Here is a 115,343-nt window from a genome sequence, read left to right as displayed (position 1 = left end):
GTACTTTTAGAATCTACCATCAATTCAAAATGTATAATGATCCTAATCTAAACCCTGAATTGTACTGCCGGCAGTAGGATAGTGATTTAGAGAGGTATCGCTCAATGAATGAGGTAGTGTTTGGTCTTGTGGATGCTGTTTAGGCTTTCGAGGAGAAAAGAAGTTCCAAAAAATTGAATCGTGTCGCGACAGGGAATCAGAGGCTTTACTTTTACGCTCACGTGATTCCCCTGGAGGCTGGGTTTTTCTTTTATCCAACGACTCCTCACCGGGAGCAGTGCCTTCGGGGGTAGTAGGACCAATCTGTCCCTTAGGCGGACGCCCCAGTCCACGAGCCAAAGCGCGAAGTCCAAGAATTAATAAGAATAAAACTCCATTTGCTATCGCCAATGCACCCATGACCGGCGTATCATGATACCCCCCCTCGGAATCCACTTCCTGACAAGGGGTCATTGCAAAACAGGCGAAATTGTTTCCCTTGGATAAACCCGAGAAAAGGGAACGTATAACTTCCAACCACTCTTGAACAAAAGACTGGGGCGAAGGATCTGGTTTCAGCCCATCCTTCAATGACGCATTAAAATCCTCTGCAGTTAAACTCTTAGCATCCTCTTGCTTGTCTATATTTTTCTTCATCTCAAGGATGTGGTCGTAAGGATGCTCTTTTTTAAGCTCTGCTTCGCGTTTTTGCATATGCTGATAATGCGCATACAAGGTATAGGCCATCATTCCAATCATAAATGCCAGGCCAGAAGCAATAAATACAGCCAATAAAGCGGGAGGGAAGCTGGCGGCTGCGATTGAAAATACCGCGGTAACCGTAAATAAGATTTGGGTCAATACACCATAAGCGTATAAACCATATTTTATTCCTAACAAACCTGCGGTGAAATAACTGTGCGTTGTTTGCTCTTTGAATAATTGCCGTTCTTCTTCAAAATTCTTGATTAACTTGCATACATCTACTTTCAATCTTTGGATTTCGAGTAAATCTTCCGTTTTTTTCTCTTTCTTGTCTTGCAACTCAAGCAATTTAGCATAAGCCAATTCCAATTCTTTGGTTGTGAGTGCTAATTTACATCGAGTTTGAGTCGCTTCAAGGCGTAACTGAAAATCATATTCTTCATAAATTCGTGAAACAACACAGGAGAGTGTGTAAGTCGCACCAATGATTGACATAGCAATAAGAAGATGTGGTGAAAGAACAGAAAGACTTACCACCCCAACATAAAAATATAAACCATCCAGTAAACCACCTGCACCTAATGCTAAATAAGCGTAAACCCGGTCTTCATCAGTCTGGTATTCGATTTGTGATAAATAGTACTCTCTGTCTAATGGGGTCAAAGAGCTTAACTGTTGGATTTCAACTAAAAGCTCTTTATTTTCATCCATTTGCTTTTTACGCTTCTCAACCATGCTACGTATCCAAAAACGGTTAGCAGCAGCAAATACGCCTAATACCAATCCCACAGGGACAATCATATACTTGAGATCCATCCCACTAATCAGGCTTAAAATTTGTACAGTACTTCGCCAACCTTTATACGCATTTTTCAGACCCTTCATTACATCGCGAAAATAGGGCCAGGCGGTCGCTATGAATTTTTTTACGGAATCCTTTTCTTCTTTCTCAAAGACACTTGCCAGGAAGGAAAAAGACACTAAAAAAATTGCTTCCGCAGCAATGGCGGCGATTCCTTCGGGAGATGTGAGTATTTTGTGTACGTAGTCAACATCAGTCTTGCGAATAAATACTTCCATAAAGTATTTAAACATGCTGTAAGAGGAGCTTAGAGAATCTACAATAGCATAAGCATGGTAGATGTAACGATTTTTATCGAGTTTTTGAGCGAGGAGCCTACTTTGCGCGTCGATACGACCGGCGATTGCCAAGAGAAAAACAAGGTCTTCTGATTTTAGATCTTCTTCGCCGTTAAGAGACATTCTTACACACAAAAATGACCATCGGTTAAGGTTGGGGCGGATTATAGGGGGCATTAATCTTGATGTCAATAATCGTTTCATCATGAATTAAAATGGTACAGGTTTGTTCTAAGCCGACAATAATAAAGATCACTCGCAGTTCGAACAAAAAATATTTCATTAAACCCACTTACGGGTTGTGGCTTAGGAGGCAAACCTGCTACGATATTGCACTAATTATTAAAACAACTCAGGAAAGAGGATTCAATGAGATCAATACTTGCTCTCTTTATTTTGGCAGCACTAATGACTGGACCTGTTATGGCATCAAATGAAGCACAAATCTATGGTTATGTTGAGAAAGTTTCGTTTCCAGAGAAAGACTTGACCTTATCAGCAAAGTTAGATACTGGAGCTAAATCCGCATCATTAAACGCGACAAACATCACTGAAATTACTAAAAATGGTGTGCCTTATTTACGTTTTATTGTCCCAACTAAAAGTGGGGAGTATGTATTCGAAGCAGAATATAAAGGCCGAGTAAAAATTAAAGTCCGTGATGGAGAGCATGGTTCAGAGATAGTGGAGCATGCACCCATCAAACGCCCCGTTGTCCTGCTTAATTTACAGCTTGGAGATAAAGTTAGAACCGTTAAAGTGAATTTAACCAATCGCAAACGTTTCATCTATCCTTTGCTTTTAGGAAGAGATGCAATCATCGCGTTTAATGGTGCAGTAAATCCAGCACTCACATTTACGTTAAGAAATCAGAGTTTTAAGAAACAATGAAAAACAATACGCGTCATGTTTATGGACTTATTCTTACTTTATTGATCCTGGGGACAGGAATTTTTTTGTATAGACACTTTGTACTCGATGTGCCTTTAACTGATACAGAAACGATAAACAGTTGGATGGTTGAGTCCAACTTACGTTTTGTTGCGGATCCCAATACGCCGATTAAAGCAAGTTTTAATATTCCTTATCTACCGCCACATTTCGCTATTCTTGATGAATATTTCGTATCAAGAAATTATGGTGTAACAACGAACTTAAATGGGGATAACCGGGAAACAGTTTGGTCAATTAGGCGTGCCCATGGCCCACAATCTCTGTATTACAGAGCAATTTTCCGTCAAGCCGAAGGAAATGAATCACCCTTAGCAACTCCCCCTGCTGCTAAAACCCAGCCGCTTGAAGAAAGCCAAAAATCAGCTGTTGAAACCATTACCAGCCAGGTACGGCAATCCTCTGCAGATATTAAAACCTTTGCTCAGAGCGCGGTTAAAGAACTGAATAAAAAAGATGGGAATGCCAAGCTACTGACAAGTAATGATTTTAGTGATGAACACCTTATCAATGCAGCAATTTTAATTTTAAATCAATCTAGAATCCCTGCCATTCCAGTTAAAGGAATTTATTTGTCCCAAAAAAGCAAAGCCGAGTTAAGTTCATTTTTAGCCGTATTCAATGGTAAAAACTGGATTTATATTAATCCTAGAACCGGTGGGGCAGGTCTGCCTAAAGACTTTCTCATTTGGCAATATGGCAATGAGCCTGTATTTAACGTTGTTGGCGGCAAAAAAACTCAATTTAGTTTAACCGTATCTCCCACTCCCATAAATGCATTGAGTATTGCCAAATCACGAGGCTTGCAATCCGATTCACAGCTGTTACGTTTTTCATTATTGCAACTGCCAGTCAATGTGCAGGAAACTTATAAAGTTTTATTAACAGTACCTATAGGTGCTTTTATTATCTTAATTCTGCGAAACTTTATCGGGATTAAAACCTTTGGCACTTTTATGCCCGTTTTAATCGCTTTAGCATTTAGAGAAACCCATGTAATATGGGGAATTTGCCTCTTTGTCATTATTGTATCTTTTGGTCTATTGGCACGCTTTTATCTGGATCAATTGAGGTTGCTTTTAGTACCACGGCTCGCGGCAATTCTGACCGTCGTGATTTTGCTTATGATCTTTATTAGTGTATTCAGTCTCAATCTTGGATTGGATGCAGGACTATCGGTTGCTTTATTCCCCATGGTCATTTTGACTATGACTATCGAACGCATGTGTATTACTTGGGATGAGCGAGGTGCTTCAGAAGCCATAAAATCAGGTGTAGGCAGTCTAGTTGCCGCAGTTATTTCTTATTGGGCAATGAGTTATGAGCCCTTACAATATCTAATCTTTGCTTTCCCTGAATTGGTTTTAGTTCTCTTGGCTTTAATATTGTGGTTCGGCCAATATCGAGGATATCGATTGTTCGAGTTGAAGCGCTTTAAATCACTTGCCGGACACGCAGAATGATTACCTTGTTTCGCCGTTTAAAAAGCCATGGAATATTGAGTATTAACCAGCGCAATACGGATTTTGTATTACGCTACAATCCGCGGAAACTGTTTCCCCTGGTTGATGATAAGTTAAAAACAAAAAAACTGGCTCTAAAGTCTGGTATCGCAGTTCCACCTTTATACGATATCATTGAAACAGAGCAACAAATTAAAACTATAGAGGAGCGTTTACAGCCTTATTCTGACTTCGTGGTTAAACCCGCACGTGGTTCTGGTGGCGATGGTATTTTAGTTTTTAAAGATAAAGTCTATGGCCGTTATCGCCAAATTAACGGAAAACTTACCACAACCCAAGAGCTTAGTTACCATCTATCGTGCCTGCTTTCAGGGGCATATAGTCTTGGCGGCTCCTCAGATTATGCGATTATCGAGAAACGAGTAGTAGTTGACCCCGTATTTGCCGAAGTAAGCTACGAAGGCATTCCTGATATTCGAATTATTAGTTTATTGGGTTACCCTGCCATGGCCATGGTGAGGCTTCCGACTCGTCTGTCCGGAGGAAAAGCAAATTTGCATCAAGGAGCAATTGGTGTTGGAGTTGACCTTGCCACAGGGAAAACTCTTGGCGGAGTATTTCATAATGACATTATCGATTATCATCCCGACACATTGAACCCCATTGTCAATATAGAAGTACCCTATTGGAATAAAATACTTGAGATCGCCTCCAGTTGCTATGAGCTCACTGGCTTGGGTTATCTTGGTGTAGATATAGTTCTTGATAAAGAACAAGGGCCTTTAATGCTCGAACTGAATGCGCGTCCAGGATTAAATATTCAAATCGCGAACAGGGAAGGAGGCTTAAAGCGATATCGAGCGATCGAAGCACACCATCAGGAACACCCTAATGAGACAGTTGCGGAAAAAGTAGCCTTTAGCCGTGAGCATTTTGCTCGCTTGAAGTAAGCGTAAAATGATCGTGCCTTGACATTTTATCACCATATATTTATCAATAAGCACTAATCGAGGGTTTCCAAATATGGTGCTCTGCTCATTATTGTTTACAACCTCTTGCCGCGACGCATTCTCTAAAATTCAGCTCGATATCACTATGTTGCTATCTCACTTATCTTAACGCCAGTAACACCAATTTTTGGGGGACCCACTATTTATTTAATTTATAGTTGTCCTACTGAAATTTAGATAGAGTATGTCGTCGTATTGCCAGGGCCTTTTTCATTTTCATCTACCGTGACTTCAGTATATTTTCGTTTCTTTTTATTAGAATTTCCACTGAATTGAAACGCTGGACTCCAAGTTGATCTCATCCTTTCAAAGCCGCTTTCCTCTCTCTTTGAATGCTCCTCTTCTTCCAAACCCTGAGGATACTCCTCTTCTTCTTCCAAACTTTGAGGATACTCCTCCTCTTCTTCCAAACATTGAGGATACTCTTGTTCAGCAGCATCAAAATTAAAACCAGGGGTTAGGATTTTTTCATTTTCATCAAAATCAGAACAAAATGTTAAGGCCCATTCGTCCTCTTGCTCTTTCTCAGCAGATAGGATTAGCTCCACAAACTCATCTAAATTATAGCCTGGAGTTTTGGGTATCACATATTCTAGATTAATTCCAGCCTCACCCCATGTCGCGTGGTAATAATATTGGGATTCATTAAAATCAGCTACCACTTGCGACAAGGTCGTAGGTGAGGCGCTGTAATCATAAACCTCATAAAAGGCAAGAATTTCTTCACCTGATTGAATTTCACGTGTGGTTATATATGTATTGGTTTTAAAATCAAATCGTACATTCGCTTCGTGTATCTGCTTCGCTCCTTCGATGCAATAGGCTTCTGATGCTTTTTCTTTAGTATAAAGATATCCCCCCCTACTGGACTGTACTAAATAATTGGTATCAATACCTTCCCGCATCGCCCATAAGTTCATCTCACTGCTCCTTTTGGGGACATCATCCCTTTGCTCACCAATAAGCTCGCATAGTGGTTTTTTCGCTGGAATTTTCTGTGCACTAAACAAAGAATAACGATATTCTCCTTTCCCTCGCTCTGTAGGTGCAATAACTAAATGGTAAGGTGATTTTCTTTGCAGCTCCATTTTTTGATTTTTTTGAAAGCGCGCTACATCTTCTGATTGGTGCAAATCATAAATTTTAGGATCTAAATTTTTGTCTAAATACATTTGCTTTTTCGCTTCTTTTTTTCGCATACCTGCTCTTACAGTTAGCAAACTGAAAAATTCTTTTATTTCCTCTCGCGTACTCATGGTCCTTGTTGTCAATTCTTGATCTTGTGTTTTAGCCAAGTCATACAGGACTTGAACTAAAGTTTGTGGTTGGCGGAGGATTTGAGGACGCGCTTTTGTAAAATAATCATCTCCATAAGAAATAGTCAACTCATCAGCAAAAGCAATTCTTCGGGTTGCAACATAATAGGCATGGTAATCAAATTGAATATTTCCGAACTCATCTTGTTGTTGATGACAAATGACCTTTACTTCTAAATTGGGCTTTTTCGCATGGTTCACCCAGCGAGTACTTGTCCCAGCTTCCAACAAATCAATTACTACAGCATATTCATCTTGATCATCTAAATTCAATTTCCAAACAAAGGTAGAGTTTCCTTGATACTCTTTGACCATGCGATCTATCTCAATATTAGTTCCTATACCGAATAAATCAATACCTTTTATTTCCCCAACAATTTCTCCTTTCTTAAATGATTTGCCAGCATATACGGCCAGTTGTTTGGGGCCAAGATTAGGAGCTGCAGCTATAATTATGTCCTTATCATAATCTGTGGATAGATAAGTAAAGCCTGGTTGGCGACAATTATCCTGCAAATAATGACATAGCCTCAATCGAGACTCACTCTCCTCGGGAAAAAAAACCAATTGATCTGCACTCATTTCCGCAACAGCTTGCTCTCGAGCTGCACCATTTAAAAATTTAACGGGTAGTGTCATTTTTATTCTTCATAAAGTGTATTTGCAGTGGATTTTAATAAAAAAAAATAGTCTGTCCAGCTATTTGTTGGGCAAAAAGTTTCTTCACAATTCTATTCACAAGTTAAAATCGATGATTCACTTCAGATCATATTGATGGTAAATAATTGATTAAGACTTTTGCATTCGCACCAAATTCTGGAGCAATCATTTTAAATGAATTCAAGCGTACGACGACTCTAAAGCACAGGAGATATTCCAGCTGAGGGACAGTTTGTAAGCCAGTATCTTTGCCTTATCAAAGGCTTTCTCAACTTAATGAACAATTTTTATCAGAACTCTCAGATGCCTCCTTGTAACCCTGTTTAAGCAAGGCATATAAATCTTGTCGTGCTTTTAGCCAGTCAATAGTCTCTTCTCTAATTTGCAACACCTCTTTTGTTGCAATTTGATTCATTTCTTTTTGTTTTAGACTCCAGAACAATCCGTTAATGCTATATCCTTGAGCGAGCCTCTTTTGTGCTGGAGTAACACATGATTCTTTAATTCGATCTAAACAATCTTTTTGCTTTGCTTGGAGATCCTGTAAAATTTTTTTCTCGTCTTCTAAAATCTTACCTAATTGTATCAATCCCTTTTTGTTCAATTCTGCATGTAATTCGTGTTCAATAGTATCAATGGTTGTCTCAGGGGCCATACGTCCGAGAAAAACAGTAGAAATATTCTTGGAGGAAGAACCAAAAAATCTTCCAACAGGACAAACACCAGTTTGAGCAAAAATACGACTATACATAGAGGCTATCCTAAATAATACAATAATTGTCCATTATCTCATTATTATTTTTCACAAGGCAATTCATTATCCATCCTTAAATGAATGGTCATTTTGTTTTGAATTTAACTTGGATATGGTATAAATTTGGCGGAAATAAGCATGTTTAGGATTTGTATGTTTTTAAAAACGTTCTTTCGTCCAACTATCCCCACTAAGCCTATCTCCTCAAAGGAATGGCTTTATACGCAATTTAAAGCGAGTGGATTAGACAAACGTTTTCCTCAATCCCTTCGTGACAAAACGCAACAATCTGCAAAAATATTTTATAATCAACATTATTTTGCTCATAATGGTACCGGTGCGCCTTTCTCTCTATGTAGAGCATTAACCAAAATACCTGCAGTCACTGTTTCCGGGGATAGGGACGGTGTGTTTCAAAATGGAATCTCATTTCCGCAAACACCTGATTTTTTTGCACGCATTCCATTAACACATCCCGAACTTTTATCGCCTATTGAACGATTGTCTGCAGCTAAAAAAATTGTTTTTTCCAATAGCTCTGTCTTTGCTTCAGGAGGCTATCCTGCAATGAATGCAAGAAAGATAAAGAAAAACCCCTATGATGTAGGGATTTTTTCCCTTGCTGGCGCCACTTTTGAAAATCCTTATCTGCATTATTCATTGTTCATGCTGGATCCGATAAACTCTAAAATCGATAATCCAATGTTCGCCCATTTATTTAAAAATCTACCAACTGATTTTAACGAGGCGCAGACATCCCTTGGCCCCTATGATTCAAACGAATTCCTTACTCGTATTCGAACTGGATTTCCATTTCTTGCACGTTCAGCCCCTAACAAATTTCATTCATCCTTTAACAGAAAAAATGCGGTACTTTTTTTATCTGCTGCATATTTTCGACATCAGTTGGAAGATATTTCGATGCTGCTTACTGCAGTTAATGAAGCAGCTAAAGAGGCAGGAAAACCTGCTTTATTAAAAGCCACTGCGGTAGGGATGGGTTTTTTTGCGAAAGTGAATGCTCAATATGACATACAATATCTTCTCTATCCCTATTATCTTCGCGCATTTCAACAGTTGCTGCAGGAAAACTCCTATCCTTGGATTGCTAAAATTGAATTCCCCACATTTAGTGAGCAGTTTCAAGAACAGTTTGCCTCCATCATGGATAAACCAATTGAGCAGGTTGAAGTATATCAACAATATCGAGACGTCCTGGAATATACGGAAGAAGAAATTGCAAACTATTTTGTTTGCGCAATTAATCCTTCAGATGCGTTCGCCTATATAGGAAACGAGTGGGGATTTAGTAGTGTAGAAGCAATGATAGGTTTAAACTCATCATTGCGTATCGATCAAATACCGTTAGCAAATCCTTTGCTGCTTGACTCTGACCATCATATTCCGGTCAAAATCAGCAGCACGTATGATGCTGAACTAGTAGACTTAAAATCCAAGGGCTTACATTTGTAATGCGCTTGTACTTTCTAAGGCTCTGCGAACCTCGCTCAGAATTGTTTGATCCCGGAGGAAAAGCCGCCCTAACTTCTCTTCCGGCATATCAGCGTATACCGTTTTGCAAAGCTCGACAAATGTTTTCTCGGCATTGTTGATCATTAACCAGGTAAGAACATCTTTTTCAGTAAGTAGATCACTTATGCGCATTGTTTTTGGTAGATCAGCATTATAATCATGCATGAAATTAGGTACTAAACCACCACTCATGAATTTTTCCCTGTATTTAGGGCACGTAGAAGCAATGAACTGACTGAAGGGAATATGTTCTACAATAATTTCCTCATTTTCATTATCATGCCCTTCACTTTCAATTCCTGTTTTATATTTTAACATCATGAGTGACGTTGATTTACCATAAAATTTATGTATCCATGAGTACTGTGCTTGTGATTTATTTTTATCTATAAAAACCATTAAATCTTTTAAAGAGGCACAGGCTCCCCATCCAAAAGGATCTTTATTAAATCGTTGATACTCGCATACGGTAGAGTGGCGAACGTTTAGCAATTCGCTTCGTGGAATACGTGGAAGAATTCCACCTTGTTGATGAAAGATACTAGGAGCTCGTCCATCTAGACGTACCAGTATAGAAGTTTTTTGAAGTTTTATTATTTCATTTCCAACTGCTGGATTACCCATCTCCAAAAAACTTTTACTAATATTTACGCTCTTATCAAAAAATTTATAAGAAGAAAATTTTGCAAACATAATCCCCTCAAATTACTAAGCTAAAATTTACATTGACGGCGATTATATAACAGAAATATTAAATAAATATTAAGCAGTGTGATTAAATAAAGTGGTTTAAGATCAACGCATCTTGCCATGCTTTATGTATGGCATCTAGATGGTGACTGGCGATAGAGTTACTGCTGCACGCCTTGTGCATGTTGAATAAATAACCGCTTTATAGAGGTTAATCCATTGCATAAACTTAAACCCAAACCACGCAGAGCAACAAGTGGAGTAAATGAGTTACTGAACAAACGTTTAAATCCTTCCATCAACATGATAATTTGCCATACTTCATGTTTACGCTCACGCTGATAAGCACCTAATGCCTTTTTGGATAAAAGGGTATCTTGGGCTGCATCCAAATGCCGAATCCAAGAACTCACGTCAGCCAGACCAACATTTAAACCCAAACCTGCTAAAGGATGGATCGTATGTGCTGCATCGCCAAGAAGTAACCAACGATCGCCTGCATATTGTTTCACATGCCTCATCTGTAAAGGAAACTGATGACGCGTACTGATAACCGCTACCCTACCTAGCTTTTTAGCAAAAGCCTGTGTTAAGGACGCATTAAACTCTTCATCAGAGAGACTCATTAATTTTTTTGCATGTGTGGAAGTGGTGGACCATACAATGGAGCATTGATGCACATCGGCAAGCGGTAAAAATGCCAAAGGTCCATCAGTATGAAAGACTTGATAGGCAGTTTGTTGATGTGCCTTTTCGACAGATACAGTGGCAACCAATGCATGCTGATCATAGGACCAGCTGTTTAGGGGCACTTTAAGTTTTTGCCGTGCTGGTGAATTAGCCCCATCGGCAATCATTAACAATTGTCCTTCCCACTCCAGTTGGCTGCTGCATACTTTAACTCCTGCGTCCTCGTTAAATAGCCCCTCTACACGATTGTCAGGAAATAAACGAATGGAAGATTGTGCGGAAACTTGCTGCAATAACGCTTCTTTTAAAATGGACTCTTCAATGATGCTTCCTAGGTTCTGCGCGCCAACGTAACGGGAATCAAAATCAATATGCGCTCCACTTGCTGCGTCCCAAACAAACATACGGCTGTAGGGAGAACAGCGTTTCTTATCCAAATGCTGCCACGCATTTAATTGCTGCAACAGTGTTTGTGATGCATGATTAATCGCATAAACGCGAGTATCGGAGCGTTTGCTATCGACTGTTAATGAACCCGCATCAATAACTGCCACAGAGTAACCTCGCTGAGCCATAGCCAAGGCAGCGGTTAAACCTACAATGCCACCGCCAATGATTAATACATTAAATTGCAGACTCATTTCTTTTCCTTCATAACTGTTCTTTTAGCTTTGGCAAAGCAATTTCACAAACCAAATCAGGAATCACACCTCCAAACCCTCGCGCATATCGAGCTAAAAGGTTCTTCAAAGCAGGAATATTATCAAGAGCCATCAATCCTAAACCACGCGCTACGCCCAGTCCCGGTAAACGACTGGTAAATACGTGAATTAAACCATCTGTTAAACGAGTAATAGTTTTTTGATCATGCGCTCTTAATCGCACATAATGGTGCAACATCTGTGCATTAAGCCCTTGCTCAACAATACATTGTGCTAAAGTAGCCACATCTCTAAGCCCCAGATTAAACCCTTGCCCTGCTACTGGATGCAAAGTATGTGCAGCATTACCTACAAAAACGACTGGCCATTTGATTTGCATTGGCATTAAAACTTGGTGTAAAGGATAAGAAAAACGTGTGCCAACTTTAGCAAAACGACCTAAACGATAACCAAAAGTCTGTTGTAATTCCTGTAAGAATGCAGCTTCGGATAAAGACAACAAGTGCTCAGCCTCTTTGGCAGAAACAGCCCAAACCAAAGACATTCTGTTTTCTTGCATGGGTAAAAGTGCCAAAGGCCCACGTGAAGTAAAACGTTCGTAAGCACGGTGCTCGTGCGGTTTAAGTAAACCCACGTTAGCTACAATCGCGTATTGGCCATAAGACTTGGTTTTTGCCGGTAACGAACAAAAACGACGCACTGCAGATTGCGCCCCATCTGCAGCAACAATAAGACGTGCGGTAACGTTTATTTCTCCGGAATTCGTGAGGATTGTTGCTGTATGGTTTTCATAATCCAAAGAGTGCAAGCTCGCTGGAGCAAGCAGCTGGTCATGAGGTAATAACTGATGCAAAGCTTGGTTTATATGTTGCATTTCCGCAACGTAGCCTAAAGGAGCATTTAACTCTCCTTGCAGACGCGATATCCCGAAATGATGTTGATCGGAAACATGAATTGTGTTTATGGCCGTTGCATGATCCTTCAGGAGGTCCCAAACACCAAGCATATTTAAAATACGCCGGCTTGCGGGGGAGAGCGCTAAGGATCGGGCATCAAAATCAGATTTTATTTTATCACTAAACGGCTTGGCTTCTACCAACAAAGTACTATAACCTAATTCTTGTAAAGCAAGCATTAAGGTTGCACCGGTTAAACCACCGCCAATAACTAATATATCAATTTCTTTATTAATCACGCATTAATGCCTCAATCTCATCTACATCCACAGGCAATGCCGCAGTTAATACTTCATGACCTGTTTTTGTTACAACTACATCGTCCTCAATACGCACACCGATGCCCCACCAGCGTTTATCCACTCCTGGAGCATTCGAGCTAATGTATAACCCCGGTTCGACAGTTAAAACCATCCCGGGTTCTAAAGGCCGCCATTCGTCATTAATTTTATAAAGACCGCAATCATGAACATCGAGTCCCAACCAATGTCCTGAATTGTGCATGTAAAACGGTTTATAAGCCTCTTTAGCAATTAGCTCTTCCACGTCTCCTTGCAAAATGCCCAACCCCTTAAGTCCTTCGGTTAAAATGCGTACCATAATTTGTTGCACAGCATTCCAAGGAAGACCCGGTTTAATTGCCGCGATCCCTGCTTTTTGTGCTTTGAGGACCAATTCATAAATATTTTTTTGCTCTGGATTGAATTTACCATTGACTGGAAATGTTCTCGTAATATCTGCAGCATAGTTTTCATATTCGCCCCCTGCATCAATAAGTATCAAACTGCCTTGATGTAAGGGTTTACTATTCTCTGTGTAATGTAGAACACAGGCATTTTCTCCACAACCTACAATAGGATCATAGGCTACACTACGGCAACCATGGCGGCTGAACTCATAAACGAGCTCTGCTTCCAGCTGATACTCATGTTGCAAATGTTTACAACGACGCATTGCATGTTCATGTGCTTTAACAGAAATACTTGCTGCCCGGCGCATTACCTCAAGCTCAGCATCGCTTTTAAATAAACGCATTTCACCTAATATAGGCTCCAAATCGCACAACTGCTCGGGAACTTTAACTCCTCGCCGCACTTGCTCTTTAAGGGCCGCCAACGAATGCATGATTGTTTTTTCTAATTCTGGATTTCGCGCAAGAGTGTAATAAATCGCTGATTTTCCATTTAATAATTTGGGTAATTCTTCAGTAATACTGTCTATTGGAAAAGCAGCTTGCATGCCCAGTTCAGATAAAGCCCCATCTTGTCCTAGACGCTTTCCAGTCCATTGCTCTTCGGCGGGGTTACGTGAACGATTAAATAAAATACTCTGTGTATTTGTTCCCGTGATAAGAACCAACAATGCATCAGGCTCATTATATCCAGTTAAATAATAAAAATGGCTATCCTGCCGAAAACGATAATGAGCATCACCATTACGTAATACTTCATGAGCAGCAGGAATAATGGCGACAGTGTCCTTGGGCAGTGTCTGCGCCAATTTGTTTCTTCTTGCTTGATATTCTTGTTGGGAAATCATAATAACATCCTTTTTAATGAGTTATTCCAGTATGACCGCCACGCTCTTTCTCATTCATTACTAAATCACTGTGTAAGCGAAGCACTGCCATTCGAGCGTACTCGCTGACTTCCATTAACGCACGTTCATCTTCTTCATCTACATCCAATGTATCACAATCAAGTTCGGCAAATTCAATAAGATGCTGCAATGCATCTTGTGCTTCTTCATCATGAAATTGGTTAGCGTTAATACCAGCCAAAGTCAGCGCCTGGGTAAAACCTTCACACCATTCGCTAAACGCTTGCGCTCGCAGCAGCAAGGATTCTTCATCATCAGGCAGCATCATTTCAAATTCAAAATCCATAGTACTAATTTGTTGCTGGCTTATAGAAAAAACAGAAAACATAGCTAAAACGGCATTACGACTGACTTCATCTTTTTTATTATTTAATAAAGCACGTAAATAGGCCTCGCCTTGACTGTCAGCACCCGCACACAGATAGCCGCACATCATCCCATGCAATAAACTGACAGATATGTGCAACATCAAAACATCAACCGTTGCAGAAAATTCATCGTAATTAGGCAAACGCAAATGTTCTCTTTCTTCAGACATATTCAACTCATTAATAGAAAATACCCAATGATAACCGATTTAACGCAAGCGTTCACCCTACTAATTGCTGCTTGCGAGCAAAATTGTTACTATTCATACAAGCTCTCTATGGAATTGCAAAGGTCTTACTATCATGACGCAGATGAAATCGTGTACTGTTAAACTACTAAATAAAACTTATGAAATTAAGTGCCCAGAAGGCGAAGAACCTAATTTACTGCTTGCAGTGCAGAAATTAAATAACCAAATAATGATTAATAAAAAAAAATCAAAGCAGCTGGATAATTTCCAAACATTGTTACTTGCTGCACTTGATATCAGCCATGAATTAATACTATGCAAAAACAAACAAGCGCATCAGCAACATCAGGTGACGCAATTTATTAACTCACTAGAAAATAAAATCAACAAAATGGTAGGTGGCAGTGAGATGACAGAACATCTCCCAGATTTGGATTAATTTTGGATTAATACTGTAGATTGCAAAAATGCTTCTGCTTTCTATAAAGCAGAAGATACTCTCTAATTGATTAAAAGGACTTAAAATGAGACGCCAATGGTATATAGGGTTTGGGGTAGCTTTATTAATTATGCTAGCCTTATTTGCTATGTTTCATAGCATTAAGTGGTTTGTCGCTTTTCTTATTCCCATTATCGTAATCTGGATTTACGATCTGATTCAGAAAAAACATACCATCCTGCGTAATTTCCCAGTCTTAGGTCATGTACGCTATTTTCTAGAATTTCTTCGTCCTGAAATTCAACAATATTTTATTGCCACAGATGAAAGCGAACTTCCATTTAATCGTGAAACACGTTCGCTCATTTATGAGCGTGCAAAAAATACACGTGATACAGTTCCATTTGGTACAGAACGCGATATTTTAAGTGTTGGTTACACGTGGGCTCTCCACTCTTTAGCTCCAAAACATCATTCAGAAGTGGAATCAAGAATCATGGTGGGGGGACCAGATTGTCTACAACCGTACAATGCCTCGCGCTTTAATATTTCCAGTATGAGCTTCGGGGCACTGTCTGGAAAAGCAATTATGGCTATGAATAAGGGAGCGCTTATTGGTGGTTTTTACCAAGCTACTGGTGAAGGCGGATTAAGCTCTTATCATTTGCAAGGCGGTGATCTGGTATTTCAATTCGGAACAGCCTATTTTGGTTGTCGCGATGAGCAAGGAAATTTTGACGAGAAAGAATTCGCCGCTGAAGCCAATCGTAAAGAAGTAAAAATGATAGAAATTAAGTTATCCCAAGGAGCCAAACCTTCTCATGGAGGTATATTACCTGCCGCAAAATTAACCGAAGAAATAGCTAAAGTTAGAAAAGTAACTATGGGTCAGGATGTCATTTCTCCAATGGCTCATTCTGCTTTCGCTACCCCTATAGAGTTGCTGTTCTTCATAAAAAAATTAAGGGACTTATCACATGGTAAACCCATAGGGTTTAAATTATGTTTAGGCCGTAGAGATGAATTTCTTGCCATTTGTAAGGCGATGTTAAAAACCAACATATTACCTGATTTTATCACTGTTGATGGCGCAGAAGGGGGAACAGGCGCTGCGCCCGAGGAATACGTTAATTTTATCGGTACTCCTTTAGAAGCAGGTTTAGTCTTTGTGCATAATGCATTAGTAGGGATTAATGTGCGTGATAAAATACGTATTATTTGCAGTGGCAAGGTTGCAAATGGATTTGATTTACTTACCAATATCGCCATGGGAGCCGATATGTGCAATGCGGCTCGATCCATGATGATGGCTGCTGGCTGCCTGCAGACCAAACAATGTAATGCAAATACTTGTCCTACGGGGGTGGCAACACAAAATAAACGATTACAATATGGCCTGGTTGTCGATCAGAAAAAACATCAGGTAGCCAATTTCCATAAAAACACCATGAAAAGCTTTTTAGAAATGGTGGGCTCACTTGGTTTAGATAACCCCAGCGATTTGAGACCTAATCACATCATGAGACGAGTCAACGTGCAAGAAGTTAAGTCTTTTAATGAAATTTATGAATATCTTACACCCGGCCAACTATTAAGCGCTGATATTCCCAAGACTTATAAAGCCCACTGGGAAATGGCTGATCCTGAAAAATTTTAATTTTAAAAATCATAGCACAGCAGCGATTACTGATTACAATTCCAGATTTGGCTTCTGGTGCTTACATAAGTCTTTAGAAAATTCGTGTAATCAAAATCAATTGCAATGGCTCCCTGTATTATTTTTTAATAATATAATCATTATGAGAACATTCAAGAACCTATTTTAGCCTATACTTTTATACACGTGGTATATCGAGTTAGGTGAAAAGATGCGGTATAAAGCAGCAAGTCGTTTTAAAAAAAATAACCATTTTAGAGAGAATTTGGGTCAACTTAATGGATTATTCACTGAATTGGAAACATCAATTGATTTTTATCCACTTAGAGATGAAACGAGTATATTCGAGGCTTTGGATATTTTAGAAGAAAACCTGGATGATTTAAGTTATCTCACAGAAAATACACCACATGATGACCCGCTTAGCGAAGGTAGCTTCTTGGAAGCCAAACTTCCAGACGCTCTACGTATGCTTATTGCTGGATTTCGTCCCTTCAAAATCGATGATTTCAAGGGGCATTGTCAAAACTTGATAAATATCCATGGCTTTTCAAAATTTCAGGAAGCATTTGATGCATTATTCCTTCATGATGAGCATTTAAACAAGCGTGAAATGAGAGCCATAAAACATATAAACCGATATCTAATGAACAGAATTATGGATACTTTTGCGTCCATCACCACTGAGGGCTCAAAAAATTATGCTCAAAGTATTTTGGATGTGTTTAATAAACCCGATGAGTTTTTTCGAGAAAAAGCACTTGCGGCAGCTACAAAAGACAAGTTCCAAAAAGCGAAGAAACTGGCGATTAAAGCAATTGAGACTGAAACCACAAAAAAAATAGTGGACATAGAAAAACAAGAAATTCCTGAAGATGAAAAAAGAAAAGCGATTGAACGCGTCAAAGAAGAATCATTAAAAAAAATAACTGCTATGGAGCAGCGAGAAACCATGCCTAGGGAACTGGCCATTAAAGCAGTTGAAGCCGAAACTGCAGAAAAAATAGCAGAAATAGAAAAAAAAGGACTTCCTAAAGAGGAAACCGAAAAAGCAATTGAACACATCAAAAAAGAATCATCAGCACAAATTACTGCTATTGAACAAATGGAAACGATGCCTAAGGAACTGGCTATTAAAGCAATTCAGGATGAAACTTCTAAAAAAATAGCAGAAATAGAAAAAAAAGGACTCTCCGGAGAGGAAACAAGAAAAGAAATTGAACAAGTCCAAAAGGACTCATCAGAGCAAATAACTGCAATTGAGCAAATGAAACCTATGCCTCTTGACTACTATGTTGAGGCAGAACGCCGCAAGATGCTCGTCGAAGCACAGCGTGCCCGGGCGCTCTTCCAAAGTTATGATAAAGTGGCTGATTTTGTGCTCAACGACATTCTGGCAAAAAAAACAATGGATGAACGCACAATTACAGTGGAGCGTTATCTTTTAATTGCTGAAAAACTGGTCGCTCGAAAAAATTTTGATGCCGCTTGTCAAATTTATGCCGCAGTTCAAAAAACTCCTGTCTATCGTTTGGCAAAAACAAAAGAGGGGCTATCAGCTCATGCCCACGAAGTTCTAGAGGATCTTGATAAGTTATTTAATAAAGTATCTGATCTAAGGGTGCGTTGTGAAAAAGATAATGCATACCTCCCCCTGAATTTTACCGTGACTGATATTACATTCAGTACGGATGAAAAAAACTCATTTGTTTTGGATAGTGAAGGAAAAATAGTCAAGGGCTGTAGTGGATTGGCCGGTATGGATAAAACAATTGGAAATTGTCAGAAAGCAATTAGCGCAACATCTCATCAGCCAGATTATATGCTCTTAGAAGAAATAAACAGGAACCAAGAGGAACTGTCCTCAAAAACCCAAAAAGAAATTGACAACGAGCACGATAAGATTTCGCAGGAACTCGAACCTCGCGGTAATGCCCCCGAATCCAGCACGCTTCTTTCAAAGGTGAAGTATAAAAAATTAATTCGCTTGGGGATCGTTGATCCACCTAAAAGAAGTGAACAACACCATAAATTAGAAGAGCTGATTCACACTTTAAAACATGGAATCCAGGCTCAATTGACTCGTCTAAAAAACTTTTTTGCGGGCAGCGAAACCCCAAAAGCAAGCAGAACCTCGTCCATTCTTGAAGAAATGCAAGAGGGAGTGACTTCGCTTTTTGATAAAGTTTCTTCTTTCTTTCGCGAGAAGTTTAAATCATCAACACCTTCTTCGAAGTTTAATAGAGAAGCATTTTTCCAACTTAAAGACGCATGGAGTTTTGCAAATGAGGATGATGAAGAGAGCGAGGATGAGCATCCATCAATGTCATAGAATAAACCAGCACCATTCTCGACTTTAATCGAAACGGCTATGGTAAATCAGCACAGGAAGCATCCGGAATTGGCGTGATGCAAGCTCATATTGAGAGGGGAATAGTGTATTATCCATACAGCTGCTCCTTCCACTTAATATTGCACCCAATACTTGGTTTTTGTTCGGTGCTTACTGGGTTTCCAGCAAGAATATTATCCAGTGCGTTTTGCAAGTGGGAGCCAGTCACTGGTTTGTTATTCCCTGGTGTTGATTCATCCAAACAGCCGCGATAGACACAAAGCAAATTTTTATCAAAAATATAAAAATCAGGGGTGCATGCTGCTTGATATGCCAAGGCAACCTCTTGGGACTCGTCGTATAAATAAGGAAATGGATAGTGAAATAGTTCCGCTTCAATTCGCATTTTTTCTGGCCCATCTGCAGGATATTTTGCTGCATCATTGGAACTGATTGCTACAAATTGAATTCCTTTTTTCTGATAAATTTCAGCCAAGTCTACTATTTTTGTTTGGATATGTTTCACGTAGGGACAATGATTGCATAAAAACATAATTACCGTAGCAATGGGTGATTTAATCTGAGCAAGGGAAATCCATTGTTCGTTCCGCGTATCCATTAAAGTAAAATCAGGCGCCTTACTCCCCAATGGAAGCATATTTGATGCAGTTGCTGCCATCATAACCTCTTATGTTGGTTGTTTTTACAATACAAGGGAAGAACTTTGATTGACTCATAGTTACAACATGGTAAACGATAAATTCTTAGGAATCAAACGACCATTCTAGATTTTCATAGTGTTTGACTCACTCCAGTGTAAGGAGTATATGCGTTTCAGCTTAAGGTTAAACTATTTATCCCAAACTTCACCTGATGCATCAAAGTGAAGAAGATACAAGGAAAAGCGGCGTCATTCTTGACTTTAATCCAGATGGCCATGGTATAATCAGATTAACCCGATAGCAAGTGATTTTAGAACCAATGCTAACAGCATGGGAAGCCTCCTGAAATCGGCGTTGTGCAAGCCCGCCTTGAGTGGGAAGCCTGAACCGATTCATCCGCTACCCACTTGAACTCCAGGGTTCATAATCCATGTCTGTCGGGGCTATCTTATTACAAGCTTCTCAGCAAAAGCTTGCCCCACAAATCGTTTAACAAATGCACTCACATTAGACTAATCGCCCTTTAGCCAGGCTCTATCAAGTAACCCTATAATTCAAAAAACACGTAGTTTAATTCAGTTTTCTATAAGCTTGATATTGGATAATAAATGGATAATCAGTACTGTTAAATTGAATTAAATAAGGAAGACTATGTTTTCAAGAATGATAAATAGATCCCATACATCTAATCTGCGCCGCCACTCCATGTTCTCTCGAAATTTTGCTTCTCCAGTACCTAATTTCCAAGATAAAGAGTTGTACCATGAAACTTTAGCAATAAGAAAGCGACTATTAGACTCTATCACTCAAGAGCAATCACTGGGCTCCATGTTTAGCGCATGGTTCAATAAGCGACCGATAAAAAGCAGTTTATTTGATTTTCGAAAATTTTTAACGCCAGACCAGGTTAAATTTGTTAACTTATTGGATGAGAATTGTTATCAGCTCATCTTAGAGGAGCACTTACCAATACTTGAGAAGTTTTATAAGGCGAAACAACTAGAGCACACTGCTCTTGGCAATCTATATCGTACAATCACTTTTGAAGAAATGCTCTGTCGCTTAATCAAAGCCCGATATGAGGCGGCATACCAAGACGGTCGGCTGCTGTATTATAGAGACGGCCATCACAAGTTAAGTGAACCCCTGCACCATCTTTCTGATCGCGATAAGCTATTAGCGGTTGCTACTCCAGAGGATAAAAGTAAATTATACGAACACTATTTGACCATAGAGGAAAGTGCATTATCCCATTTGGTTTCCGCCAATGGCTATTTTTTGCCAATTGAAAATGGAGTACGCTACAGAAACAATGGGGCAGTTCCTCATTACCGTACAGGAAGTGTTATTCAGGAGTTGGAAAAAGCACATTTGGGGCCAGTATTTATTAATTACGCCGTGGGTCCTGAACTAAGAAATGGACAGAGTTTGCACTATGATGCATTAATGTGCCTGGAATATGCTGATGAAAAACCAGGCCACCCGCATTATGAACGGCGAGCCGAAGCATTAAGTCTGCAAGGTTTTGCGGCTGTTGCCCAAGATCTTTATGGGGATGAATACCCACAAGGACCCAAGTCTAAGGATGCATGCCGGTTCATAAAATTTAAATTGCCGCAGGGAGAGTTGGGCTCTAAAGAGGCTTATTTCTACATCAATGCTTATAAAACCAGGCTAAGGCATACTCTGAAACAGACGCTTATGGCAAGCGATCTCTTTATGCCGGAGCCAGGTGTCATCAGGTTAAAAGGTCTTGGTTTGGGAGCTTTTGGCATCAGTGCATTGGATAATTTATTGGAAACTTTATATCTTGAAGTCTTAGACGAATTGTTAAATACTTTGCCGCTCAAAAAAATTAATAAAGTTGAATTAATTAATTTTCCCTCCTTAATGAAGCGCTTTGATTTGCATCCAGACGATTTAGATTACTTTATGAATTATGGTAAGGATATGAGTTACCCTGCAGCGATAACGCATCCTCGAATTACAGTGGTTCAGAAATTGACCCCATGTTTAAGTGATGCAGAGGACGCATACCTGGGGACGCAAATATGCGGTGACAGTATCAGTCGTCCTGGAAATGAAGGCGCGGTGGGGTTGCCGCCCCAAAGCAGTGATGAAGCGTCCATGTATTATTCTTTAGCAGGAATAAATGCTATGCGTGAGCAAACACATGCACCGAATGAAGAGTTAATGAGTAAAATTATTGTTACTGATGGCGTACATTGCACAAAATTGGTCGATAAGTTAGACAGCGAGCTAAGCACATCTTCAAACCCCTCTATAAATCCTTCCTCTTTTTAACAGTAAGGAACAGCTGAAATTATTTTGTTATTGCCTCCTACATCCCGTCCCCACGACTTGTTCGCAGGGGCGGAACGAAGAAATAATGGATAATGAAAAAGTGATGCTCCCTCAGGTCAAAATAACCCAACCCGCCTGCCTGCGGATTGCAAGTAGCCCCTGTATTAATGCGACATAGCCAGTTCCTTTATTTAAACCACTAAATCGTCATCTTTACCCCCTAAAATGTAAAAAATGCGTAGATTAATTCAACTCCCTATAAGCTTGATATTGGATAATAAATATACAAATTCATTTCAATTCATCTTTGATAGGAGTACGTAGTATGCATTCTCGCTTATTTTTATCCGTTGCACAAAGGGCTCGGCGTAGAAATCCGAATGGATTTTTTAAAGTTGATCCTAATATAAGGGTTAGAGGCTTTGAGAAGGTTTGGTGTGATGAAGTACAAGCCATTTTACAATTACACAATATGGAGCAGGGATTTCATCGGCAAAGTATTTCATATTCTTCCACTTCTGAATCAGTTCCTTTTACACCTGAATCTGGACAGACTGCGTATCGTGGATATCCCCTTCTCAACCTTTTTTTATATAGAAAACCAACCGATGGAGGTTTATTCACCATTCCCACTTCACTCACAAATAAAGTGAAGCCTTATGAAGATATATTTGATATGTCTAAGTATGCAAAAGAAAGAGGGCAGGAAGTTCTTAAACATTTAACCGGCCATACTGAATATAGATCATACACTGAAACAGTACCAGTTGCGCTAGCCTTCGCATTGGCTAAAGGTCCTGAAAATGGGGCTATTGCTTTAGAACATTGGGCTAGAGAAGGAACGGCTTTAATAGCATCTGTGTACGGCCCTGCAGCGGCAATAGATTTTGCTCAAGTGTATGGTCTGTTATATCAGCAAGAGATTGCAGGCCCAATGCTTCCTTTTGCACGACAAAAATGTACCACAATGTTTTACAAAAAAAATGGTTCTCTAAATCCAGAAGAAGGTTTTAATATAATTTCACCATTTAATTTAAGTATAAATCAATTTTTGCTAGCCAATAATGATCCAAATGCGGTGGCAATGATCCATCAATATGACCGAAATGCGCTTAAAGCATCAATTGAGTTTAGTGAATCCTACAGAAAACTATTCGAGGGACAAATACAGAATTTGAGCAAGGATGAATTGCGGGTTCTCCACGAGCGAGCGGACAATACCTTTCAAAAAATGCTGAAATTGGAAGAAGAGTTTAGAACATATATTGCTTCCAGCATACAAATGCAGCGAGAGCAAGGCAATCTTTTAATGGCGCAATTAGATATCCCTTCTGATATATGCCTTAATACGGCGCTCCGTTGGTACATGAGTGCAATATGTTTTTCTAAAGGTAAATTTCTTACCTCTTCAAACAACGAGTGTTTATTAAACGTAAACAAAGGTGGTTTTGTTTTAGAGTTACCTCAACAATCCGGAACTCGAGTCACAAAAACGTTCAGTAAAGAAGAGGCGCTTGCTATTTTACCTCATATAATGCTCCCTACTTTTGATCTAATATCTTCAGAAGGTGACTTTGATATCAGGGAGGGTTTGCCTAAGCCTATAACGCAATTATTAACTACTTTATTTATTAACCAACTTATGGCTAAAAACGATCCACACGTAGGCCATCTCATGTTCCAAGCCCCTCATGCATGTGAAGTAAGTAGCTTATGTGAAGAAGAAATGAATAATTTAGAATTCAGCAGTAGAGAATATTACCTTTATGAATAACTCAATTTTAACACAGATACTTAATGAGAAAGCGAATCCAGGTACTATTTGTAGATTAAAAAGCTCCTTTGACTGCCCGGAGGAAGCACGACATTATATGGATGGTGCTAATGCCATATCAGGAGTAATTGGGCATTTGCAACAAGAGATAATAAAAGGTCAGCTGAAATATAATGTACATTTAATGTTGTACAATCAATTTGATAAACAACAATTTAAGGATTTTATAGAGGGGTTTGAGAGTATCGAGATAATACCAACAGCGGTTTCTATGGCAGTTTCTAATGAGAAGCAATAAGCGGATTGAGAATAATTTTCTCGTTGTTGGATAACGGAGAGCATTTCTCTAGAGAGGACTTCTAAAACTGCGCCAATGCATTACGCTCCTCTTAAGCGCAAATAATTTACTGAAATAACCCTATTTGTCTTAAGAGGAGCATCTCAAACTAAAGGAGCTTATAATCAGCACAATGAGTAGCTCCTGATAAACGGAATCGCGTCACTCGTGACAACATATAGCATTCCTTTTCTTGCAATATATCAGCAATAAATCAAATAAATTAACTGTAATGACATTCAGCGGCATCATCTTGTGGGTTATCTATTTATTAATTGCTCTTTCAATAAAAGATATTCATCTCGAACCTTGGCCGCTGCTTCAAACTCCATGTTTTTTGCATGCAAATACATTTGCTTTTCCAAAGTGTTAATGTGTTTCACTAATTCCTGCGTTGACCAATGTAGGTACTCCGGGCTTGGTTCGGCAACTGCAGCGTTACGCTTTCCTTGATAAGCCCCTTCCATGATATCGGTTATGGACTTACTGATCCCTTTAGGTGTGATTCCATACGCCTCGTTAAATGCTTTTTGCTTCTCACGTCTTCGGTCAGTCTCATCCAAAGCTCTTTGCATGGAACCAGTAATCTTATCCGCATAAAGAATGGCGCGTCCTTTCATGTTACGTGCTGCACGTCCTATAGTTTGGATCAAAGAACGATCGGAACGTAAAAAGCCCTCTTTGTCTGCATCTAAGATAGCAACCAAAGCGACTTCTGGCATATCCAAACCTTCGCGTAACAAATTGATTCCCACCAAAACATCAAATACTCCCAGACGCAGGTCACGAATAATTTCAACCCGTTCTACAGTATCTATATCTGAATGCAAATAACGGACTTTAATACCATGTTCATTCAAATAGTCGGTTAAATCTTCTGCCATTCGTTTTGTTAAAGTAGTCACTAAAACTCGTCCATTTTCTTGAATTACGTTACGAATTTCTGACATTAAATCATCAACCTGAGTGCGCACAGGACGAATTTCCACCTCCGGATCGACAAGTCCTGTAGGACGCACTACCTGTTCGGCTACATTATCAGAATGTTCTTTTTCATAAGTGCCTGGAGTTGCTGAAATGTAAATTGTTTGCGGCGAGCGGCCTTCAAACTCTTCAAACCGTAATGGTCGGTTATCCAGAGCCGAAGGAAGCCTAAAGCCATATTGAACCAAGGTTTCCTTACGGGAGCGATCTCCTCGGTACATCCCACCAATTTGGGGGACAGTAACATGGGATTCATCAATAATCAGCAATGCCTCATCGGGCAAATAGTCAAATAAAGTTGGTGGAGGTTCACCCGCCTCACGTGCTGATAAATAACGGGAATAGTTTTCAATACCGGAGCAATATCCCAACTCAAGCATCATTTCCATATCAAAAACAGTACGTTGCTCTAAACGCTGTGCTTCGACTAATTTATTCTGCTCCTTAAACTCAGCCAGACGCTCTTGCAACTCTTCTTTGACCCAATCCACGGTTTGCAAAATACGATCACGCGGCGTCACGTAATGCGTTTTAGGGAAAATAGTGATCCGCGGCACACGGCACAGAATTTTCCCGGTAAGCGGGTCAAATTGGGCGATGTTTTCCACCTCATCATCAAATAATTCGATGCGTATTGCATCCCGTTCTGAATCAGCAGGAAAAATATCAATTATATCGCCATGCACGCGAAACTGGCCACGCTCAAGGGATAAGTTACTTCGAGTGTACTGCATTTCAGCAAGTCGTCTTAAAATTTTACGCTGATCGGATTGTTCTCCACGGGACAGATGTAATACCATACGTAAATAGGAATCAGGATCACCCAAACCATAAATGGCAGAAACTGTTGCGACAATGATCGCATCTTTACGTTCAATTAAGGCTTTGGTTGCAGACAAACGCATCTGTTCTATGTGCTCATTGATGGATGAATCTTTTTCAATAAAGGTATCCGAAGCAGGAACATAAGCTTCTGGCTGATAATAATCATAGTAGGAAACGAAGTATTCCACCGCATTGTCGGGGAAGTATGCTTTAAATTCGCCATAAAGTTGAGCAGCAAGCGTTTTGTTGGGAGCCATGATCAAAGCAGGACGGCGCATGGCTTGAATAACATGTGCTATAGTAAAAGTCTTGCCCGAACCAGTCACCCCTAAAAGGGTTTGTTTGGATAAACCTGATTTCAAGCCGTCAATTAATGAGGCTATGGCGGCCGGCTGGTCGCCAGCGGGCTTATAATCGGCATATATTTTAAATAAATCTTTCATATCTTATTAGTATATCTCACAGGAGCAACAAATGGATATCGCATTAGCAAAACGCGTGCAAAAAGTTAAGCCTTCACCTACTTTAGCTGTAGCAGCAAAGGCTACCCAAATGCGTGCTCAAGGGCATGATGTCATTAATCTGGGTACTGGTGAACCCGATTTTGACACACCCAATTACATTAAAGAAGCTGCTATCGCTGCCATTAATCAAGGCCATACGAAATACACCGCTGTTGATGGCATACCTGAGCTTAAAGAAGCCGTTAAAAATAAATTCAAAAAAGATAATGGTCTTGATTATCAAGCCAATCAAATTTTAGTTTCTGTTGGCGGCAAACAAAGCTGTTACAATCTCTGCCAAGCTCTGCTTAATTCAGGTGATGAAGTGATTATACCTGCGCCATACTGGGTTTCTTACCCCGATATGGTCTTATTGGCTGATGCAATACCGGTGATTATTTCTACAACCCCAGCACAACGTTATAAAATCAATGCGCAACAGCTCGAGGAAGCAATCACCCCCCAAACGCGCATGATCTTTTTAAATAGCCCATCCAATCCATCAGGGGTAGCGTACACCTTAGATGAATTAAAGGCTTTAGGTGAAGTCTTAAAAAAACACCCACAGATTATTATTGCTACGGATGATATGTACGAACATATTCTCTGGAGCCAGCCTTTTGCTAACATTCTTAATGCATGTCCCGAATTATATGACCGAACCATTGTCTTAAATGGTGTATCTAAAGCTTACGCCATGACCGGTTGGCGCATCGGTTATGCAGCAGGCCCCGCTCCACTAATGAATGCGATGAAAACCATCCAGTCCCAATCGACCTCAAACCCGTGTTCTATCGCCCAGAAAGCAGCTGTAGCCGCACTAACAGGCGGCAATGAGAGCGTCATAGAAATGGTAAAAGCCTTCCGCCAAAGACATGACTTTGTAGCCTCCCGATTGCAAGAAATCTCTGGAGTAGAAGTAATTCCTGCTGATGGAACTTTTTATATTTTCCCCAGTGTCCAAGCAATCATAGAACAACGCGACTACGCCAATGATCTTGAGTTTTCTGAAAAACTGTTAGTCGAAGCAGGCGTTGCTCTAGTACCAGGATCTGCATTTGGTAATGAAGGCTGCATCCGTTTATCCTTTGCAACCAGTATGGAAACATTACAAGATGCCTTAAACCGCTTACAACGTTTTTGCAGTTAAAAGAGCACGGACACTTTCTCTCTTTTAGGGGATAAGGTGTCCGTTAAGACCGATGAAAGATAATATTCACCCTCAATAAACCAGATTTTAAAAAATTATTATTAAATCTACTTGACCCTCAATCAGAATCGTTTTAAGATTCCCACCCTATTCCCCGGTAGCTCAGTCGGTAGAGCGGATGACTGTTAATCATTAGGTCACAAGTTCGAGTCTTGTCCGGGGAGCCAATTCCAGTCTGGGTTTTGGCGCATTCCAAGTTTTCCCTTCCTGATGCTTGGTACCAGTTTTGGTACCGATTTAATAACAACTTATGCGAGTTAGATGAAGTGATTGATTTTCTTGAAGCGCATTATAAGCTTATTACAGGCATAGCCGTACCAATTATTGTTGCTATTATAGGGATATTCAAAGCAAGAAGCTGGATTAAAAAAAACAACTCAATCAAAGGCGCTAATAATATACAGCAGGTCTCGGAAGGTAACATAAATTCCAAAAATTCGTATAATACAGTGAATCAGAATGGAGCTGCTCTTCAAATTGTAGGCCATAATAACCAAATTACGGGTTTTGATTTAAATGCAATTCAGATACTGGCTAAATCTTTTCAGCAAACTATGTATCCATATGCAGAAAGAGCCTTTGAAAAATTTAATTTAAATTCACAAAGCTTCCTCGCAAATCTAAATAGTCAATTAGAACAATTACCTTCTTCTGCGTTAGATAAATTTTCTGAAGCAGATGTCCAAATGGCTCTTTATAAAGCCATGCAAGGTGCTGGCCGCACAAACTCTATTGAAGTTCATGAAGTATTAAGCCAATTAATTGCAGATAGAGTACAAAAGCCTAAATGCTCCATTACAGAATTGGCTATTAATGAGTCAATAGAAATAGCCGCTAAACTTGATGTTAATTTAATTAAGATGTTGGCTTTTAGTTTTATATTTTCTAGAACAAAATATACACTATTACTTGATGAACCTAGCCTTTTTCAAAGGCTAGGTATAGTTGCTAATGAATTTAAAGAGTTGGAAGCTACTACTTCAAGATTTGAATATTTGGAGGCAATTTCTTGTGGAAAAATTTTACAATTCACATCTAATGCTCTGCTACCTATCATATCTGAAAGCTATCCTCAACTCTTTATTAAAATGGTAACATCAGAACAATTAAAAGAAATTTCATTGCCAATCAACGTGCAAGATATTTGTTTTATCAAAAAAAATAATGATACCTATCTGCTAAATCCTCATATAGGTCTTTATTTATTTGAAAATGCTCCTGTTCAAGTTGGAAATGTTCCATTTGTCATTGAAGATAATGAAGTAAAAGATCATTTAAAAAATTTTCTCAATAATAATCGTTTATCAATTGAGGAAATCAAAAAGCAACTTGAAACAATTCCTTCATTTGAAAATATTCTTAATATTTGGGATAACTATCAATTCTCCCAATTTTCATTAACAGCTGTAGGCATAGCCATAGGAAGGGCATATTTAGAACAAAAAAATTTAGGAAATTATGATATCAACATTTGGATTAATTGATATGCTAATTTAAAAACCGACAAGTTATACTCAAGATTGATTGTTCAAGTAATATATTTTAACCCCAGTACTTGTTAATGATATATCTATCGGTAAGAAAATTTAACATTTTCCCGCCAACAATAGATCCTATCCAAACTAAAAAACTTAATAGCCAGAACAATGTTTTGAAAATAATGGGCTCATTATTATCTGTTGAGAATTGGTTGAATTGATCTTGAAGCTGCTTAATCTTCCACTCAACTAATTTAACTCTAATAATTGTATTTTGATCGATTGGTGGCAAATTCTTTATCTGTGGTAATATATTAAGTTGTGTTTGCAAAGCAGAGCCATTTTGAAAATTCAATAATGGTTTTTTCTCAAGCATTTGATAGCTTAATATTTCAGGATTATTTATAAGGCTTGAAATCTCTTCATCAATTGGGGTATATGATTTGTTTGTATTCAAATTTGTATGAGGCTTTGCCAAAATAATAATCTGATTAATGGCAAAAATTACCACTATAAAACAAATAATAAATATAACAAGTGGAATAATCCATTGCTTTTCATTAATATGGACAGCATCTTCATGTAATTTATCCATTCAATTATCTCATAAGCAATGATCGAAATGTTATTTGCCCTGTTCTGAGTTTAGTGTTGGTCGAGCGGCTCACTCAAAGTTGAAACCCAGCAATGCTGTAATGCTCGAAGAAAGGGGGCAAATCAACCGTTATAAGGCAAACGGCTCGCCTGTTTACAACTATTTTTTAAATTAAATATCTCCTGTATTTTTATGTAGATCAAACAATTATTAATAATTTCACCGTTATTTACCCTACTTAACGTCCAGCCACAGGTTAAGGGTTAAAGTAGCTTTGCATAAGACATCGTATGACGTTTCGCCCATATGGCTCATCAGTTATGCTTCATTTCAAAATAACAAATAGATTAGTTCTAAACAATCAGTTCAAGATAAAAATTTTGTCCTGGCGCCAGATGGGCGTCAGGACAAAATCTCTGGATACCTTGATTTTATTGAGCCTAATCAGGGTGATTTTCCTGCGTCACTGCACGAAACTTGCAGTGACGCATTTAATTCAGCGAACAAAATAGAGAACGTTACTATCGATTTATCATGTAAATAATGTCCAATCCCGAGTAGCGTGATCGGACAAAAGGGCTACTGGTCTTGATTTTACTGGCTAAGATTGAATTATTAATTCTGCGTCACTGCTGGAAAATTGCAGTGACGCAGAAAATAATAATAGATGATAAAGAAATTATTCTTCTCTCTCAAAGTGCAGAGCCTAACCAGTTATCGAGTATCCCACATCGCTGAAATTAAGTATGATCTAGATTGCAGTCCTCTTGAAGACCTATCTGTTCATTTTCCAAGCCATGTGCAACTGGTAATGAATGCTCAAACACGTACGGATCTGCTTGCCAACATTTTCTGGCCAACCAGTTTGCCGGATACTTCCATTTAGGTACCCATGCACCTATCATTACCAGAAGATTATAACTTTCAATTTGCTTATGTAGTCCCGTCATCATCTTTTCAAATAACTTATCATCAGGATTAAGCTCTCTAAATTGATAAAAAGCTGCTTCCCTATCAACGGGATGTGGATAACTTTTCCAAAATTTTTCAAATTTGCTACACACATATATATAATTATTATCTTCTGACTTCTGAGGTGGGTCGGCCTCAGAGTTATTGCCTATGTTGGGTTTGTGTCTTAATGTACATGATTCTCCTGATTCCACAGCATCTTCCTGTGTCGGGTTTGTGTCGGGATTACGGTTCGGCTTCGATACTGCCTTATTTGGAGCAGGGTTATCCAATTCAGCGTAAATACACTTCACGATTAAGTGCCTTTCAGTGGACTGAATCTCAATAAGTCCAGCACGCTCTAATGATTTAACGGCCCGCTTCATTTGCTGAAGGCTTGGACTGCCTGTTTTAACGCCTGCAATAGGTCCCACATAAAGGGTTTCACGCAATGATTGATAACTGATTCTGCGCTTGATACCTACGATGCAACTTTGTCTGTCCATATATGGACGAATACCCATCAGGTAAACTAATCTTTGTATATAAGGCAATTCAAGTAACGCTGCTAACTCATAAGCATTGGCAAATAAAAAATTCATGCCTCGTATCATCCATTTTAAGCGAATTAATAGTCTTTATGGGTTCATTGTAGGAAGGAAACTACATAGGTCAATAGCATTTCAAATGCTGATATTGATTGATATTAAATGATAATGATATTTTTTGTGTATGGTAAGGCGTACACAACTTATTTGGTCTCCAATTATTTGACATACAGGCTGTATAATCTGCTATAATACTATTAACTCATCTACCTTCAGTGTAGAAGGAGCATTCGAGGTCGCTTAGGCGGCCTCAGCTTTTTCTGGGATCTTTATTTGCACTGGACTCTTTCAGATTTGTCTTGCCTTTTCTTTCATCATGCACGTAAGCAGTAGTTAACAAATAGTAATCTTTACGATTTGAAAGAATAATCATGTATTGCTCTGGAGGAAGCCATAGTACAGTGTTTATATTCGAGCCTCTTTTGTTCTCCCAACATAAAATTTCTGAGTAACTGCTATGTTGGATTATGTGGGGGATCCAATTAATCCTTTCACAACGACGAAAATCTACGGTTCGGTCTTCATCTTCTACTGGACCTGAAGTGACCAAATGCCAAAAACTTCTATGCATTTCAGAAATTGGTTCAAAATAACGACATTTAATTGGTAATCCGAGAAATGATAGTTTACGATCAATTTTATCAAGGAATAGTTGATATAAAGCATTTTGGTAGTTGTTCCAATCACCACCAAAACTTTCAAACAATACGAGATCAGGTAAGGGATACAAACTCACAAACGCCCCTCCCAATTAAATAAGTTAAATTTACGTGCGCCGAGAGAGGTACTGCGAACAAGAGACAGACCAGTATGTGATTTGATTAGATCTACAATTCGTTGTTTTGCACAACTTTGCCCACCTAGAGGATATCGATTAGCATAAGATATAGCGCCGATCATTAAATCAGCTAGTTGGATTAATACATTTTCATGTGATCTCACTTCTTGGATTTTTGCTACTACTTTTTTATTAAAATCATGATGGGAATTACAAAGCACTTCATGAAGTTTTTCTATTTTTAAATATCCTTGTGTATCTTTAATATCGAGATAGATATGATAAGAATTTTTAGGATCAATAAACCATTCCAGCATTTGCCAATACATTTTGTAATAAAACTGATCATGGGTGTGATTGAATCGATCATGTTGCAGTTGATTTTTATCAATGATAATTGCTCTAAAAGAAAGCTGCTCGCAACTAAAAAAATAATTTGTTAAAGCTTCATATGCTGCGAGCTTATTTCTTGTAACCTTAGTCCATTTTATTTCTGAGAATTCTTTAAGCTTATTTTGACGTTTAATCTCTTTAATTTTTTTAAATATTGCATCTTTGTCTTTAATAGGACATGCAATCGCACCAAGTACCATATACCTATTATTAATGGTTATTGCCGAAGATTCTAAATGGCAACTTTCATCACAGTATATATTTATCAGTTCACTCATCATAATTCCATTCAGTAGAAACTATATTCATTTGTAGTTATGCCATCACTTCGTTTTCATATTTAAATACACAATATTATTAGCCATTAAATTATGTATATGCTGTGCCCATTGTTCCAAAGCCTCTTCTCTTTGAGGCAACATTTCATTTCGATTATAAGTTGCCATGATTCGTGGCATTTTATGCCCCAAACATTTCTCTATAACCACAGGGTCAATTTGTAAAGTCTCTCCAAGTTGAGTGGCGAATGTACGACGCAGATCATGCGCTGTCCACTCTGAAGTGCCTAAGCGCTCTTGAATCCGCTTAATAGCTCTAGGTAAAGCATTTTCTGTCAATGGTTTGCAATAGTCTATACCTGTTAAAACATATTCCGATTTACTAATTGTTTTGAGCTGCAACAATAATTCTTTGGTTAAATAACTAAGATGTACCTTGTGAACAATGTTAGCCTTGGAATGCAAAGCCGGAATAGTCCAAAGTGACTCCTCAAAATTGATTTCACTCCATTGCGCCAAGCGCAGTTCAGCAGTACGAACACCTGTCAGTAAAATAATCTTAATCGCAATGCGGGTTTGTGGTGCCATTTGGGAGTCATTACTGTCCAAAAATAGCCAGAGGGACTTGATTTCATCCAGACTTAAAACACGCTCTCTTGGTTTCTCATGACCGCCAATATCTCTTGCGCGAATATTAGAGGCGGGATTAGTGCTCATAGTGCCACGGCTTACTGCATAGCCAAACATTTGTTTGAGAGAGCTTAAAACGCGGTTTGCGTGCACGCTTGCACCTCGTTTGACAATCTTATCCAACGCTTGAGTAATATGCCTTGTTTCCAATTCATCCAAAACCCAATCACCAAGAAGCATATTAATATCACCCTCTATTTGTTTTTTAACCGTTAAAGGACGCTTTAAATGCTTTTCGACATAATGAGTATACCAACTTAAAGCAAGTTTCTTTACGGTGTTGTCCGATTTGGCTTGTTGTTGCTTAGCATGCTCTATAGGATTAATCCCTTGTTCTTTTAAATGTTCCGCATCCAACATTAGCTCACGTGCTTCCTTCAAGCCAATTCCCGGATACTTGCCCAAAGTCATCTTGTAACGCTTGCCATCAAAAGTGAACCTAAAGATCCATGATTTACCCCCCCCTGGCATGACTCGAATTCCAAGCCCACTAAACTCGATTTGTTCAAACCATTTTTGCTGGGGTTTTAAATTGCGGATATACGCGTCAGTAAATTTCATAACTGGTACCAAGATGATTTTTGGTACCGATTTTGGTACCACTAAATATGAATTGAGATAATATTAAATGATATTAAAATAAAGTCAAATTCCAATAAATATCTTTTATATACATATAATTATGATATTTTTTGATATTATTTGAAATCAATTAATATCGAATAATAAATGACTGTTAATCATTAGGTCACAAGTTCGAGTCTTGTCCGGGGAGCCAAATCCAGTCTGGGTTTTTGGCGAAAATCAATCAAACCTTAAATTTTACCTGTCGAATATGTGTCGAAGTTTGAGGTAAAGCATTTAACCTTAATTTGTAATTTTCAATATTCCTAAATCCATAAGAGAGATGTTGAATCAACTTTATTTTTGATATTCTCAACTTTATATAAGCTTTACCTATCTGGGGGGAATTTTCTTACGCCCAGGTGAGCTTTCAAAGCCCTCTGGAACTGGTTTAAATGGATCTTCATCTCTAGGCCAACTTTTAGCGCGAGACTGAAATGTCCTAAGAGCATTAATATCTAACTCGACTGAAACTAAGAAATCATTTTTTCCACCTCTTAGCCTTACTAAATCCCTTTTGAACTCTTGCTTACTAGGTACTCTTACCCTACTGTCCCCATATTTTCTATTATTAACCATGATAATATAAGCATGGAGATCTAAAGCTGCAGACTCTATTAATTTAGAAAAAGTTTCAATGTCCTTATTCCATGAAAGTATCATAAGAGCATCGATGGTGCCTTGGTAACTAATACGTAATTTTGAGTTTTGTAACTCCGAACAAACCATAACACCAAAGTAGAAATTGTTATGATTATAAATAGTTTCTTTCAGACTTTTTTTGTCCTTGTACCATGTCTTCCCAAAGATTGATAGGAGTTTGTATTCTTCACCAACAGCTGGATTGAGCTTGGGTTGCCATATTCTAATTGATGCGGGATACCCTAAACTATTATCTATCAAGCAGAGACAGGCCTCACTAAAAATTTTATTTTCTTTTTTTCCTCTATATTCAGTACCAGCTATTAAGCTTATACCGGATTTTAATAAACGATTTGAAATACTAGGTATCCAATCAATTGGTATTGATAGTTCAGGAAAAATTAAATAGTCAGGTTTGGGTGATAATTGTAGCGCTTGGTTGATAAGTTTTGATATTCGTTTATAGCGCTTAAGAGTCAAGGAAGGCTTACCGCAAGCAGAATACGCCCATTCCTCTTCTGACGTTTTTAAGCTTGTAATAGCAACTATAATCCTATCTTTGAGCAAACTACCTACTCTTATAATATTCTTCTCACTTAGGTTAACTTCTTCATCCAAAACAGAGGGATTAATCCATACTCCTTTAAGAGCCTGAACGTATTTTGACCAAATTGCTCTCGGTGATTCTCCCTTTGACTTTTGAGGCCAAATGCACTCAGGTGAAATACTGGCAATTTCTTCAGGTGTATATGGTCTAGTTGGAAAGAGAAATGGACAATAAAAATCAACTTGGAGTATTGTTTTTTTTCGTCTATTCAAAAACTCTTTTAGATTTTGAGTATTTAGTAATTCAGCTTTTTGAAACTCCTGCATGATTTCATTTTCAGTCTGTTTATCACTATTAAATTCATGTAATAAACTTTTTGCATAAGCTTTAGATAAAAATTCTTTATAAGGAATAGTGGCCAAATCAGATATCAACAATTTTTTTGATTTTTCAAAAATTATATTTGGCCCCGAGGATTTTAATTTTGACAATATTTGCTGAATTATATTTTTATCTTTTTCAGAAAAATTGAAGTGCTTATTTTTATTTATGTAATTACTTAAATCTAAATATCTAAAGAGTGCCTCCTTATAGACTTCAATTAAACTTTCTTCAAGCTTATTTAATACGTCATTTTTAATTTCTGAAGGAATTTCTTTCCCATTAATCTTTATTTTATTAACATCTTTTAGCTCTTCAACACATTTGAATGTGCAGTTTACAATGTCCAAAGCCTTGTTTAGCTCACCCTGATTTATTGCAAAACCCAAAATTCTGGGTAAATATTTATAAAATTCAAAGAACTTATCAGTCCTAATAATATGGTTTTTAATAAATTGATAAAATTCCTTTCTCTCCTCTTTCCATTCATTAGCTGGTAAATCTCGTGCTAATAATTCAAAATGTCTCAACTGCAATACCCAACTTAATCGCCGTATTGTCAACCCATCAGCTCTATGAAAAGTGTCAGCTTGCTCTCTAGTATTATCTGAAGCAGAAAGCACTCGTGCCGCAGTTGTTTGATCTAGTTGATCGGGCATAGGCATCAAACGATGTTCGCTAGATAATTCATTGATCTCTTTTTCTATACTATCGAGTAAATCACACCCTGCTTGACCTTCTAGAACAAATAATTTTTGCTTTTCAGAATGAAATTGGAATATTGACTTTCTCTGATAATCTTCTCCCAAATTTATTGACCATTTCTCATTATCATTGCTTAGATAACCGTTACCTAATCTGTTTTTCAAATAATCCATAAACTCTACAATATTGCTTATATTACCAGGATCTAAAATTACTAATAAAAGATCATCAACATAACGACCATAATGTATTGGTGTAATTTTTTCTTTTACCAATTTATCGAACTTATACAAAATGATATTTGAAATAACACGAGTCGCTGTTAATCCTATAACAAGACCACCTTTAAAGAGACTATTATCAAATAATGAACTGGCCTTATCTGACCAGCATTTCAAGAATAGACTCATTTGAACATTAAATTTAGTTTCATCTTCTGATAGACCTGTAAAACGCTTTCCAATAAGCTCTTTTACAAAAGCATCAGATGAAAGAAACGATGGGTCAATATTATGAAAAAAATTCTCTAAATCTAACGAAGCAGCAATAACATTTCTGTTGTTATGTAAATTATCTCGTATTGCTTTTAGACTATCCTCTCTCCATTTTTGGTATCTGTGGTAATAAGGTTCAAATGAATCAATTGCTGATAGATGAAATGATTCTAACTTTCTGCCATCATTGTTTATTCTTTTAAGTCTAGCACTGTATACATTATGACTAAGTACGGCATCAAATTTATAACCAATCATATTTATCCAAAGTGCTGAGATAATATGTGTATCAATAGGAAAATCACCAACAACTCTAAATTCTGCATGCAAATTTTCCTTTATGCTTATAAATTCTCTAGTTGGATCTGAGAAATGAATATTTTCGTTTTTCTTCTTGCACTCTGATGTCAATTTTTTTGGTATAAGTCTTGGGATGCCTAATAGATCATCACAATTTTCAAACCCATTATTTGATTGAAGCCTTTTAAGCAATTTTTTTAAATTATTTATTAGGTCTCTTTCATACTCAGCAAATTTACTCGATGAAGGAAATATATTTTCAAAAAAATTATCAGCTTTAGCCTTTCTATAAGCAACCAGCATGTCTGAAAGAGCTAACTTTTCCCATCCCTGGAACATAGCTGTATATCTCATAAATTCCCTTTTACTAATTTTGTTAAATGTTGTCTTTATCTTTTATAATTCTAGTATATTTTATAAATTTCTCTGTTCTGGTAGGTATCAGAAATTTCTTGAACAAGCATACAAGAATCAATCCAAGCTATTATAATCATCACAAAGTTATTAGAAATGACTGGGGCAAGAGGGGACATCTGGGACAAGCGCATAATGTGAGAAATTTTTCAAGAAAATGCAATGTCTATTGATGATTTTTTTGTTTCTCAATTAAATCCATACCAAGCTCCCAATGGAACCTGGAGATAGGGATGTATCAACCAAAGTTCCCAGGCTATGGACTATACTTAATATAACTACAAAATAAATGCTTAAGTCAAAAACTATCCTTATAACAGACTTGTGAGTATTAGTCGGACCAAGGAGATAGTTGTGGAATCTAAACAGTCAATCGATTTAAGCCAGATGGTTATTATTCCAAAACTTCAAGCATACCTCGAAGTACAGAAAGGCAAACACGGTAATGACTCTTTTGACTTTAATGTAGATAAAGGAGGATTATGTTTTGGCTTAAGTGTTTGTTACAGCGTTATGAATAAGATAGGGAAATCTGCATGGTGGAACTCTGCATTAACTGCAATAATAACATGGGACGGTAGTGAGGAATCTTTGAATTTGCCTCTCGCACTTCCTGATTCTGACTCTCTAGATGAAACACTTGAAACACTCCTTGAGAAAGTGGTGAATTATCTTTATTTCAATCATGGAAAATTAACTACTAAAAATATGATTACGAGCCCCAATTACAGGCAGGAAAGATTTCTGCAACCTGGGGGATATTTTGAATATCTTGATTCAGAGGGCCATATTCATAGCATAGTCCAGGATGAAGCGGTATCCGGTGATTTTGATGATAAAGAACTAAAACAATTATTGGATAGTCCCCAGACAAAAAATGCAATTAAAAATAATATCTGTCTCATTATATTTGTCAAGCATAGTATGGCGTTACAATTTCATGACGACCAATGGTGGTTTTTTGATCCCAACAATGAATCTGGAGAAATATCATTTAATGAAAATGATTATACTGGCTTAATAAATACAATTAATATTGCAAGACAAAAATTATCATCTGGAAGTATTCATAGTCCTTCCTTAACAATACTAATCGCAGCAGACAATCAATGTGATTTAACACAATTCAGAAGTGCATATAAAAAAATCACCGATGAAAGAATGAATATTTTAAATGATAATACTATCCATTTAATATCATTACATAACCCTGAGATAATAGAAGATTTTATAAATAATAAAAAATTAGACATTCATCAGACGTTTCGGCAAAAATCCTTGCTTTTGTGGGCGCGTGGTAATATCGGGATTGTGAACGCATTGGTACAACAGGGAATAAACTTGAATTCTGTTGATCCGAACACTGGCGAGACAGCTTTATATTTCTTTGCTTACCAGAGAGACGACCCAGAAATATTAGAAGTGTTATTAAATAACGGTGCAAATATGCACATCAAGAATAAAAATGGCATGACACCACTCGATATTGCTATTGTAAAAGGCCACATCGAATCTGTGCGAGTATTACTTAATCATAAAAGTGCGTTAGATTGTGACAGCTTGACTTCTAATAACGATTCCCCCGTACATTTAGCTATTAAAGAAAATAATATTGAAGTATTAAAATTACTTATAGATAGAGGTTTTAAATTTGATTCACCTGACGACCCCAAAAATTCTCCTTTATACCTTGCACTCAAATTGAAAAAATATGCAATAGCTCGATACCTGATATCAGAAGGGGCAAGTTTAGAAAATATCAAACTTAATAAATTTGAAGCTACAACATCATTTAAACTATTTGCCGATATAACAAATCGTGATGAATTCGTTAACATAATTTCCAAAACAGACCACAAAAATCGATTAGCTTTAATAAGCGCTATCCCGGCTACCAAGTTAAAATCTTGCTTGCTGCAACATGTTTCAATGCAGGATGCTATTTTGTCAATCAATCAGCAATATGTGGATCGGGACATTAAAAAAGCGCTTTTCCTGGGATTATTACAAATTTGTAAAAATGATCTCGAATCAGGAACAAGCACTTATCAACCTGATTTTTTTTTAACACAGAGCACCGATTTGGATGTTGGAAAGAGTAAGTTCATCTTGGCAGCAAATGCTTTAATGTCCGCAATTATAAACAATCAGTCGCTTGATGATATCTATAGTGAAAACACAAGCTGTCTTAACCATGGTCCTATAGCTGATATTTATTCTGAACTCAAACAACTGGAACAAACACTCACCTGCGAAAATTCTGCTAAACCATCTCCATTTTAGTGAGTCTAAAAACTCAGAATGGGGTCAGCCTGACCCCTAATTCGTTATAAGCTGCAACTCGACTTCAATAGAAACCTTTTATTAATTTAAGGTTTTGCAGAGTAGTGGGACTCTTCTTCTTGTTGTTGTACGTGCAATGACTTATGGCTTTCCATATATGTCTCGATAATTTGAGATTTTAATTTATCAAGCCCAATCTCTTCTTTCGCGGATGTTTCGATATAGACTGTATAGAAACTTTCCGCTAGTTCTTTTGCCTCTTGCTTGCTTACTCGTCGCTCTGAATCAACATCGCCTTTTAATCCTACGAATAAAAACCTGAATCGAGGATTATATTCGTTATATCGCAGTACATCATCGTACCAGAGGCTTAAATGATTAAAGGTCTCGCGAGAACTAATATCAAAGCACAGAAGATGAATTTTATCTCCCATATATTGCTTTCTATAATAAGGAGTCGCGTTATGAATTATTGGATAATCGCGTCCTTGAACTAAAGGGCTTTGATAACGCAATAACAATGGTCCATATTTTTTATCACTCTGAACATGACTTTTCTCAATTTGTGTTATATTCGAATCAATAAATTTGTTTTCGGCAAGCCGACAGATTAGGCTTTTAATGCCAATATCTGTATCGCCAATCAGATTAACAATGATTGGTGTTAAGCTTTTTTCAAAAGATACCTTCCAATTTGCTCTGGGAATCTCTGTTATTTTTCTAAAAAACCGGCCTGTTTCTGAGAGTCTGCATAGCTCGTTTGGCTTGAGAAAAGAAGTAACATATGCTGTAATTTCTCCAGGTAATTTACTAAAACTACCAGCCCTAATGGTACATAATTCGTTTTGCATTTCTTGAGGTAACTCTCGCTCAATGGCTTTTTGTTTTTGTTGAACTGCCAGAGTCAATTCGGCAATGTATTTTTTTAATCCCACTTTAAATTGCTTGATAGCGGGAGAGCCAGTAAGAGTTGAAGTAAATTGAGTCAATAAGGATTTTTCTTGAGACTGCAGTGAGCTAAAGGTTTTCGCCAGAAGCATACTGTATTGCTTCTTGAGAGCCGTTTGAGATGAAACAGGACAGCTTAGATCAATGATGTCAACCAGTTGTTTTTCTACTTGCATCCCTATCGCAGCACTCAGGGACTTAAAAGCCGATTGGTTATCTTTTTGTTGTTTTAGCTCCTGTAGCATTCCTTGTAAATTGTTCACACGCTCCGTATGTTCTTCCAATGCTTGTTTAATTTTTAATAATTGTCTCACTCCATGAGACTCATGAGGGCTTTGCGGATCAAATCCGCGCAAATAGTCATAGGATTGTTCTAATAGCAAACAGACGGCATGAATAAGATTAATTTGTTCTTGAAAGTATGTAATGCGTGAGTTCATTTTTTTTCTAAATACTTCATAAGTTAATTGTTAGTTAAAATATAACTCATTTTGAAAGAGTATCACATGCGTAATATTACCCATGCGCTTGTGTTTTTGTAGACATAACTCAAGTTGGGTCTTGAGCTATGTTGAAGTTGGAAGGACAATTCAAGCCATTAATTTTAAAGCAATTTGGCTTTTAGAAAAACAACCAAACTTCTCGCGTAAATTTTCAAAATGCCGCTCAATAGTTCGTCGGGATACATTCAGTAGTTTTGCCGTTTCATCAGAGGTTTTTCCTTTGAAATACCAAAATAATACTTCTTTTTCACGAGGAGTAATTGGAACTTTAGATTCTAATGAATAAAAAGCTGCGGGCGGAGTATGCTCTATAAAATTATTTTGTCTAAATGTTAAATCCCATAAATGAGTAAATTCAGAATGTTGATCTTCTTGAAGATGGTTGTGGTTTATTTTATTACGAATGGACGCAATTTGGTTTTCAAAATGGAGGTTAAATTTTTTAAATACGTGGAGATTATTTAAATAAACATGGTTCATATCCTGCTTTCCAAGCGGCGCATCAAAGGAATACAACTTAATAGTACAACTATCCGTAATTTCTAGTATGCGAAATGAATGGCCATAATCGAAATGATTAAGTAGTTGAAATACAGGTAAACTATATTGCTTGTATTCATCTTGATAAACGTCAATCAGATAAAACCCAGTTTTAGGATAAGTTTTTAAAATACTAGTAGGTGCGTTTTTAACCAATTGTTGGTTAATACACTTCTCCAAATAATTGCTGTCGCTTCCTAACCAAATCAAATTACCTTGATTATTTATTTCGACATAACTGAAATGATTAATACCTGTTAGCTTAAACAGATCGTTACAAATATGATTAACCAAATCGGTATAATTTATTAATTCGACAGTACTCATTCAGGGTGATTCAAAACATGGCTCATCATATGGAAAAGGACAATAATCTAATTCAGACTAAAATAAAACAATCATGCGCCATATTTCCAGCGTTGATTTATAGGTGCCTTTAAGAAGCGTAGCCTGTTTGCTTACTAACAGGCTTTTTCTCCATTCGAGGAATTAACCATAACCAACCCTGCTGTTGTGGCGCGCGGTGAATCATTTTAAATGTGAGTCAACGCTGGTACATCATTCGGACTTTCATTTTTAAGTTTCATGCCATTAAGGTGGTGATTAAATATTTCATAGTTATTGTGTGAACCGGTGTTCAGTATGGGAAACACAATGTGGTCGAAGAAATGAGCGCGCTTGTTAATTTCTTCACCATACAGCTCTGCAACGAGTACTGGATCATTATGAAATTCACCACAACCCCAAGCACCTAAAATTACATTGCGTTTTCCTTCAATAATTAAGGTGTCCAGTTGAGCTGCGATACGTCGCCGCAAATCTGTTCTGTAGTGTGCTAATTCTTCTTGCGTTAATCCATATGGCGTAGTGGAAAGCTCTGGAGCTGCTGATCTTAATTCATAAAATGGAAAAATATCCGATTTAGAAAGAAAAGAATAACTCAGTACGCTATCTACCTTACGACCGGTTGGTGTAAAGTCATCAAAACCACTGGTAATAAAAGATACTTCTGGACCTCGGAAACACACTCTGGGTTCGCTGTTAAATAATACTTTATATCGGGAGCCATTTTCATAGTTGTGATCTCCTATGATTGCGTGCTCCTCTTCGGTCATTTTTATTTTGGCTTCCACCAGGTTACTTGTTGTTTCATTATAGCGAAACGTCATTGATTCTTTATCTAAATGTACGCTTGTGTCTAATAAGGATTGGGCGCAGGTGCTTCGATGCCACATATTCTCTTCCTGGGCACTCCCACCCTCCAAAGCCGCACCACCGGGGAAAACTGGATTTGCCATATTAAGCACCGAATAAGGCACACCGTGTTTTTTGGTCGCTTCAAGTGTTGCAACTCCCCAATCTTTATTAACTACTTCAACTGATTCTGGTGGAGAAGATTTCTTTTGTTCCCAATGAATTATATTTTCTTGTGCCTGCTTTTGTAATTCCATGTATTTGGGTAAATCAGTAACCCATTCCAATGTTTTTCCCATGCTTTGATGGCGCCATCTCTCTCCTGAATATACCCCTGACAACCGACTTGGTGTATGTTCATTGTATACTTCTTTAATTACAGAAGGTTCTTTGGGTATAGGTCTAAATAGAGACTTTAAAAACATGTTCCTATCCTTAATTTGTGGTATTCATACTTTATCTTCGGTGCTTTATTGCTTAAAAACTTCAAGAGCAGTTTTAAGGTTTCACTCTAATTTAGAGAATACAGTAATGGTTAAATTTCGGAGGCACAAGAGCTTTACTAGTTACCGAATTGAATTTTCCTAAACATGCAACAAGGTTGATTGTACTCCTCATAGCACTATTCAAAGCAATTGTATCCTGTCTATTTATTTTTTGATTCAACAATGATTAAGTCGAATTCAAAAGGACAAATTTTAAACACAATGATCAAAAAAGTCAATTTCTTGTGTTCTCTATCATGAGATAAATTTATTTAACCTTATGTTTATTAATTTAAAAATTTTTTTATGCCTGAGGGAGATTGAATGACCCAACCTACCAGGCTGGGTAAAAGAGCAAATCAATTTTTTAACGTGTCATAAATGAATGTTGCATTTACATGAGGTTAAGAGACCTATCAATAACATTTGTGTTTCCAAGCCTCATGCCGTCTAGGTGTTGAGCAAAAATAGCATGGTTATCATGCCCCATATTCAATATGGGGAATACAATATGGTCAAAGAAATGAGCGCGTTTTTCAATTTCTTCACTATATATCTGTGCCACTATTTTTGGATCATTTTTAAACTCTCCACACCCCCAGGCACCTAAAATGACATTGTGTTGTCCTTCAAGGATTAAGGTATCCAGCTGGGCGGCAATACGTCGGCGCAAATCAGCTCTGTAAGGTCCCATAGTTTCAGGATCTAATGCGTGAGGCTCAGTAGAAAGTTCTGGAGCAGCTGATCTTAATTCATAGAATGGAAAAATATCAGATTGGGGAAGAAAAGTATAACTCAGTCCGCTGTCTGCAATACGACCGCTAGATGCAAAGTCATCAAAACCACTGGTGGTAACTTGTACTTCTGGTCCACGGAAACATACCCTCGGTTCTCGATCAAATAATACTTTATAGACTATGGAATCTGTTTCCCCGCGATGTTTTTTTAAGGCATCACGCTCTTCATCAGTCATTTTTATCCTGGCTTCTAACAATTTACGTGCCATTTCATTGTAACGAAATGTCTTAGAGACTTTATCTAAATAAATGCTTTTGTCCATTAACGATTGGGCACAATTACTTCGATGCCACATATTCTCTTCCTGGGCACTTCCTCCTTCCAAAGCAGCGCCCCCAGGGTAAACTGAATTTGCCATATTAAGTACGGCATAGGGCACACCATGTTTTTGCGTTGCTTCCAGTGTAGCAAGGCCCCAATCTTTTTTCAGTACTTCAACAGACTTAGGGAAAGAACTCCTTTTCTTTGTCCATTGATTTAAATTTTCTTGTGCCTGTTTGTGTAATTCCATAGTTTTATTAACATCTGTAATCCAATCTAATGTTCGTTCCATGCTTTTATGACGCCACCTGTTTCCAGAAATGGAGCCGGTAAAGAGATTGGGTTTATGTGCAGCATGAACTTCTTTAATTAATGAAGAGGAAATGGATTGAGGTCTAAATAATTTTAAAAACATCGTTCTATCCTTAATTGATACTTATACTCTATCTTCAGCGCGCCCTTCTTAAACTTAATAGAGGAGTTACCAAGTTTTCGCACTGATTTTAAGAATAAAGTAAGGGTAAATTCCATAGGCACAACAGCTTCGAGCGGTATCAGATTAAAATGTTCCTTGTATGCAAGATAGCACGCTTGATTTTTGTTTTTTTGTATAAGTTTGAACATGCAACAAGTCAGGTTTCACTTTCCAATAGCAATATTCTAAGCAATTGTATCCCTTCTTTTTACTTCTTGACTGAACATTGAATAAGTTGAGTCAAAATCAGTAAATCAAAGTGTTCAAAAAAAGTCAACTTTGGGCGCAGAAAAAAAATGAAGCCACATCGTGCTTTCATTTCTGTATATTATTAAACCGTTAAAATGTTAGTCCACTTCTTGTATACGATTCTCCTCTGCGTAAGGGGCGTTGCGATAATCAAACCCATGTGCTCATAAAGAGCAGCGTAATTTTAATTAACGCAAAAAATAATCTTGTTTCTGTTATTGAAAGCGAATATTTATATCAGCCTCATCGTTCAACAAGAGCGCAGCAAGTTTTATAGCCCAGCTTGGATCGGAGTTATCTTCAATTTGCCAGGCTGCCATCAAAACTAATCGCACAAACACCCAATCCTTAATTCGTTGGCCATCGAGATTTGATTTTTGTGCCAATAAGTCAATTCGTTCCGCAAATATTTTTTTTACATTAACCGTTGTTGCGAGTTCCGTAATGTACATAAAATCAAAGGCTGCAATTTCAAACTCTGCCTCACCAACTACGCCTTTGGGATCAACAGCCAACCATGCACTACCATGTTTTAGGATATTGTCATGATGCAAATCTCCATGCAGGAAAACGAGTGACTCCTGTGAAGAGAGCAATTTATTTCTCAAATCTATCGCTCTATTTAATATAGGTGCAGGGATTTGTTTCGATGCAGGCATATCAAGTGCTTTTAGCCAATCAGCAATATGGTAAACATTCTGTTTTTTAGGTACGTGTTTATTATGCAGCTTTTGCATGGTCTGCACGTAACAGTCCATCACATAATCCATTTGAGCAGGATATAAGGACTTAAGCGAAATACCAGGAATTGCTTGTTGTATTAATAGCGCATGATATTTACTGTTATAATCAATAAGTTTAATTGAGCCTTGAGAATCGAGATTCATCAATGCCTGTTTTTCATTTTCAATACTTTTTTTGTCATAGCTAATTTTTATAACGACAGGCTGATCATCATCTAAAACTGCTTTGGCAACATAGTTGAACGTCATATTGGCAACAGGGGTTACCTCACTTAATTTCCAATAATCTTTAAGTGTCGCAATAGTCGCAGGCAAATGAGCAAGCCAATGCTCACCCTTTGCCCCATAGATACTGGTTATGTTTTGCTTTAGTTTTTTCATTTAAATAATCCCCTGCACAAAACATAAATTAAATTTGGCTATTAAATCTAAAGATATTTTTCTTACTGTTGTTTAAATGCGCAATTTCACGAGTATATTCGGTAAAGTTATTGCCATTATAATGTCTTATCGTTGCCCGCCAGAATCTATAGGCCCCCTCATTGCCCGGTATAACCATTACTTCCCATATGCCCGGAAATTTCTTAAAACATTGTTCTGCAATGTATTGGCCAATACCTTTATTTTTGAATTTTCGCAGCACAAAAAATTGCGCCATATTAAAATCAATTCCAGGCTCACTTCCTTTTTTATCCACTATGAAAAAACCAACCAGTTCATTCTTATAACGCACTACAAATGGGAAAGAGTTTTCATCCTGCCAATATTTTTTAAAATCGATGCACTCATACAAACCATCCTCTGGTATTTCCCAGCCTTCTTGATTACCAAGATATTCACTCATGTCATATACGTAAAACCGGCCTAGGTTTTGGATCGCGGGATAATCCTCTAAAGTCGCCGGAACCAGTTTAATGGTGTTGTGATCAATACTGGACTTCTGAATTTCGTACATTGCTACTTCATTATTCCAATAATGCGTGCGCCCTACATAATTCATTTGGACTTTTTCCAATACTTTGCGAGAACGATCATTGTCCGGATGAATAACGGCAACAAGTTTTTTAACCGGTAAATGGTCAAATCCCCAATGAATAAGCGCTGTTGCAAGCTCCTTACCGTAACCCTTATTCCAGGATGTTTTAGTCAACGCATAACCTACTTCAATATCCGATTGACTGTCATCATAAGCAAGATAAATTAATCCTGCTCGACCAACAAATACCCCGCTTTCTTTTTCAAAGACACAGCCCAGACTAAAATTATGTTTTTCATAGTGTGTAATCGCTTTCTCTAAGCCCGTCATTACCTCTGCTTGGGTGCGTACTCCCTGGCCAATATATTTCATTACCTCAGCATCAGATTGTAAGGCATATAAATTATTAAAGTCTGCCAGTGCAGGCGCATTAATAATTAAGTTTTTTGTTTCTAAAAAAAGACTCATAGTACTCACTCAGCAAGTATAGGTAACTCGTAATCCAGCATTTTACCGAATACTTTTATCAATTAAAGAGAATAGGATTCACACGACTCAAATAAATTGAGAAGAATGTCATGATTTTTCACCACAAAATCTTGTCTTCTTTGGAACTTGGGTGTTGCCATGTATCAAAGAAATGTAAAAAATTATTAATTCCACGATCTTCTGCTCTTTTTTTAAGATAATAAGCATTGAAAGGAATGAGTACATTCATTGCATCACTGTTTAGGATTTTTAACTGTTTAGAAATTAATTTAGCAGGTAAAATACTCCAACCTAGACCGTACTCTACTAAGGTTTTAATCGCATCCATTGTGCTAATCTCTAGACCTAAATTTAAGTGCAACTGATTCTCTTGAAAAAGCGTTTCCACCTTCTCGCGAACTGCGCCCCCACGTTCAGTAAAAATGGCTGGAAAATTTGCAAGATCAGCAAGCGACAGTGACTTATTGATTTGCAATAATTCGTGATTGCGATCCACTACCAAATAGAATTTTTCTTGCCATAATGGAGTTTTAGTAAATAATTTTGCAGAAAGTTCGTGCTCAGGACCAATTACAAGGTCTACTGTCCCATAGTTTATTCGATCCTCAATCTCATTCTCCCCGATTGTTTTTACGTGGAGTTGGATAGGCAAATTTGCTGTTTTCAGATAATTTAAAAATTCCGGTAAGATATAATGGGAAACAAATACGGAAGCGCCGATCACTAAGTGATGTTGAAATGCTCGGGACTCGTTCTTAAAGGACATGACCATATTGTTGTAAGCCGCCAGCATTTGCCTTGCGTAAGGAATAAAATGGTTTGCAGCATCTGTTAATGTTATTTTTGAACCATCGACAATAAACAAACGCATACCAAGTTCATTTTCGATTTTTTGCATTCGCTTGCTTATTGCTGACTGGGTAATATGAACTCTCTTGGCAGCAAGTGTGAACGAGCGGTATTCAATAACTGCAAGAAAAGATTTTATTTCGGTGATATCCATATTTATAACCCTGTGGGATATAAGAATGTATATATTCGATTATAGTTCAATGACGATCTAAGCAAGCTCGTTTTCTCAAAACTTTGGGTTTATTAGAATCAAAAAAAGAACAGGACACCAATTTTATGATTTTAAAATAATTCGCTTCAGAAAAATTTTCACTCTGAAATCATATGGTAGTTTTATTATATCTGTCTCAATTCAAGCTACACTTGTTATATAAGCCTATTTAAGGAAACAGTAAGAATGAGTAGCAAGGCACCCGTTGTAATTGGTGATGTGAAAGTCAAACCAGGAGAACGTAAAACTGTTTTATTACCTATGCCCAAATTATATGATTGGACGCCAATTAGTTTGCCAATTCATGTGATTAACGGAATAGAAGAGGGGCCCACGTTATGTCTTACTGCAGCCATTCATGGCGATGAAATCAATGGTGTTGAGATCATCAGACGGTTTTTGAAAAAAAAGGGACTAAAAAATATCATAGGCAATGTCATTGCCATTCCTATTGTTAATGTATACGGTTTTTTGTATCAAGAACGATATTTAATGGATCGGAGAGACTTAAACCGATCATTTCCTGGTAGTTCAAATGGATCACTTGCATCCATTCTTGCGGAAATTATTAGCAAGCAAATTTTATCTCAATCCACCCATGCGATTGATCTGCACACCGGTTCAAACCATCGCTTCAATTTGCCTCAGATCAGAGTAAATCTTGATATGCCAGGCATCGAAGACCTAGCCCGTGCTTTTAATGTTCCAGTGATCCTGCATTCGACTTTTAGAGACGGATCAATGCGCGAATATGCCAATGAACAAGGCATTCCCATTCTAGTTTATGAAGGAGGTGAGTCTTTGCGTTTTGATGAACTATCAATCAGAACGGGGATCAATGGTATTTTGAGTGTGATGGGGGCATTAGGAATGATTAAACTGAGTGGATACGGAGTAAAGAAATGCACTCCTACTATTTCCAGAAACAGTTATTGGATAAGAGCCCCCATAAGCGGCATCTTAAGGCACATTAAGAAATCCGGGAACCGAGTCGCTAAGGGACAAGTAATTGCAGTTATAGCCAATCCAAGCAGTACAGAAGAATACAAATTAAAATCACCGCTTTCCGGAATTATTATTGGTGAAAATATGTTACCGCTTGTTCATTCAGGACAGGCTTTGTTTCATATTGCCAGTTTTGAAAAATTGACCATCGTTGAAGAACAGTTAGAAAACCTGCAAGAAGCATTCGACCTAAATGATTATGAAGATTAGGGTCTGCTTCCATGCCGTTGGCTTGAGTCAAAATGGCCTGATTTTCGAGCCCCGAAGCGCAGCATACACCCAAATCAGGACCATTTAGCCAGGTAGCAAGAATGCAACCATCAAAAATAATCAAGCCAAAATCGTAATAATGCAGTTACCGCTTGCGGTGATTCCATAGGTGACATATGGCCAGAATCCTCGATAATCGCTAACTTGGAATTGGGGATTTTGCCTGCCAACTCTTCATGAACCGCCAGAGAAAAAACTTTATCTTGGCGTGCATGAATAATTAAAGTAGGCATTGCAAGGGAGGGAAGAAAAGAAAGGCATTCGTGGCGTGCTAATAGAATTTTTTGCTGAGTGAGAAATGTCTGTTGGCCAACATTTAAAAGCATAGAATGCACTTCTTTCTTGAACCGGTCATCGTACACGTAGAGATCCGCAAGCATTTTGGCAACAGTTTGAAAATTTCCCTGCTCCACTTCCTGTATCATTTCTATTCTCTTTCGATGTTTTTCGTCAGAGTCTTGTTGGGCGGAAGTATTTACCAGACATAATTTCGCAATGCGCTCGGGAAGTTTCCTGGCAAGTTCTAATGCCAGCCATCCCCCCATTGAATGGCCTACCAGGAAAAAAGGTCCTTCAACCTTGTTTAAAACACTTTCAATTAACTCTTCAGTGGAGCCTCCATGTGTGAGTGGGATAGTCTGGCATTGTACGAGATCTTGTAAATGATTTGTTTGATAAGACCATACTCGATGATCCGATAAAACCCCGGTTAAAAAGACCAATGTTTTTTCCGCCACGACACCTCCCCCTACTAAGAACGCTTTGTAAACCACAAAATTAAGTCATCATCCAGACAAACCATAGAACCCGGTTCAACGATGTTATAAGCATAGGTGATTCCCAAACCATCGGGAATATAACCCCGCTGCACATAAAGTCTCTGGGCCTGACCATAATCTGCATACAGCCCTACACCAATTCCAAGTACTGCATGTTTTTTAAATGCTTCGGCTTCCGCACAGTCAAGAAGAGCTGTACCAATTCCTCTCTTCCGATAAGGGGGTAAGACATTCAAATCCATAATTTCAGGAATATTTTGCTGGTTAAATGATGGATAGGATGATTGCCATTTCAAGGTAATATATCCAGCAAAATTCGTTTCATAAAAAGCCACCCAAATCAGTCGCTCTTGATGTTCCTGTTCCTGCAGATAATTAGTAAAAGTGGCTCTGGGTTTTTGCCAATTATGTACTGCAAATTGCTGCACGATTAAGTCGATATCCTCTTGATTCATTAAGCGGATGTGCATGGGCATTGAATTCATTTATTGCATCTCGCTATAAAGGTATAAACATATTGGCATTGATCATTCATAACAGATAATATCAATAAAAAAAGAGAAAAACAGCGGATAAAATTATCCATTTTTTATTCTAAAGAGGTTGTGCTTATGCCCAATAAATCTCTGGATACTTATTTAAGTTTATGTACCCAAGTCTACGATCTGAGCAAACCACTTCCGCCAGCAGATGCCTGGAATTTTTATTTGAGTTATGCAAAAGAAGCAGAGGGTCCTATTTTGGAGCCCATGTGTGGTACCGGACGCTTTCTTCTTCCCTTGCTAACAGAAGGATTGGCCATTGAGGGATTTGATGCCAGTCAATCGATGTTGGATGCACTGCATGCCAAAGCAAAAGCACAACAGTTAAATCCGTTGGTCTGGCATGGATACCTTGAGACGCTCAGCCAGGCAAAGCAATATGGATTAATCTTTATTCCTAGTGGTTCGTTTGGTCTGCTCGTCGACTTGGCTGCGGTGAAACACGCATTAAAAATGATTTATCATCATTTAAAAGACGATGGTGTTTTTGTATTTGAAATCGAAACCTTAAATGCTGCTCCTAAAGAATTAGGTATTTGGCGCGGTTCACGTTGGTACCGTGCGGATGGGCAAATGATTTTGTTGAGCCAGTTGGCCATGCTTGAAGAGACCATATGTTATTCCATTGGTAAATATGAATTAATTGAAACCAATCAACTTATAAAAACTGAGGTCGAAGAATATAAAATTCGTCTTTATGACGATCCTGCTCTTTTACTCGATTTGCTTCATGAAACCGGTTTTAGCGAAATTCGCTTGGTTAAAGCATTTGATAGGTCAGCATCTCCAGATAAACAGGATGAAACCATTCTCTATGAATGCAGAAAATAATTCAGCGCTTCTATGGGCGCAAAACTATCTGAATCAACAGGGATATTCCATCCAGGAGCCATTTAGACTCATACAGAGTTCAGCATGGGCCAGGGTATATCAAATAACCACGGCAACAGGCTACTTGTATTTAAAACAAATACCCGAGCCATTTGCGGTTGAGCCTGATTTATTACGCTACCTAAGGAGTTTTTTTCCGTCGTTAGTACCTGAAATACTCGGCCACAACTCCAGCTTACGCTGTTTTCTAATGGGCGATAGAGGAACGCCGCTTAGAGAAACTTTAGCAATCAATTATCAAGTAGATTTGGCCAAAGAGACGCTTAAATCCTATGTACAGATCCAAACAGGGCTTATAAGCCAGCTCGACTCTCTGTTCGCCCTTAAAATTCCCGATTGGCGTTTGGCGAATCTGCCTGCCCTCTATTTAAAATTGTTACATGAATCTGAATTTTTAAACCATGATGGTTTAACCCCAAATGAATTACAGCACCTGATTTCTTTACATCCCAGGGTTACTAAGCTTTGTCAGCACCTTGCACAATACTCTATTCCTGAAACTATTGAGCACAGTGATTTTCATGAGAATAATATAGTGCATCAGGCACAACATCTAACGATTATCGATTGGGGTGAAAGCGTCATTGCCCATCCTTTTTTTTCTCTCATTTCTTTTTTGATGCACATGATGCGCACCCATCAAATAAAAGAGCAAAATGAAGTTTACACTACATTACGTGATACCTATTTGCGTTACTGGCAAGCTTTTGAGTCTCAAGAGCGACTGCTCGATGCTTTTGCATTAGCAAAACGCTTAAGCCCTATTAAATATTGCTTAAGTTTTTTTCGTTTAACTCAATGCCCGGGATGGTATGCTATCGAACGTCATCAAGGACGAATGACGCAGGTGCTGCGCTCATTCCTCGAATCGGAAACAAAAATTAATAAAAACTGAATCTTATATAACCCGTGAATTTTGTTTTCATGCAAGGCACAGGTATAAGAAGTTCTCTATTTTATGATGGAGATGCCTCATCTTTATGAATTCGACAATGCAATAATTTCCAATAACCAAACAGATTGGTCTTGCGAGAATCCAACAACTGTAGTGCTTTGTAATCAAGAATCGAATGCACAGAAAAATCGGATTTAAAACCTACGAGTTCATTAACTCGTGCAAATATTTTCTCAAAAAAGCGAATTACCGGTTGTTCTGAAGCAAAATGGTTCACAAATACAATTTGTGCTGTAGGTTTGGCAACACGAGTTAACTCCTGAAGAAAAGCATGTATATCAGGAACCACAGGCGCCACATACATGGCAACAATAAAATCAAAACTGTTATCGGGGAACTCTAAATGAGCGGCATCCATAACCTTTAACTGCACCCGCTCTTCCAGCTTATTTTTTACGATCTGCTCTTCTGCTTTTTCTAACATTTTTTCAGAAATATCAATTCCGGTAATCTGCAAATCATCACGATAAAGCGGCAAAGACAAACCAGTGCCAATACCAATTTCAAGTACGGTAGCATTTTGCTTTGCTGCCTTATTGACTATCTCCGTACATAAAGAACGGCCAGGGTTAAAAATGGAACCAAAGAGGAAATCGTAGAACGAAGCATACACATTATAAACTTTTCTTATTGAGGCTACAGACATAAACATACTCCATGAAATGCTAATAATCTAAAATAAATTGGAATACAAAAAACGATTAACCTACTGTTTTAGAGTTCTATTTCCAATAATCAAATAATAATCCATGTTCTCCAAACACGGGATCACTTTGAGGTAACCCGGCATTTTTGATTTGCTTATCAACATGCGTATGTTCTTCAGCTGCTCCATAATTCATATCAAAATCAACATCCCATGGATAAGCGCCAATGCATTTAAATCCCCTGGATAAGCTCAGGCTCTTATGCGCTACCCCTGCAGGAATGATCACCACATCGCCCTGTTTCACCTCATAAATTTTGCCTTTATCTCCTCCAAATTGAACGATACCCTCTCCTTCAATCATAATTAATACTTCATGAGTGGTACTGTGGTAATGATGATAGTCGTATATCGAATCAACCCATGATTTACCCCAATGATTTCGCTGTAACAAATCCTGAATAGCTTGCAGTGATCGACTTGTAATGACAAATGTTTGCTTATAAATCAATAAGGGATAACGCGGATTATTTGGGAAAAAACCAGCAGGCTGGATTAATTCATGGAACACTTCTTGTGGGGTTACAGGTTTGACTGTATCCATTTGCATCCTTGTTGAGTTTTACTTTTTTCAATGACCCATTTCTATGGAGAACTAGTCTCTTAAAATACCTCTCAAGAAAGAAGGCATTTAGGTTCTATTTGATTAAATCATGGATGAGCAAGCAGGTGCAGGGAGCTCGCTATCGATGCTTTCTTCCTTTTTAGGGGCAAAAAAACCAGGTTTTTTTCGTCTTTCTTCTAAAATTCCATCAGCATAACCTGTGTTTGGATGTTGGCTAAGCAGCGCGTTTTGATAAGCAATACGCTCTTCCCCGGTATAAGAATTAGGGTCATCGGAAGTAAGTCGACCATCAGGGGCAGTATAGTTAACTGATAGCTGACGCTTGAAGCTTACCGGCATAAATTTACTGAGCGGCATTTCTGCATTAATTTTTGCTTTGGTCATCGATAGTCTCCTCTGACATTCAGTTTATTCTGCTTCAAAGAGGGTAAATTTTTGCACAATCATATCAGAACACACACAATGAGACAACACAATTCAATTTGATCAATAATAAAATTACTGGGAAAATAGCATCCGACTTATTCAACTGAATCCAGGTTGCTTTGGTGATATGTCATAAAAATTGACTTAAACCACCCCATATTTATTAAAAAAGAGAAAAGAAGAGGGTGCATGGAAGGTTGCCCACATGCACTGTTCCTTTCCTGATTACAGAAACGCTGAAAATGGCTCTTTTCCAACAGGGAATAAATAAGGCATTCTCTGACACAAGCCCGCTATTGCCTAAGTAGAATAAAGCACCGTGCATAGAAACCAAGCCACTTTTTCAGTTTCTTACAGAAAAACAAAAATCTTACAAATTGTCTATACTTATTCTGTCCTATTAACAAAAGTGACGGCTTGATTTCATATTTAAAAAAAGAGTGAAACTGTTTGTTTAAACTTCAACCATGAGGACAAGTAAAATGGATCTAAGTAAACGTATAGAACCAAAAACCTGGGCTTTCGTTGAAAAAATCAACAAAGCTGGCGGTAAACCGATTTATGATCTTCCGGTAAAAGAAGGCAGGGCCATTTTTGACAAATTACAAGAATTGCCTTCAGGAAAAGAAAAAGCTGATGTGGATATTGAAGATCGTACTATTCAACATTCTAAAGGTAAATTAGACATTCGTATTGTTCGTCCCAAAGGCTCAAAAGAAAAACTACCGGTAGTCATGTTCTATCATGGTGCAGGTTGGGTTTTTGGTGATTGGCAAACCCATGGTCGTCTTGTTCGTGAGCTTGCTGTAGGTGCTCATGCAGCGATCATATTTGTCAATTACTCTTTGGCTCCAGAAGCGCAATACCCAACTCAAATTGAAGAAGATTATACTGCATTGAAATATATTGCAGAACATGGAAAAGAATTGAATCTTGATTCTTCTCGCTTAGCAGTTGCTGGCGATAGCGTTGGCGGAAATATGGCCGCGGTTATGACGCTTCTTGCCAAAGAGCGTGGCGGTCCCAAAATTGATTATCAAGTCCTTATTTATCCTGTGACTGATGCCAATTTTGAAAATGATTCTTACAAAGAATTCGCGGATGGTCCTTGGTTAACTAAAAAAGCAATGCAATGGTTTTGGGATAATTATTTACCTGATAAGGCAAAGAGGAAAGAAATAACTGCCTGTCCTTTGCAAGCGTCGATTGATCAACTTAAAGGATTGCCGCCTGCACTGGTAATCAATGGTGAATGCGATGTATTGCGCGATGAGGGTGAGGCCTACGAACACAAGCTTAATGCAGCGGGTGTACCAGTTACCGGGCTTCGTCATCATGGCACAATTCATGATTTTCTTATGTTAAATGATCTTGCTGATACCCCGGCTTGCCGTAATGCAATCGAGACAATCAGCAGTCATTTGCGTATGGTTTTTTCCAAGAAGCACTAACTCAATCGCTTTGAGGGATTCTGTGAACGAGACAGGATCCCTACTTATATTCGTTCAAGATAATTCGAAATCCGATATTGTTTTTTTGTTTTCAGATTCTCTTTTTTTTATTCCTGTAAATAAAGGCTCCTGGTATCCTCCTGGAATACCATTTTTGGAAAAAACAATTTGCCATAACTGATTCGTTCGCGCACGAAAAGTACCGGCACATGCTAATAAATAATAGCGCCACATTCGATAAAACCGCTGGTCGTATTGTTTTTTTAGATGCTCCCAATTTTGTTCAAAATGCTCGTTCCAGGCCATTAAAGTATGATCATAATATGCCCCGAAGTTAGCCCAATTTTCCATGATAAACAATCCTTCCGAGGCGTGGCTGATTTGTTCCATGGAGGGAATCATCCCATTAGGAAAAATATATTTGTTAATCCAGGGATCTGTTGCTTTTGTAGTCTGATTTCCACCAATAGTATGCAACAGAAATAAACCATTTCCTCTAAGGCAATCACGAACTTTTTGCATGTAGGTACGGTAGTTTCGATAACCTACATGCTCGAACATTCCTAAAGACACGACACGATCAAATTGTTCATGAACGTCACGATAATCCTGAAAGCGAATTTCTATAGGTAAACCTGAACAATTTTGTTTTGCATAATCAAACTGTTCTTTGGATATAGTAATTCCAACTACACTCACCCCATAATGCTCTGCAGCATATTTGGCAAAAGCACCAAAACCACAGCCGATATCCAATACATGCATCCCTGGTTCAAGCTTTAATTTCTGACAGCTCAGCTCCAATTTGTTTAGCTGCGCGGTATCCAGATCATTTGCATTTTTCCAATAGCCGCATGTGTAATTCATACGGCTATCGAGCATCGATTTAAATAATTCATTTCCCAGGTCATAGTGTTTTCTGCCTACTTCGAGGGCACGTTTTTTCGATTGATGGTTAATCAGTTTGAGCCAAACTAATTTTGGCCATGACCACTTATCGGATTTGATTTTTTGGTCAAGTTGGGCTTGTAGAATGCGGGTAAAAAACTGGTCGAGACTTTTACAGTCCCACCATCCATCCATGTATGATTCACCAAGAGCTAAAGAACCCTCATTAAAAACGCGCTGGTAGAATTCTTCATTACTAATTTGAATGTCCCAATCTTCATTTCCATTGGGAGTAACTCCTGCTGAATGCAAAAGATCCGTTGCAATTTTTTTTATCTGCTGATTCATGAATAGGCTCTTCCCTTTGAACTACACAATTCAAGAATGTATCAAGTGAGTAATTTTTAACGGGGTATCTTACTCAACTTATCCTGTAAAAAATAAATATTTCAAACAACAAAATCATTAATACAATATATTTTCCCTACATCACAACATTATAATTATAAAACTTGTGTATCCATTTTGATTGTATGAAACAAGAGAAAACGAATAATACATTCCTAAAAGTAAAAATTCGCGTTCATTGCCAAAGATTATAAACAAAAATACCCTCAATAAAACCTGTAATTTTTTCCAGTAATACATTTTGATTAAGCCTATCCCTTCAACAAAAAAATAAAAAACGCGTTGCAAGGATCGATATGCCAATAATTACCTTAGCAGCAAAAGCCTGGGTATCAGTACTTGCCTATCGAAAGAGGGATAAAGCGCCATGAACGATACTGTTTCCATTGCTCCAACCTAAAAAGAAACGTTTTTGGAGGATGAAATCATGTGCCTTCCAATGATTATTATTCATTCTACACGCGCCTGGAATGGTGTCAAAATCGAAGCATGGGTGCACGCTGAAGGGGATTAACAACCTGAGGTATCGCCAGCTTTCATTATTCTTTATCCCTGGATGCCGCGGGACTTAGTAGTGATAGAAACATTTTATTGAACATAGTTCAAAGATTCATAGCAAAAACTGACAATCTCCAGGCTTTAACAGCCCAGCCTATCAAAATATCAGACTTTATTAATAACCACTCGCAGCGCTTGCAACTTTAAAGTGCTACTGTGAATAAACTCTTCACTTTCAATAAGCTGTATTTTGTAAAACGCAATCTCATCTTCACGTATCGAGGGATTAATCCTCTTTAAAGCCTCAAGCCGATTTACTTCATGAGTAATGCTCTCTTTCATCTGGCTTGTAGCATGTTTGATTATCTCTTGAAGTTGTCCTTCAGCTACTTTTTTGCTTTGTGTTAATATGACATCAAGATCACTATGGATCTGCTGAATAATTGGGTAGCCTAAATGACGTTTAACAGGCTCACACATTTGATTTAATTGTTTGTAAGCCAAGATGCTGGAAAGATTCTTTCCAGAAACATCCATGAGCACACGAATCGGTGTAAGCGGCAAAAAGCGATCTAATTGCAAATTTTTTGGTGCGACACAATGAGCTGTAAAGAATGATTCCAAAAATAATGTTCCAGGCTTAATGCTTTTTATAGAAATAGTAGCCAAAGTTGCATTTCCCAACTCAGAATCCAGGATCATTTCCATACATTCGCTGACCATAGGATGTTCCCAGCTTAAGAACTCGACATCCTCACGCACCAGTGCTTTAGAACGGGAGTAGGTCACCGTAACACCATCTTCTTTTAGCCCTGGGAAATGACTTGTTTTCATATGATCCGTAGGACGCAAGATTTCCGTGGATTCAGAATGGTACTCATGGTCAATACCATACTCCTGAAAGACCTGCGCCATATAATTTTCCAATTCCAAAAAATTTTCCTCTGCTTCTATGGCAGCAATCAATGCTTCTGCTTGCGGTGCATTACAGGAATTTAATTCCAATAAGCGATCTCGACCTTCGTGAAGTGCCTGATTAATTTGTTCCGCGCGAGTTTTTGTTTCTACAATTAATTTCTCGAGTTCTTGTTGATTTGTAGCGACAGTATCAAGAATTGGCAGTAATTCATTTTCAAATTCTTCATAAAGTGTAAAACCAATAGAACAACTCCTGGTAAATAAGTTAATCCCTTCGTGATACCAACGAAACAATTTCTCTTGTACAGTACTCAATAGATAAGGAACATAAATTTCAATAGTATCTCGCTGGCCTATGCGATCGAGCCGACCTATACGCTGCTCCAGCAAATCAGGATTTAATGGTAAATCAAACAATACTAAATGATGAGCAAACTGGAAATTTCGGCCTTCACTTCCTATTTCAGAACAAACGAGTACTTGGGCTCCGTTTTCTTGTTCTGCAAAATAAGCTGCAGAACGATCACGTTCAATAATGGATAATCCCTCATGAAACGAAGTACTGCGAATTCCTCTCTTTAATTTTAAATGCTGATCCAAAGCAATTGCTGTGTTTGCCTTGGCACAAATAATAAGAACTTTTTGGGGATGCAATTCATTAATTTTATTCACTAACCACATTACTCGAGGATCATTTTCAAGCCATATCTCTTTGTTTAAGAGTTGCTCGGGATAAAGCTTCCTTTGACCTTTTTGTTCCTCCATAGAAGAATAAATCTCGGGGCACTCCAAAGGACAGGGGTGCACGCGTCGCTCAGGAAAGCCTTGAATCGCTGCACGGGTATTGCGAAATAAAACGCGACCTGTTCCGTGTCTGTCTAATAAGTCTTTAATAATCTGATCAATATTCAAGCCTGTTATTTCACCCAAATAAGCTTCCAGCTGAGACTTATGTTTCACACTCAAGGCATCTGTCGACGTCCGTTCCTCATAAGCCATCAATTCGTGTACGAGTTTATTAATTTGTTGATACCCTTCTTCTTCTTTTTTAAATGCAGGTAAATTATAAAATCGTGAAGGATCAAGCAATCTTAAGCGAGCAAAATGACTGGCAATTCCTGCTTGTTCTGGTGTTGCAGTCAAAAGCAATAAACCCTTGCTTTGTCTTGCTAATTCTTCTATGCATTCATACTCGGGACTCTTTTCTTCTTCGGACCAATGTAAGTGATGTGCTTCATCGACAACAAGCAAGTCCCATTGACTGGTCATCGCCTGTTGGCGTGCATTTTCATTTTCCATGAGAAAGTCCAAGCTGCATAAAACCAATTGCTCGTTTTCAAAAAGATTCTCTTGCGATGTACCGAGTTGCATCCCTTCTTCTTCGTCTAACTCATACAAAAGCTCATAGCGCTCTGCATCGATGATTGAAAAATACAAATTAAAACGGCGAATCATCTCGACGAGCCACTGATGAATCAAAGTTTGGGGTACCACAATCAATATTCGCTGGGCTCGGCCAGTACTTAGTTGATAATGCATAATCATGCCGGCTTCTATGGTCTTGCCCAGCCCTACTTCATCTGCCAGTAAAACTCTTGGAGCATGGCGTTGTGCAACTTCACTGGCGATATAAACTTGATGTTTAAGATGACTGGTTCGTGAACCCAATAACCCCCTAACCTCAGATTGCTGTAATCTGCTGGCATGATGCAAGGTATCTATTCGCAATTTAAAGGCATTTAATTTATCAAGCAGACCACTAAAAAGCCTCTGCTCTGGAGTGTTGAGCTTGATAAAACAATCCAGGGAAAGTTCACTTATCTGAAACTCATTGCCGGCTTCATCTACTCCTGTATAAAAAAACAATCCTTGACGCGTTTCAACATGAGTAACACAAATTTTTTGTTGGCTCGAGGTAGTGATTTCTTCACCTTCTTTATAAATGATACGGCTCAGCGGAGCACTGTCTGTAGAATAAATACGTTCTTCGTCAGCAGCGGGAAAACTTACGCTCACCTGTCTCCCATTCAAATCAATAATGATTCCTAACCCGAGGTGTGTTTCTGTGTTACTTATCCAGCGTTGGCCAATACTAAAAGTCATAAAAAACCATTTTATTTTCGTCAAGTGCCACTAAAATAATCAAAATTTTAAATAAACACAACTTGACTTGTATCCTTTTTTTAAATAGCATGGCTCGAATTTAATCAACCCTAGGGGTGCTACTATGGAATCAAAACTTAATATAGATGATAGAAGAAATAGAGACGAAGAATATACCAGCGAATACACTCAATACCCCACTAGCTATTCCCGCACATCTGAACGACCTGTAATTATTGAAGATAAAAATGATGAGAACTCTTATTTTGATTTGTTCTTAGGAAATGCAGAGCAAAAAAAAGAAATAACAGCTGACCTTAAATTGAAAGCATCTCAAAGTTTTGCCTATGCAAAAGAAAATTTGCCCGGATTTTTCACTCCCTTTAAAAGCAAAAAAGAATTTGGCATTGTTGCCACATCTCCTTTATCCTTACCCATAGCTTCAGCGCTTATTGCTGGTGTTGCAGTGATTGGTTCCATTGGCACAACACTAACTGCGCTTGGCAGCTTAGTTTTTGCAGCCGGTTATAGTTTAGATGGCTTACGCAAAGGTCATGAAGAGTCAAAAACAAAAGCACACGATGCACTAATTCTTGCTGCAAAAGCAGGTATTGTTGCTGCAGTTTGTGCTGCAGTTGCAGTTGTTGCTGCCCTGTTTACCGCCGTTATATTCCCACTAGCGCTTGCTTATGGGCTGAGCCGTAGTGTTGCAACAGGCATTGTAGCTGGTACTGCAAAAGTTAATGAGTGCATGTCTTCTTGTAGTAGCGAAGAAGATCATAGCTCTAGTTACAGTCATAATTAATCATAAACATCCTTAAATGAGTTGGGCTTTTTTTAGCCCAACTAATAATCTATAATAAGTTTTTCCGCCCCCTTTAAAGCATATTTTAATTACTTAATCAAATCACTGCCCGTTCCAGAATAAATTTTTCCTTGTTTTTTTATATTATTCTGGTTAAAAATAGTAGGCACAGGAAGATTATTCAACAGAAAAGGAATTCACATGGCTACCAATGACGAAGAGCTTCAACTACTTATCGAGATCGATACTCCCAAAGCAATAGAACAAAAAGAATTACAAAAAACACCGATAGAAGAAATACAAACCAAACTACAACGCATACAATCCGATGCTGAACCCGAACAAGACAAACTCCAAAAAATCACCATAACTAAAGAAATATTTGAGCAAATCAGAAAAAGTCTACAAGACACTGTCAAAAGTATGGAAAAAAATCCAAGTATGTTTTCGCGAGCTGCAGAATACTGGGGTGAATTACCGCTTTGGCAAAAAATTGTTGGGGGGGTCGCATTAACCGTTCCTACGCTAATCATGGGTATTGTCGCCCACATTGGTTTTCTTTTGGCCATTTGCGGGGTCACAGCAATTACTTATACAGCCGGAGGCCTCATTCTTGATGATCATCATAAATGCAGCACCAGCGCTGTCGAAAGCTTGCAAAAAGGTATTTTAGGTTTGGCTGATCTTCTTGAGTTAACCATTAATGCCCTGGATATTATTCGCCAACAATTAGCAGTAGAAATTCAAAAATTTGCCAAAGAAAATGTAAGGCTTGTAGAAAATATCGACGAATTAAGCAAGCAAATTGATGCGATAGACAAACAAGTTATGGCTACCTCCAAAATAAATGTAGCGTTAGGTGAAACCAAAGATGGATTAGAAGCAGCCTCAGGTATACTCAAAGAAGGCGTCACGCAACACGCTGATTTTTTAAGGCAAAACCAAGAGAAACTAGATCGTATTACTGAAGCATACAGCAGCAGCCGAAAGGAATTAGCGGAAAAAGTTCTTGAGGTTAAAAAGGTACGGGATGAACTTGGAGAGGATCTTCAGCGAGCTAAATCAATGATAGATACATTGCACTCCACTATATCGCAACTATCAACCACTGCCATTGGCAATGAAGCACAACGTCTGGCATTTCAAGAAAAACTGAATATCTTCATAGAGGATAAAGAATCAAGTTTTCTCTTAATCGCTGATCGCATCTGTGAAGCAGAACGCAAGCTTGCCCTGACGCAAAGAGAATTAGAAAACTCCAATGCGCGCTATCAAGAGCTTCTTAAAATACAGGAGCGACACATAGACACGCTTAAAACGCTGAGCACCCCTTCGGATCAAGCCCCCCAAATAACTCCCGTTGGCGAATTACTAGCTAAAAAAGGATTTTACGCGCAAAAACAAGAAACGGGAGTCCTTGGGACAACAGACCCTGTAGTATCACTCGAAGCAACTATGTAATACGATTCATATCTCCCTCCCCTCTCCACATGTTTTTGCTTAACTGGTGAGGGGATATTTACGATGCTCCATAACACTGCAGCGCATTTAAAATGCCGTGCTTTATTCCTTTTTTCCTTGTAAAGTCAAATTATATGCTTCTAAAGCCGCTTTGACTGCTGCACGTTCGCTGATTAGTTGATACCATTCAAGTAAACGAGCAAACCGCTGCTCATCAATGGTCTGCTGGTAAAAAATTTGAAAACAGTAAATCCAGGGCCAAATTGCCATATCCGCAATAGTATAATCCGCGCCACCTATATACGAACATTGGGTCAATTGTTTTTCCATAACACCAAGCAAACGATCACTTTCGTCTGCATAACGTTTCAATGCATGAGGAACCTTTTCTGTGGCGCGATGAAAATAGCCTAATTGACCAAACATGGGCCCTATATGTGCCGCTTGGAAAAAACACCATTGCAAAATAGTATATTTCTCTGTCAATGATTCAGGTAAAAACTTACCATGTTTTTCGGCAAGATATTCCAATATAGCGACGCTTTCAAACAAATAAAAATCTTTTTGCGAATCATATAAAACCGGGACTTTATTATTCGGTGAAATTTTTAAAAATTCAGGATTAAACTGCTCTCCTTTAGAAATATCAATTAACTGAAGCGTATAAGATTGAGACAACTCGTGCAGCATAATTGTCGGCTTAATACCATTAGGCGTACCCCATGAGTACAAGGTATACATAAGAACCTCCTTGTTTTAATTCTTGATTTGAAAGAGCGTAAATTTTTTCTTCGATTAACTCCCACCAGATTAATGACAAGATAGACTATAATTCTAAAGAAACCCAATTATTTTTTTAGTCTAATTTTAGAAATCATATGCAAAAAAGGACTTAACATGAGCCTTAAAGATAAAGTGGCTATTCTTGGCAGTTCCCGCACACCTTTTGTCAAATCACAAACCTACTATTTGGGAAAATCCAATCAGGATTTGCTGGGTACAGCCTTAGCTCATCTCATCGATAGAAACAAACTCCAAGGTGAGTTATTAGGTGATTTTATTGCAGGAGCAATTATGAATCATCCTTTTGACTGGAATCTTGCTCGTGAAACTGTTTTAGGGAGCTCCCTCTCTCCTGAAACTCCTGGGTTGACCATACAACGTGCCTGTGGTACTGGTTTAGAAGCAGTTAACCTTATTGCCCTAAAAATTGCCAGTGGACAAATCGCAGCAGGTATCGGCGGAGGAACAGATACTAATTCAGATACCCCATTAATTGGCCAACGAAGGTTGACCCATTTTTTAATCAAATTTCAAAATGCTAAAGGATTTAAGGAAAAACTTAAGTTGCTCAAGGAGTTCCGGTTCGGTATGTTAAAACCTGAGGTCCCGGAAGTACGTGAACCTCGAACACATTTATCTATGGGTGAACATTGTGAGTTAATGGTTAAAGAATGGCAAATTTCGCGAAAGGATCAAGATGAATTGGCCCTTCGCTCACATCAAAATGCCACACAAGCTTATGATGAAGGGTTCTATGAAGATTTGATTGCACCTCTTGATTCCTTAAAACGAGATACAATTACGCGCAAAGACACATCTTTGGAAAAATTATCTGCTTTAAAACCTTCTTTTGATAAATCAGATAAAGGCAGTTTGACTGCAGGAAACTCGACTCCACTCACTGATGGCGCCGCCGTTGTTTTATTAAGCACTCCTGAATGGGCAAAAAAACATCACCTGGAACCCCTCGCTTATTTTATGGACTGCGAAGTAGCTGCAGTAGATTTCGTGCATGGCGCAGGTCTATTAATGGCTCCAACCATTGCCGTTGCACGTTTGTTGGCACGACATCGACTCAAATTGCACGATTTTGATTATTACGAAATTCATGAAGCATTTGCCGGACAGGTACTGTGTACTTTAAAAGCCTGGGAATCTGCTGAATACTGTCAAAAAGTTTTGAACCTCAAGAAACCTTTAGGAAGTATTGATACACAAAAAATGAACATTAAGGGCGGGAGTCTTGCCCTTGGCCATCCCTTCGCAGCTACAGGTGGACGCATAGTTGGTGCAGCAGCCAAAATACTGGCCGATCAAGGTCAAGGACGCATTCTTCTAAGTGTCTGCACTGCAGGGGGAATGGGTGTTGCGGCAATTATTGAACGTTAGCACACTTCTCGGATAATGAGATCGGTTTTTCGTTTCTACGCCCCGATAATTCATCAAGCGTTAATGAGCGTGTACGTATTGACTTCTGACTCGTGTATTCTTTCAGAATGCATTTCCCTGGATTTAGTAGCAAAAAAATTACTTGCCAGATAAGCGCTTATCCCCACGGTTGAAGAAACTGTCTCCGTAACAGCAAAAGAAGGATTTTGGGTGGCTCCATTCGGTTTAATGAAAAAACCGCCTCCATAAGTAGCGTTTACGGTTGCATCAACTGCTTTTTTTAGTAAAACGTTCCAATTTTCAAAATATAGAGGAACGGTAAAGTTACTCTCTCCTAAATCGACTGTTACCTTAAAAGGTTGAGTTATCACTGCTCCATTATAATGTTCCCCATATACTTTCTCTCCATTAGGAGGGTAGGTAACATCGGGGAATACCTTGCCTGAAAAATAGAGAAACGCTGCTGTAACTCCATTACTGAGCATGACTGTAGATATCGAGCTGCTAAACGCTTCAGCAGTCACATAAAGGTATTCTTTCAACTGAGGATTGCTAATTTGAATTCCTTTGCGCTGAGCGTAAAAACGCCGTTCCTCCCTGTTTTCTTGCCAGTGATTCATATTAGCGCCTAAAGTTTTTAAGACAATGCCTGAGCCAATACATATGGTACTAATCGAGCTAACCATTCCCAAGCTGATGTAATCCGTCAGATTATATGCCGGCGTATCATTATTTAACTGGTTACTGTAAGAGAATGGGAGCCATTCAGGAATATTATAATTCAAATTTGTAACATTAATTCCTAGAGAAAAATTACCCACGGCATGCACACCCCCATAGTATGCTGCATTAACTTCCTGCAAAGGAAGCACGTTAGATAATGCATAGGCAGCTCCGCCAAGAGTGCATGCCAGTGTACCGCATGTGCTCATGGTATCTGCCACGGCATGTACCGTTGTATCTAAAACCCAATTGGTTGCCGTCCAAAATCTATCCGCCCATCCCATCGCTACATCCCTTTTAACACAATTATCTTCGTTTAAAACGTTACTTACATTTTAGGGTCTGTTTACAGGCCCCATAGGTTTGCTAATAAAAATGATATTAGAATATCAGCAAAATATTGCTTGCTATCAGAACATATCTAGTGCAACCGGTCAATGAGTTACAAGCCGAACTTAAGACGGTGTTTTAAAAGACAGAAGGATATGAACTCTGTTACTCTGCTAAAAATGACGCAAATAAGCATTCAATTCATCTGCTCGGTTGGTAAAAAGCCAGTTTACTCCTCGATTTAATTCTCTGTATAAGCTGTATTTAGAATCGACCATACCCACACCGACAATTTTTTCGGCTGCTTTGAATTGGTTAACTATTTTATTGTTGATCAAAAAATAATGGCCTAGTACACCACCATAATTCTCATTTAAACTGGCGTTACAAAATTGATGCACATTACAATGTGATGCAACCAGCAAAAGAGCTTCCTTGGGAAAGTGTGACAATGAATAAAAAATTGCAGAATCTAGGGTTAACAAATGGTAGTTTTCACCAGCAGATAACCCATTTAAAGCCTCTAATAAAATATCCTCATTCTGAAAAGGTGCTTTTAGTTCAATCAGCAAATGCATACTCTTCCCGTAGGTAGCAACAACCTCATTAAGCGTGGGCACATCAGGAGCCAGAGTCCTTAGTTCATTAAAACTCAGGTCAGCAATTGTTCGCTCATGGTTCCAGAGACGCTTTAAAGTAGGATCATGATTTACCACCAGCACTTTATCTGCTGTTGTGCGGACGTCAAATTCAATTCCCCAGCATTTCAATTCTTTTGCCAAATTAAATGCAGCAAGCGTATTTTCAATAATACCCTGTGCTTGATTATGGGCACCTCTATGTGCAATCAAACGAGCGGACTTAACGACTTCCATCGAGGGTTTATCCCTGGGAATGATGGCAAAAAAACCATCCACTGTTTTTTCTAATAAATTAAGAAACACGACAAATTTCCTGATCTCTTTATATTAAGTATAGTTATTCTATGTGGGTAAAATTGAAAACGCAAAAATACTGATTTCTCTTGCAATTTGTGTAAGAATAAGGGGTTTTTAAATCTATGATTGGTATATGCCTCTAATTACCACCAATATTAATCAGGTTATCAATGACTTACATCAAGGAAAACCTGTAGCCATACCTACAGAAACTGTCTATGGGTTAGCCGCGCCTATTAATAATGAAAAAGCAATTAGAGCTGTTTTTGAGATGAAGGGTAGACCCTTAAATCATCCCTTAATTGTCCATGTTCCACAAAACTGGGATCTCAGTACCCTGGTCGAAGATATTCCTGCTTATGCGCAGCAACTCATTCAGAAATTTTGGCCAGGTCCTCTAACGCTCGTCCTGCATTGCAAACGGGGTCACATCAATCCTCTAATCACAGGTGGCCAGACTACGATAGCCATCAGATGTCCAGCCCACCCAATAGCCCAGGAACTATTAACAAAATTAGGTATCCCACTGGTAGCCCCTTCAGCCAACCCCTTTGGGAAAGTTAGTCCTACTACTGCACAGCATGTTAGCGAATCATTTCCCAACGTAGAGGTCACCATATTAGATGGGGGCCGTTGTAGCGTAGGCATTGAATCGACCATCATTGATGCGACTCATGCAGAAAACTATCAAATTTTACGTCACGGGCTTATTGATGAAAAAACTCTAGCCGAAGTGATTGCGACCCCCTCCTTTCACCTTGAGAGTACTGTACGTGTGCCCGGAAAGCTGGAAAGCCATTACCAACCGCAAAAAATCTTATATTATTTTGTCAGCTATGAAGATCTGGCGGATTTTTGTCAAAAAAATCGAGATAAAATTTATGTTATTGCAAGCAAACGACCGATGAACATCCATGAAGATCATTTTCATCTTTTGGCAGATGATCCCGAAAAATTGGCCTTTGACTTGTACTATCAATTGAGAAAAGCGGATGCAGCCGATGTTCAAATCATTGCAATCGAACTTCCCCCAGAGACAGGAAATTGGCAAGGAGTGCGAGAACGTATTTTAAAAGCAGGAACGCCTTATTCCACCTGATCTAGGAAGGTCACCTTAGGACGTATGCATTCCTTAAAGCTCGTTTTCCGAGGTAGTATCGGAGTCCTAAAATCGCAGCATTTTGGCCAAGAAAGCAGAATAATAAACAGGCTCTCATATTAATCTGAAAAAGCCATTGACAGTTCAACAAAATATGAGTAACTTAGCGGCCACAATGCCGAGGTGGTGGAATTGGTAGACACGCTAGCTTCAGGTGCTAGTGGGGGCAACTCCGTGGAGGTTCGAGTCCTCTTCTCGGTACCATTGATGGTTTTAAAACTTTAATGCCCTGCTCATTTGAATTTATGGATAAGCACCACCTGGTTTCGTTGTTGTTGGAGAAGTAGTGGCTGGTGTTGCAGATGTCGGTTGAGAAGTATCAGTGAGGTTATTCGACAAAAAATCCATACCAATGCATTTTCCTAGATTATTGCCCCATGTTGATGCATCTTTATTGTCTAGGTTTACGGGTAATTCTGAATAAAATTTTGTTTTACATTTATCAAAACTTACTGAAATTAATGCTACGCATTTATCATAGCTAATATTAGCGTTTACAAGCAGTTTATTCGTCTTCGGATCATCTACTAATTGCCGGCACATTTTCGCTGGAGCTTGCTCTTTGAAAGAGGCTAACCATTCATCTTTAGTCACGCTCTTACTTGAGGCGGCTAGTGCTATTGTGGAAAACAATATACTGTTCATTCCGATTATTGCAGTTAAACTTTTATTGGGCATGTTGGTTATTCCCTTAAATGTATTAATAAAAGGATAGACTTAAATGTTATGTTTTTCTAAACAAATCACACAAAATCATTTTTGTGTAAGCTGTTTCCACGTAAGTAGGTTAAAATTAATTCGCTTAACCCATTCTATAGGGAGATTCTCATGAAAATTATCGTTAGTGGTGGAACAGGATTCGTTGGTCAAACATTAGTGCCAGAGTTACTTCGGTCTGGACACGAAATTTATGTTATAGGACGAGATGAAAAAAAAATTAACCATATGTTTTCAAATACAGTTCATGGAACCACTTGGGATAAGCTAAATACATTAAACCCAAATGAATTTGATGTGATCATTAATTTGGCTGGTGAAAATATTGCCGATCATCGGTGGAGTGCTAAAACAAAAGAAACGCTACTTTCAAGTAGAATTGAAACGACCAATCAATTAGTTCTCTGGGGAATAAAGGCCGATACTAAAAAACCTCACTTATATAACGCAAGTGCTGTTGGCATTTATGGTTTACAGAAGAAACTGGCACAAGACCATATTACATTTACCGAAACTACCCCACCCATTGATTCTCCTGAACCCAGTTTTGCAAACCAACTGGTTAGTCAGTGGGAAGAGACTGCAAAAAAGGGATTTGATATGGGCATGCCTGTTACGCTTATGCGTTTTGGTGTGGTTCTAAAGCGGGGGGAAGGAATGTTAAAAAAACTGGAGTTGCCTACTCGATATGGAATGGGAGCGGTAGTTGGAACTGGAGAACAACCTTTAGCATGGATTGACAGCACCGACCACGTGGAAGCAATCATGTTTTTGTTAGCGCACCCAGAGATTACAGGCCCAGTGAACCTGGTAGCGCCGGAGTGTGTGTCACAAAAAACATTTACTAAAACATTTGCCCAGGTATTAAAAAAACCTGCTTTTTTGTGGATGCCGGCATGGATTATACAGCTTTTATTTGGTCAAATGGGTGAGGAGTTATTATTGTCGGGACAAACCGTTGCACCTCAGCGATTGTCGGAATATCAATTTAACTTCAAATACCCAACTTTATTATCTGCTTTAACTAAAGAATTTGGAGGTTAAAATTATTATGAGTCTTCGCTTATTGTCTTTAGACGAAGTCAAACAAAGCATCACCATGAGTCAAGCAATTAAGGCGATGGAAAACGCATTTATTCAATTAGCAAGACAACAAGTTAAACTACCTTTAAGAACCGGGATTGCTATTGATGAAGAAGATGCACTTACGTTAACCATGCCGGCATATCTTGCCCAAGATAAAGCTTTAGGTTTGAAGGTGGCTTCTATTTTTCCTAAAAATAGCACCCTCAACAAACCTTCTATCACGGGTTTTATCATGTTGCTTGATGCCAGTACTGGCGAGCCCAAAGCGCTCATGGATGCAGGTTATTTGACTGCATTAAGAACTGGGGCAGTTTCTGGATTGGCCACTCAATATTTTGCAGCAGATAACGCAACTCATGTTGCAATTATTGGCTCAGGAGTACAGGCAGAAACACAACTTGAAGCCGTAGCAAACGTACGCGATATAAAGCAGGTATCGGTATGGTCAAGAAACATTAAGAATGCAGAGCAATTTGCAACTAAGTTCGCAGACCAATATGCCATCAACGTATATGACAGCATTTCTTTAGCAGTTAAAGATACGGATATCATCTGCACCGCAACCGCAAGTGCTGAGCCGTTAATCCATATGCATGATATAGAGCCGCATGTTCATATTAATGCTATAGGCTCACACACTGCCCATATGAAAGAAATCAGCAATGATGTACTAAAACATGGCGTAGTAATTGTGGATCAATTAAGCGCTGTTATGGCCGAAGCAGGTGAAATTATCAGCGCTGTGGAGAAGAAGCAGTTACAACAAGAAGATATTATTGAGATAGGTGATTGGTTAATGCATAAAAGTGCAGACTTCAAAAACAAGATTACTGTTTTCAAATCAGTTGGACTTTCAATACAGGATCTAAGTGTTGCCTCTGTTGTTTATCAAAATGCCATGGATAAAAAGTTGGGTACTCTCTTTGCATTAAATTGATTGATACTAAACCGCAGCCTGGGTGCAACCCAGGCTATTCAACAGCTACATTTCGTGCTATTTAATTTCACCAATTGCCTCGCCTAAGCGGATTGTACTTCCTGCTTTTAAAGCGGGACTCCAATGTACTTGCGTGTCGTTTGCAAACAGTAAAACTACGGTTGATCCCAATTTAAAGTATCCCATTTCATCACCTTGGGCAAGCTTCTGTTCTTGCTCTTGATTGTACTCAAAATCAACACGGGTCTTACTGCGTTTAATGTCCCCATTCCAACTGGTTCCTATCGCTCCAACGATGGTTGCACCAACCATCACCATAACCATAAGGCCTGCTGCGGTAGAACAAAAGATAACGAGTCGCTCATTACGCGCGAATAATTTTGGCACAACTCGAGCAGTTGAGGGTTGAACTGAAAATAAAGCACCTGGAATATAGGTCATCGAGGTGATTTTGGCATCCATAGGCATATGCACACGATGGTAATCTTTAGGCGATAAATACAAAGTAGCAAAATGCCCATTAATAAATTGGGCAGCTACATCGTTATTACATGCTAAAAGATCAGTCACGGAATAATATCGACCTTTTGCTTGAATTAATTGACCCTGCTCTATAGATCCAATTTCACTAACACAGCCATCTACAGGTGAAATAATATCGGCATCGGCTAAGGGCCTACACTCTGGCTTTAATTGACGAATAAAAAAATCATTAAAACAGGTGTATGCAGTGTGGTCTTCAATTAAAGCCTCACTCATATTAACGTGATATTTCCTTATAAATCGTTGAATGATGTAATTTTTTACTTTGACATTTTTCACCTCAGCCAAACAACCAGCAAGACTGGTAAGCCCATGCTGAGGAATCAGGTATTGGGGTAATGTTTTTATTAAATCAAAGGACATGTGAAGCTCTCAAGCATTCTAAAAAAAGTGAATAATAACGTATACTTCCAGCGGCCACAAACAGGGTTGTGATCACTTGAAGTATAGTGGTAAATTTTAAATTGTTTCTTAACAAGTATAACCAGAAGTAAGTTGTAATTGTCGATGCGAAGCAGAAATCGTTTCGTGATGGTATCTCATATTATTAAGACAATGCGATTTAGTTGTATGTTCTTCCAAATTTAACTGAGCAATTAATTTATATTTAGGCTCTTCCAGCAATACCGTATAATTACTCACTTCTTTTTTAATTGCTTCCACTATTTTAACAAACAAACATTCGTTCAATGTTGAAGACTCTCCCCCATTCATGAAGATCATAGCCAGTACTTTCGCATTACAATTCCCCTTTAAATAACCTTCTACTTCTGATCTCCTGGAGGCTCCCAAAAGACTTCCCCATGTTTTCGATTCATATTTTGACAATGAAGAAGAAATTAAGCTTTTAAATGATTTATCAGTGAGGGAATCTACCCAATCATAAATCGTCCGATACAACATGGCGATGCCCCCGTCACTATAAGGATGAGTAAATCGTTTATCTTTCTTGGCAAAAGCCACCACATCGCGAGTAAAATCATTGATTCCTTTTTCAAAACTTTTATCTCTGATCGCAAGATCAATACTTGGTATAGGATGCTTTTGCAACATTAGAGGAGTAAGACCTTGCACAAGTAAAGTATTCAATGCTCCATCTTGCTGGGTTCCTGAGCTTAAAATATAGGCCAAACGATTATCACCAGTTTCATTTATGCTTGTTTTTAAATAGGTCTTCACCGGTTCAACCCTTTGACGGAATGAAAACGTAGACACTAAGGGTGCATATTTTTTATCTATAATTTCATTGATATAACGCTCCAACTCATCGGGTTTGAGACTTTTTGCCCAAACAAACAATGAATCATAGTATTGTTGTTTCACATCTTCATGCGTAAAAGGCAGAACTTCTCGCTTCACAGCCAGTAATGCTTCCTCCATAAGTTCGTCTGTAGTCGTCAAATGCAATTGGAAATTGACCTGTTCTGCCATGAGCTTAAGGCTTGATGCAATACTATTAAATTCAGAAGCATGGGTTGTTGTATTCGCCAGGACTTGACGAATTTTTAGGTTATACGTTTGATGGAGTAAACTCAGCTTATTTGAAAATTCAAGATTGTCTTCTTCAGTAAGATCCTGACGCTCTTTTTCATAATAGGCCTTTGTAATTTCACGAAACTCATTAACAAAGGCAATCAAAAATAATGATGCATCACGCAACTTACTGTCTTTATCGACACTTAGTTTTGCTTGGATTGCTTCAGCAGAAAGCACAGGAAGATTTCCAAATAACTCCCAGGCACTGGTTAAACTATCATCTGTGGCTTTTTTGCTTTCCAGTTCGGAAATTTGTACATATGGAGGATTGGTGGCATCCTTAAGTATTGTGTTTGTGAGTCTGTAGGCGCTGTGGATCAACTCTTTTATTATCGGAGCAAATGCATCACGCCAAACCTGATGATATCGTTTTTGTAATTCATCAGGATTGTACTTTAGATCTTCTTCATTAGCATAGGTTGTTTCATTTTCCTTTTGGCTCCATTCCAAAATCTTGCGATAAAAAGAAGGCTTTTGGTAAAGAGCTAAATAAGTAGGCGGCAAAGGTAATCCATAACCATTGTCCATACACCCCATGTAAAAAACTACCACTCGATATAAGTTATCATAGTGTTCTTGATATAAATCCATCATAAAATCAACAAATGATTTTTTGTCTGTCTTTTCATTGCAAAAGCGGGGATACAGCTTTTCATATTTTTCTCGTAAGTCAGGATCTGTCTCTTCTAAAGAAGTGTAATTTAAAGGCAGATCACCAAAAAGCTCTGTTAAACGTTGACGTTGTAGTTCAGGCTGAAAAGTTAATAATGCTTTTAAAGCCGCTGCAAGCTTCTGCTCTTGCGCAAGTGAATTTTGTGCCAGGCGCGCAAATTCCCCTGGATCTGCATAGGCTTTAGGCAACATTTTAAGCGCTTGCTCTTGTACTCCAGGTATAATTAGTGGAATAGTCTCTTGCCCCGGATGCTCATAAGGAGGCCAATGATAAGGCATAGATTGCTGAACATTGGGAAAAGCCTCATAATCTCGGACCGTTAAAGTAACATGCTCTTTCGGTATACCGATTACTTTTCTTGGCACTTTCATATGAATAGTGAACCAATAGAAGAACATATCAAAATCAATATCCCCAGCCAGGCTTAGGTTATGGGGATGCGCATCATCATCATCAAGGAACCATCTGCCAAACAAAATTTCCATGATATTTTTTTCGACAAGGGTTTTAACGCTGGGCGCAACTTGTTCCTTTAAAGTACTGTTAATAGGAACGCCCTGACTTGCATAATGAAAAGGTTTAAAATCTTCAACACCAATAGATAATGTACCGATTACTTTTTCTTGTGTGTCCCCCCTTTTTGAGGTGATTTCCAGGATACTACTCTTTACCTTTTGCAGTTGCTCTATAGTTAAAGGTAGTTGGGGGTTAAAGTTTGGTATATCCTTTATCGCAATGGTATTCTTTTTTAAGCCATCCGGAGTTTTAACAATGTATTCGAGAAAGTCTTGCTCTAATTTAATATGAAGGGTGCCACTTTTTATATTTTTCACATCATCTGGCATTAATTCGAGATCATACTCCCCAAATACCAAACGCTCTTCAGCGGATCTTTTGCCTTGAAATAACCTTTTGAATGATGAAGTTGCTACACTGATTTTGGCTAATAATTCAGGATAGTGATTTTTAGGCTCTAATTTTTTAAAAAAAGCCTTCTTGACAACACCCTCTTCCTCAAAAGAAACCTTCCATGTTTCATGAGAGCTATCTGCAATTTTTTCTATATACGTGAGTTTACTATTTGTGAGTGCCTTTTTTGGAATTCCCATATTTTTTAATCCATTAAATCCCAGTCGTCCTTTTAGAATAGTTCATATTAGGCAGAAATATTCAATAAGTTCAAGAATAATTTTCAAACAGATAACAAGGAAACTAAACAGTTAAGATTCAAATACTTAGTGTATTGCTAAAAAATAATCACTCAGATCATGTTACTCTGCTTTTTAATGACGACTCATCATGCAAATTGCATGCCTGATTGAATCAAGATGACTAGTCCCGGGGGAGATTGGTTACGGGCTGTAGCTTTCTTTGGTTACTTTGATTTAACTCATTTGACACCATGATATAGGAAAGCACATTTCATTTTCATCTGAGTGCTCTAGATCGATAAGGTGAAGTACGTCCTTATCCAGTTCGCGTATCTCCTCTCCTGAACGAGTCTGGTTAAAAAACCAGAAATTACCCGTTTTGTAGTGTTTATATCCATTTGGCACGCCAAGGAATAGGGTACAGCTAATTATATTAGCAATAACAACTAAGGCATTGTATAAAAATCTATATAAATCAGACTCAATTTCAGGGTCGACAATTTTAAGAATTTCATTTTCAGCATTTTTTAATGTGGGATGCACTTCGGCGTAAGGATTCATGAGCGCATCATAAGAAAGGTTGTATAATGTTTTTCTATAAACTTCTTCCGCCCCCTTCCATTGTATATGCATGTCGCCGGATGATTTAGCCCCGGATAAACGCTCATGGATTTTCTTGCATTGCGCCTCGACTCGCAAAATAACTTGTCGAAACCGTTTAGCTTCTTCACTGTCTTCTTGTGCCGCCAATTCGATCAGTTCTTTTCTGAGCTTTAAGTCTTGCATTTGCCTGACGCAAATAAAACGCTCGCGCAATCTTTTAGCCAAAGCTAACTCTACTGGATCTTTTATCGCAAGTACTTTATTGCCTTGAGTCTGTACCCCGTGCACTACACCACTATAAAGAATTTCCATCAATAACGTTCTCATTTTACCCATCTCATTCGCTAATGGGGGTAAAAGCAAGCGTAAAGCTTGTCCTTTATTATCTTTTTCTAATACTAAGTGATATGTTTCAAGAGGGGCAGTAATGCCTGATTTTTTTAATAGCCGTAACGCGGTGCTTGCTGCTTTTAGCTCGTCGAGCGTTAACTTGCGTAATTTCGATGTTACATCATGAAGTCCTTGAAATTCTTTAGCAAAATGATGGGCAATTGATTTTTGTAAATGTTGGTGGGGATTTAAAGCAAGCTTTTCCAGATTTTCAATACTGATGGTTTTTGTTTGGTCCAAAGCTACCAAACTGGAAGCCAACAATGGATATTCCTTTGTTGCTGCAACGATTTGTTGATAACCATCTTCAGATAAAGATCCTTTGACCCAAAAAATCAAACAAAGTCGTCTGCAGTCTTCATCAGGCAAAGAAAAAATAAATTTTAATTCTTGGCGTTTTTTAGATTCTTTAAAAAATTTGGGAACATCTTCTGTCAGTGCTGGCTCTAACTCTACTAAACTGTCTATTGCACGGTAATAAGCTTCATTAGATAAAATAAGTTGAATTAAATCATATGGATAGGATTGTTGAATTAAAAATGGAAGTAACTTAATTTGTGTCTCATCTTTCATATAGCCGCTGAATTTTCTCATCAACTCAAGATTAGTAAGCAACTTCCGGTTTTGTTCATCAAGAATCCCATTTTTGTAAAATACGATGATGCTTTTTAATAGACTTTTATTAATGCGTTCATCATCAGTGAATTGAATTCCTTGAATTTCTTGACGTAATGGACTGGATTCAGATAAAAGCTCTTTGAGCAGAGAAACAGATAAGGAAATCTCATCTTGTATTTTGTATTGAAAAAGCAAATCCAGTACTGGATTTTCTGCAAATAATGCAGACAGATTAAGTTCAGCAAAAGAAATGGGATCGGGAAGGGGTGTCGTTTCTTGCTCTATTTGGAGTTTTCGCATCAATAGTGCTATACGCTGAACACTTAAGTTTATCTCGTTATTCCCCAGGACTGCATTTTGTAATAAAAAGCTCGGAATAGCGGAACCAATCTGCTGTAACAAAGGTTCTATAGATGACACAGAGGAAACGCTGACCCCAAAATCAGATGATTGAATAAACGGGGTTAAATCAAAACTTGATACACAGACCATTTCTCTTGCTTGCGGTTCTGCATGGCCATTTTTTATTAAACCAATTACCCACTGTTTTGGGTCATCCTTTCGATACATCACCATAATGCCGCAGTTCTCTCCTGCGTCATTAATGTAGGCAAAATCCTGACAACCTAAATTCGCATGGTAAACCGCTGAACTTTCCCCTTCCCTTTTGAGTGGCTCCCCCCCAAATAAATAAGACAAATTTCCTGCAGTCATATTACCGCGCAAATAATATTTCCCTAGAGCGTGTTTGCGCCAGATACTAAAATGTCTTATGGCCTGCTGTATCGTACCCAGAAAATTTACAGAGGGAAAATCCCCAATTATATTTGTGTCATCTTTTTGTTCTGCAACGACCCAGCCCTGTCCAAAAGCTTGGAAAATTTGTTCTGCGTTTCCCTTCAGCAAATAAGGCATAATTCATTCTCAATATGACAAATTGAAAGTATTATAACCAATAATTCATCGAGATGGTGATGGTTTTTTGCTAAAATTGCATTTTTAATACCTTTACCAAGTTATCATGGTGTGGATGACTTACTGACAACCTATTGAGGCAAGAAAATAAATATGAACTGTAATATCATAGGCGCAGGCCGATTAGGTAAAAATATCGCATTGGCCTTGTCTAAAGCTCACCTCATCTCATCCTTATCCATTTGTAATCGCAGTTTGGAAAGCGCACAAAAGGCGAGTCAGGAGATTGGCTCTGGTCAAGTAATTGACAAAATTGAGCACTTACCTGAAGCGGAAGTAATCTGGATATGCTGTAATGATGATGCCATTCACAATGCAATAGAAATACTTGCACAAAGTAATGTGGTAAAGCCAGGCAATTTTATTATTCACTGTAGTGGGGTATTGAGTTCTGCAGTATTGGCTCCATTAAAAAAGCAAGGCTGTTTGGTCGCGAGTTTTCATCCTTTAAAAGCATTTAAAGCAAATTACCTGGAGCCCACTGCATTTTACCAAGTTGATTGTGTTTTAGAGGGTGACTCTGAAGTATGCGCGTGGCTAAAAAGCGCGTTCAAGCAGTTAGGATCTCATCTCATTACCATTAAACCTGAGGCAAAAACAGCATATCATGCTGCAGCATGTATGGCTTCGAATTACTTAATTACCTTGGCATCCTGTAGTGAAGAATTATTTCTTAAAGCAGGTATCGATGCACAGAAAAGCCGGCGGATGATGGTCAATTTAATGCAAGGTAATTTAAATAACTTACAACAAACAGCCCGTATTGCTGAATCACTCACAGGGCCCTTAGTAAGAGGTGATGTGCAAACTATTGCCTTGCATTTAGATTCGATAGAAAATCCAGAGATCAAGCGTTTCTATCAAAGTGCAGCCTTAAGTACGCTACCTCTAACGCACTTATCTGAAGAAATAAAGCAAAAAGTTAAAGACTTATGTAGCTCAAGCAACAGTACATTTTAACTCATCATATTTACGAGGTGACCTGAGAAGATAGACCGGACTCATTTGCAGGAGAGTCCACCTCTGTTCGTATTTTTTGTATTTTCTCCCTGGCTTCAGTCGTATGTTCACCAGTGTCCATTGGTGGATGGGTCTGTAAGCTTGTAACCCCAGATCCAGATTTTTTAGATGAGCGAGTCTCTACCCAAGTCCCCCCCGGATTACCTATTTCTTGTTTTTCAATTCCATACATTGGATTATACACTTGATCAGAAGACGACGGCTCAACTACAACAGGCCCTATCCCTTCCCTTACTTCTTCTACTTGTATATTGGGATCATATTCTTTCATCGCATTATTTACTCTTTCCTGTGCATGTGAACTACTTCTGTAATTGATATACATTGGAAGAGTCACCAAAATAAGTCCTATTGGGAATGTAATAACATTTAAAAAAATTCCCACTTTTCCAAGGAATTTTCCCAGTCCCTTAGGCTCCCACGACTCCTCCATTTGTTTGGTCAGTTCTTTATGCGCTTGCATATTACCGGCTTCACTTTGACTTAGGTGGCCCAGCGAAGACTCCTCTGCGATATTCCGATTCATATTAGAAAAGAAAATTTTAACTTTCTTATACCAAGGTAAACTATCATCTATCTTTTTTCTGGCATTTACTTTGGCAGATGCTCCCTGATCTACATCGCTCACTAGAGAAACACCAGATTGCAGGTATTGATCGTATTGTTCATCCAACTGCTGTTTTAAGCTTGGAGCCTGCTCTAATACTTTCTCAGGAGTGTCAGCCTGAGCAAGCGCATCAATGATTTTAAAAATATGGCTAGGAGGGTGAGCCGCTTCATGATCCAAGATCGCAACACGACCATTAATCGCTTGCGCACGTTCATTTCCACTCTTACATCCTGAAATTGAGGCTTCTTCGATAAAGACAGATAATGCCTGGATAAGCTTGCTGTATTCATGTTGATGGTGTAGGTCATTAGCCATCATGGTTTTTAATGCTGCTTTCGCCCGTTCAACAGGGTCTTCTTTTTCTTTGACCTCCTCAGGCCTCTTCCATGCTCCTTTAATTTCCTGGATCAGTTTAATGGCTTTTTTGCCTTCCTCTGATTTAGAAAAGAAAAGATCATCATCCGTGTGTGCAGGGGCCTTCTTTAAAAACTCTTTGTAATTATCAAATACCGCTTTAACCTTCTCCATTTGGGTATCATTTTCACCCACGAGATTGTACAACATCGCCATTTCTGACATTAAAGTGGCTTCTGTTCTTAGATCATTTCCCCCATATCCTAAGCTATCACCAAATCCATTTACTGAGATGTTTTGTACAAGACATAATGGATTAGCAGAATAGTTTGCTTCTGGTATGTGTTGTTTTGGTTCTCCATGCCTGCTTTTTTCTATCTGCGTTTTATTATACAAGTGGGCCCCGCTCAATATGATGCGTGCCCCTTCTGATTGTTTATTGCCATTGCGATCACCTAGTCCATCATTAATCGCAGTATGCAAATTATAGGTAAATGCCTTAATAGCCGGTTTGTCTTTATCAATCTTTTTGCCGGTGACAACCTCGTCTATTTTATATTTTGTTGCAAGAGAAGACAGCTTAACACTGACATCGTTAATTGCAGCTTTCTTACTAATATCTTCTTTCACATCCAAAGAAGGTGTTCTGATTTGTAAGCGCGAAGGCACATAGTCACGATCGAGCGCTATAGTGACAATTTGCCTATCGGCAAGCGTATCGATACCGCGTTCATGGGCGGTATTGTTAGTACCAGCAATCCAGGTAGCTTGTTGTAATGACCCATCCGTATGGAGTATGTCATTAGCCGTAGCGGTTGTTGCCTCAGCAAGATGCTTGACTTTTACTTTTTCGAAATCTTTCCTGGAAAGGCGTTTACCCGTTACCTTAACCACTTCCTCCATAAGGATGCTATGTGCTTCTGCAAAAATTTGCTTACGCGCCTTATCTAATTCTTTAATGAGCCTAACTTCATCCAGCGTTTGTCCATCTTTTTTAGCCGCTTGGAAAGCCTTTTTAAACTCTGCTTGAATTAATGGCTGTAGCCGGATCATCGCGTTTTGATGGGCCTGAGCCATTTGCTTTTCGAGTTTTGCTCTCTCTTTAACAATTTCTTCTTTTAATGGAGCTGAGTGTCTCTTGATTATGTCCTTTTTGACTTCCTTTCTTCTTAAGAACTCTTTGTAGTCTTCATTATACTTCGCTAGGAATTGTTCTCTGAACTCCCTGATATTGAAACTACTTCCTTGCTCATTTCTTGCGATATCTTTCTCAAGCTCAAATTTTTGATTAAGCGAGTATTCGATTTTACTTGTATCGAAATCAGCTTTCTTCGCTTTAAGTTCCGCTTTGAGTTCTTTTTCAACTAACTTTTTGCGTGGCTCTAATTGTTTTTTAAATAGTTCCTCAAACACCTTTCCATAGGTACGGGAAGCAAGTGCCAAGTGAAAATGATATTCTTGTTGGAGCGGGATAATATTGCTTTGGATTTTTGATAACGGACGTATGCTTCCTGCACCTAACCCATACTGATGCATGTACTTTAATTTCAGTGCCTTGAGTTCTGGATCTTGAGTTACATCAAGGCTAACGGTAGTTACCTTAGAGGGGCTAAACTGTTCATCTAGTGGAAAACCTTTTTTAAAAAGTACCTCAGCGTCTTTTGGTAATGCAACATCAATTAATACGCGTCCCTGAGGATCAAAAAGTAAAGCATTTGGATTTGCCAGAGCGTTTTCTTTCGCTTTTTGAATAAGTTGGGCAATGTAGGCTCTACGTGCTTCAAGTTGCTCTTTATTAAGCATGACAAACCTCTCACTCTAGCTAGATACTTAAATTTTAGCACATAAAATATTATATAAACCTTACGTGTTTTGCTTATTAATCAAATGGCAAGGATAAATTAAATGTGAACTTGTGGTTTGGAGAAAAATTCCAGATTTCACCGTACATAACCATCCTTAAAACAAAAGCTTAATATCCTAAAGCTCAGCCTCTTTGCGGAAATTTTGCTGTTTGGTCTGTTTTTTTGCCTTTCTTTTCTCTTTCCAAGTTTGCAACATCACAAAAAATGCAGGAACAAATACCACGGCAAGGCACGTTGAAGCCAGCATCCCACTGCATACGGCAATCCCAATCGAGCGTCGTGCATTAGCACCAGCACCTGTGGCGAATACTAAGGGCATAACCCCCAGAATAAAAGCGAATGAGGTCATTAAAATAGGACGAAAACGTGTTTTAGCGCCAATTACTGCCGCCTCCATGATTGATTTGTTATGCAGTTCGTGTTGTTCTCGCGCCACCTCAACAATCAAAATAGCATTCTTCGCTGCTAACGCAATAAGCAGCAGAATTCCGATTTGGGTATACATGTTATTGGAAAGGCCCAGAGCCGATAAAACCAATACTGTTCCAATTAAAGCTAAGGGCACGCTTAACAAAATCGCAGCAGGAGCTATCCAGTTTTCATATTGACCTGCCAAAATCAGATACACTAAGATGAGTGAGAGGATAAAAATATAATAACTCATGTTTCCTGCAATTTTTTCCTGATAGGCGGTACTGGTCCACTCATAAGAGATACCTGCAGGCAAAACTTCTTTTGCGAGCCGCTCCATAACTGCCATGGCTTGGCCTGAGCTGTAACCTGGTGCAGCCGAACCATAAATATTGCTGGACGGGTATAAATTGTAAAGTGAAATAATGGAGGGCCCAACTGTAGGCGACATATCAGTAAGTGTTCCCAAGGGCACCATTTCTCCTGATTTGTTTCTTACATAATAATTACGGACATCACCAACCGTCATGCGCGATTCGGCATCTGCCTGCACATAGACCTGAAACACCTGGCCGAACTTTGAAAAAAGATTCACATAGGATGAGCCAAGATATGTTTGTAACGTATTCGATGCATCACCCACAGAAACACCTAAAGCTTCTGCTTTGATTCGATTTATTGGGGCAGCAAGCTGTGGCACCGAAGCACGAAACGAAGTCATCAGGCGTTGCAATTCGGGCTGCTGGCTTGCATAACGAATCAACTGATCTGTAGCCGTTTGCAATTTTTGATAATCAAATGAGCCGTCTTGCAATTCCAGTTGCATTTGAAAACCACCAGACATACCCAAACCTTGAATTGGCGGGGGGATCATAACCAATATTTTAGCACCTAAGGTTTTTTCTGCGACCGCACTAAGCTGCTTATACATCGCCAGCAAATCTTCTTTTTTACCCCGCACACTCCAATCTTTAAATACCACATAAAGAACACCACCATTGGCAAGGCTCGCGTTAGTATCCAAAAGAGAGATCCCGGCAATACTGATCACATTATTTACACCACCAATTTTAGATACTTGCGCGCTTAAATCGTGTAAAACAGCTTCCGTGCGTCCTAAACTCGCTCCATCAGGCAATTGCACGTTCATCATTGCATATCCCTGATCTTCAAGAGGAATGAACCCAGTAGGAATACGTGTTAAACCTAAAATCGCTAAAATGACTAAGGCAATACCAATGATGCACACGGTTTTGTTTTTATGGACGAGCCTATCAATGAATCGGAGATAGAAATTTTCTACAGGATAGTAATACCTATCAAATAAACGAAAAACGGCATTTTTCTTTTTTTGCGGGTCAACGGGCTTAAGCCACAAGGCGCATTGAGTAGGCTTCAAGGTCATCGCATTGATGGCACTAATAAAAGCAGTTGCTGCAATAACTAGCGCAAATTGCGCATACATAGCGCCGGTTAAGCCTGGCATAAAGCCTGCAGGAACGAATACCGCCATCAATACAAGCGTAATACCAATAATGGGACCCATTAATTCAGCCATAGCATTAATTGACGATTGTTTAGGTGGAGTGCCCCGCTCGATATGTTGGGTTACACCCTCAACAATCACAATCGCGTCATCTACTACAATACCAATTGCTAAAACAAGTGCAAATAAAGTTAACAAGTTAATGGAATAACCTAATAAAAGCATCGCAAAGAACGCACCAATGATGGTCACTGGTACTGTAGTAGTGGGTACCAAGGTAGCCCGATAGTTTTGTAAGAAAAGGAGAATAACAATCAAAACCAGAATACCCGCCTCATACAAAGTGTGATATACCTCATTCACGGAAGCTTTCACGAAAACGGTTGTGTCAAATGGAATAGAATATTGCATGCCTGGAGGAAATTTCTTTGCCATTTTCTCGACTGCTTTTCGTACCTCGGCTGCAACTTGCAGGGCATTGGCATTGGGAAGTTGGTAAATACCAATAGCAGCGGCCTGTTTATTATTCAGTCTTGCAAGCTGGTTATAACTGCTAGAGCCTAACTCAACACGACCTACATCACGAATACGGACAATTTGCGCACTTTGTGTCGTACTGGTTTCTTTAGCACTTTGATTAGGATTCTGGGCTATTGTTTTCACAATAATGTTTTCAAATTGATCTACGTCAGCAAGTTGCCCCGGTACATTTACCGTAAATTGATATGCTTGCTTCCCAGAAGTTGGCGGTGCACCAACCTGTCCGGAAGAAACCTCTTGGTTTTGATTACTAATGGCCTGCAGAACATCACTGGGATTAAGGGAATAAGCCAACATTTTTTTAGGGTCCAGCCAAACACGCATCGCATAAGTACCGGTGCCAAAAATAAGCACATTACCTACGCCAGGCAAACGCGACAATTCATCTTGCATGTTAATTGCCGCATAATTATCAAGAAACAGTCCATCAAATTCATTATTTTTGGACGTTAGCGTAATAAATTGCAGAATCGCAGTAGATTTTTGCTGTACCACCACGCCTTGCTTTTGTACTGAATCGGGCAACTGCGCCATTGCAGCTTGTACCCTGTTTTGTACTAGTACCTGCGCAAAATTAAGATCCGTTCCAATAGCAAATGTAACAATCAAAGTATAAGTACCATTATTTGTACTGGTGGACTGCATATACAGCATGTTTTCCACCCCATTTACCTGCTGTTCAATAGGCAAAGCTACGGTTTTAATGAGAGTTTTGGCGTCGGCACCAGGATATGTAGTAGTGACCTGAATGGTTGGTGGAACAATAGCAGGATATTGAGAAACTGGTAGTACCATTATAGCCACCATCCCCAGCAACACGATGAGGAGCGCAATAACATTTGCCAGTATAGGCCGCTCAATAAAAAATTTAGAAATCATTCTGCTGTCTTCTCACATTTTGTAACGATCACCAAAACAATACACCTGGTCCATCTGGATTAATGTTTGGCTTTCCCATTATTTTTAGATTTACTATTCCCATTATCTTTTGTTTGCGCCTGTTCATACGGCTCAACCTTATTACCGGGAGTTGCGAATTGCAGGCCATCAATGATTACTTTGTCCTCGGCGGAAAGTCCCGTGACCACAGCACGCATCCCGTTCTCTGCACTACCTAGTGTTACCCGTTTTGTCGCCACAACATTGTCATTCTCAACAGTCAATACATAAGAACCGACTTGATCATAAAGGATCGCTGTATCAGGCACCGTTAATTGCTTTTTGGGTTTGGAGATTGCGACCCGTACCTGCACAAAAAGACCTGGTACAAAAATGTACTCTTTATTTTCTAATACAGCGCGCAGCTCCATAGTGCCAGTAGATGCATTAAGGCCTGTATTAACAAAATCAAGCGTTGCTTTGTACTTTACCGAAGGATCGTTTTGCAGGCTCACCTCTATAGGGACTTGTTTAATATCTTGGGGTTTAAATCCACGCGCACGAGCAGCTGCCCGTAATTTGAGTAAATCGAGCTCATTTAAATTAAAGTAAACATAGATGGGGTTGATTTGCTCTATGGTAGCTAAATTTGTTGCTTCACCATGACCTACAAGGTTACCAACATCAACTAAATGCCGGCCGATTCGGCCATCAAAAGGGGCCGAAATATGCGTGTAGCTGTAGTTAATTGCTGCATTGACTTCTTCTGCTTCGGCTTTATCAACTCCTGCGGCAATCTCCAGTGTTTTGGCATACCATTTTTCAACTTCATTTAATGAAGTAGCACGTTGTTTGTACATTTGCTGTTGACGTGCATATTCGGCTTTGTTGTAGACAAGGGATGCCTTTTCTGCAGTAACTGTCGCTTTGGCAGCTCTTAGTTTTTCAAAATAAGGCTCAGGCTGTATAACAAACAGCTCCTTGCCTTTTTTAACAAAAGTTCCATCAACAAACTCGATTGAATCAAGATAGCCTTCGACACGTGCAACCAGATTTACAGAGTTGTAAGCGACGGTATTCCCTGTTTGAGTAACATAATCAGCCATTTCTGCAAGTTTTGGTTTTTGCACAACAACCTTGGGTGCGGGGATGGCTGGCGGGCTGCTTTTGCCAAAAATATGTGAAATCAGATAAATGAGAAGTAAGATAGCAACCGCTATCCCTGCAATTTTGACTGATTTTGAATCTCTATTAAAGTTCATACCCAATACCATTTTATTTAATTTTTCCGAAATTTCCTTGCTTTACTTAGGATCATTACCATTAAGTTAAGTCCATACAAAAAATTGTCATCTCCGCGTAGGCGGGATCCAACTCTAATCAAACATCAAAGCCAATCCAGGGACAAATTTCGACCTACGCGGGAGTGGACAAAGTTCCTTAGCTTAGTGTGTCCAGCCCATCTCCTAACATGAGAGAGTTTTTTTTCTTTTACCATTTTGGTAAATAAAGCTCTTTAAATCGCGCTTTCTTAGTACGCGGCGGCTCATGATTTTGCTGTTTGAGCAAAGTTCCCCAGTTTGTACGTGCTGCCATTTCAGCTTTTATTAAGGGCGGCACAACATCATGAGTACCACGTATTTCCCAGCCCCCACCTAGTGCTCGATAAAGGGAGACTAATGCGAGTGGAATATTCGCTTGAGCGTTAACCAATGCAGTCTGGACGCTCAATTGTTGCTGCTCGGCATTCAGTACAGGAGTAAAATCAACTTCTCCATTAATATAACGGACAATTGCCAGTTTTAGTGTTTTGATGGCTGCATTATTTGCTTTGATTAATGCACGCTCCGCTTTTTTTGCCTCGATATAGGCGCTAATACCATTTTGCACTTCTTGCTGTGCTTTGAGAACCAAATTAATGTAGTTTAACAAGCTCTGCTGAAATGCAGCATCTTGTGCCCGTACTGCGTTCGTAATTTGGCCGTAGTTTAGTATTGGCCAAGTCAAAGCCGGGCCTGCAGTTATTGACCGATTAGACCATTGAAATAAATCTGAAAGGGAATTTTGGCCAATATTGTTTGATGAAAAAACAAATGTACCGTTTAATGCGAGAGAGGGAAAAAGATTTGCTTTTGTTGCGCCAATTTTCGCGGATTGGGCCATCGCCTCTAAACGGGCTTGATGAATATCCGGCCGTCGCGCCAAACTTTCCACAGGGATTCCCACTGCTACAGTTGAAGGTGCTTTAGGGATTCCTTTGCTTTTCTTGAGCTCTCCATCCACTCCATTGGGCATTGTACCCAATAAAAGAGCTAATGCATTTTTTTGCTGCTCCAAGCTATTTTCCAGTGGCGGAAGAGATGCTTCTGTTTGCGAAAGCTCCGTCTGTGCTTGTTCCACATCCATGAGGTTTGTTTCACCTGCATTATATCGAGCCTTGGCTATTTTTAACCCCTCTCTTTGCACAACAATGTTGGCTTTGGTTACTTTGATTTGCGCCTCAAAGGTTCGAACTTGGATGTAGGTGCTGGCAACGTCCGCAGTCAGGGTAACCAGGGCGTTATCATAAGCAGCAAGAGAAGATAAAAACGTCGCATCATTGGCTTGAATTGCTCTTCGATATTTTCCCCAAAAATCAATTTCCCAATTTGCTGCAAAACCTAAAGATAGTGTTTGGAACGATGAGGGTAGAATTGACTGAAGTTCACTACCACCCAGTTGAACATAGGTGTAATTACCCGTCACTGCTTGTTGTTGCGGATATAACATACCTACCGATTGAGCCAGGAGAGCACGAGTTTGCAGTACCCTTACTCCTGCGATCTGAAGTGTCAAATTATTATAATAACCTTCGTAAATTAATGAAGTCAGAACAGGATCATGAAAAACCTCCCACCACCTAGTCGTTTTAAATGGCGCTTCTTTTACTGAGGCATCTTTTTTTGGCCAATGTGTTACGACTGGTTTTAGCGGCTCTTTATAATTAGGACCGACCATACAGGCGCAAAGAAATAGGTAGGCAATGAAGGTAAAAATTTTTAACATAGGCGCTAAGAATTCCCTATCTAAACTATTTTCCGTTAATGGAAATGGCATTAGCTTCTTACTTCAAAGCACTTTATCACTACTATGAATTATTTGATAGATCATTAGATTAAATACTGTAGTTTTAAGGATCGTAGCCCTTTATTGGGTAGCGCGGCCACCTTATTAATCTGGTAATAATGAACAGTATCTACTTCCCCACATTGAGTGTAACTAGCTGCTTCTGATATGAAAACTTCTCTAGTTCATAGAATATTTTCTTCGACTCTTTGATTCAGCAAAAAACCGTACAATTTAGTATATAATTAACCCCATAAGCTAAATTTTTAATTTATTTGAAAAATAATATGGCTAAAATAATCATAATGACGCACGCTCCGCAAAAGACTTTAGGAGACCCAAGCTCAGCAGCGAAATTACAAAGGCTTCTGCAGGAACAATTTAAACAACTAGGACAAGAGATCGATGTTAAAGTAATTGTTGATACCGGTTCCACAGAAGATGAAGAGGCTGTTAAAAATTTATTTCACGGGGAAATGAGCTATGAATTAATAAAAAAATTTAATACCCCTGAAGGAAAAAAGAGTTTAGAACAAAATATTAGTGATGCGGATCTCATCATTCTCTATCCGACACCTCATTTCCTTAATTTAAATACGGCAACATTAATCTCAGACATAATGGCAAGATCAAAAAAAAGTGGGGTTATTTCACTGGTAGAGTATGACTACGATATTCTTCATCAACATAATAGCAAAGGTTTTGTCAATACAGTAGCGGGATCTATGTATGTGAGTACTGGCATTGGAGAAAAATGTTTAGGAATTTTCATTAATCACCCCCTCCCTTCCCAAGAAAATTTATTTCAGCGACTCCATCTGACTGATCTGGCAAAATTGCCCCGTGATCTTAATCAAAATGAAGGTCTGTATTTTGGCTATTTTAATAAAATTGGCTGCTCCAAAACAGGGGCAAATCCTGCACACTTTATAGCTTTTGCGGCCCATAATAGCCCTGGAAAACAAGTGGATGTGGTTATCCCTCTCTTGCCTGGAGGGAATGATATTGATGTGGAAAATAAAATAGATGCACTACTTGAAAAAAACTTTATGGATGACATAAAAGATTTTAATAAAGTAGTTATTACATACTCTCACGCCGGCACTACTCGCTATTTTGTTTATCAAAAAAATGAAACTCAATTGGTTGCAAAAGAAATTAATGAAGTAGAATATGAAACTCAAAAAAACGACTCGGATAAAGTAATTCGAGTTTTCAATCCTTTTCCTCTACACCCACAATCCGTACAAGCATTAATGGAAGCATCAGAATCCGTGAATCTTTTGACGGGCGATCAAAGCCTTTCAGAGGCATTATCTTTAGCAAAAATTCCGTTTTATCAAGCCATGCCCTGGAAGAAAAAACTCTATGACTCACTAACATCTTTTACTCAAAGCTACCCCACCCTTCACGAATGGCTCACTAAAAATGCGAGTCAAACCATCTCGCCCAAAGAACTGGCTGAGTTTTATTCAATTAATAAGTCGAAAATGCAAGTAGAGATCCAATCACTACGAGCCGAGCTCATTCTGAAGAAAAACTTGGCGATTAATATTATTGACTACATTAATTCTTTAATAGGAATGAGTTTACTTGAACGATATCAATACTTTATTCAAAATCTCATAAACGATTTTGATTTTTATACACAAAGTGAAGGGCGGCAGAAAGAAAAATTCCTGAGTCATAAGGCATTATGTAGTCATATCGAATTTTATCTCAAAAGTGCAGATACTGACGATGAAAGAAACGCAATGATAGAATGCCTTATTAACAACATACATGAAATTTTTGATTTGGAAGTATATGATGTCATGCCTTTTTTTTACGAAATTCATAAACAATATCCATCTCTAAATATTCAATTACCTGCCCCAATTATACTTAACAGTTTACAAAAAACGACTTCACAGGAAGTTGGTATTGTTCTTATAAATCGAAAAGAAGAAGATATTACAATCGAAGCACACCCCATAAACGATTACCTAAATTCCTTATCATGGATAGATACAAACATATTAACATCGGAAGAAAAAAAAGAGGCTCTTGATGTCATGTTAAGTCTAAGTGCTTTTTTTTATGAGGAAAAACCACGTAAAGATATGTTAATACCTTTACTGCAAATAATGGAAAATGAATCTGATGAGTACATATTGCAGCAAGGATTAAAAATATTGTTCACTATCCCCACCTATGAAATATCTGGGGAGGTTTTTGAGTTTACTGCGGAAGAACCTAGTGTTTTTTTTCAACTGAAAGAGCAAGAACGAACAGAGGTGCTTAGCAGAATACTGAATAACCCCCAAGCGAAAGAAATTTTGTTAGAAGAGTTATTCAAAGCGGAAAACCCACCGTGTATCGATGCGCTTAATAAAGAACCAATAAATACGTTGGTTTTACGTGCATTGTTTTTTGAGAAAGCAACTTCCGATAATTCTCATTCTTTTTTTAAACCCCAATCAAAAGAGAATGAGTTAAAAGAGAGTTTGCTCATCCAACTTTTAGAAACCACAGATCAAAGCATGCAAAAAGCCATTCAAAATCAGTTGCTAGCCATATCAGCAGAAAATACGGGTATGCATGTACCCAATTACTTAAGTGCCGTTCTCAGTAAAAAAATTGAAAACGTGATGTGACCTACAATGGAACAAAACATACGCTGAAATCAACCTCAGAAAGCAGGCTGCTCCGATTCAATATTGTGGTACATATCCCTGAGAGTTGGTTGGCTCCATATTGAATACAAACATTCTAATGGCTAAAAATTCATCTGGATTATCCTCCAATACCTGATAAAAACAATCCTCTAATCTATTTGGTTTATTACTATTAAAAAAAGTTAAACTTATAGAGTTGGAGAGCAGATAATTTGTTGTTTCTTTGAACCAATTAAAATAGCTTTTATCTTGATTACTGATCTTTTCTTTAAAAAGCTCGATATTGAATGACGGAACATGCTTAATTTCCTCTAATAAACCCGATTGGGCAATTCGAGGTAATTTAATTTTCTTAATAAAATTACAGCAGATTAATCTCATGTACTCATTAAATACCTGCTCCTTGTTCTCCTTCATGTTTTTTAAATATCTTTCTTTTTTATCTTTAGGAAGTACCCAGAAAATCTTTTCTAATTCGTCGTGATCTCGTGTAATGCCAACCAGCCTACACTCCATTTTATTTAGATACTCTGCTTTATTTTCCCCCTCAATCACGCTTAATAACATCATGAAATGGGTGATATCAGCAACGAATTTAATGAGTTCGGGCCACATTGCCTCTAAATAAGCCTTTTGATGTTCTTCTGAAAGAAGATTTAAAATGTGAAAGCAGCATAAAAGGTCCGTTGACAGTTCAATTAGTTTATTTTTCACATTATTGAAATAGATACCTCTTTGTTGTAGAGGGAGCGCACTGGCTATTTCTTGTATGGCGGAAATGCTTATCGAAAGAGAGAGCAATTCTTTATGAATATTATTCCACACAATTATTCTTTTGCTTGGTTGAAGGCTCATAAAATCTTCATCATTGAATTTCATATAGTTCAATACTCTTTTGCCTAAACCTTGAAGAAATGCATTCGCTCTTTCTTCATTAAGAAAATCTATAAGCGCTATAAATTCATCAGAATTAAGTCGCTTAGTGAATCGATGAGCCATTATTCGAGTTAAAATAAAAATTTGCTCTTCATTTAGCCCAATAAGAACCTCCGCTAAGCCATTGAGGTTCCCAATGGATGCAGCGATTGTTTTCTTAAATCGTTTACAGAGTTTTGAAATACTTCTCAGATCAAGATCTTTGAGTAAGATTAAAACATCCTGAGAATTTTGAATCGAATTTTTATCTATCTCCATTACTTGAGACGAGGAGAGTGGAAGAATCTCCCTGCCATCATATGCTACTCTCTTATCGAGGGCATCCTCTAATGATTTCTTATACAGATCAAAGTCTTCCTTATAAGTCACCAATAAGGAATCTATTTTTGTCTTATCCAAGCAAATAGAAGTTAGCTCTCCTTTATCGTCTGCAAGTGCTCTCGTCAAAAACTCTGCAAGTGATTCAACACAGCTATCTCTCCAACTCGGGTTCAGTATAGCCTCGGTTAGAGCACTATTTAATTTACGATTTCCTCTGGCTTTTTTTTGTTGCTCCACCGAAAGTGTTTTCCAATAGTTGCGAAACTGCTCTAAAGCAAGGTATGCCTTGATACCAGCAAAGCCATTTTCTCCTCCGTGAACAAGAGCATGCTCTCCCCCTCCTCGTAAACCCTCGATTAAAAACTCTATGGCACTATAAAGTGATGAGGACTTCTTAGAAAAAAAACGAAACCGCGAATACGATTTCATAAGCACATCTGTAATCTCTGAATGATGGGTAAGTCGCTCTATATCCTTTTGCGAAAGACGTTTTCCTGTGAAAGGATTAATTAAAATCTTCTCTACAAGTTCCTCTGATGTAGATATATCTATATGCTTTAGTAAGGATATGGGAATAAGCCAATCTTCATTATGATCAGTAGTAATAATAATATAAAATTTTATTATGTCGGTTAGGGCTAATTTTCTTACGTCGACATAGCTGTTTATTTCAATATAGTTATACTGACTATCTGAGGAACAGTTCACGAAAGGCATCAAGTACAATAAAGCAGGGACAGCAGAATTGGGGGATAAAAGTTGTGACTGCTCCGCTAAATAATTCGCCACTTCACAACAAATTTTTGTCATCGGAGAATTAGGTGTTGAAGTATAACTTAGATAGGTTTTTTTAATGTTCTGCCAGCGTGTGGCAAGAAATTGTTTAAGTTTTTCCCTATTATTTAAACAACTCAGTAATTCTGGTAATTGCTTGATAGCATCGTTTACTTGAATTCTCTCATAGAGATTTGCCGGCGTAGACTCTTGCGCTTTTTGATACTCATTATTGATTAGCCATCTTAACCTTTTCTTTTTCTCAAAGCGATGAAACCTGCGTATTGCTTGTTTTGATTGCATAAAAATAGCGTATAATCTTTTTTTTTGTTTATACACAAGAACTTAATTATTGTCTACATTTGCAAATAGGAAACTTGTAAATCAATTATTGGTTTTATATCTCTAAAATAATCACCTATGATTTTTTAATTAAAATCAATTTATGTTGAAACACGAAGGTGGACCGAATGTACTTTTGCCCGATGAGAATACGCAATTTGTTATTGCCAAACAACAAGGTTGCGATCAGCTACTATCGGTTATTCCTTATATAAAACTGCCGACAGCAAACATGAGCATTTACTAAGCTACGTATCTCAGCGTTTGCGCGATGGGGTACTTTTAGCTTACAAGTTTTGATTTTTTGTAAAAATAAACAGTATGTATTTAGCGATCTGAATCAAAATCAAGACCAGGATTAAATCATGCTCAGTTCCCCCTTTTTTCTCCTGGGCGACAAGATATGATTACAAATAAATCATGTAGATTATTTTTTGATCTTAATAAAGTATTAATAATGTTCTTGTATACTTTTAGCTCTTTTATTAGGGATACCCTGATATAAAACCAATATCTACTAATTAGCAACGAGGCATATATTCATGAGAAGTCCAATAGAATCATCTCAAAAAGTTACTGTCGATAAGATAAAAATTTGTAATGAGCAAATTTTCCAATTTGTTACAAAATATAGGTACTTAGATATCGAAGATTGGGAAGCGCGCAATTCTTCCAGTGGTCATAAATTTCAAATCGTTTCGCCACTCTTCGATTCCGCAGAACAGCTTCACGCTATTTTGAAACAATATGGGTATGACAATCATCCTAATTATAAAATATGTGAGAGTCGTGAACCTGGCAAGTATCGAATCGTTATTACAAACTTATTAGATATATCGTCCCACTTTAATCCAATAGCACAAAAACTTAACGAATATGGTTACTTGGGATGTCATGGATGGGAAAGTAGACAAAGCACCGGTCAGATGGTATCAGGCCTTTTTGATTCTCCAGAAGAGCCTCAAGAAATCTTAAAAAAACATAGTGAATTCATAAGTCTTAAACACTATAAAGTGGTTGAAAGCAATCAAGAGCCAGGAAAGTATCGAATATGTATTTCCAATGATAAAACAAATCAGGAAGATCCTTGGTCTTTCCTGCTACAAGATATGAGCGTATATCATCAACAAGACATGGCCGAAACCGTAAAATGGATGCATGAATCCGGGCTGACGGTGTTGAATTTTATAACGCAAATGGGTTACCAAGAGATATGTTCTTTCAGAACTCAAATGCACTTTAAAAATAAGGACCTAACTAAACCAGGTCACTGGGTCTTTGATGAAAAAAATCTATGTTTGGTCAACTCTGGCCCATCGGTAAAATATGATAATGATGAAGGTGCAGCGTATAAACAAAATATAGTGTTTTCCATTCAATTTGGAATTGAGCGTCTCCAATTTCCTCAATCTTTAAAGAAGCTGGTTGATTTCATTAAAATCGAAAATTATAAACACTGTTCGTATTATTACATTCCTCTACAAGCGATTAAGACCGATCTAAAATTATTCATAGATTCTACAGTTTCAGGTTTGGATAGAATTCTTGGCCACTTAAATAATCAGATTAAGCACAAAAAACTGGAACTTAATTTTTTTAGTGAGCGGTTTACTCTCGATCAACATCTTATCTTAGCTGGATGTTTTAAGTTTTATCAGCAAGTAATGACAAGCTCATTTAGTCCAGCAGATGCCGGACGGATCATTGAAATTCTCTTGAAAGACAACAAAACTCAAGAGGAAGAAGAGTGGTTAAATCATAAGATACCATCTGAGATATACGATAATTTATTGAGAGGCAATGAAATTCTTACTCGCCTTAAATTAGACACTGTGGATGGTGGAAATTTAAAAAATGGTATGCCTATAACAACAGCGGATATCCATCAATTTATGAAATTATCTTTTTCTTTAACTGAACTTTATTGCCAAAAAAAGATATTCAGTGATCTGAAAAAAGGCTTTGGGCAACAGGAAATCGAAAAACCTTCTATTTCGATCTCATCTCACCCTAATTCTCTTTTTTCTGGAGAAAGTAAAAACAATTCACGCGAAGAAAGTATCGAACGCAAAGGCAACATACCGTCACCTATTTAAAAGAAAAGGTTTTGTGCTTAGCCGTTTTTAATGGCTAAGCAGCATTCATTTTTTAAAATGATCACTATACCAGATCGTGAGTCCACATACGGGTATGCGATTATTCTGAGGTAATGACTTGCAATTGAGTCACATTTTGTAAACCACGTGGCAATCGATTGCCTCGACGCCCACGCTCACCTTTATAATGCTCCAGATCACTTCCTTTCAAAGTAAAATGCCGTTTGCCAGCATGTACTGTGAGTGAATCATCTGCGGAAAGCACTTGTAAATCAATCACATATTCTTCACGCGATACTGCTTTAGCAGCAGGGATACTGATTAATTTATTCCCTTTCCCTCGCGATAATTCGGGTACTTCCTTGGCAGAAAAAATGAGTAATCGACCAATGCTGGTAACGCAGGCAACAAACAGCTCATCATGCTTAGGAACTATGCGAGGCGGCAAAATATAACTGGATTCAGGTAGCTTAATGCAGGCTTTGCCATTACGATTTTTTACGTAAAGATCGCCAATCTTAGCGATAAAACCATATCCGGCATCACAAGCTAATAACACCTTTTGTTCGGCTTCGCCTCCAACCACTGCTTCGAATAAAGCCCCCTCGGCCGGATTTAGCTTACCTGTTAAAGGTTCTCCTTGGCCTCGTGCTGAGGGTAAAACATGGCCTGGCAAGGAATAAACTTTGCCTTCACTATCAAAAAAGAGGATTTGTTGGTTTGAGCGCGCCATGGCTTGCGCTTTAAATTCATCGCCTGCTTTATAACTTAACTCACTACCGATTACATCATGGCCTTTAGCTGCTCTTACCCAACCTTTTTTGGAGAGAACCACAGTAATTGGTTCATTGGGTAAAATATCCTCCTCTTTTAATGCTTGTGATTCTTGTCGAACAATAATTGGCGAACGACGCACATCACCAAACTCATCCCTGTCTTTAATAATTTCGTCTTTAACTAAGGCTTTTAGTCGTTGCTCTGAGGCTAAAATGTTTTGTAAACTATCGCGTTCAGCGCAAAGATCATCCAGCTCTCCACGTATCTTTATCTCTTCCAGTTTTGCCAAATGACGCAACTTCATTTCTAAAATAGCTTCAGCTTGACGGTCGCTGAGATTAAAACGGGCCATTAATCCTTGCTTGGGCTGTTCATGTTCGCGAATGATAGCAATGACCTCATCGATGTTCAGATAAGCAATCAGTAACCCTTCAAGCACATGAATGCGATCTAGAACTTTTGCCAACCGATACTCCAGGCGTCGCCTTACTACAGTTAAGCGATAAGATAACCATTCCGTTAGGATATCCAATAAATTTTTTACCCTAGGTCTGCCATCAAGTCCTATCATATTGAAGTTAACACGATAACTTCGTTCCAAATCTGTGGTTGCAAATAAATGAGACATCAAACCTTCTGCATCAACTCGGTTTGAACGTGGAATAATCACCAATCGTGTGGGGTGCTCATGATCGGATTCATCCCGTAAATCCTCTACCATTGGCAACTTTTTCTGTTGCATCTGGAGCGCGATTTGTTCTATTACTTTAGCTCCAGATACCTGATAAGGCAGAGCAGTAATTACTATATTTTGCTTTTCCTGACTATAAACCGCCCGCATTTTAATCGAACCATTACCTGTTTCATACATACTGGCAATTGCTTCAGGCGGAGTAATTATTTCCGCTTCGGTCGGAAAATCAGGTCCCTTAACGTACTGAGTAATGGCTGCTAAATCTGCTTGGGGGTTATCCAATAAATGCACACACGCATTTGCCACTTCGGTTAAGTTATGCGGCAAGATATCTGAAGCCATACCTACGGCAATACCTGTTGCGCCATTTAATAAGATATTAGGTAAGCGTGCTGGCAGTAATGCAGGTTCTTGTAATGTCCCATCAAAATTGTCAACCCAATCCACGGTACCTTGTAATAATTCTGAAAGTAATACTTCCGCATAGGGTGATAATCGAGCTTCCGTATAACGCATGGCTGCAAAGGATTTAGGATCATCAGGAGATCCCCAGTTTCCTTGACCATCAACAAAAGGATAGCGGTAAGAAAATGGCTGCGCCATTAATACCATGGCTTCATAACACGCACTGTCCCCATGAGGATGGAATTTACCCAGCACATCCCCAACCGTACGTGCTGATTTTTTGTATTTGGCGGTCGCTTTCAAACCCAACTCAGACATGGCATAAATAATGCGCCGCTGAACTGGTTTTAATCCATCCGCTATATGGGGTAAGGCTCTATCTAAAATGACATACATTGAGTAATCAAGGTAAGCCTTTTCCGTAAATTCAGTTAATGCTTTTCGCTCTGTTGCTTCATTCATCGTTTTTTTATTCATGAAATTAATAATTACTATTTAACCATTGGGATGCTCTATTGCAAAGCAATTTTAACAGAGTCCTTATGATGTCATATAGAGGAACAGCATATAAACTGTGAATAACTTTGTATATCTCTTCATGATAATTACCATATTCAACGTAACAAATTGAAAAATATATGATTTTTAAAATCAATCTATTTTAAATTATTTTTTCTCTGTGGATAACTTTGTGTATTATTATCGAATAAAAATGCTAAGTTATTGTAAATAACCTAAAATCTATAAGCCTTTTCACACCATTTCCCATTGCAATCAATTTACATTAAAAAGAATGATATATAATTAAATAGAGTAAAGCTGATTGAATGGTATGTTATGGATTACAGTAAAAAGCAAAGCCAAGATTCACCATTTGCTAATACCGACTCTCGATTTAGTAAGAGTTTGCTTTATTTTATTTTTATACCTGCACTTGCGCTCGTATTCATTATTAGCATCTTCTCTTATCGCCAAGTAAATAAACTAGTTGAGGCGAATAGTTGGGTAACCCATACTTATCAAGTCATTCATTCTACAGATCAAATTCTATATTCGATACTCAACATCAATTCTCTGCAAAGAGGTTATCTTATTTCCGGTGATGATCAGTTCATCGCAAATCTTGATAAAGCAAAAGCAAACTTTAAAGAAACTTTTGATACATTAATTGCTTTAACAAAAGATAACCCATCCCAAGCAGAGCGAGTGACACGCATTATTAATTTAACAAATGAACGGCTTGGCCAATTAAATCAAACAATTCAATTAAAAATGAATAACAAACTCAATACCCAGGAAGGAATGGATTTTTTCCGGCGAGAAGTAAGCCTCTCAAATCAAATTAAAGATTTAGGTCAAGAAATAAAATCTGTGGAGTTAGTGCTATTAAACGGAAGAAATGACGCCGCATTAAGTGATGCAAGATTGGCAAACTCCATTATTATTAGCGGGAATATTATTAGTATATGCGGTTTAATATTAGTATTTTTTTTAGCGAATAAAGAACTCTCTCGAAGTCAAAAAGCAGAACGAGATAGGAAAAGTGTTGAGACTCGTTTAAGAAGTATTTTAGAAAGCGCAACAGATATGATAGCTGCTGTTGATAATAATTACTGTTATATTATTTTTAATGAAGCATATCAGCGTGAGTTTAAACGTTTATTTGGTAAATCTATAGCTATAGGCATGAGTTTAGATACTGTCTTTTCTGATGTTGGCTCCAAAAATAAATTGCTTGAGATGTGGAAAAAATCTCTGAATGGTGGTGAATTTGTAAAAAATATTGAATTTGAGCTAGAGAATAAGCGTAACGTCTATGAAATCACCTCCAGCTTAATTATTAATGAGGATAATGAAATTAATGGGGCGGTACACATTATCCGTAATATTACAAAACAAATTGAGGAACAAATAGAACTTAAAGATTCTTACGAAAAACTCAATGCAGGAATCCAAGCACTGCAAGATAAAAATGAGCAAATCACCCTTCTTGTTGAAATGAGTGACATTATGCTTGCCTGTAGTTCCCAGGATGAATTAAGTCATGTTATGAGCAAATACTGCCAACGTATGCTTCATTTTGCGAGTGGTTATTTATACGTCATGCATCCATCAAAAAACTATCTTGAAATTGCCACCACTTGGGGTTTGCCCAATCATCAGTCTACCACTTTTCCGCCTGATCAATGTTGGGCGATCCGCTTAGGCAGGATTCATCACGTACGCCCCACTCATAACGAATTAATTTGCCAACATGTGAAAGCAGACGATGAACATCAGATAGCCTATCTTTGTGTACCCTTAATGGCTCAGAATGATATTTACGGTTTATTGTATCTAGAAATCAAACAAGAAACACAAGTTGAATTTTCGGAAAATCAACGGCTGTTAATTACTGCATTCTCTGAATTAACAGCGCTGGCTTTTGCAAACGTGCGCTTAAGAGAAAATTTACGTTATCAATCGATGCGTGATCCTTTAACTGGCCTATACAATCGACGTTATTTGGAAGATTTTCTTCTCAAACAAGTTCATCAATCAGAACGAACTAAAACTCCGCTTTCCATATTAATGTTAGATTTGGATCACTTTAAAAAAATAAATGATACTTATGGTCATGATGCAGGTGATGCAGCGTTAAAAGAACTGGGCAAAGTATTACAAGATGATATTCGCGTGGGCGATATTGCTGCTCGCTATGGTGGTGAAGAATTTATCGTTGTCTTTTATGGCACCGATGCGAAAACAATAAAAACACGTGCTGAAAGCATTCGCCATGCCGTCTCTCGACTCCAAATAAAATATGGAGCACAGCACGTCGGCCCCATCACCATTTCTATTGGCATATCCGTATACCCACTTCATGGCCGAACTCCTACGGAATTAATCGAATCAGCTGATAAAGCGTTATATTTTGCAAAAGCGAATGGAAGAAATCAGGTGGCTCTCTATTCAGATATAGAAAATAAAAAACACCTATGAAATGGGCAAAAGAATGAATATTAAGTCGCAAATGAAATAATACCAAAAACTTTATTTCTCTCTATTCATGGTTCCCATTGTTACATGCATAATAATGGGTATTTAATCCCTCTAAAAAGATCACTACGTGAGTTAATGCGAACTATATCGTATGTAAAAGCCGCCTCTGCTATAGCCTTACTGTAATTAGAATTATGGAGCCCTAAATGTCCACTAATAAAACACTTTGCTTTGCCAATTAATAGTTTCTTAATAATAATGATATATTATTGTACGGTCTAAAATATTTAGTAGAGAAAATTATGCCCAGAATTATGAATGGCAATGCTTTCGTAGCAATAGAAAATCACTTAAATAACTTATTCGACCAAGTTTATAAACACGATAAGCACGACAGGCCAGAAATAACATTGCAGGTTCAAGCTTTTTTGGATGATTTTAGTGAATCCCTGGTGAATCATTGCCGCCAATTATTTATCAATGTTCGTGAAGAAGATGTAATCTATTATAAGTCGAAAGATAAACGCAAAGGAGCCTACAGCATTGACCCTTTAAGCAATTATTCTGATACTTTAGCCCTCATGACTACTTTATTGGTTGCAGAACAAGAGGATCCCACCAAGCGTGTCTTTTATTATGAACTATTCATTCAATTAATGAATTCTTGTTACCGCAAAGGAGATTTGATAAGCGCTACGGCTATTTGGACGGGCCTACGAAATAATAATCTTGAAGAATATGTTGATATGCACCAAATCAGCGCTAAAAGCCGCTTGCTTTGGAGGGAATGTGATGTTGAGCTCGAAAAAATAAATAATCCTAAGACTTCAATAATCGCACATGAGGAATTGAGAGGAAAACTTAAAGGGGTTTTAATTCCATCATTAAATCCCTTAATACAGATTCAAGCCAACTGCAAACAAGTATACGATGATAGATGTGCAGAGGCACAAGAGAAACTTAAAGAAATTGAACCTAAATTACGCGAAATAGATCGAAAAATGCATCAATTTCTTAATCAATTACAGCATGACAACTCAATTTGGTCTCAAGAATATTATAATTATATGAGTACGATTTATATCCACCAGTGTCAGTTTGAATATCTCTGTCTCTTGAGAGAGTTTGATGCGCATTTAGGCTATCCTGGGGTGGCTAAAGAGTTTCATAAAGATCAAAGTGCAGAACGACTTGTCAATCTCTTAAACCGTTGTTTTCAAGAAAACTGTAGACTTAAAGTTTCGCCGCCAAATGAAGAAGTAGTTGCATTGTTAGCGGAAGTAGACGAGTTTAACCGTATTTATCCCGGGGATCTTACGTTGGACCTTTATGATTTGGTTAGAGAAAATTGCCAGGAAGTTAAAGCCAAGCATATGGGTAGAGATACTTCTAAAATTATGGCAGGTCTTAAACAGCCCCGAGGTACACCAGGAGTTTGGTATGACTCTGAGCAAGAACCCCAAGACGTTGAATATATCCAGCCTGCTTATGATGGCATCAAATTAATGAATGAATTGGGTTATGCGATAGAAGCTCACCAGCCTAAAGTTACCGTTGTACCCGTGGGCCGTATGCCTTGTGGCTTCTTTAAGGGTATTCCTAAGGGACAGGTAGTTGAAGAGGAACCCATGCTTGAACTTCAGGATGTACAGGGAATCGATTTATGATTTAGATGATTTTGAAGCTCCTTTAGTTCACGTTTTTAGCTAATCTCCCAGCAATTTTTGTCTCAATGAAAACAGAAGGTAGAGGATTAAAACACTCCTCTATCTTTTGTATTTTTAAAACACCGCCTTTCTTCCAGTTTATTTTTGCAATAGAAATAAACTATGCCTCTGTATTTAAATTCTGCTGATTTAACTTGATTCTTTGAATACAACAAAATTTAGAACGGATTAATCGCTTCATCACCGAGGTTTATATTAAAATCGACTGTATTCAGTTTTAGGTAATAGTCACGTTATATACTTATAAATAAGCAGGGAAAAAACTAACGGTTTTTGTTGTTGGGATCAATACGGACTAAAACTGGAGCGAAGATTATGAAACAGAGTGTTGATCAAAAGCAGGTAATTGATAGATTAAACCTATATCTTAAATGGCATAATATGCCGGTACAAATGAACAATGAAGGGGTTTGTAACGGTCTTGCGACTTTGTATGCAAAATTTGTTCTGGAGGGAAAGGAAAATCAATTTTTTAAGATACTCCAGCAGATAGTAAATATAAACCCTGATTCCGCCATGGAGTCTGAAATAAACCAATTTGTCTATGATGTGGTTTTAACTTTATTTCCTGAACAATTTGATAAAGAGTTAAGTCAAGCCAATTCAATACGCACATTGACGCTCAATAATAAACCCATGAAATCCTCTTTTGATTTTGCCATAACGACCAGTGATAGAAATTGGGAAGAAATTTTTAAAACACTTGCGTTGCAACAAAATGAAGTAATGCATATTGGAGGTACTAAGCATGCCGTATCTGTTAGAAAGAAAGACAATAAATTTGTCGTGTACGATCCCAATTATTCTTCAGGAACAAAAGAGTTTGCAAGTGAAAGGGAGTTGATTGCTGAGTTACATAATGAAGTACTTAGATATCATAGGGGTGCTTTGGGAATGACTGTTAGTGTCATCCGCCATCCAGAAGACAATGAGCCTAGAGTCTTCCCCGAAATTTCCGAGCTTTACGATCGTTATTTAACCAAAAAAAATATCAATGATGTGGCTGCCTCTCATTTTGGTGGCGTATTTAATACTCTGGAAAAAGCAGCTGAAATTAATGATGCCGCTGTGATTCGGCATTTACTGGCAATCGGTGCAAAAGATATTGATCATAAGGCGGCAAGGATTGCTGTTGTAAATAACAACACTGATGCTTTAGCAGCTTTATTGGGTAATAATAAGGATTCAACTACTTTTGCAACTCTGTTTATTGATGCTTTAGCCCATGGACGGGAAAAAATTTATGACCAGTTATTCCAGCTGAAAAAAGCTTTGCCATTTAATCATCCGGGTCAAGTAATTCAAGCCGCGGCGAAGGGCGGAAATCCTAGCCTACTTAAAAAAGTAATGAATTATTATAGGAAGTCTGAGTTAGGGGCTGATGAACTGCATAAAGCGATACCTGATGCCATTCACAGCGGAAGTACCCAATGTGTCAGGATGCTTGTTGAACGATTAGTTATTATAAAACAACCTTTGAGTGTTGAAAAAAAAATGGACTATTTACTGGAATCCATAAAGCTTAATCAACCTTACATGGTAGCCTATTTTATTAAGAGTATTCCGCCAGAATATTTAAAAACAATTTCTATGAGCGTTTCTACAGTGGAGCGAACTAATTTATATCTGTTACGTCAGTTACACACTCATGGCATTCCTTTTTCAGAAACAGCGAAGGCAGTCCTTGATAAAAAGGAACATCAGCCTGTTAAATTGCATCTTAAGGTTGGTATTTTCTTGCACAAATTTACTGATTTAATGCGCAGTGATATTACTTATGATCACTCTCATTTCAAGCTAATAAAAGAGAAACTTTCTGCCGCTAAAAATGAACTTCAGGAAACTCAAAGTGAACAGATGCTGACTGGTAAGAATTCTTGAGCAGGTATTGCAGATACTGAGCAATGGAATACCAATCGACTGAAGAACTATCAGATCTCTTATCAGCTACCTCATTAATATGAGTGCTTATTAATGGTGGCAAAAAGGGGGCAGTTTTTGAGTCAGAGTTCCTTTCATACACAACAAGAATCTCGAGCTACATTACAGACTGCGACCGGAATTAGAACACATCGACGCAAAACTGGCCTAGAATATAAATATAATATCTCTATAAGACGTATCTATGGGTTTCTTTATAAAGAATATTGTCGTAATTGGTGACATGGATGGCAAAAATGGTGAATATCATAACTCTCTGAATCCAATGCAGGGAGGGCGTCCTATTATTTTCAACGATGGAATTGTTGATAATCAGCGAGTTGATCGGATGGTTGAACAGATAAAAGGGCTCGCGGAGTGTGCAAAGAATAATTCTAAGCCTACACGCTTAACTCGACTGATTACGGATGAATTTAGCTTTTATACAAAAAATGCTCCTTTGAGCATAGAAGAGTATAAAGAGCTTATTAATAGAACCTCTGACGTTCTTCAGGACCTCCCCCCTAATATTGTTTTAATTCTTAGTAGCATACCTGTTTTGTGGCCTGATGGAACCTTGCGGAATGCCGTGTTGCATGTTCAGTCTCCTAACTCCAAAGATTCAGAACCCATTATTCATCATTTTAGTAAAGAAAGCTGTTCTGGCATAGATCCATGGTATTCCAAAGACAATACCATTCATAACTGTTACGAATTTCGTGGTGATGATTACTTTAGTGATGAATACTCCCCTGACGTGGTGTTGAAAGATACCCGAGTGAAATGTAACGATCCCAACCAGTACAAAAGTGCCATTATCGTCGAAGGTTTGAATTTGCCGCCTGTTGTAGATGCCATTGATGTTTGTTTGGATCATCAAAATGGGGTTGCGATGAAAAATGCCGAACAATTATTAAAAAACCTATCTTCACCGCCAGTGCATATAAGCCACATTGTAACCTCCAATTATATCGCTATAAAAGATGAGCATCTGACATCAAGCGTAGTGCATGTAGATCATAAGAGAAGACGCGTAGAAGGATCTGGTGAAAAGAAAGAAGAACTTGTGAGCACTCCTTTTGGGAATGGAAGCAAAGTATTTACATTCCAATCAAAAAAAACAGAGCTCATTCATTCCCAATTATTTAGAACGATTTCTAATAAAATAAACATACAAAATGTTATCGATGATGACGGAAACACGCTACTGCACCAAATTCTTATTCCCGATAAGAAAAACAATCCTTACTGCACACATAAAAGAAGAAGATTAGAAAGCATCCTGCCACACTTTGACCATCAATCCATTAATCAGCAAAATAAAAATGGCGATACCCCTCTTCATTTAGCAGTAAAAGCCATCTATGAAGAACACATTTTCCTCCAATTTCTGGAGCGAGGAGCAAGACTGGATGTGAAGAATAGTCTAGGGTTAACTTCCATTGGCATCGCATATCAAGAAAATAAAATCGAGCTTGTTACTGCTCTGTGTAATAAGATCATCAATAATAAAAAAATATACCTTTTTCATCGTGATGTCATTTTGGCTCTAATCAGTGAAATCAAAGACGTAGAATTGCAAAAAAAATTAGCGCGTGCAGCATTAAGCTTTGAACACTCCGAGTCGTTCATTACTAAAAAAATTGAAGAGCGTTTACTTGAAATAAGCGGCAACTCACTCGAATCGACACAAAATAATCCTCCGATGCCTTCCGCGTTGGAAGGGGCTGAAGAAGAGTCGGCGATCTCAGAATCGATAGTAATAGAGCCTATATTCCCAGAACTTAGTAAAGCTGAGGCTTATACTTCAATAAAACTCGAATTTGAAAAGGGCCCGGCAGCGGACCTAAAGCGAATTGAACACCTTTTATTACAAAACATTAACTTAAATGAAGACAGTGGATTAGGTCATTTTACTTTAGGTGCTTATCTTATTGTCCAAGCATTTATAAGTAGAGATTCTATTTCATCTATTACCTTAGACTTCTTCTTTACCTTAGCAAAACCTCATTTAAATGAGCACATAGTCCAAGAAATATGCGATTACCTGCCCGACTCAACGTGCCATGAGTGGATTTACCAAGAATTGGTAAAAGATCAATTTAATAAAGCACTTCAAGGAAAAACACCCGACACCGCCATTATTTTTACTGCTTTTTCTAAGGGGAAAACCATTTGGAATGCAAAATATGGATCTATTACCCTTGCCGAGCGAGCAGTTTTTGAGGCATATCGCGCGAATAATCCCAAACTTCTAGAGATAGTTTTTACGGAATTACGCAAAAATAATTTATCCGTTGATGTTGATGAAATTGCAAAAAAAATGGGGGAAAACTCTCCCAAATTTTCAAGTTGGGTGGAAGTAAGGCTCGAAAAGATGGAGTTGCATCACCTACTTAAAAATGAATTTTCGAATGGACCTTCTGCAGACTTAATTACAGTTCGTAAGATTTTAGAATTAGGTGTCAATTTAGATAAAAACAGTGGTCTTCGTAATGATCTCACCCTAGGTGAATATACCATCGCTCAGGCGTTTATTAACAAGGATTCCATTAGCGCTGACACTTTAGCTTTTTTCTTTGATACAATCGGAATAAAACTAAATCCCGAAAAAATAAAAAAAATAGCCGTTACTTTTGAAAACCCCCAAGAAATTAGTGATTGGATTTATCTACAGTGGATAACGGTTGAATTGAATAAAGGAGTACTAGGTCAAAAGACTAATGAAATGGTCATTTTTACCGTCTTATCACAAAGAAAAGAAATTTGGAATCAAACTTATACACCTCCCGTACTCAGTGAAGAATCAACCTCAGACACTGCAACTGCAACTTCTGCTGTAAAAACCAGCCTGCTATCCCAAAAGCCAAACAGCACGCCGCTCACATTTGCGGAACAAGCTATTGCCCAGGCTTTCAAAGAGAAAAACTTAAGAATTCTGGAACAAGTTTTCACTGAATTCCGTAAAAATAACTTAACCCTGAATGTAAAAAAAATAGCCGCAAGCTTCGAAGATCAAGGGCAAGAACAGGTGTTGCATTGGCTCAACGGACAACTGCAGCAGTTAGAGACGCACTATGCATTAAGAGCTGAATTTCAAAAAAAAGAGCAAGCCAATCTAGAGATTATTATAGAGAACTTATTAGAAAGCCCTGATTTAAATCAAGATGGCGGACTTGCCAACGGGCTTAATCTTGGGGAACAAGCCATCGCACAAGCTTATATTTTACGGTGTACTGATATGTTATCTGAAATTAACTTACACCATCCCATTGATGAGCGAATAATTAATAAAATCGCGAAAACCTTTATTGACCCCAAAGATACCTTTTCAAATAACTCAGAGAGAATGAACACATTTAAGGAATGGGTATCGCAGCAATTATCTCTTATGAATCAAACGGAATTGAATCCGATAAGAACAGTAGCAAAAAGGTATCAGTTTTTCCTAGAATACAAACCTTCCACGGTGACTATTGAATCACCTGAATCTAAAAAAAATCTAACCTAAGGAATCGCACTCTAATAATCCGAAAATGACAGTTAAGGTCACCCTACGACTGTCATTAAAGACTTTTTCATCTAAAAACAACTAAATTTTATACATCAAAGACCTAAGCCGTTGCGTGCTTGCTCTTCATATCCTTCTTCCGCATCGCGAGCAGCTTCATTTATTCTTCCAGCGTTTACAACGTCATTTTGAACGACTTCAGCTGCATTCTGAGCCGCATCAACATCTGCTTGATTAGCAAAAAAATAATTACTATTTTTCATCATTTAGCTCCTTTTTTATTATTTCCTATGATTAACTTAACACTTCATGTGAATTGTTGTCAATATGTAACGTTATGAAATTTATTGCTTTTTTATTAACGTGGTGTATAACTTGTTTTAATTAATTTTCTTTTTTAGACTCTTTTCAAAGACGTCATTAATATCTTCAGATACCGTTCTTTTATTTTTAAAAAAAACCTCAGGTATTTGAATTGATTGAACCTTATCTCGATATTTGAACTTGATATGTAGTGCGGCAACACTTGGATCTTTATCAATTAAAAAATGATCACTGCTATGTCGTCTTTCTAACGAGGGGGGCTTAATTTTCATTTTTTGGATAATCGGTTTGTACTTTGACAATGATGATTCGTCGCGCAAGTTTAATTGTTTTTCAATATCATCCGATTGCTCATCACTTTCGTTAGCTGACGTGCCTTTTCCTTGCCTCGTTTCCTGTTTCTGATGACACGTTAAATAAATATCATACGCGCTAGCTCCCAGCCACAGGATATTACTTACAGTAGTAAATGCACCAGAAATATAATCATAAATTGTTAATTGCTCTCCTATATATAATCCGTATATGGATACCATGGAACAACCAGCAGCGACTAAAAACATAGATGATGAGACAAATCTTCTACTCCATAAGCTCATTAATTCGCTCCTTGAATTTAGTTCCTATTCTCTGTGAAATCATGACCTTAAAGCGTGGATAATAGAGACACTGCATAGACGAATTATGATATCACTTTTGCCATATACAAATCAGTAATTGCGTGAGTGGATAAAATGCGTAATTTATAGAAAGCACGCCAGGTGCAAATGAATCGGTTTTGAAACAAGCTTCCTTCTGTATTAAATAAAGAAAGAAGCTCTAATAAATAAAATTACTACTTAACCATTTTTCTGACTTTTTGAATCGCGCGGATTTGGGCGACAGCACGTGCTAATTCCGCTGTAGCAACTGAATAATCCATTTCACTACCTTTGCCGGCCATTGCTGCTTCAGCTTGCGCTTTTGCAGCAAGTGCAGCTGCTTCATCAAGATGCTCAGCACGCTCAGCGACATCAGCAAGAATAGTGACGTTGTTAGGTTGAACTTCAAGCATTCCACCTTGAACATAGTAAATTTCTTGTTGACCGCCAGGTAAAGTGAGTCGCACTTCACCAGGTTTCAGAACCGTAAGCAAAGGAGCATGACCGGCTGTTACACCAATCTCGCCTAATTCTCCAGTTGCAACAACCATTTCAACCAAACCGGAATATATTTCATGTTCAGCACTAACAATATCTAAGTGCGTTGTTCTAGTCATATTTGCTTACCTCATAAGGTCTTAGCTTTAGCAACTGCTTCCTCAATACTGCCAACCATATAAAATGCTTGCTCAGGTAAATCATCGTATTCACCAGCAAGAATACCTTGGAAGCCCTTAATTGTATCTTTCAGTGATACGTATTTTCCTGGAGAACCAGTAAAGACTTCAGCAACAAAGAATGGCTGTGACAAGAATCTTTGGATTTTACGGGCACGGGTAACAACACGCTTATCTTCTTCAGATAATTCGTCCATACCAAGAATCGCAATAATATCTTTTAATTCCTTATAGCGTTGTAATGTTTGCTGTACACGACGTGCAGTATCGTAATGCTCTTGTCCTACAATGAGAGGATCCAATTGTCGTGAAGTTGAATCTAAAGGATCTACCGCAGGATAAATACCTAACTCAGCAATTTGACGCGATAATACAACTGTAGCATCCAAGTGAGCAAAGGTCGTTGCTGGTGACGGGTCAGTTAAGTCATCAGCAGGCACGTATACTGCTTGGATAGAGGTAATAGAACCTGTTTTTGTAGAGGTAATACGTTCTTGCAACATTCCCATTTCTTCAGCAAGCGTTGGTTGGTAACCTACCGCTGAAGGCATACGGCCTAACAGAGCAGATACTTCAACCCCTGCCAGGGTATAACGATAAATATTATCAACAAATAATAATACATCACGTCCTTCGTCGCGGAACTTCTCAGCCATTGTCAAGCCAGTTAATGCAACACGTAAACGGTTACCTGGTGGCTCATTCATCTGACCATAAACTAATGAGACTTTATCTAATACATTAGAATCTTTCATTTCATGATAGAAGTCATTTCCTTCACGAGTTCGCTCGCCCACACCAGCAAATACCGAGTATCCACTGTGTTCAATAGCAATGTTACGAATTAATTCCATCATGTTCACGGTTTTACCCACTCCGGCACCACCGAACAGACCTACTTTACCTCCTTTGGCAAAAGGACAAAGCAAGTCAATAACTTTAATACCTGTTTCAAGTAATTCCTGACTTCCAGCTTGTTCTTCGTAACTTGGTGGCTTACGGTGAATAGACCAATGTTCCTCAGCGCCAATAGGACCTGCATCATCCACTGGACGACCAAGAACATCCATAATGCGACCTAAAGTTTTCTTTCCGACAGGCACTTGGATAGGATTGCCTGTATTTACAGCTTTTACGCCACGCTTAAGTCCTTCAGTTGTTCCCATCGCAATAGTACGGACTACGCCATCACCCAACTGTTGCTGCACTTCAAACACCAAATCACCATCAGCAAGTTTCAATGCATCATTGATTTTAGGGACATTCTCACGGGGGAATTCTACATCCACTACCGCGCCAATAATTTCTACTACAGTTCCTAAGCTCATTTTATACCCTCTTATAAAGCGGCTGCGCCACCGACAATTTCTGCTAACTCTTGAGTAATCGCAGCTTGTCGAGCTTTGTTATAAGCCAATTGAAATTCTTTAATCAAATCACCGGCATTATCTGTTGCATTTTTCATTGCAATCATTTTAGCCGCTTGTTCACAAGCAATATTCTCAACTACAGCTTGATAAATCTGCAATTCGATATAACGTTCTAAAAGATTATCCAGCAATTCTTTAGCATCAGGCTCATAAATATAATCCCAATGATGCCCCATTGACGTGCTGTCTTCTTCTGATTTTGGCAATGGTAATAATTGTTTCACAACAGGTTTTTGGGTCATGGTGTTTACAAATTCGTTGTAAACTACATGCAACGCATCGATGGAGCCATTGTTAAAGGCATCAAGCATTACTTTAACAATGCCAATAATATCTTTAATGCCTGGCGTGTCACCAAGATGCTCTTTTGAGCCAAGAACATTACTACCAACTCGTTTAAAAAAAGCTTGTCCTTTGCGCCCAATGACCGCAAGATCAACTTCTTTACCTTGCTCCTTCCAGCTACGAATGGTACGGACTGTTTCTCGGAGCAAGTTAACATTTAAACCACCGCATAAACCGCGGTCTGTAGTGACTACGATAAGACCGATACGATTAATCTCGCGTTGGCTCATAAACGGATGTCTATATTCTGAGTTTGCACGAGCAATATGTTTTACTACACTGTAGATCTTACTGGCATAAGGTTTAGATGCGCGCATTCTTTCCTGAGTTTTACGCATTTTGCTTGCTGCCACCATTTCCATCGCACGAGTAATTTTTCGAGTTTTGTTAATACTCGAAATTTTCGAACGGATTTCTTTTGCTCCAGCCATAATCTTACTTCGCCTTAAATTGACTTACCAACTTGCTGTACGCTTAAATTCCTCAACAGCTTTTTTCAATTTTGCTTCAATATCATTATCGTAAGCGCCTTCTTCATTGATCAGTTGTAACAGATCAGGATGAGAGCTACGCATGTAGTCATGTAATGATGCTTCAAATGCTGCAACTTCATTTACAGGCACATCATCTAAATAACCTTTTTCAACAACAAACAATGCGGTACCCATTTCTGCAACAGACAATGGAGAATATTGCTTTTGTTTCATCAGCTCAGTAATACGCTGACCACGTTCTAACTGCTTACGGGTTGCATCATCAAGGTCAGAAGCAAATTGCGAAAACGCTTCGAGTTCACGGAATTGAGCTAGTGCCAAACGTGTTCCACCACCCAATTTTTTCATAATTTTTGTTTGTGCCGCACCACCGACCCGCGAAACAGAAAGACCAGAGTTAATTGCTGGACGCACACCTGAGTTGAATAAATCAACATCAAGGAAAATCTGACCGTCGGTAATGGAGATAACGTTTGTTGGAACGAATGCAGATACGTCACCTGCTTGAGTTTCAATAATTGGCAATGCAGTTAACGATCCTGTTTTTCCTTTTATTTCGCCATTAGTCAGCTTTTCGACTTCCGCTGCATTAATACGTGCTGCTCTTTCTAACAAGCGAGAATGTAAATAGAAAATATCACCAGGATAAGCTTCACGACCAGGTGGTCTTCTTAACAACAATGAAATTTGGCGATAAGCCCATGCTTGTTTGGTTAAGTCATCATAAACAATTAATGCATCTTCTCCTCGTTCCATGAAGTATTCGCCCATAGTACAACCAGCATAAGGTGCAATAAATTGCAAAGCCGCTGAGTCAGAAGCGCCAGCAACTACAACAATGGTGTGCTCTAAAGCGCCATGTTCTTCAAGCTTACGTACTATCGCTGCAACAGATGAGGCCTTTTGGCCAACTGCTACATAAACGCACTTAACGCCCGTACCCTTTTGGTTAATAATTGCATCAATTGCGATTGCTGTTTTTCCTGTTTGACGGTCACCAATGATGAGCTCACGTTGCCCGCGTCCAACTGGAATCATCGCATCAATCGCTTTCAATCCTGTTTGCACGGGTTGATCTACTGATTTACGAGCAATAACACCAGGAGCAACTTTTTCAATTGGCGACATGCCCGCTGCATCAATAGGTCCTTTACCATCAATTGGATTACCTAAAGCATCAACAACACGTCCTAACAGCCCAGTCCCAACTGGAACTTCAAGAATACGACCAGTACATTTACCTTTTTGGCCTTCAGCTAAAGAAGAATATTCACCAAGAACAACTGCACCTACTGAATCTCTTTCAAGGTTAAGAGCAAGACCATAAACACCGCCTGGAAACTCGATCATTTCACCAGCCATTACATCTTCTAGGCCATGTAAGCTCACAACACCGTCTTTTAAACTAACAATAGTACCTTCATTGCGTGCCTCAGATACTACACTAAAGTGTTCTATTTTCTTTCTGATTAATTCACTGATTTCAGAAGGATTTAACGCTACTTGTTCTGACATGGAAACTATCCTCTAAATTATGCGGCCAATTCAGTGCTAAGCTTATTAAGCTTGCCACGAACTGAACCATCTATAACTAAATCGCCCGCTCGAATTATTGCTCCACCAAGCAAGGAAGGATCAATACTGATTTTTAACGAGACCTTGCGTTGTAAGCGCTGACTTAATGATTCAATTAATCGTTGTTGTTGTGCGCTTGATAAATCTGAATAACTGCTTATATCAACGCTCAGAGTTTTTTCTTGCTCTGCCCGATGTGCTTCATAGAGTGCATAAATTTCAGGGAGCAATATCAATCTTTTATTGGTAGCCAATAACATGATTAAATTGTTTAATGGCTTGTTTTCTTTTGATTTTGCACCGCTAACTGCCTCCAACAACTCGATATGTTGCTCTACAGTCGTTGCTGGATTTGCAATAAATTTCTCAGCCTCAGGTGTCAACACAGCATGTGCAAGATTTCTCAAATGTGCTGACCACTCAGCTAATTCTTTTTCCCCTAAAGCATATTCAAAAATTGCCTTGGCATAGGGTCTGGCTATGGTGGTACTATCAGACATTTTAAATCTCTTCTATCAAGTTATCTAATAATGCAGTATTTGCCTTAGCATCTACTTCGCGCATCAAAATTTTCTCAGCACCTGTTATTGCTAAGTTTGCGACTTGTTTACGCAACTCATCTTTTGCATGATTGATTTGTTGCATTAATTGCTCTTGTGCCAGTTTTACTTGTATTTGCGCTTCATGCTTTGCTGTTTCTTTTGCTTCTTCAATAATTTGCGCAGCACGCTTATTTGCTTTTTCGATGATATCAGCTGATTGAACTTTGGCTTGTTTTAACTCATCTTTCACGCGATGTTGCGCCAACTCTAATTCTTTACGACCACGTTCAGCAGCAGCCAAGCCATCAGCAATTTTGTCTTGTCTTTCTTCCATAGCTTTTGCTAGTGGAGGCCATACTAACTTCATGGTAAACAGAACAAAAGCTGCAAAAACGAGCATTTGTACGACTAATGTTAAATTAATTTCCACCGTTTATCTCCTGGAACAATTAGGGCGCCTTGCGCCCTGATCATGTGTTATCAAGAACCCAGGTTGCTAAGGAAAGGGTTTGCGAAAGTAAAGAACAATGCGATACCCACGCCAATCATAGTTACGGCGTCTAACAAACCTGCAACGATGAACATTTTTACTTGTAACATTGGAACCATTTCTGGTTGACGAGCTGAGCCTTCAAGGAATTTGCCACCAAGCAAACCGAATCCTATCGCTGTGCCCAATGCACCCAAACCAATTAACAAGGCAACCGCAAGAACGGTCATACTTTGAATTTGTGCTATTAAACTAGCGGCTTGCATATTTATCCCCTTTACTATGGATGAAAATTAAATCGGTTAATGATCTTCGTGTGCCAAACTTAGATAAACAATTGTTAGCACCATGAAAATAAATGCTTGCAATGTTATCACCAATATGTGGAATATTGACCACGCCAGCGCCAAAATAAATTGTGCCGAGCCTAAAGTCACTGTACTCACTGTTGATGATGTTGCAGCATTTAAGGTTAACAGAGCAATTAATATAAATATTAATTCGCCTGCATATAAGTTTCCAAATAAACGCAGTGCCAGTGAAATTGGTTTTGCAACAAGGCCAACCACCTCAAGCAACAGGTTAAATGGTATAAATCCAGGATGATTAAAAGGCTGTAAGGTAAGCTCTTTTATAAATTTTTTAGGACCTTTTATTTTAATGCTGTAAAAAATAATAAGAATAAATACTGAAATTGACATGCCAAAAGTCAAGTTCAAATCGTTAGTTGGCACTACTTTAAGATAATGAATTCCACCAGCTTGAGCGAGTGCAGGCAATACATCTACGGGAATAATATCCATAAAATTCATCAGGAAAACCCAAAGAAATATGGTTAAAGCCAATGGGCCAATTAAGTTATTTTTGCCATGAAAACAGTCTTTTACCTGATTATCTGCAAATTGAAGCATAATTTCCGCAAAATTCTGTAATTTGCCAGGAATTCCGGTAGTCACTTTGCGTGAACCAAAATACATTAAGCCACAAACAAAAATTCCTAAAACAATTGAGAAAAATAAAGTGTCAAGATTTAATGTCCAGAAACCGCCCGAACCAAATTTCATATCACTAACGTTATAAGTAAGATATGTTAAATGATGTTTGATGTAATTTGTGCTAGATACCATTTCAGTCACTTTCAGGCCTATTCTGTTTGTTTACAATAATCAACGGGGCAAACCAATGCGTCATTAGTATCATAATGTATGATCCAAAAAACGCTAGTGGTGTAATTTTAAATAGTAAAAACACCGTGGTGAATAGGAATACGGATATTATTATCTTTAACGCTTCGCCTTTATAGAAACTGTTTACTATTTTTTTGGCTGAACGAGCACCTTGATACTTAAACAGTTTGATTGCAAAATACGCATTAGGAACAATACAAACCATACCACCAAGCAATGCTGAACTAGCTGCATTAATATCGTATATTAACGCACAAAACGCTGCAAAGACCAATGTAACGCTTAACTGTACAAGCCAAAGCCGTACAATTCCGCGCTTACTTAGCTGTTTGTTCACATATTCACCTAAGTTTCACCGCGCGAATTATAAAGCAACCAGCATGAATAATCAACGCTATATTTTATTTATGCGAGAATCTTTATTA

Annotated in this window: 87 protein-coding genes, 3 tRNA genes and 1 other RNA gene (2 of these 91 only partly in view); 35 read left to right on the top strand and 56 right to left on the bottom strand. The window is 38.3% G+C overall.

Annotated elements, in window-relative coordinates; all coding sequences use genetic code 11:
* On the top strand, window positions 1–77 hold the 3' portion of the coding sequence (locus tag Lpar_RS04425; RefSeq protein ID WP_058516776.1) for a DUF4254 domain-containing protein. Its footprint begins 514 nt before the window's first position; the window shows 77 of its 591 coding nt (coding positions 515–591); its start codon lies off the left edge, out of view; it ends in the stop codon at window positions 75–77.
* Here Lpar_RS04425 and Lpar_RS04420 read toward each other — a convergent pair.
* A complete protein-coding gene (locus tag Lpar_RS04420; RefSeq protein WP_058516775.1) occupies window positions 43–1,947 on the bottom strand; it encodes a hypothetical protein in 1,905 nt (634 codons plus the stop codon). The two genes, Lpar_RS04425 and Lpar_RS04420, sit on opposite strands and share 35 nt — an antisense overlap.
* A gap of 25 nt (window positions 1,948–1,972) precedes the next feature.
* Window positions 1,973–2,107, bottom strand: coding sequence for a hypothetical protein (locus tag Lpar_RS19525; RefSeq protein ID WP_272947088.1), 135 nt, complete (start codon window positions 2,105–2,107; stop codon window positions 1,973–1,975).
* 86 nt (window positions 2,108–2,193) lie between these two features.
* Between Lpar_RS19525 and Lpar_RS04415 the strand changes: the two genes are divergently transcribed.
* The 3 genes from Lpar_RS04415 to Lpar_RS04405 are packed head-to-tail and all read left to right on the top strand — an operon-like array spanning window position 2,194 to window position 5,188.
* Window positions 2,194–2,715 (top strand): ATP-dependent zinc protease family protein, encoded by a 522-nt coding sequence (locus Lpar_RS04415; RefSeq protein ID WP_058516774.1) that lies wholly within the window; start codon window positions 2,194–2,196, stop codon window positions 2,713–2,715.
* Complete coding sequence (locus Lpar_RS04410) at window positions 2,712–4,238, top strand: inactive transglutaminase family protein (RefSeq protein ID WP_058516773.1); 1,527 nt, start codon at window positions 2,712–2,714, stop codon at window positions 4,236–4,238. The genes Lpar_RS04415 and Lpar_RS04410 overlap by 4 nt, the downstream gene beginning before the upstream one ends.
* Window positions 4,235–5,188, top strand: coding sequence for an alpha-L-glutamate ligase-like protein (locus Lpar_RS04405; RefSeq protein ID WP_058516772.1), 954 nt, complete (start codon window positions 4,235–4,237; stop codon window positions 5,186–5,188). Before Lpar_RS04410 ends, Lpar_RS04405 begins: the two co-directional genes overlap by 4 nt.
* Window positions 5,189–5,421: 233 nt before the next feature.
* On the opposite strand, the gene Lpar_RS04400 is transcribed toward Lpar_RS04405, so the two are convergent.
* Together Lpar_RS04400 and Lpar_RS04395 are read right to left on the bottom strand one after the other, a co-directional pair.
* The gene (locus Lpar_RS04400; RefSeq protein WP_058516771.1) at window positions 5,422–7,203 is read right to left on the bottom strand and encodes an SET domain-containing protein-lysine N-methyltransferase; all 1,782 of its coding nucleotides are present in this window, start codon (window positions 7,201–7,203) and stop codon (window positions 5,422–5,424) included.
* Window positions 7,204–7,492: 289 nt separating this feature from the next.
* Window positions 7,493–7,975 (bottom strand): hypothetical protein, encoded by a 483-nt coding sequence (locus tag Lpar_RS04395; RefSeq protein WP_065236066.1) that lies wholly within the window; start codon window positions 7,973–7,975, stop codon window positions 7,493–7,495.
* A 156-nt stretch (window positions 7,976–8,131) separates the two neighbouring features.
* Between Lpar_RS04395 and Lpar_RS04390 the strand changes: the two genes are divergently transcribed.
* Window positions 8,132–9,451 carry a hypothetical protein gene (locus Lpar_RS04390; protein WP_058516770.1) on the top strand — a complete coding sequence of 440 codons (1,320 nt, stop codon included), beginning with the start codon at window positions 8,132–8,134 and terminating at the stop codon, window positions 9,449–9,451.
* Here Lpar_RS04390 and Lpar_RS04385 read toward each other — a convergent pair.
* The 5 genes from Lpar_RS04385 to Lpar_RS04365 all read right to left on the bottom strand — a co-directional run bounded on the left by Lpar_RS04385 (window position 9,440) and on the right by Lpar_RS04365 (window position 14,646).
* A complete protein-coding gene (locus tag Lpar_RS04385) occupies window positions 9,440–10,204 on the bottom strand; it encodes a hypothetical protein (protein WP_058516769.1) in 765 nt (254 codons plus the stop codon). The two genes, Lpar_RS04390 and Lpar_RS04385, sit on opposite strands and share 12 nt — an antisense overlap.
* 158 nt (window positions 10,205–10,362) lie before the next feature.
* Window positions 10,363–11,532: a UbiH/UbiF/VisC/COQ6 family ubiquinone biosynthesis hydroxylase gene (locus Lpar_RS04380; protein ID WP_058516768.1), complete on the bottom strand. Its 1,170-nt coding sequence runs from the start codon at window positions 11,530–11,532 to the stop codon at window positions 10,363–10,365.
* Window positions 11,533–11,542: 10 nt separating this feature from the next.
* Window positions 11,543–12,748: a 2-octaprenyl-6-methoxyphenyl hydroxylase gene (gene ubiH / locus Lpar_RS04375; protein ID WP_058516767.1), complete on the bottom strand. Its 1,206-nt coding sequence runs from the start codon at window positions 12,746–12,748 to the stop codon at window positions 11,543–11,545.
* Window positions 12,741–14,048 carry a Xaa-Pro aminopeptidase gene (gene pepP, locus Lpar_RS04370; protein ID WP_058516766.1) on the bottom strand — a complete coding sequence of 436 codons (1,308 nt, stop codon included), beginning with the start codon at window positions 14,046–14,048 and terminating at the stop codon, window positions 12,741–12,743. The genes ubiH and pepP overlap by 8 nt, the downstream gene beginning before the upstream one ends.
* A gap of 13 nt (window positions 14,049–14,061) precedes the next feature.
* Window positions 14,062–14,646 carry a UPF0149 family protein gene (locus tag Lpar_RS04365; RefSeq protein ID WP_058516765.1) on the bottom strand — a complete coding sequence of 195 codons (585 nt, stop codon included), beginning with the start codon at window positions 14,644–14,646 and terminating at the stop codon, window positions 14,062–14,064.
* 133 nt (window positions 14,647–14,779) lie between these two features.
* On the opposite strand from Lpar_RS04365, the gene Lpar_RS04360 reads away from it, so the two are divergent.
* From Lpar_RS04360 to Lpar_RS04350, 3 genes are all read left to right on the top strand, one after another.
* Window positions 14,780–15,106 carry a cell division protein ZapA gene (locus Lpar_RS04360; protein ID WP_058516764.1) on the top strand — a complete coding sequence of 109 codons (327 nt, stop codon included), beginning with the start codon at window positions 14,780–14,782 and terminating at the stop codon, window positions 15,104–15,106.
* An 85-nt stretch (window positions 15,107–15,191) separates the two neighbouring features.
* Entirely contained in the window at window positions 15,192–16,763 is a 1,572-nt protein-coding gene (locus tag Lpar_RS04355) for an FMN-binding glutamate synthase family protein (RefSeq protein WP_058516763.1), read from the top strand.
* A 211-nt stretch (window positions 16,764–16,974) separates the two neighbouring features.
* Entirely contained in the window at window positions 16,975–19,095 is a 2,121-nt protein-coding gene (locus tag Lpar_RS04350; RefSeq protein WP_058516762.1) for a RasGEF domain-containing protein, read from the top strand.
* Between the two features lie 109 nt (window positions 19,096–19,204).
* Here Lpar_RS04350 and Lpar_RS04345 read toward each other — a convergent pair whose 3' ends face one another.
* A complete protein-coding gene (locus Lpar_RS04345) occupies window positions 19,205–19,774 on the bottom strand; it encodes a thioredoxin family protein (protein ID WP_058516761.1) in 570 nt (189 codons plus the stop codon).
* 271 nt (window positions 19,775–20,045) lie between these two features.
* On the opposite strand from Lpar_RS04345, the gene ssrS reads away from it, so the two are divergent.
* The 4 genes from ssrS (at window position 20,046) to Lpar_RS04330 (ending at window position 24,133) form a co-directional block, all read left to right on the top strand.
* Window positions 20,046–20,206, top strand: a non-coding RNA gene (gene ssrS, locus Lpar_RS18300) — 6S RNA.
* A gap of 202 nt (window positions 20,207–20,408) precedes the next feature.
* The gene (locus tag Lpar_RS04340; protein WP_058516760.1) at window positions 20,409–22,061 is read left to right on the top strand and encodes a hypothetical protein; all 1,653 of its coding nucleotides are present in this window, start codon (window positions 20,409–20,411) and stop codon (window positions 22,059–22,061) included.
* A gap of 325 nt (window positions 22,062–22,386) precedes the next feature.
* Window positions 22,387–23,835 (top strand): hypothetical protein, encoded by a 1,449-nt coding sequence (locus Lpar_RS04335; protein ID WP_058516759.1) that lies wholly within the window; start codon window positions 22,387–22,389, stop codon window positions 23,833–23,835.
* Window positions 23,828–24,133 (top strand): hypothetical protein, encoded by a 306-nt coding sequence (locus Lpar_RS04330; protein WP_058516758.1) that lies wholly within the window; start codon window positions 23,828–23,830, stop codon window positions 24,131–24,133. The genes Lpar_RS04335 and Lpar_RS04330 overlap by 8 nt, the downstream gene beginning before the upstream one ends.
* A 299-nt stretch (window positions 24,134–24,432) precedes the next feature.
* Here Lpar_RS04330 and uvrB read toward each other — a convergent pair whose 3' ends face one another.
* Window positions 24,433–26,424 carry an excinuclease ABC subunit UvrB gene (gene uvrB / locus Lpar_RS04325; RefSeq protein WP_058516757.1) on the bottom strand — a complete coding sequence of 664 codons (1,992 nt, stop codon included), beginning with the start codon at window positions 26,422–26,424 and terminating at the stop codon, window positions 24,433–24,435.
* A gap of 31 nt (window positions 26,425–26,455) precedes the next feature.
* Here uvrB and Lpar_RS04320 point away from each other — a divergent pair, with 31 nt between their 5' ends.
* The 3 genes from Lpar_RS04320 (at window position 26,456) to Lpar_RS18295 (ending at window position 29,178) form a co-directional block, all read left to right on the top strand.
* Complete coding sequence (locus Lpar_RS04320) at window positions 26,456–27,634, top strand: pyridoxal phosphate-dependent aminotransferase (protein WP_058516756.1); 1,179 nt, start codon at window positions 26,456–26,458, stop codon at window positions 27,632–27,634.
* 151 nt (window positions 27,635–27,785) lie between these two features.
* Window positions 27,786–27,861 (top strand) — tRNA-Asn (locus Lpar_RS04315).
* 99 nt (window positions 27,862–27,960) lie between these two features.
* A complete protein-coding gene (locus tag Lpar_RS18295) occupies window positions 27,961–29,178 on the top strand; it encodes an LPO_1073/Vpar_1526 family protein (RefSeq protein WP_133133933.1) in 1,218 nt (405 codons plus the stop codon).
* 58 nt (window positions 29,179–29,236) lie between these two features.
* On the opposite strand, the gene Lpar_RS04310 is transcribed toward Lpar_RS18295, so the two are convergent.
* The 5 genes from Lpar_RS04310 to Lpar_RS04290 form a co-directional block, all read right to left on the bottom strand.
* Window positions 29,237–29,767: a hypothetical protein gene (locus Lpar_RS04310; protein WP_058516755.1), complete on the bottom strand. Its 531-nt coding sequence runs from the start codon at window positions 29,765–29,767 to the stop codon at window positions 29,237–29,239.
* A gap of 740 nt (window positions 29,768–30,507) precedes the next feature.
* Entirely contained in the window at window positions 30,508–31,320 is an 813-nt protein-coding gene (locus Lpar_RS04305) for a hypothetical protein (RefSeq protein WP_058516754.1), read from the bottom strand.
* Between the two features lie 256 nt (window positions 31,321–31,576).
* The gene (locus Lpar_RS04300) at window positions 31,577–32,062 is read right to left on the bottom strand and encodes a hypothetical protein (protein WP_058516753.1); all 486 of its coding nucleotides are present in this window, start codon (window positions 32,060–32,062) and stop codon (window positions 31,577–31,579) included.
* Window positions 32,059–32,778, bottom strand: coding sequence for a DUF3800 domain-containing protein (locus tag Lpar_RS04295; RefSeq protein WP_065236063.1), 720 nt, complete (start codon window positions 32,776–32,778; stop codon window positions 32,059–32,061). The genes Lpar_RS04300 and Lpar_RS04295 overlap by 4 nt, the downstream gene beginning before the upstream one ends.
* A 42-nt stretch (window positions 32,779–32,820) precedes the next feature.
* The gene (locus Lpar_RS04290; protein ID WP_058516751.1) at window positions 32,821–34,026 is read right to left on the bottom strand and encodes a tyrosine-type recombinase/integrase; all 1,206 of its coding nucleotides are present in this window, start codon (window positions 34,024–34,026) and stop codon (window positions 32,821–32,823) included.
* A gap of 147 nt (window positions 34,027–34,173) precedes the next feature.
* On the opposite strand from Lpar_RS04290, the gene Lpar_RS18745 reads away from it, so the two are divergent.
* Window positions 34,174–34,243: transfer RNA gene (locus Lpar_RS18745), tRNA-Asn, on the top strand.
* A gap of 179 nt (window positions 34,244–34,422) precedes the next feature.
* Here Lpar_RS18745 and Lpar_RS04285 read toward each other — a convergent pair.
* Window positions 34,423–37,512: an RNA-directed DNA polymerase gene (locus Lpar_RS04285; RefSeq protein WP_058516750.1), complete on the bottom strand. Its 3,090-nt coding sequence runs from the start codon at window positions 37,510–37,512 to the stop codon at window positions 34,423–34,425.
* A gap of 414 nt (window positions 37,513–37,926) precedes the next feature.
* Between Lpar_RS04285 and Lpar_RS04280 the strand changes: the two genes are divergently transcribed.
* Window positions 37,927–39,855, top strand: a complete 1,929-nt coding sequence (locus tag Lpar_RS04280; protein WP_058516749.1) for an ankyrin repeat domain-containing protein — start codon at window positions 37,927–37,929, stop codon at window positions 39,853–39,855.
* Window positions 39,856–39,941: 86 nt separating this feature from the next.
* On the opposite strand, the gene Lpar_RS04275 is transcribed toward Lpar_RS04280, so the two are convergent.
* From Lpar_RS04275 to Lpar_RS04240, 7 genes are all read right to left on the bottom strand, one after another.
* Window positions 39,942–41,243 (bottom strand): hypothetical protein, encoded by a 1,302-nt coding sequence (locus Lpar_RS04275; RefSeq protein WP_058516748.1) that lies wholly within the window; start codon window positions 41,241–41,243, stop codon window positions 39,942–39,944.
* A 150-nt stretch (window positions 41,244–41,393) separates the two neighbouring features.
* Entirely contained in the window at window positions 41,394–42,173 is a 780-nt protein-coding gene (locus Lpar_RS04270; RefSeq protein WP_058516747.1) for a helix-turn-helix transcriptional regulator, read from the bottom strand.
* Between the two features lie 206 nt (window positions 42,174–42,379).
* Window positions 42,380–43,465 carry a poly(ADP-ribose) glycohydrolase domain-containing protein gene (locus Lpar_RS04265; protein WP_058516746.1) on the bottom strand — a complete coding sequence of 362 codons (1,086 nt, stop codon included), beginning with the start codon at window positions 43,463–43,465 and terminating at the stop codon, window positions 42,380–42,382.
* A 454-nt stretch (window positions 43,466–43,919) separates the two neighbouring features.
* Entirely contained in the window at window positions 43,920–44,999 is a 1,080-nt protein-coding gene (locus Lpar_RS04260) for a poly(ADP-ribose) glycohydrolase domain-containing protein (protein WP_058516745.1), read from the bottom strand.
* A 524-nt stretch (window positions 45,000–45,523) separates the two neighbouring features.
* Window positions 45,524–46,432 (bottom strand): aminoglycoside phosphotransferase family protein, encoded by a 909-nt coding sequence (locus Lpar_RS04250; protein WP_058516743.1) that lies wholly within the window; start codon window positions 46,430–46,432, stop codon window positions 45,524–45,526.
* Window positions 46,433–46,460: 28 nt separating this feature from the next.
* On the bottom strand, window positions 46,461–47,495 hold the full coding sequence (locus tag Lpar_RS04245; RefSeq protein ID WP_058516742.1) for a GNAT family N-acetyltransferase: 1,035 nt from the start codon (window positions 47,493–47,495) through the stop codon (window positions 46,461–46,463).
* Between the two features lie 118 nt (window positions 47,496–47,613).
* Window positions 47,614–48,519 (bottom strand): LysR family transcriptional regulator, encoded by a 906-nt coding sequence (locus tag Lpar_RS04240; protein ID WP_058516741.1) that lies wholly within the window; start codon window positions 48,517–48,519, stop codon window positions 47,614–47,616.
* Between the two features lie 246 nt (window positions 48,520–48,765).
* Between Lpar_RS04240 and Lpar_RS04235 the strand changes: the two genes are divergently transcribed.
* Window positions 48,766–49,794: a succinylglutamate desuccinylase/aspartoacylase family protein gene (locus tag Lpar_RS04235; RefSeq protein WP_058516740.1), complete on the top strand. Its 1,029-nt coding sequence runs from the start codon at window positions 48,766–48,768 to the stop codon at window positions 49,792–49,794.
* A gap of 110 nt (window positions 49,795–49,904) precedes the next feature.
* On the opposite strand, the gene Lpar_RS04230 is transcribed toward Lpar_RS04235, so the two are convergent.
* Together Lpar_RS04230 and Lpar_RS04225 are read right to left on the bottom strand one after the other, a co-directional pair.
* Window positions 49,905–50,591: an alpha/beta fold hydrolase gene (locus Lpar_RS04230; RefSeq protein ID WP_058516739.1), complete on the bottom strand. Its 687-nt coding sequence runs from the start codon at window positions 50,589–50,591 to the stop codon at window positions 49,905–49,907.
* 14 nt (window positions 50,592–50,605) lie between these two features.
* On the bottom strand, window positions 50,606–51,109 hold the full coding sequence (locus tag Lpar_RS04225; RefSeq protein ID WP_237759341.1) for a GNAT family N-acetyltransferase: 504 nt from the start codon (window positions 51,107–51,109) through the stop codon (window positions 50,606–50,608).
* A 135-nt stretch (window positions 51,110–51,244) separates the two neighbouring features.
* Between Lpar_RS04225 and Lpar_RS04220 the strand changes: the two genes are divergently transcribed.
* The gene (locus tag Lpar_RS04220; protein ID WP_058516737.1) at window positions 51,245–52,006 is read left to right on the top strand and encodes a class I SAM-dependent methyltransferase; all 762 of its coding nucleotides are present in this window, start codon (window positions 51,245–51,247) and stop codon (window positions 52,004–52,006) included.
* On the top strand, window positions 51,990–52,961 hold the full coding sequence (locus tag Lpar_RS04215; protein WP_058516736.1) for an aminoglycoside phosphotransferase family protein: 972 nt from the start codon (window positions 51,990–51,992) through the stop codon (window positions 52,959–52,961). Before Lpar_RS04220 ends, Lpar_RS04215 begins: the two co-directional genes overlap by 17 nt.
* A gap of 61 nt (window positions 52,962–53,022) precedes the next feature.
* Here the strand turns inward: Lpar_RS04215 and pmtA are convergent, their stop codons facing one another.
* From pmtA to Lpar_RS04200, 3 genes are all read right to left on the bottom strand, one after another.
* Window positions 53,023–53,667 (bottom strand): phospholipid N-methyltransferase PmtA, encoded by a 645-nt coding sequence (gene pmtA, locus Lpar_RS04210; RefSeq protein ID WP_058516735.1) that lies wholly within the window; start codon window positions 53,665–53,667, stop codon window positions 53,023–53,025.
* Between the two features lie 76 nt (window positions 53,668–53,743).
* Window positions 53,744–54,271, bottom strand: a complete 528-nt coding sequence (locus tag Lpar_RS04205) for a cupin domain-containing protein (RefSeq protein ID WP_058516734.1) — start codon at window positions 54,269–54,271, stop codon at window positions 53,744–53,746.
* 102 nt (window positions 54,272–54,373) lie between these two features.
* Window positions 54,374–54,676, bottom strand: coding sequence for a hypothetical protein (locus tag Lpar_RS04200; protein WP_058516733.1), 303 nt, complete (start codon window positions 54,674–54,676; stop codon window positions 54,374–54,376).
* A gap of 524 nt (window positions 54,677–55,200) precedes the next feature.
* Between Lpar_RS04200 and Lpar_RS04195 the strand changes: the two genes are divergently transcribed.
* Entirely contained in the window at window positions 55,201–56,169 is a 969-nt protein-coding gene (locus Lpar_RS04195; RefSeq protein ID WP_058516732.1) for an alpha/beta hydrolase, read from the top strand.
* A gap of 54 nt (window positions 56,170–56,223) precedes the next feature.
* On the opposite strand, the gene cfa is transcribed toward Lpar_RS04195, so the two are convergent.
* Entirely contained in the window at window positions 56,224–57,405 is a 1,182-nt protein-coding gene (gene cfa, locus Lpar_RS04190) for a cyclopropane fatty acyl phospholipid synthase (RefSeq protein ID WP_058516731.1), read from the bottom strand.
* A 723-nt stretch (window positions 57,406–58,128) separates the two neighbouring features.
* The gene (rapA, locus tag Lpar_RS04185; protein WP_058516730.1) at window positions 58,129–60,984 is read right to left on the bottom strand and encodes an RNA polymerase-associated protein RapA; all 2,856 of its coding nucleotides are present in this window, start codon (window positions 60,982–60,984) and stop codon (window positions 58,129–58,131) included.
* Between the two features lie 124 nt (window positions 60,985–61,108).
* On the opposite strand from rapA, the gene Lpar_RS04180 reads away from it, so the two are divergent.
* Together Lpar_RS04180 and Lpar_RS04175 are read left to right on the top strand one after the other, a co-directional pair.
* Window positions 61,109–61,789 (top strand): hypothetical protein, encoded by a 681-nt coding sequence (locus Lpar_RS04180; protein ID WP_058516729.1) that lies wholly within the window; start codon window positions 61,109–61,111, stop codon window positions 61,787–61,789.
* 201 nt (window positions 61,790–61,990) lie between these two features.
* A complete protein-coding gene (locus tag Lpar_RS04175; RefSeq protein WP_058516728.1) occupies window positions 61,991–63,250 on the top strand; it encodes a LegC2/C7 family Dot/Icm T4SS effector in 1,260 nt (419 codons plus the stop codon).
* Window positions 63,251–63,352: 102 nt separating this feature from the next.
* Here Lpar_RS04175 and Lpar_RS04170 read toward each other — a convergent pair whose 3' ends face one another.
* Window positions 63,353–63,991 (bottom strand): glutathione S-transferase family protein, encoded by a 639-nt coding sequence (locus Lpar_RS04170; protein ID WP_058516727.1) that lies wholly within the window; start codon window positions 63,989–63,991, stop codon window positions 63,353–63,355.
* Between the two features lie 156 nt (window positions 63,992–64,147).
* On the opposite strand from Lpar_RS04170, the gene Lpar_RS04165 reads away from it, so the two are divergent.
* The gene (locus Lpar_RS04165) at window positions 64,148–65,422 is read left to right on the top strand and encodes an acetyl-CoA C-acetyltransferase (protein ID WP_058516726.1); all 1,275 of its coding nucleotides are present in this window, start codon (window positions 64,148–64,150) and stop codon (window positions 65,420–65,422) included.
* Between the two features lie 53 nt (window positions 65,423–65,475).
* Here the strand turns inward: Lpar_RS04165 and Lpar_RS04160 are convergent, their stop codons facing one another.
* A complete protein-coding gene (locus Lpar_RS04160) occupies window positions 65,476–66,429 on the bottom strand; it encodes a hypothetical protein (protein ID WP_058516725.1) in 954 nt (317 codons plus the stop codon).
* A gap of 219 nt (window positions 66,430–66,648) precedes the next feature.
* Window positions 66,649–67,419, bottom strand: coding sequence for a glycerophosphodiester phosphodiesterase (locus Lpar_RS04155; RefSeq protein WP_058516724.1), 771 nt, complete (start codon window positions 67,417–67,419; stop codon window positions 66,649–66,651).
* Window positions 67,420–67,546: 127 nt separating this feature from the next.
* Between Lpar_RS04155 and Lpar_RS04150 the strand changes: the two genes are divergently transcribed.
* Together Lpar_RS04150 and Lpar_RS04145 are read left to right on the top strand one after the other, a co-directional pair.
* Window positions 67,547–68,512: an L-threonylcarbamoyladenylate synthase gene (locus Lpar_RS04150; protein ID WP_058516723.1), complete on the top strand. Its 966-nt coding sequence runs from the start codon at window positions 67,547–67,549 to the stop codon at window positions 68,510–68,512.
* Window positions 68,513–68,689: 177 nt separating this feature from the next.
* Window positions 68,690–68,776: transfer RNA gene (locus tag Lpar_RS04145), tRNA-Leu, on the top strand.
* A gap of 39 nt (window positions 68,777–68,815) precedes the next feature.
* On the opposite strand, the gene Lpar_RS04140 is transcribed toward Lpar_RS04145, so the two are convergent.
* On the bottom strand, window positions 68,816–69,250 hold the full coding sequence (locus Lpar_RS04140) for a hypothetical protein (RefSeq protein ID WP_058516722.1): 435 nt from the start codon (window positions 69,248–69,250) through the stop codon (window positions 68,816–68,818).
* A gap of 150 nt (window positions 69,251–69,400) precedes the next feature.
* On the opposite strand from Lpar_RS04140, the gene Lpar_RS04135 reads away from it, so the two are divergent.
* Both Lpar_RS04135 and Lpar_RS04130 read left to right on the top strand, forming a co-directional pair.
* A complete protein-coding gene (locus Lpar_RS04135; RefSeq protein ID WP_058516721.1) occupies window positions 69,401–70,333 on the top strand; it encodes a TIGR01777 family oxidoreductase in 933 nt (310 codons plus the stop codon).
* A 7-nt stretch (window positions 70,334–70,340) separates the two neighbouring features.
* The gene (locus Lpar_RS04130; protein WP_058516720.1) at window positions 70,341–71,312 is read left to right on the top strand and encodes an ornithine cyclodeaminase family protein; all 972 of its coding nucleotides are present in this window, start codon (window positions 70,341–70,343) and stop codon (window positions 71,310–71,312) included.
* 57 nt (window positions 71,313–71,369) lie between these two features.
* Here Lpar_RS04130 and asd read toward each other — a convergent pair whose 3' ends face one another.
* The 3 genes from asd to Lpar_RS04115 form a co-directional block, all read right to left on the bottom strand.
* The gene (gene asd / locus Lpar_RS04125) at window positions 71,370–72,218 is read right to left on the bottom strand and encodes an archaetidylserine decarboxylase (protein ID WP_058516719.1); all 849 of its coding nucleotides are present in this window, start codon (window positions 72,216–72,218) and stop codon (window positions 71,370–71,372) included.
* A 108-nt stretch (window positions 72,219–72,326) separates the two neighbouring features.
* Complete coding sequence (locus Lpar_RS04120) at window positions 72,327–75,173, bottom strand: hypothetical protein (protein ID WP_058516718.1); 2,847 nt, start codon at window positions 75,171–75,173, stop codon at window positions 72,327–72,329.
* 276 nt (window positions 75,174–75,449) lie between these two features.
* On the bottom strand, window positions 75,450–77,741 hold the full coding sequence (locus tag Lpar_RS04115; protein WP_058516717.1) for a hypothetical protein: 2,292 nt from the start codon (window positions 77,739–77,741) through the stop codon (window positions 75,450–75,452).
* Window positions 77,742–77,894: 153 nt separating this feature from the next.
* On the opposite strand from Lpar_RS04115, the gene Lpar_RS04110 reads away from it, so the two are divergent.
* Entirely contained in the window at window positions 77,895–78,761 is an 867-nt protein-coding gene (locus Lpar_RS04110; protein ID WP_058516716.1) for a Rossmann-like and DUF2520 domain-containing protein, read from the top strand.
* 10 nt (window positions 78,762–78,771) lie between these two features.
* Here the strand turns inward: Lpar_RS04110 and Lpar_RS04105 are convergent, their stop codons facing one another.
* The 4 genes from Lpar_RS04105 to Lpar_RS04090 all read right to left on the bottom strand — a co-directional run bounded on the left by Lpar_RS04105 (window position 78,772) and on the right by Lpar_RS04090 (window position 88,011).
* Window positions 78,772–81,588, bottom strand: a complete 2,817-nt coding sequence (locus tag Lpar_RS04105; protein ID WP_058516715.1) for a hypothetical protein — start codon at window positions 81,586–81,588, stop codon at window positions 78,772–78,774.
* 177 nt (window positions 81,589–81,765) lie between these two features.
* A complete protein-coding gene (locus Lpar_RS04100; RefSeq protein WP_058516714.1) occupies window positions 81,766–84,966 on the bottom strand; it encodes an efflux RND transporter permease subunit in 3,201 nt (1,066 codons plus the stop codon).
* A 59-nt stretch (window positions 84,967–85,025) separates the two neighbouring features.
* Window positions 85,026–86,228, bottom strand: a complete 1,203-nt coding sequence (locus tag Lpar_RS04095; RefSeq protein WP_237759340.1) for an efflux RND transporter periplasmic adaptor subunit — start codon at window positions 86,226–86,228, stop codon at window positions 85,026–85,028.
* Between the two features lie 229 nt (window positions 86,229–86,457).
* Entirely contained in the window at window positions 86,458–88,011 is a 1,554-nt protein-coding gene (locus Lpar_RS04090) for an efflux transporter outer membrane subunit (protein WP_058517072.1), read from the bottom strand.
* Between the two features lie 347 nt (window positions 88,012–88,358).
* On the opposite strand from Lpar_RS04090, the gene Lpar_RS04085 reads away from it, so the two are divergent.
* Window positions 88,359–90,707: a hypothetical protein gene (locus tag Lpar_RS04085; protein WP_058516712.1), complete on the top strand. Its 2,349-nt coding sequence runs from the start codon at window positions 88,359–88,361 to the stop codon at window positions 90,705–90,707.
* A gap of 57 nt (window positions 90,708–90,764) precedes the next feature.
* On the opposite strand, the gene Lpar_RS04080 is transcribed toward Lpar_RS04085, so the two are convergent.
* Window positions 90,765–93,062, bottom strand: coding sequence for a hypothetical protein (locus tag Lpar_RS04080; protein WP_058516711.1), 2,298 nt, complete (start codon window positions 93,060–93,062; stop codon window positions 90,765–90,767).
* Between the two features lie 581 nt (window positions 93,063–93,643).
* Here Lpar_RS04080 and Lpar_RS04075 point away from each other — a divergent pair.
* The gene (locus tag Lpar_RS04075; protein WP_058516710.1) at window positions 93,644–95,197 is read left to right on the top strand and encodes a hypothetical protein; all 1,554 of its coding nucleotides are present in this window, start codon (window positions 93,644–93,646) and stop codon (window positions 95,195–95,197) included.
* A 100-nt stretch (window positions 95,198–95,297) separates the two neighbouring features.
* Here Lpar_RS04075 and parC read toward each other — a convergent pair whose 3' ends face one another.
* Window positions 95,298–97,550, bottom strand: a complete 2,253-nt coding sequence (parC, locus tag Lpar_RS04070; protein ID WP_058516709.1) for a DNA topoisomerase IV subunit A — start codon at window positions 97,548–97,550, stop codon at window positions 95,298–95,300.
* 360 nt (window positions 97,551–97,910) lie between these two features.
* Between parC and Lpar_RS04065 the strand changes: the two genes are divergently transcribed.
* From Lpar_RS04065 to Lpar_RS04050, 4 genes are all read left to right on the top strand, one after another.
* Complete coding sequence (locus Lpar_RS04065) at window positions 97,911–100,055, top strand: diguanylate cyclase (RefSeq protein ID WP_058516708.1); 2,145 nt, start codon at window positions 97,911–97,913, stop codon at window positions 100,053–100,055.
* Between the two features lie 302 nt (window positions 100,056–100,357).
* A complete protein-coding gene (locus Lpar_RS04060) occupies window positions 100,358–101,722 on the top strand; it encodes a RasGEF domain-containing protein (protein WP_058516707.1) in 1,365 nt (454 codons plus the stop codon).
* A 375-nt stretch (window positions 101,723–102,097) separates the two neighbouring features.
* Complete coding sequence (locus tag Lpar_RS04055; RefSeq protein WP_058516706.1) at window positions 102,098–103,663, top strand: hypothetical protein; 1,566 nt, start codon at window positions 102,098–102,100, stop codon at window positions 103,661–103,663.
* Window positions 103,664–103,907: 244 nt separating this feature from the next.
* A complete protein-coding gene (locus tag Lpar_RS04050; RefSeq protein WP_058516705.1) occupies window positions 103,908–107,213 on the top strand; it encodes an ankyrin repeat domain-containing protein in 3,306 nt (1,101 codons plus the stop codon).
* Between the two features lie 95 nt (window positions 107,214–107,308).
* On the opposite strand, the gene Lpar_RS18735 is transcribed toward Lpar_RS04050, so the two are convergent.
* From Lpar_RS18735 to Lpar_RS03995, 12 genes are all read right to left on the bottom strand, one after another.
* Complete coding sequence (locus Lpar_RS18735; protein ID WP_156416188.1) at window positions 107,309–107,479, bottom strand: hypothetical protein; 171 nt, start codon at window positions 107,477–107,479, stop codon at window positions 107,309–107,311.
* A gap of 114 nt (window positions 107,480–107,593) precedes the next feature.
* The gene (locus Lpar_RS04045; protein WP_058516704.1) at window positions 107,594–108,136 is read right to left on the bottom strand and encodes a hypothetical protein; all 543 of its coding nucleotides are present in this window, start codon (window positions 108,134–108,136) and stop codon (window positions 107,594–107,596) included.
* 236 nt (window positions 108,137–108,372) lie between these two features.
* Window positions 108,373–108,795 (bottom strand): F0F1 ATP synthase subunit epsilon, encoded by a 423-nt coding sequence (locus Lpar_RS04040; RefSeq protein ID WP_058516703.1) that lies wholly within the window; start codon window positions 108,793–108,795, stop codon window positions 108,373–108,375.
* Window positions 108,796–108,806: 11 nt separating this feature from the next.
* Window positions 108,807–110,183 carry a F0F1 ATP synthase subunit beta gene (atpD, locus tag Lpar_RS04035; protein ID WP_058516702.1) on the bottom strand — a complete coding sequence of 459 codons (1,377 nt, stop codon included), beginning with the start codon at window positions 110,181–110,183 and terminating at the stop codon, window positions 108,807–108,809.
* A gap of 11 nt (window positions 110,184–110,194) precedes the next feature.
* A complete protein-coding gene (gene atpG, locus Lpar_RS04030) occupies window positions 110,195–111,061 on the bottom strand; it encodes a F0F1 ATP synthase subunit gamma (protein ID WP_058516701.1) in 867 nt (288 codons plus the stop codon).
* A gap of 24 nt (window positions 111,062–111,085) precedes the next feature.
* Entirely contained in the window at window positions 111,086–112,639 is a 1,554-nt protein-coding gene (atpA, locus tag Lpar_RS04025) for a F0F1 ATP synthase subunit alpha (protein WP_058516700.1), read from the bottom strand.
* A gap of 17 nt (window positions 112,640–112,656) precedes the next feature.
* A complete protein-coding gene (locus tag Lpar_RS04020; protein WP_058516699.1) occupies window positions 112,657–113,199 on the bottom strand; it encodes a F0F1 ATP synthase subunit delta in 543 nt (180 codons plus the stop codon).
* Between the two features lies 1 nt (window position 113,200).
* On the bottom strand, window positions 113,201–113,671 hold the full coding sequence (locus Lpar_RS04015; RefSeq protein WP_058516698.1) for a F0F1 ATP synthase subunit B: 471 nt from the start codon (window positions 113,669–113,671) through the stop codon (window positions 113,201–113,203).
* A 50-nt stretch (window positions 113,672–113,721) separates the two neighbouring features.
* Window positions 113,722–113,997, bottom strand: a complete 276-nt coding sequence (gene atpE / locus Lpar_RS04010) for a F0F1 ATP synthase subunit C (RefSeq protein WP_019232665.1) — start codon at window positions 113,995–113,997, stop codon at window positions 113,722–113,724.
* 36 nt (window positions 113,998–114,033) lie between these two features.
* Window positions 114,034–114,858: a F0F1 ATP synthase subunit A gene (atpB, locus tag Lpar_RS04005; RefSeq protein ID WP_082650327.1), complete on the bottom strand. Its 825-nt coding sequence runs from the start codon at window positions 114,856–114,858 to the stop codon at window positions 114,034–114,036.
* 1 nt (window position 114,859) lies between these two features.
* Window positions 114,860–115,255, bottom strand: coding sequence for a F0F1 ATP synthase subunit I (locus Lpar_RS04000; RefSeq protein ID WP_058516697.1), 396 nt, complete (start codon window positions 115,253–115,255; stop codon window positions 114,860–114,862).
* 85 nt (window positions 115,256–115,340) lie between these two features.
* Window positions 115,341–115,343, bottom strand: partial view of a VOC family protein gene (locus tag Lpar_RS03995; RefSeq protein WP_058516696.1) — the final stretch only. 438 nt of this gene lie beyond the right edge of the window; 3 of the gene's 441 nt are visible here — the last part of the coding sequence; its start codon lies off the right edge, out of view; it ends in the stop codon at window positions 115,341–115,343.

Origin of the sequence: Legionella parisiensis (assembly GCF_001467945.1) — a bacterium.
Classification (GTDB): Bacteria; Pseudomonadota; Gammaproteobacteria; order Legionellales; family Legionellaceae; genus Legionella; species Legionella parisiensis.
This window is presented reverse-complemented; position numbering and strand designations above follow the sequence as displayed.

What these genes read in the sequence shown, in the direction of transcription:
- Lpar_RS04420 (WP_058516775.1), bottom strand. Translation starts at nt 1,947, where the DNA reads ATGTCTCTTAACGGCGAAGAAGATCTAAAATCAGAAGACCTTGTTTTT.
- Lpar_RS19525 (WP_272947088.1), bottom strand. Translation starts at nt 2,107, where the DNA reads ATGAAATATTTTTTGTTCGAACTGCGAGTGATCTTTATTATTGTCGGC.
- Lpar_RS04415 (WP_058516774.1), top strand. Translation starts at nt 2,194, where the DNA reads ATGAGATCAATACTTGCTCTCTTTATTTTGGCAGCACTAATGACTGGA.
- Lpar_RS04410 (WP_058516773.1), top strand. Translation starts at nt 2,712, where the DNA reads ATGAAAAACAATACGCGTCATGTTTATGGACTTATTCTTACTTTATTG.
- Lpar_RS04405 (WP_058516772.1), top strand. Translation starts at nt 4,235, where the DNA reads ATGATTACCTTGTTTCGCCGTTTAAAAAGCCATGGAATATTGAGTATT.
- Lpar_RS04400 (WP_058516771.1), bottom strand. Translation starts at nt 7,203, where the DNA reads ATGACACTACCCGTTAAATTTTTAAATGGTGCAGCTCGAGAGCAAGCT.
- Lpar_RS04395 (WP_065236066.1), bottom strand. Translation starts at nt 7,975, where the DNA reads ATGTATAGTCGTATTTTTGCTCAAACTGGTGTTTGTCCTGTTGGAAGA.
- Lpar_RS04390 (WP_058516770.1), top strand. Translation starts at nt 8,132, where the DNA reads ATGTTTTTAAAAACGTTCTTTCGTCCAACTATCCCCACTAAGCCTATC.
- Lpar_RS04385 (WP_058516769.1), bottom strand. Translation starts at nt 10,204, where the DNA reads ATGTTTGCAAAATTTTCTTCTTATAAATTTTTTGATAAGAGCGTAAAT.
- Lpar_RS04380 (WP_058516768.1), bottom strand. Translation starts at nt 11,532, where the DNA reads ATGAGTCTGCAATTTAATGTATTAATCATTGGCGGTGGCATTGTAGGT.
- pepP (WP_058516766.1), bottom strand. Translation starts at nt 14,048, where the DNA reads ATGATTTCCCAACAAGAATATCAAGCAAGAAGAAACAAATTGGCGCAG.
- Lpar_RS04365 (WP_058516765.1), bottom strand. Translation starts at nt 14,646, where the DNA reads ATGTCTGAAGAAAGAGAACATTTGCGTTTGCCTAATTACGATGAATTT.
- Lpar_RS04360 (WP_058516764.1), top strand. Translation starts at nt 14,780, where the DNA reads ATGACGCAGATGAAATCGTGTACTGTTAAACTACTAAATAAAACTTAT.
- Lpar_RS04355 (WP_058516763.1), top strand. Translation starts at nt 15,192, where the DNA reads ATGAGACGCCAATGGTATATAGGGTTTGGGGTAGCTTTATTAATTATG.
- Lpar_RS04350 (WP_058516762.1), top strand. Translation starts at nt 16,975, where the DNA reads ATGCGGTATAAAGCAGCAAGTCGTTTTAAAAAAAATAACCATTTTAGA.
- Lpar_RS04345 (WP_058516761.1), bottom strand. Translation starts at nt 19,774, where the DNA reads ATGGCAGCAACTGCATCAAATATGCTTCCATTGGGGAGTAAGGCGCCT.
- Lpar_RS04340 (WP_058516760.1), top strand. Translation starts at nt 20,409, where the DNA reads ATGTTTTCAAGAATGATAAATAGATCCCATACATCTAATCTGCGCCGC.
- Lpar_RS04335 (WP_058516759.1), top strand. Translation starts at nt 22,387, where the DNA reads ATGCATTCTCGCTTATTTTTATCCGTTGCACAAAGGGCTCGGCGTAGA.
- Lpar_RS04330 (WP_058516758.1), top strand. Translation starts at nt 23,828, where the DNA reads ATGAATAACTCAATTTTAACACAGATACTTAATGAGAAAGCGAATCCA.
- uvrB (WP_058516757.1), bottom strand. Translation starts at nt 26,424, where the DNA reads ATGAAAGATTTATTTAAAATATATGCCGATTATAAGCCCGCTGGCGAC.
- Lpar_RS04320 (WP_058516756.1), top strand. Translation starts at nt 26,456, where the DNA reads ATGGATATCGCATTAGCAAAACGCGTGCAAAAAGTTAAGCCTTCACCT.
- Lpar_RS04310 (WP_058516755.1), bottom strand. Translation starts at nt 29,767, where the DNA reads ATGGATAAATTACATGAAGATGCTGTCCATATTAATGAAAAGCAATGG.
- Lpar_RS04305 (WP_058516754.1), bottom strand. Translation starts at nt 31,320, where the DNA reads ATGAATTTTTTATTTGCCAATGCTTATGAGTTAGCAGCGTTACTTGAA.
- Lpar_RS04295 (WP_065236063.1), bottom strand. Translation starts at nt 32,778, where the DNA reads ATGATGAGTGAACTGATAAATATATACTGTGATGAAAGTTGCCATTTA.
- Lpar_RS04290 (WP_058516751.1), bottom strand. Translation starts at nt 34,026, where the DNA reads ATGAAATTTACTGACGCGTATATCCGCAATTTAAAACCCCAGCAAAAA.
- Lpar_RS04285 (WP_058516750.1), bottom strand. Translation starts at nt 37,512, where the DNA reads ATGAGATATACAGCTATGTTCCAGGGATGGGAAAAGTTAGCTCTTTCA.
- Lpar_RS04275 (WP_058516748.1), bottom strand. Translation starts at nt 41,243, where the DNA reads ATGAACTCACGCATTACATACTTTCAAGAACAAATTAATCTTATTCAT.
- Lpar_RS04270 (WP_058516747.1), bottom strand. Translation starts at nt 42,173, where the DNA reads ATGAGTACTGTCGAATTAATAAATTATACCGATTTGGTTAATCATATT.
- Lpar_RS04265 (WP_058516746.1), bottom strand. Translation starts at nt 43,465, where the DNA reads ATGTTTTTAAAGTCTCTATTTAGACCTATACCCAAAGAACCTTCTGTA.
- Lpar_RS04260 (WP_058516745.1), bottom strand. Translation starts at nt 44,999, where the DNA reads ATGTTTTTAAAATTATTTAGACCTCAATCCATTTCCTCTTCATTAATT.
- Lpar_RS04250 (WP_058516743.1), bottom strand. Translation starts at nt 46,432, where the DNA reads ATGAAAAAACTAAAGCAAAACATAACCAGTATCTATGGGGCAAAGGGT.
- Lpar_RS04245 (WP_058516742.1), bottom strand. Translation starts at nt 47,495, where the DNA reads ATGAGTCTTTTTTTAGAAACAAAAAACTTAATTATTAATGCGCCTGCA.
- Lpar_RS04240 (WP_058516741.1), bottom strand. Translation starts at nt 48,519, where the DNA reads ATGGATATCACCGAAATAAAATCTTTTCTTGCAGTTATTGAATACCGC.
- Lpar_RS04235 (WP_058516740.1), top strand. Translation starts at nt 48,766, where the DNA reads ATGAGTAGCAAGGCACCCGTTGTAATTGGTGATGTGAAAGTCAAACCA.
- Lpar_RS04225 (WP_237759341.1), bottom strand. Translation starts at nt 51,109, where the DNA reads ATGCCCATGCACATCCGCTTAATGAATCAAGAGGATATCGACTTAATC.
- Lpar_RS04220 (WP_058516737.1), top strand. Translation starts at nt 51,245, where the DNA reads ATGCCCAATAAATCTCTGGATACTTATTTAAGTTTATGTACCCAAGTC.
- Lpar_RS04215 (WP_058516736.1), top strand. Translation starts at nt 51,990, where the DNA reads ATGAATGCAGAAAATAATTCAGCGCTTCTATGGGCGCAAAACTATCTG.
- pmtA (WP_058516735.1), bottom strand. Translation starts at nt 53,667, where the DNA reads ATGTCTGTAGCCTCAATAAGAAAAGTTTATAATGTGTATGCTTCGTTC.
- Lpar_RS04205 (WP_058516734.1), bottom strand. Translation starts at nt 54,271, where the DNA reads ATGGATACAGTCAAACCTGTAACCCCACAAGAAGTGTTCCATGAATTA.
- Lpar_RS04200 (WP_058516733.1), bottom strand. Translation starts at nt 54,676, where the DNA reads ATGACCAAAGCAAAAATTAATGCAGAAATGCCGCTCAGTAAATTTATG.
- Lpar_RS04195 (WP_058516732.1), top strand. Translation starts at nt 55,201, where the DNA reads ATGGATCTAAGTAAACGTATAGAACCAAAAACCTGGGCTTTCGTTGAA.
- cfa (WP_058516731.1), bottom strand. Translation starts at nt 57,405, where the DNA reads ATGAATCAGCAGATAAAAAAAATTGCAACGGATCTTTTGCATTCAGCA.
- rapA (WP_058516730.1), bottom strand. Translation starts at nt 60,984, where the DNA reads ATGACTTTTAGTATTGGCCAACGCTGGATAAGTAACACAGAAACACAC.
- Lpar_RS04180 (WP_058516729.1), top strand. Translation starts at nt 61,109, where the DNA reads ATGGAATCAAAACTTAATATAGATGATAGAAGAAATAGAGACGAAGAA.
- Lpar_RS04175 (WP_058516728.1), top strand. Translation starts at nt 61,991, where the DNA reads ATGGCTACCAATGACGAAGAGCTTCAACTACTTATCGAGATCGATACT.
- Lpar_RS04170 (WP_058516727.1), bottom strand. Translation starts at nt 63,991, where the DNA reads ATGTATACCTTGTACTCATGGGGTACGCCTAATGGTATTAAGCCGACA.
- Lpar_RS04165 (WP_058516726.1), top strand. Translation starts at nt 64,148, where the DNA reads ATGAGCCTTAAAGATAAAGTGGCTATTCTTGGCAGTTCCCGCACACCT.
- Lpar_RS04160 (WP_058516725.1), bottom strand. Translation starts at nt 66,429, where the DNA reads ATGGGATGGGCGGATAGATTTTGGACGGCAACCAATTGGGTTTTAGAT.
- Lpar_RS04150 (WP_058516723.1), top strand. Translation starts at nt 67,547, where the DNA reads ATGCCTCTAATTACCACCAATATTAATCAGGTTATCAATGACTTACAT.
- Lpar_RS04140 (WP_058516722.1), bottom strand. Translation starts at nt 69,250, where the DNA reads ATGCCCAATAAAAGTTTAACTGCAATAATCGGAATGAACAGTATATTG.
- Lpar_RS04135 (WP_058516721.1), top strand. Translation starts at nt 69,401, where the DNA reads ATGAAAATTATCGTTAGTGGTGGAACAGGATTCGTTGGTCAAACATTA.
- Lpar_RS04130 (WP_058516720.1), top strand. Translation starts at nt 70,341, where the DNA reads ATGAGTCTTCGCTTATTGTCTTTAGACGAAGTCAAACAAAGCATCACC.
- asd (WP_058516719.1), bottom strand. Translation starts at nt 72,218, where the DNA reads ATGTCCTTTGATTTAATAAAAACATTACCCCAATACCTGATTCCTCAG.
- Lpar_RS04120 (WP_058516718.1), bottom strand. Translation starts at nt 75,173, where the DNA reads ATGGGAATTCCAAAAAAGGCACTCACAAATAGTAAACTCACGTATATA.
- Lpar_RS04115 (WP_058516717.1), bottom strand. Translation starts at nt 77,741, where the DNA reads ATGCCTTATTTGCTGAAGGGAAACGCAGAACAAATTTTCCAAGCTTTT.
- Lpar_RS04110 (WP_058516716.1), top strand. Translation starts at nt 77,895, where the DNA reads ATGAACTGTAATATCATAGGCGCAGGCCGATTAGGTAAAAATATCGCA.
- Lpar_RS04105 (WP_058516715.1), bottom strand. Translation starts at nt 81,588, where the DNA reads ATGCTTAATAAAGAGCAACTTGAAGCACGTAGAGCCTACATTGCCCAA.
- Lpar_RS04100 (WP_058516714.1), bottom strand. Translation starts at nt 84,966, where the DNA reads ATGATTTCTAAATTTTTTATTGAGCGGCCTATACTGGCAAATGTTATT.
- Lpar_RS04095 (WP_237759340.1), bottom strand. Translation starts at nt 86,228, where the DNA reads ATGAACTTTAATAGAGATTCAAAATCAGTCAAAATTGCAGGGATAGCG.
- Lpar_RS04090 (WP_058517072.1), bottom strand. Translation starts at nt 88,011, where the DNA reads ATGTTAAAAATTTTTACCTTCATTGCCTACCTATTTCTTTGCGCCTGT.
- Lpar_RS04085 (WP_058516712.1), top strand. Translation starts at nt 88,359, where the DNA reads ATGGCTAAAATAATCATAATGACGCACGCTCCGCAAAAGACTTTAGGA.
- Lpar_RS04080 (WP_058516711.1), bottom strand. Translation starts at nt 93,062, where the DNA reads ATGCAATCAAAACAAGCAATACGCAGGTTTCATCGCTTTGAGAAAAAG.
- Lpar_RS04075 (WP_058516710.1), top strand. Translation starts at nt 93,644, where the DNA reads ATGAGAAGTCCAATAGAATCATCTCAAAAAGTTACTGTCGATAAGATA.
- parC (WP_058516709.1), bottom strand. Translation starts at nt 97,550, where the DNA reads ATGAATAAAAAAACGATGAATGAAGCAACAGAGCGAAAAGCATTAACT.
- Lpar_RS04065 (WP_058516708.1), top strand. Translation starts at nt 97,911, where the DNA reads ATGGATTACAGTAAAAAGCAAAGCCAAGATTCACCATTTGCTAATACC.
- Lpar_RS04060 (WP_058516707.1), top strand. Translation starts at nt 100,358, where the DNA reads ATGCCCAGAATTATGAATGGCAATGCTTTCGTAGCAATAGAAAATCAC.
- Lpar_RS04055 (WP_058516706.1), top strand. Translation starts at nt 102,098, where the DNA reads ATGAAACAGAGTGTTGATCAAAAGCAGGTAATTGATAGATTAAACCTA.
- Lpar_RS04050 (WP_058516705.1), top strand. Translation starts at nt 103,908, where the DNA reads ATGGGTTTCTTTATAAAGAATATTGTCGTAATTGGTGACATGGATGGC.
- Lpar_RS18735 (WP_156416188.1), bottom strand. Translation starts at nt 107,479, where the DNA reads ATGATGAAAAATAGTAATTATTTTTTTGCTAATCAAGCAGATGTTGAT.
- Lpar_RS04045 (WP_058516704.1), bottom strand. Translation starts at nt 108,136, where the DNA reads ATGAGCTTATGGAGTAGAAGATTTGTCTCATCATCTATGTTTTTAGTC.
- Lpar_RS04040 (WP_058516703.1), bottom strand. Translation starts at nt 108,795, where the DNA reads ATGACTAGAACAACGCACTTAGATATTGTTAGTGCTGAACATGAAATA.
- atpD (WP_058516702.1), bottom strand. Translation starts at nt 110,183, where the DNA reads ATGAGCTTAGGAACTGTAGTAGAAATTATTGGCGCGGTAGTGGATGTA.
- atpG (WP_058516701.1), bottom strand. Translation starts at nt 111,061, where the DNA reads ATGGCTGGAGCAAAAGAAATCCGTTCGAAAATTTCGAGTATTAACAAA.
- atpA (WP_058516700.1), bottom strand. Translation starts at nt 112,639, where the DNA reads ATGTCAGAACAAGTAGCGTTAAATCCTTCTGAAATCAGTGAATTAATC.
- Lpar_RS04020 (WP_058516699.1), bottom strand. Translation starts at nt 113,199, where the DNA reads ATGTCTGATAGTACCACCATAGCCAGACCCTATGCCAAGGCAATTTTT.
- atpE (WP_019232665.1), bottom strand. Translation starts at nt 113,997, where the DNA reads ATGCAAGCCGCTAGTTTAATAGCACAAATTCAAAGTATGACCGTTCTT.
- atpB (WP_082650327.1), bottom strand. Translation starts at nt 114,858, where the DNA reads ATGGTATCTAGCACAAATTACATCAAACATCATTTAACATATCTTACT.